A 110,278-nucleotide genomic window follows, 5' to 3' on the forward strand; every position below is an offset into this window, starting at 1 on the left:
ATCCCCTTCAGGATATCGCGCCCCGGCTCGTAGCCGAAGCGGACGTCCTCGAACCGGACGTGCCCGCGCGGCACGCTCAGCACGGTGGCGTCGGGCGCATCGACGATCGTCGCGGGGGTATCGACCAGGTCAAACATCGCGCCCATGTCGATCACGCCCTGGCGGATCGTGCGATAGACCATGCCGAGCAGGTCCAACGGGCGGAACAGCTGCGCGAGCAACGTCGACACGAACACGACATTGCCCGCAGTGAAGCGCCCCTGGCTCCACCCATAGACGATATAGGCCATCCCGCCCGCCATCATCAGGTTGGTGATCGTCGCCTGACCGACGTTGAGCCACGCGAGCGAGTTTTCGGAGCGCACCGCCGCGGTGGCATAGGCGGATACCGCCTGGTCGTAGCGCCGCGCCTCGCGCTCCTCGGCGCCGAAGTATTTGACCGTTTCGAAATTGAGCAGCGAATCGACCGCGTGCGCGACCGCGCCGGTGTCGAGGTCGTTCATCTCGGCGCGCAACGCGGTGCGCCAGTCGGTGACCATCCGGGTGAACCAGATATAGACCACGACCATCGTCAGCGTCGCGGCGACCAAGGGCCAGCCGAACTTGGTCCAGAACAGCCCCACCACCATGCCGAGTTCGAGGATCGTCGGCGCGATGTTGAACAGGAGAAAATACAGCATCGTGTCGATGCTTTTGGTGCCGCGTTCGATCACCTTGGTCACCGCGCCGGTGCGCCGCGAGAGATGGAAGTCGAGCCCGAGCGCGTGGAGATGGCGGAACACCTGCGACGCCAGCCGCCGGGTCGCGTCCTGGCCGACACGTTCGAACACGGTGTTGCGCAAATTGTCGAACAGCGTCGTGCCGAGCCGCGCGGCGGCATAGCCGACGACGAGCAGCACGATCAGCATCGTCGCAGATCGGTCGCCAGAAGCCATGCCGTCGACCGCACCCTGCAACGCGAACGGCGCGCCATAGACCTGGACGAGCTTCGAACACAGCACGAGCAGCAGCGACACGACGATCCGCAGCTTCAACCCGGTCTCGCCCGCGGGCCAGAGATAGGGGAGGAAGCGACGCAGGGTCGGCAGCATCGGTTTATCGAGGCGGGGCGGGGCGATATCGGGGGGCATCCACGCTGCCATGTAGGGAGGCGCGGCGCCGCCGCAAAGCGCGCACATGGAACCTAATCGACGCCCCAGCGATTAAACCGCCTGAGTGGAGGGTGTTATGGAACCGTTGTTCTTCGTCATGGCGATCATGGGCTGCGGGGACGGCAACGTCCAGTGCACCCAGGCGCGCGTGGTGCCGGTTCGGTATCAGAGCATGGCGCAATGCCGCGCCGCGCTGCCCTATCAGCTCGCCAAGAATACCGACGTAGATTATCCGATGATCGGTGCCGCGTGCCAGCGGCACGGTGCCGAATATGCCAAGAATGCGGTCGGAACGCCGCGGAGCTGAGGTGTTACTGCTTGGGTCGGGTCCACAGCGACGCGGGCCGGGTAACCGAACCATATCGACTTGACCGTCGGCGCGCATCGCGGGCGCCCGCGGCGATGAAACCGACTTTCTGGAGCGGCGAGGTGGTAACGCGATGGTCCCACGCCTGCGCGCCGCGCGCCGCGACGCTCCGCCCGATCGCGCCGTAGATCGACGCCGCCGACAGCACCGCCCACGCCGCGCGGAACGAGAGCTTGGGGGTGCCGCCGCGCGCGCTCGCCTCGAATTCGGCGGCGCGATCGGTCAGGCGGCGCGCGAGCGTGACCAGCCCGGTGCGGAACGGCGGCTTCATGTGCTGGCCGGGGGGCATGTCCATCTCGACCAGCCAGTCGACCGGCAAATAGCACCGGCCCGCGCGGTCATCCTCTTCGATGTCGCGCGCGATATTGGCGAGCTGGAACGCCATGCCGAGGTCGCACGCGCGATCGAGCGTCACTTCGTCGGCGGGATCGACCCCCATCACCACCGCCATCATGCACCCGACCGCGCCCGCGACATGGTAGCAATAGCGGTAGAGATCGGCCTCCGAGCGCGGGCGCCAGTCGTCGGCGTCGAGCCGGAAGCCCTCGATCAAATCATGTGCGAAGCGATGCGGCAGCCGGGTTTCCGCGGCGACGATCCGCAGCGCGTCGAACGCGGGGTCGCCGACGATGTCGCCGCGCAACGCGGTATCGGTCATCGCGGCGATCTCATCGATCCGTGCGGGGGCATCGGTGACGGGAGTCATCGCGTGGCCGTGATCCTGCCCGTCGACGATATCGTCGCAACGTCGGCACCAGGCGTAGAGCAGCCACGCGCGTTCACGGGTGTCGCGGTCAAACAACCGGCTGGCGGCGGCGAAGCTTTTGGAGCCGCGCGCGATGGATTCGCGCGCGGTCGCGACGATGGCTGCGCGGATGGGGGCGGGCGGGTCGCTCACCCTTGTACCGTGCGTGCTGAGCCTGTCGAAGCACGTGCAGCCACACCGCGCTCGACACGTCCTTCGGCAAGCTCAGGACGAACGGACGAACGCGGTGGCACGACTACAGGTCCGCCGCCTTCATCCGGACAATCGGCTGGGTGGGCACGTGCGCGGCCATCGCATCGAGCAGCGTGTCGAGCGTGTCGGCGACGATCAGCAGGTCGCGGTGCTGCGCGCGGACGAACCCGACCTCGCCCATCTTGTCCCAGAACGCGATCAGATGATCGTAATAGCCCGCGACGTTGAGCAGCCCGACCGGATCGGCATGGTAACCGAGCTGTGCCCAGCTGAGCGCCTCCCACAATTCGTCCATGGTCCCGGTGCCGCCGGGGATGGTGACGAACCCGTCGGACAAATCGGTGAACGCCTGTTTGCGCTGGTGCATGCCTGTTACGGTGTGGAGTTCGGTCAGCCCGCGGTGCGCGACCTCGGCATCGACCAGCGCCTGCGGGATCACCCCGATCACCTCGCCCCCCGCAGCGAGCGCGCTGTCGGCGACCGCGCCCATCAGCCCCAATCGCCCGCCGCCATAGACGACGCCGATCCCGCGTTCGGCGAGCGTGCGTCCGACGAGGCGGGCGGTGTCGATGTAGACGGGGTCCGCGGGGGTGGCGGAGCCGCAATAGATGGCGAGACGCTTCATCCGCGCAGCGCTAGGCGATGCCCGGATCGGCGACAAGCCGCGATCCCGTCAGCAATAGCGGGCCGTCAGCAATAGAGGCCGGTGACATCCTGTTTGAGGCCGTGGAGCCGGACCACCTTGCCCTCGATCGCGGTCGGCACCGCGATCAGACGCATCCAGCGCCGCGCGCCCGACGCGGTGCCGATCTCGGCATCGAGCGTGAAACCGCGGCAGTGGCGGATCGCGTGGCAGCGCAGCCGCTCCATCGCCGCGCGGCTCGCCTCGCGATACAGGCCGAGCGTGTCGGGGCGGAACAGGGCGATGCGGCGCGGCAGATCGAAGATGTCGTACACCGCGTCGGACCAGCGCAAGGCGTTGTCGGCGAGGTCGCATTCCCACGTGCCGATCGCGCCGAGCACGTCGTTGGCGTGTGCGGGATCGGCCGACACGAACGCTTCGGGTAATTCATCATGGACGACACCCCAGGCGAAGCGCTGGTCCCGTTCGATCATCGGCCAGCTGTGATGAAGCGCCAGGGGTTCGGTGGGTTTCATCGCGTGAGCGTGGCGCGGGAGGGTTAATTTTCGGTGTGAGTGGGCCGAATGATCATAAAATCCTCCCCCGCCAAGGGGAGGTGGGCCGCATAGCGGGTCGGAGGGGGAGGGAGGCGACCAACTATCGGTCTGTGTCCGCCCCCTCCGTCAGCTTCGCTGCCACCTCCCCCTGGCGGGGGAGGATTTCTGGGTCAGCACGCATCCTCGAGCATCAGCGCGGCGGTGGCCTTGGCGCTGCCAACGACGCCGGGGATCCCGGCGCCGGGATGTGTGCCCGCGCCGACGAAATAGAGGTTAGGGATGTGATCGTCGCGGTTGTGGACGCGGAACCACGCGCTTTGGGTGAGCACGGGTTCGAGGCTGAACGCGCTGCCAAGATGCGCGTTGAGATCCTGGCCGAAGTCCTTGGGCGTGTAGCTGAACTTGGTCACGATCCGGTCGTGGATGTCGGGGATCAGGCGGCGCCCGACTTCATCGAGGATGCGCTGTTCGAGAATCGGCCCGATCTCGTCCCAGTCGACCGGGAATTTTCCCATGTGGGGGACGGGGGCGAGCACGTAAAAGGTGCTCATCCCGTCGGGTGCCATCGACGGATCGGTGACGGTCGGGTGGTGGAGATAGAGCGAAAAATCCTGCGCGAGCACGCCGTGGTCGTAGATGTCCTCGAGCAGCCCCTTATAGCGCGGGCCGAACAGGATCATGTGGTGCGGGATGCCAGGCCACGCGCCCTTGACCCCGAAATGGACGACGAACAACGAGGGCGAATAGGATTTGCGTTCGAGCTTCGCCTTGGTCCGCTGCGCGCTGCGCGAGGTGCTGAGCAGGTCGCGATAGGTGTGCATGATGTCGCTATTCGCGGCGACCGCGTCGGCTTGCGCGTGCCAGCCGCTCTGCGTCGTGACCCCGGTCGCGCGATCACCCAGCGTTTCGATGCTGGCGACCGGATCGCCCAGTCGCAGCGTACCGCCGATCCGTTCGAAATGCGTGACCATCCCCGCGACGAGGCGGTTGGTGCCGCCCTTGGCGAACCAGACCCCACCGTCCTTTTCCAGCTTGTGGATCAGCGCGTAGATCGCGCTGGTCGTGAACGGGTTGCCGCCGACCAGCAGCGTGTGGAACGACAATGCCTGGCGGAGTTTCTCGTTCTTGATGTACTTCGCAACGATCGAATAGACCGATCGCCACGCCTGGTATTTGGCGAGCGCGGGGGCGGCCTTGATCATCGAGGCGAAGTCGAGAAACGCGACGTGGCCGAGCTTTTCATAGCCTTCGCGATAGACCCCGGCGGCATAGTCGAGGAACTTGGCGTAGCCGGCGACATCGTCGGGATCGAGCTTTTCGATCTCGCCGCGAAGCACGGGTTCGTCGTTGGTGTAATCGAAATTGGTGCCGTCGGGCCAGTTGAGTCGGTAGAACGGGCTGACCGGGAGCAGCTCGACATCCTCCGCCATGTCGCGCCCGGTCAGCTGCCACAATTCGCGCAGGCAGGCGGGATCGGTGATGACGGTAGGCCCGGCGTCGAAGACGAAGCCGCCGCGTTCCCAATAATAGCCGCGCCCGCCGGGCTTGTCGCGCGATTCGACGATCGTCGTCGCGACGCCTGCCGATTGCAGCCGGATCGCGAGCGCCAGCCCGCCGAAGCCCGCGCCGATGACGATCGCGCTCTTCATGGCCGCATCCCCAGGATCGCGCGCACCGCACGGTGGATGGGAACCGGAGGCTTGCCCATCAGCACCCGCGTCTTGTCGGTCATGGTCGATCGTCCTGCATAGAAGCGGCCTATAAGCGCAGGCCGCAGTCGATAGAAGCGTTGGAGGATACGATAGCGTTCCTCGGGATCGGCGGCACGGAACAGCATCGTGTCGAGCAGCCGGTAGAAGCCGCCGTTCCGCCACGCCGCGGCGGCGATCGCGTGGGTCGCCTCGTGGAGCGAGGCGCCGTCGAAATCGGTCCGCGCGGCGAGCATCGCGGCGGTCCGGATCGCGTCGGGAAGCGAATAGCCGGTGGTGGGATGGAACAGCCCGGCGCGCATTCCGGCCTTGGCGACCTTTGCGCCCCCCGATCGCCAATAGCCCTCGAAATCGCCGCCCATCGCGACCGGCAATACCCCTGATTCCTCGCCCGCCGCCTGCCCGACCTTCCACCCGCGCGCCGCGGCATACGCATGGATTCGCTTGCGGAGCGTTTCGTGGTCGAGATCGGGGGTGTCGCTGTAATAGGTGTCCTCGACGAACATCCGGTCGGCGGCGAACGGCAGGCAGTAAACGAAGCGATAGCCGTCGATCTGCTCGACGGTGGCGTCCATCACCCGCGGATAGGGCGCATCATGGGGTTCCTCGAGCCGCAACTCGCGCCCGACGAATTTCTGCCAGCCCAGATCGAGCAGCGACAGGTTCCCTGTCCCTCGCGCATCGATCACGCCGCGTGCCTCGACGCGGTCGCCATCGCCGAACACCACCGCACGCGGCGACACCCCGATCGCGCGGCGTCCGAGCATCAGCGCGCCCTCGGGAAGCAGCCGCCGGACCTCGGCATCGAGCCGGTCGCTGGTGAGCGAATGATAGCCCGCATCGATCGTGCGTCCATGTGCGGGAAAGGCGACGTCGTAGCGCTGCCAGCTGTGCGCGATCAGCGGCTCGACGATCCAGCGGTTCCGGGGCAGCACGTCGCTGTCGAAGAACGACCAGATGTGATTACCCCCGACGCTGGCGGCGCCGTCGATCAGCCGCAGATCGAGATCAGGATGCCGCGCCTTGATCGCCAGCGCAGCGAGCCCGCCGGCGAGCCCAGCCCCGACGATCGCGACATCGCAAGTGATCGTCGATCCCATGCGCGCGCCTCTAGCGCAAAGCCCGCGACGATAGAACCGCTTTCGCCCCAACCGCACTGCGCTAAGATGTCCCGATGGACATCGCCCCGACCCTGGTCACCGCACGCCTGACGCTGCGCGCGCACCATATCGACGATCTCGACGCGTGCGCCGCACTGTGGGGGGAGCCTGCGGTCTATCGCTACATCGGCGGCAAGCCCCCATCGCGCGAGGAGGTGTGGCACCGTGTCCTGCGCTACATCGGCCATTGGTCCGCGATCGGTTATGGCTATTGGTTGGCGCAGGAGAGCGCGACCGGGCGGCTGGTCGGCGAGTTGGGGGTGATCGACACACGGCGCGATACCGTACCGAGTTTCGCGGGGACACCCGAGGTCGGCTGGGCGCTCTCGGGCTGGGCGCACTGCCAGGGATTCGCGCGCGAAGCGCTCGACGCGGTGCTCGGCTGGATCGATTCGCGGGGCATCGCGCGCACGATGTGCATCATCGATCCCGCCAACGCCCCCTCGATCGGGCTCGCCGAGCGGGTCGGCTACCGGTTCCTGACCGAGGGCGTTTATCGCGACGCGCCGACCCGCCTGTACGAGCGGATTGCGGTGCGCTGACCTGCCGCCGGTTGCCCCGCGGGGGTCGATCCGGCTACCCCGAAAGGCAGTCCCCGCATTGTTCGAAAGGCCCGCCATGTCCCGCTATTCCGATCGCCTCGCCGCGCTGCGCGACCAACTCGCGCGCGACGGGCTCGACGGGTTCGTCGTGCCGCTGACCGACGAACATATGAGCGAATATGTCGGCGGCTATGCGCAGCGGCTGGCGTGGCTGACGGGGTTCGAGGGATCGGCGGGGACCGCGGTGGTGATGGCGGGCGAGGCCGCGATCTTCACCGACGGGCGCTACACGATCCAGGTCCGCGACCAGGTCGATGGCGGCGACTACGCCTATGTCGACGTGCCCGCGCATTCGGTAGCGGGGTGGCTCGGCCGGCACGCCAAGGACGGCGCGCGGATCGGCTATGACGCGTGGCTGCACACCCGCGGGTGGGTGGACGAGGCGCGCGCCGCGCTCGCCGATGTCGGCGCGGAGCTGATCGCGGTCGACGCCAACCCGGTCGATGCGGTGTGGGCCGATCGCCCCGCGCCGTCGAAGGCGCGGCTGGTGGCGTATGACGACGCGCTGGCGGGCCAGAATTCCGCCGCCAAGCGCGCCGACATCGCCGATTGGCTCGGCGAGCAGCGCGCCGACGCGGTGGTGCTGACCGCGCTCGATTCGATCGCCTGGACGCTTAATGTCCGCGGCGCTGACGTCGATCACACGCCGGTCGCGCTTGCCTATGCGATCGTCGGCGCGGATGGCGCGACCGACCTGTTCGTCGATCGGGACAAGATCGACGACAGCGTGACCGCGCATCTGGGCAATTCGGTGCGGATCCACGACCGGAACGCGTTCGCGCCTGCGCTGGCGGGCTATGCGGGCCAGCGCGTCGCCGCCGATCCCGACCGCGCGGTCGCCGCGATCTTCGATGCGCTGGCGGACGGCGGCGCCAAGGTAATCGCGCCGCGCGATCCGGTGGTGCTGGCCAAGGCGATCAAGAACCCGGTCGAGGTGGCGGGCCATGCCGCCGCGAGCGTCCGCGACGGCGCAGCGCTAACGCGCTTCCTGCGCTGGGTCGAGACGACGTGCGGCGACGGCAGCCAGACCGAACTGTCCGCCGCTGCCAAATTGCTCGCATGTCGCCAAGCGACGGGGCAGCTCAAGGACAGTAGTTTTTCGACGATTTCGGCGACCGGGGCGCACGGCGCGATCCCGCATTATCACGTCACCGAGGAATCGAACGCCGCCATCCTGCCGGGCCAGCTTTACCTGATCGATTCGGGCGGGCAATATGCCGACGGCACCACCGACGTGACGCGCGTCATGCCGATCGGCGAGCCCACGCCAGAGATGCGCGACCGCTTCACCCGCGTGCTGAAGGGGCATATCGCGATCGCCACCGCGGTCTTTCCCGACGGCACCGTCGGCGGGCATATCGATTCGTTCGCGCGGCGACCCTTGTGGGAGGCAGGGCTCGATTTCGGCCACGGCACCGGCCACGGCATCGGCAGCTATCTCGCGGTGCATGAGGGGCCGCAGCGGATCGCGGCGCCGAATTATCCGGGTGGCGCGGCGCTCGAGCCACTGCGCGCAGGGATGCTGATCTCGAACGAGCCGGGCTATTACAAGGCGGGCGACTACGGCATCCGGATCGAAAATCTGGTCCACACCGTCGTCGTCGTCGTCCCCGGCGGCGACCCCGACCGCGTCATGCTCGGCTTCGACACGCTGACGCTGGCGCCGATCGAGCGGACGCTGATCGAGTCGGCACTCTTGACCGAGGCCGAGCTGTCATGGCTTAATGCGTATCACGCCAGGGTGACCGAGATACTCGGCCCCGTACTTTCCGGAGAGGATCGGGCATGGTTAGAGTCAAAATGTACGCCCATCGCGCGTTGATCGGCGCGGCGGTAATCGGCTTTTTCTCGGCGAGTTCAGCGCTCGCGTACCGCGCCGCCGGGGCCGCGGTCAGCCTCGGCAGCCTTTTCGCCACCCGCTGACGCCGCCGCATCGACCGCCGCGCCGCCCGCGGCATCACCGCCGCGCGCCTGGGCTTTGCGCCGTCGCAGATTGGCGCGGAGCGCCGCCGCCAGCCGTGCCGCCTTGTCGTCCTTGCTGTCCATTCCCTGGCCCTACCCGGCCCACCCCCGCCTTGACAATGCGACGTGCGTCGTCTCTAGGCCCCCTTCGCCGTTTGGCAGTGCTGCCGTAGCTCAGTGGTAGAGCGCATCCTTGGTAAGGCTGAGGTCGTGAGTTCAATCCTCACCGGCAGCACCATTTTTCAATGACTTAACGGTCATTGATGGCCCTCCGCGGCCGTCAGAGTAATCCCCAACCAATCACTTGGCCTATCCGGCCTGTCGACGGACCGTTCCCATGTCGGGGCGGGGCGAGCCAGAGGGTCTCGTCTGCGCCCCGGCGAACCACACCGGTGCGGCCAGACGTTCACTCGACAGTCTCCTCCTGCTCGCTCTCGCGGCCTCTCTCCGCCGCGATCCAACCGTCCAGCGCCTGGTTCGCCTCTCCCAGCCAGTTGTCCACGTTAGCGTCGCCCATGGCCATCTACCATCCTCAGTTGCTTTTTGCCGCGACTCCTGCCGGCGTCACGCTCGGCCCACTCGACCTGATCCCGGACGGCAAAGCGCTCAATTTCGTGTTGCAGATGAAGGCCGGGCGATTCCACGGCTTCGTCGTGCGCCGCGGCGACGCCGTCCACGGCTATGTCGACCGCTGCCCGCACGCGGGCGTGCCGCTCACTGCGACGCTCGACGATTATCTGACGCCCTCGGGCGAGCTGATCGCGTGCAACTGGCACGGCGCGCTGTTCACGATCGACAGCGGGCTGTGCGTCGGCGGCCCGTGCGGCGGTCAGCGGTTGACGCCCTGGCCGGTCGCGGTGGTGGACGGAACGATAATTACCGCTGCCGCGTAGCGGCCTTCATGGTTGATTCGCGCAAAGGCGGGAAGGCGCGAATAGAAGGAATTTCGCGCAGAGGCGCAGAGGGCGCGGAGGTGTAGTACCTTGGGTTTGAGATACCGACCGCCAGACCTCCTTGAAACGTTTGCTGCCGCGCGATCCGCCGCGCCGCCCGACACCTCTCCGCGTCCTCCGCGCCTCTGCGCGAACCAGCCCTTTTTCTTCGCGTCTTCGCGCCGTCGCGTGAACCGACTTGCTAAACCCGCACCGCCCCCGCCTCGCGCACCTTCGCGATCGTCGGGTAGCCGTTGACCGCCATCATCAGGTCCGCCTCGGCGAGGATGCACTTCAGCACGTGCGCCGCCCCCGCCGCGCCATCGAGCGCCAACCCGTAGCTATACGGCCGCCCCACCCCGACCGCGCGCGCACCCAGCGCCAGCGCCTTGACCACGTCGCTGCCCGACCGAACCCCTGAATCGAACAGCACTGGCATCTCGCCCGCCACCGCGACCACGCCCGGCAGCATGTCGATCGCCGCGATCCCACCATTCGCCTGCCGTCCGCCGTGGTTCGAGACGTAGAGCGCATCCGCGCCGGTATCGATCGCGCGCCGCGCGTCGTCGGGGTGGCAAATGCCCTTCAGCACGATCGGCAATTTGGTGAGCGATTTCAGCCATGCCATGTCATCCCATGTCAGTACCTTGCCGAACAACCGTCCCCACAGCCCGATCGCCTCGGCCATATTCTCCTTCACCGGCTTGCCGAGCAGCCTTTGGAAGACGGGGTCGCCAAAGTAATTCTCGAGCACATGCCCGCGCAGCTGCGGGAAATTGCCGGTGTTGAGATCACGCGGTCGCCAGCCGGTGACCCAGGTATCGAGCGTCACGACGATCGCCTTGTACCCCGCCTTCTCCGCACGCGAGACGAGGCTGGCCGCAAGGTCCTTGTCGCGCGGGGTATAGAGCTGGAAGAAGCCCGGCGTGTCGCCCGACGCCGTCAACACATCCTCCAGCGGATCGTTGGACAGCGTCGATGCGCAGAGCGGCACGCCGGTCGCCGCGGCGGCCTCAGCAGCGGCGATATCGCCATGGCCGTCCTGCGTGCAGATCCCGGTGACCCCGATCGGGCACATGAACAGCGGCGTGGGGAGCGTCATCCCGAACAACTCGATCGACAGGTCGCGCGCCGCGCTGTCGACCATCATCCGCGGCACCATGCCCCAGTGATCGAACGCCGACCGGTTGCGCTCCTGCGTCACTTCGTCGCCGCAGCCCCCCTGGACGTAATTCAGCACATAAGGCGGCATCGCCGCCTCCGCGCGGCGGACCAACGTCGCGAAATCGACCGGCACCTTGGGCACGACACCGCCGAGCCCCGCGCCGTAGATCAGGTTCTGGTAATCGCCGTAATGCGGCATAGGGGCATCCTCTCTCGCGTGGTTGCCGACTTTATGCGCGGTCGGCGCGGTGGATGCCACCATCGGTATAGCGCGGTTCGGGATAGCGGCGCTGACCGCCCCAACGAAAAAGGCCGACCTCCCCGGGGAGGCCGACCTTTTGGTCATCAGCAAATCGCAACGATCATTCCGCGGCGGGCGGCACCTCAGGCGAGGCGCGCACTACGCGGCGGCGACGCGGCCTGGGCTCGTCGTCCGAATCATTGGCAGCGGGCGACCCAAGCGACGGTGGCAGTACGTCCGCAGCAATCGCTGCCGGGGCATCGTCCTGCTCCTTGCGTGGGCGGCCCCGGCGGCGCGGCGCGGGAGCCTCGTCGCTCTGGCTCGTTCCCTCCGGCTCGGCGCTGCGCTGGCTGTTGGCATTCCGGCTCATGCCTTCCTGCGACGACTGCTCGTCACGCACGCCATGTTCGCGACGCGGGCGCTGCGGGCGATCGTCATCCTGGTGGCGGTTCGTGCGCTGACCATCGGCACCGTCGTCGCGCGCGCCATCGTTGCGGCTCACCGCCTCGCGATTGTCGTCGCGATCGCGGCGTGGCCCCCGTGCCGACCGGTCGGCGTCCCGATTATAGTCGCGCGCGCCATCCCGGTTGGTGTCGCGATTGCCGTCGCGCGCATTTTGTTCTCCTGCGCGGGTCGGTTCACCCTCGTTATTGTTGTTGTCGTCGTCGTCGTCGCCGTCGAGATCGAACGGCTGCTGGCGGCGCGGCTGGTTGTTGTCCTCGAACCGGCTGCGCGTGTCGGCCAGCACCCGGAAGTAATGATCCGCATATTGCAGATAATATTCGATGTTGACGCGGTCGCCGCTCATCTGCGCGTCGCGGGCGAGGTTCTTGTACTTTTCGTACAATTGATTAGCATTGCCGCGCGCACGACTGTCGATGCGGTTGCCACTGTCGGTGCGGCCCCCGCCGCCGCTTCCGCCGCCTTGGCGCGGATTGCTGTTGTTGTTGCCGCCCCGACCGCGACGGCGGCCGTTCTGCCGATTGTTGATCAAGCCATTGTCCTTAGCATCAAAACCAAAACTGGCCTTGCTCCCGGTTACACGGTGCAAACCTCCGGGCGTCGGGGCGAGTACGCTACGCACTCGGTTCGAGCCTTGCCATTGCCGCCGGACTGCAGCGGAATCATGACGCGGAGGATATGCGGGCCATCGCCCAATTCAACCCAAATTGTTGAAGTTGCGTGCCCCGGCTTTGTCCTTAGCGGGCAGGACGCCGTTTCCACAAGCGAAATATCGGCACCCGTCGAATGGATGTCAAGGCGTGGCGACAAGGCAACGGTCGCGCCCGCCCAGATCGTGGTGCAGCGCGACCGACAATCCCGCCGCGGCCAGCATCGCCCCGACCGCTGCAGCCTGGCGATACCCGATCTCGATCACCGCCGCGCCGCCGGGTGCGATCAGTCGCGACAGCATGGGAACGATCGCGCGATAGGCGTCGAGCCCGTCGACGCCTGCAAACAGCGCGCCTGCGGGCTCGTGCCCCGCGACCTCGGCGGGCAATGCCTCGCCGGTCGCAATATAGGGCGGGTTTGCGAGGACGAGGTCGAACCGGTCGTCGATCCCTTCGGCCCAATCACCCACCACGAACGCGGCCCGCGCCGCCAGCCCCAGGTTTTCGGCATTACTCCGCGCATAGCGCAGCGCCGTCTCCGACGAATCGACCCCGAGACCCGAAGCACCTGGCCATTCATCGAGCGCCGCCAGCAGCAGCGTGCCCGGCCCCGTCCCCAGATCGAGCACCCGCGCCGGGGCGCGATCAGCGAAATGGTCGCGCGCAGCGAGAATCAGCGTCTCGCTATCGGCGCGTGGCACCAGCACACCCGAACCGACGGCGACGTCGATGGTCCAGAACCCACGCGTACCGGTGATGTATGCAACCGGCTCATGCCGCGCCCGCCGCTCGACGAGATCGGCGAACCCCGCCGGAACCGCGCGCTCGAGGTCGAGCAGCAGCGCGCCCCGCTCGATCCCCAGTGCGTGGGCCAGCAGCAATTCAGCGTCGAGCCGCGGGGTATCGGAAAACGCGAGCCGCGCGGCCGCAGTGGCGAGGGCATCGCGGGCGACGCCCCCCTCCCCTTGAGGGGAGGGGCTGGGGGTGGGGGAAGTCTCACCGAGCACACCGTCAGCGGCCCCCACCCCAACCCCTCCCCTGAAGGGGAGGGACTTATTAGCCATCCAGCGTCGCCAGCCGCTCCGCCTCATCCTCGCTGATCAGCGCGCCGACCAGATCGCCCATGTCGCCCGCGAGAATCTCGGGAAGGCGGTGCAGCGTCAGATTGATGCGATGATCGGTCACGCGGCCTTGCGGGAAATTATACGTCCGGATCCGCTCCGATCGGTCCCCCGACCCCACCATCGATTTGCGCGCGCCCGCGCGATCGTTGTGGAGGCGGTCGCGCTCCTGTTCATAGAGCCGCGTCCGCAGCACGCGCATCGCCTTCGCCTTGTTCTTGTGCTGTGATTTCTCGTCCTGCTGGATCACGGTGAGCCCGGTGGGGATGTGGACGATCCGTACCGCGCTGTCGGTGGTGTTGACCGACTGCCCCCCCGGCCCCGACGAGCGATAGATGTCGATGCGCAGGTCCTTGTCGTCGATCTTGACGTCGACCTCCTCCGCCTCGGGCAGCACCGCGACGGTCGCCGCTGAGGTGTGGATGCGCCCGCCTGCCTCGGTAGCGGGGACGCGCTGGACGCGGTGGACGCCGCTTTCGAACTTCAGCTTGGCGAACACGCCCTTGCCCTCGACCGAGGCGACCGCTTCCTTGAACCCGCCCGCATCCGAGGTGGAGGAAGAGATCAGCTCGACCTTCCACCCCTGTGCCTCGGCATAGCGCTGGTACATCCGGAACAGGTCGCCCGCGAACAGCGCCGCCTCATCGCCCCCGGTCCCCGCGCGCACCTCGAGCATCGCGGATCGCTCGTCCGCCGCATCGCGCGGCAGCAACGCGAGCGCAAGTTGCCGGTTCGCGGCCTCGAGCGCGACCTTGTTCTCGCGCAATTCCTCTTCCGCCATCGACCGCAGTTCGTCGTCCGCCTCCCTGGTCATCGCCTCGAGACTCTTCGCCTCCGCGCGCAGCCGCCGCACCAAGCCGGCGGCGGCGGCGACGGGTTCGAGCTCGGCATATTCCTTCGACACGGCGACGAAGCGATCGGAGGGGAGGTCGCCGGTGGCCATCAACGCTTGGAGTTCGTCACGGCGCGCTTCGATCTGGGCGATGCGATCGGGAGAGATGGTGGTCATGCGCGCCCCACAACCGTCACCCCAGCGAAGGCTGGGGTCTCATGCGAGGGAAGGACTCGCGCGCCAACCGGGAGATCCCAGCCTTCGCTGGGATGACGATGGGGAATCATTCTGGTTGAGCTCCCTCACCCGAAAACCCGCCGATTAAAGGGCCAAGTGCCGCCCGAACGTCATCGTCCCGTTGAAATCTGCCCGTCACCTGTTGCAAGTGGTAGCGCTCGTAAGTGGGCGCATCGGACCGCACGAATAAAACTGCGTCCAACCCTATCTTCTTCGCGCGCTCAACCTGCCTCTTTGCGTTTCCCCGGTAGGCGTATTCTGTCGTTATCCCGCCGCGGCGGAGCGCCAAAACAGTCGCAGACGCGATTTCCTCCAGCTCCGGTCGATCGGCAACTACCGCGATTCCGATCGGCAATTCCGGCTCGTCCACCAACATCGCCAACCGCTCGACCCCAGCCGCCCAGCCGACCCCCGCGGTCGCCGGACCACCCAAACTCTCGATCAACCCGTCATACCGCCCGCCCGCGAGCACCGTCCCCTGCGCGCCGAGCCGGTCGGTGACGAATTCGAACGCGGTGTGGCGGTAGTAATCGAGCCCGCGTACCAGCCGCGCGTTGATCTCATACGCCACCCCCGCCGCATCGAGCCCCGCCTTCACCGCTTCGAAAAACGCGCGCGCCTCGTCGGTCAAATGCGCGTCGATATCGGGCGCGCTGTCGGCGGCGGGGCGATCGCGCGGGTCCTTGCTGTCGAGGATGCGCATCGGGTTCTTTTCGAGCCGGGTCAGGCTGTCTTCGGACAATTCCCCGCGATGCGCCTCGAAATGCGCGACCAGCGCGGTGCGCCACGCTTCGCGCGTCTCGGCGTCGCCTAGCGTGTTGAGCTGGAGCGTGACGCCCTCGATTCCCAATTCACGCAGCAACTGATCCGCGAGCACCAGCAGTTCGACATCGGCGGCGGGTTCGGGCGCGCCGATCACCTCGGCGTCAATCTGATGGAACTGGCGGAACCGCCCCTTTTGCGGGCGTTCGTAGCGGAACACCGGGCCGCTCGTGGTGAGCTTGAGCGGCGCATATTGCTGCCACCCCTCGGTCAGGTATGCGCGCGCGATCCCGGCGGTGAATTCGGGGCGCAGCGTCAGGCTGTCGCCACCGCGATCGGGGAAGGTGTACATCTCCTTCGACACCACATCGGTGGTCTCCCCGATCGAGCGAGCGAACACTTCGGTCGCCTCGAACACGGGCACGTCGACGCGCTGGAAACAGTATAGCTTGCGCACCCGTTCGAACGTGTCGAGCACGTGCGCGTGGCGGCGCTGGTCGTCGCCGAAGATGTCCTGGGTGCCGCGGACACGCCGCGGAGTCTCGATACGGGCCATATGCGCCGCGTATCTAGGCGAGCGCGCTGACAAGCGCTAGCACCTCGCGCAAAGGAGCGTGCCGCCATGATCAAAAACTTGGGTCATACCATCGCACCGCCCCGCTTCATCCTGTTCGTGGCAGTCTTCCTCGCCGGTCTTGCGGTCGGCATTCCGGCGCTGGGGCTGAGCCGGGGCACGATGGCCGCGTTCGACGTTGCCGCGGCGGTCTTCCTCGGCGCGGTCAGCACGCTGCTCGGGCGCGGCGAGGCGGCGCAGATGCGGCAGGCCGCCAGGGAAAATGACGCCAACCGTGCGGTCCTGCTCGGCTTTTCATTCGTGGTGCTGCTGGTAATCTTGGTCGCGGTCGCCAAGGAACTGCAAGGCAAGAACGATCCGCTCGGCATCGCGCTCGCATTGGCGACGATCGTCCTCGCGTGGCTGTTCGCCAACACCATCTACGCGCTCCACTACGCGCACCTCTATTATTCGCCCGATCCGGATAACGCTGCGGGCAAAGATTGCGGCGGGATCGATTTTCCCAATTGCGACGAGCCCGATTATTGGGATTTCGTCTATTTCAGCTACACGCTGGGGATGACGTTCCAGACCAGCGACGTCGACATCACCTCGCGCCACATCCGCAAGGTCGTGACCGGTCAGTGCCTCGCGGCGTTCGTCTTCAACCTGGGCGTGCTGGCGTTCACGATCAACGTGCTCGGCGGCGGCTAACCCGACACCGCCCGGCGTGGGCCAACGGGCTGGACGGATGACCTATCCGCCGCTTATGTCGCGCGCTTCGTCGCTCCTCCCCGGAAGGTCGTTCATGATCCGCAAGCTCGTCGTCGCCACGCTTCTCGCCTCCGCTGCCCCCGCCCTGGCGCAGGTCCCGCAAGGCAATACCGCGCCCCAGCCGGTGCCGTACGTCGACACCATCCCCGATGCGCAGGACATCGCCTATCCGGGCACCATCCAGCTCGATATCGATGCCACCGATACCGTGCGCGGGATCATGCGGGTCAAGGAAACCATCCCGGTCGCCAAGACGGGGCCGATGGCGCTGCTCTATCCCAAATGGCTGCCGGGCAACCATTCGCCGACCGGGCAGATCGAGAAGCTGGCGGGCCTCACCATCCGCGCCAACGGCAAAATCCTGCCCTGGGTCCGCGACACCGTCGACGTCTATGCTTTTCACATCGACGTCCCCACCGACGCGAAGCGGCTCGATGTCGAGTTTCAATTCATCTCGGCGACCGCAGGCAACCAGGGCCGGATCGCGATGACCCCCAATCTGATCAGCCTCCAACCCAATTCGGTCAGCCTGTATCCCGCGGGTTATTACACCCGCCAGATCCCGGTCCAGATGACCGCGACCTTCCCGACGGGCTTCACCGCGGCTGGCGCGGTGCGCGCCAAGGTGTCGGGATCGACCTACACCTACGACACCACCAATTATGAAATCCTGGTCGATTCGCCGATTCTCGCTGGGCGCTACGGCAAGGTCTGGGCGCTGAGCCCCAAGGTGAACCTCGACGTGTTCGCCGATTCGCCCGAGCTTCTCGCGGCGACGCCCGCGCAGATCGACGCGCACAAGCGGCTCGTCGCACAGGCCAGCAAAACCTTCGGCGCGCAGCATTACGGCCATTATGACTTTCTGCTGTCGCTCAGCGATCAGCTCGGCGGGATCGGGCTCGAACATCATCGCAGCTCGGAGAACGGCAGCCGCCCGACCTATTTCACCGAATGGGACCAGAATGTCTCGGCGCGCAACCTGCTGCCGCATGAATTCACCCACAGCTGGGACGGCAAGTTCCGCCGCGGCGCGGACCTGTGGACCCCCGATTACCGCACCCCGATGCGCGATTCGCTGTTGTGGGTGTACGAGGGGCAGACCCAGTTCTGGGGCTATGTCCTCCAGGCGCGCTCGGGCCTCGTCAGCAAACAGGACACGCTCGACGCCTATGCGTTCACGCTCGCGAATTACGTCAACACCGTCGGGCGCCAATGGCGTCCGCTGATCGACACCACCAACGATCCGATCATCAGCCAGCGTCGTCCCAAGGGCTGGACGAGCTGGCAGCGCAGCGAGGATTATTACAACGAAGGGCTGATGGTCTGGATGGAGGTCGACGCGATGCTCCGCCAGAAATCGAGCGGGACGAAATCGATCGACGATTTCGCGAAAGCGTTCTTCGGGGTGCGCGACGGCGACTGGGGCGAACTGACCTACACCTTCGACGACGTCACCGCGACGCTGAACAAGATCCTGCCGTATGACTGGTCGGGGTTCCTGACCAAGCGGCTGACCGAAACCGGGCAACCCGCGCCGATCGAGGGCTTCGCGATGAACGGCTACAAGCTGGTCTATGCTGCCAAACCGACCGCCTATTTCAAACAGGTCGAAAAGGCGCGTGGCACCGACGTTACCTCGTCGGTTGGCATATTGGTAAACAAGGAGGGCAACCTGTCCAACGTCGTCTGGGATTCGCCCGCGTTCAAAGCCGGGTTGACCGTCGGCGCGCAGGTGATGGCGGTGAACGGCGATCTCTACACCCCCGATGCGCTCAAGAATGCGATCAAGACCGCGCAGGGCGCAAAGGATCCGATCCGGCTGACCGTCAAGGACGGCGCGCGGCTGCGCGATGTCGCCATCGACTATCACGACGGGCCCCGCTATCCGCGGCTTGAGAAGACGGGCACGGGCGAAACCGGGCTCGACAAGCTGCTTACCCCGCGCCCGTGATCCGGGCCGGGTTCAAAGGAACATCATGCGCATCGACCTGATCCCGACGGGCACCAATCCGCCCGAAGACCTCAATGTCATCATCGAGGTGCCGACCGGCGGCGAACCGGTGAAATACGAATTCGACAAGGCGTCGGGCGCGCTGTTCGTCGATCGGATCCTGCACACGCCGATGCGCTATCCGGCGAATTACGGCTTTGTGCCGCACACGCTGTCGCCTGACGGCGATCCGCTCGACGCGCTTGTCATCGCGCGTTCGCCGTTCATCCCCGGCTGCGTCGTGCGCGCACGCCCGATCGCGGTGCTCAACCTCGAGGACGAGGCGGGCGGCGACGAAAAGCTCGTCTGCGTGCCGGTCGATTCGACCTTCCCCTATTATTCCAACGTCGGCGAACGCGGCGATATGCCGGAAATCGTGTTCGAACAGATCGAACATTTCTTCACTCACTACAAAGACCTGGAAAAGCAGAAATGGGTGCGGATCGGCACCTGGGGCGACGCCGCCGAGGCGCGCCGCGTCACGATCGAGGCGATCGAGCGCGCCAAACAGGCCAAGGCCGACTGATCAGTTATTGCGCGGGCGCTTCGGCTTGATCGGCGCCCGCGTCCCCGCGGCGAGCGCGAGGCTGGCCGATTCAGGCATAGTGTCGGCGTGGACGTGGCAATCGTCGGGCGCGTGGCGACAGTTTATCGACCCGGTCAGCCGCTCGCCCATCTGGTAGGTGAATCGCTCGGCCCCCGCCCCGTCCCAGATCGTATCGGTCTCGGCGTCCGCCTAGCCACTCCGTCCTAAAACGGCAGCCATTTCGGCTTATGGCTAAACTTCATATAGCCGACGTTGACACCGGCGCGGTAGCCGACGCCGAGCCGGATCGGGATCAGCACGATGTTTCCCCGCCGCAGATAGGTCGCGGCGAACCCGCCGACAAAATACAGCCGTCCCTCCGCCGCGGGGAAACGGCGATACAGGTCCTCGGTATCGTAGAGATTGTAGACGAGCGTAAAGACCTTGTTGGCGTCGCCGCCGAAATCGAACCCGACCGACGGCCCCGTCCAATAGACCGGGCGCTGGCCTTCGATCTTATGGGTCATTACCCCCGACCCGTAGCGCAGCCCGACGACGAACGCGCCCGCCGCCTCGCGCCCCGCGATATAGGCGTTGGGGCGGCCCTGCTCCTTGAGGATCTTTTCGAGCAACCCCGCCATCCCCGCCGCGCCCTTGCCGAACACGCCCTCGCCCGCGGCGAGCAGATCATCGCGCTGATAGGTATCCGCGGCGGCCAGCGTCGCATCGGCGCGCGCGTCCTGCGCCACCTCGGTCTGGTCGGCGACGGGGGCTGGCGCTGGTTCGACGGGGGGCGAGTACGTCGGCGCGTCCTGACTCCCCGCATCGACCGGTTCGTCGCGCTGGACGGGCGCGGGGACGGTCGCCCGGCGCGGCGCGCTGGTCGCCAGATCGCCGTCGATCGCGCGATTGGGATCGATCGTTGTGACCTGCGCGGGCGCGCTGGCGCCAAGCAATGCGGCCATCGCCGCGCCGATAATGATCCGCATCATGCGTCCCCAAATCCCCGTTTCGCCAGTTTAAACAGGCGGGCGATGCACGCGCAATGAACGAGAGGCGATCCGAGTCGCTTTTGCGTCGAGCCGCGTGCCGATGCGGCCCGATACGGCATTGATCCGCCGCGCACCCGCCGCTATAGCCGCCGCTTGCCGCCAGCCGGAGACGTGGGTGAGTGGCTGAAACCAACGCTTTGCTAAAGCGTCGTACGGGTTAAACCGTACCGAGAGTTCGAATCTCTCCGTCTCCGCCAGGCGAGTTTCTCAGCCTGTATCATCCCGTAGCAGCGCGGTCGTCTCACGAGACGATTAGCGCGTGTTCGCGTCTCATCCCGTGTTATCCAGCTTCACCTAATCGCAATCCTCGCGGGGGCATTGTGGGGGCACCCGAAAAATTCGGGTGGGGGCACTGATGTCGGGTGAGACAGAGAAGGAACCGCGCGAGCCGCTGGACGCTGGAAAGCTCAAGGCCGCGAAGCCGCGCGAGCGCGATTACAAGCTCGCTGACACGGGCGGTCTCTACCTGTTCGTCTCCACGAGCGGTCATCGGACTTGGCGCCTCAAGTATCGCTTCGGAGGCAAGGAGCGCCGGCTGCTGCTCGGCACCTATCCCGACGTGGGCCTCAAGCGCGCCCGAGATCTGCGCGACGGCGCGAAGCAGGCCCTGCGAAACGGAATGGACCCCGGCCTCGAGAAGACGCGCGCGCGCCACTCGCGCAAGGTCGGCCACGAGAACACCTTCGAGCAGTTCGCCCGCGAGTGGCACGCGACCCAGGTCCCGCGTTGGAAGGACGTGCACGCCGACGACGTGATGACGTCGATGGAGCAGAGCCTGTTTGCCGAGATCGGCGGCATCCCCGTCGACCAGATCGACGAGCGGCTACTGCTCCACGCGCTGCGCAAGGTCGAGTCGCGCGGTGCGATCGAGACGGCGCACCGGCTGCGCCAGCGTGCGGAGCGGGTCTTCCGCTATGCGGCAGCCGAAGGCGTCAAGAACTCGAACCCGGCCGTGAACGTGCGCGACGCGCTGAAGCCCGTGCCGCCCAGGAAGCGGCGGCCTGCGCTCACCGACGTGACGCAGATCCGCAACCTGATCCGCTCAGTCGACCGCGCGCCGGCATCGCCCGTCACGCGTCTGAGTTCGCGATTCCTGGCGCTGACCGCGCAGCGGCCCGGCATGGTCCGCCATGCGATGTGGACGGAGATCGAAGGCATCGACTGGTCGAGGCCCGACAGACCGTCGCCCGATGCGCTCTGGACGATCCCCGCGGAGAAGATGAAGCAGGAGCTCGACCTGCGAGAGGACGACGCGTTCGACCACAAGGTGCCGCTCTCGGCGGCCGCGGTCGAGGTGCTGCATGTCGTCAGGCCGTTCTCCAGCCCGAAGGGCCCGGTCTTCCCTGGAGGTCGGGACATGCTCGCTCCGCTGTCCGAGAACGCGGTCGGCTACCTCTACAACCGCGAGGGCTGGAAAAACCGGCATGTGCCGCACGGCTGGCGCAGCTCCTTCAGCACCGTCATGAATGGAAGGATCGAGCGGCAGTTTCCTGGTGCGGAGCGACTCCTGATCGACCGGCTGATCATCGACCTGATGCTCGCGCACACGCCCAGCGGCATGTCGGAGACCGAGCTGATCTACAACCGCGCCGCCTACATGGAGCGGCGCCGCGAGCTGGCCGAGGACTGGGCGGCCCTCATCCTGGAGGGTGCGGATCCGGTGGGCTCGCTCGTCGAGGGGCGACGCAGGCGGGTCGAGCGATGACCGGTCGGTTGTGCAGAACCATTGAATTGGATGATTGATCGGCGCCTTTCGCGACGATGGATCAGAGCCCAGTGCCCGGTATCGGCCAGCCCGGTTCCCCATCGCGGGGCCACGAGGCAGTCCTCGTCCCGGACTGCACTTGCCCGGGTGGTGAATCGCGACTGCGCCGCTTCGAAGTGCGAGACCCAATTAAGGGAGCTTTGGTCTACGCGTAGATGGTCGTAGGTTAGGGCTAAGCCACCGGAAGCCGCGACTGCTTGCATATCGGCCTAGACGGCCGCGCATGCGTCCTGCTGCTCGCGGCCCCATGCCCAGCAGGCATCGCGGCACTGGTGGTGGAACGCCAGCGGATCACCCACACTGATGCCGAGGCGTCTGGCGCCATTGGCGAACCCTTCTAGTGCTTCCTCGCCGAGCTCACCTTTCGCGGCGCCACTCTGATTCACGCAGATCGCAGTTAAGAGCGGCAGGCGCTTGACGTGGCAGATGTCGAGCAGACGGTCGAGATGGCCATGAGCGCCACTCATCTGGTGACGAGCCGAAGACCATTCTACACCGCTCGCGGCGGCGAGAGCGCCGTAAGTCGTGCAGCGCTGTTCAGTCGCGACCCGCCTCAGGTGATCGAGCGATCGTTCGAAACTGAGCTTCTGAGTCGCCTGTGCCCGCCTCACGCGCTCCTCGAGGAGGGCCAGGTACAGCGGTGCGCCGGTTGCACAGTGTTCTTCATGGTTAGAGATCCACTGGTCGATTTGACGATTGGTCTTGCCTGAGAAGTTCATTGGCTGCTCCAGGAGCTTGAGGTCTTGGCGACCCTTCAGCCTTCCCGAGGAAGAATAATCTCGGACGGTTCTTCGAGGCAATCGCCCGCCACGAAAAGAACCATTGGCCTGTTACACGGGCGTCGCAAGAGAGCGCCGATATGGCCAGCTTCGATCAGGTGCCGATAATGGGGCGAGACCACGGTTCGGGTGGCCAGAACGGCGCGTCATACCCCAAGTGCCGCCTTCAACCTCGCTGACTTCGGTAGGTCGTTTGCGACGGCTCGGCCTCCAAGCGACCGCACCACCCGGTCAAATAGCCAGGCCAGCTTTTCCCAAGCCGCTGGGTCTTCAATGGAAGTCAGCTCGGCACTGAGCCGGTTCGCGACGGAGGCGAGCGCTGTTCCTCCCGACACGCGCGCAGGTTCGGCGGGGATTTTCATGCCGGAAAGCTCGTTGAAGCGGTCCAGCGTCTGTTGCGCAATGGGGTTCTCAGCCTGGACCCGGTCCCAGAATCGCGGGGTAAAGGGATCGATGAACGACTCTTCACCGACTTCGATGAAGTCGGTCCCCGCCGTGGCGGCGAGAACCTGCTGGTCGAGGAGAATGCGGGGGTAGCGTGCCACCCTGCTCTCGAGGTGGTGAGCGCGGTTAAGCGCAGGACCGAAGACGATGTACTCGTCGTGATGGAGCAGCCCGACCGTCACCGCGCCCCGCATCCAGAACCCCTGCACAGCGAGCCCGAGCTGGGTGGTCGCCAGACCCTGCAGCAGCCACGGCACGTCGCCCTCGGCGAATGGCTTGCTGAACACGACGTTGTCGGAAAAGGTCGTCAAACGGGCGCCCGCGTCTCCGACAGTGGCGGCGTTGGCGCTAAACATTCGGACTGCCGCCGCCAGCCTCGCGATGCGTCGGGGGTCGCTGCCGGCGGCGGCTATTTCGCCCTTCCAACCAAGGATATCGAAGAACGCCACGAGCCGGTTCTCGTAGGCGAGCTCGCCGAAGCATAATTCCGTCTCGTCCATGATCATTGGCGCGCGCCCCTTCCGCTTTCAAGCTCTCGCGCTCGGCGATCGGACGGAGTAGCGCTGGAGCGGCCGCAGGGCGAGACCGTTGCAGCCAAGTGACAGGACGCAAAGGAGCGGAATTGGCGAACCAGCCTTACAACCAAGACAGGCCGGCGATCCCGGCGGCGCTGCGTCGGGACGTGCTGGTGGAGGCTGGCCACAGGTGCGCCGTCGCCGGCTGTGGCGAGCACACGTATCTCGAAATACATCACATCGACCACGATCGCGAGAACAACCGGCTCGAGAACCTAATATTGCTTTGCCGCAAGCACCATTCGATGGCCCATGCCGACGTCATCGACCGCACGGCGCTGCGGCAATACAAGGAAAGGCTGAAGGCCGCCGAGCTCACCGAGATCCACCGGCGGCTCGTGGAGCTGGAGCAACTGGTCACCGGCACCACACAGCACATGCCGAAGGTCGTCGAGACCGAGGATCAGCCGGATGCGGGGACGGCCGTCAAGTCCGCGCCGCGACGGTTCGAAGTCCTGTACTTCGCGCTCTACCAAGTGGCCATCTCCAAGCTGGAAAAGGACATGGGCACCTATTTCGAGCGCAACGTGGAGTTCGCCTCGGGGAAGGGCCGGCTCATTCTCGACGGCCTGCGACCGCGCGAGGGCAAGCCCGACTTGCTCGTCGATGTGCACTATTTCAGGAAGGCTTTTCAGGACGGATCCGCCTACGGACAACTGGTCGAGCGCAAAGTGGCGCTTTACGAGCTGCTGACCGGCCGACCAGCAGAGGGGATCATGCTCGCCATCGTGGGACGCGAGAGCATGCTGGCGGAGGAGGCGCTGCCGCTCACCCGCGCGGGGGTTGCAGCGATCGAATGCGTGTCTCTGCACGTGTACTCTTGCGAGCAGGTCGGCTTCCACCCCGGGCCGGTGTCGGCGGGGGTGCTCTGACCCAGCGCTCTGCCTGACGCGCTAGCGTCAGCTTGATGTTCGCGCCTCAGATCATCGCTGCGTAAGCCCAGGCGTCAAGCATCGGCTGGGTCCCGAGCGCCTGAAGCCTCGCGATCAGCTCAACCAGGTACTGGGTGGAGCCTTTGTCCTTCTGCCTGAGGTCGAGTTGCCCATCCGCGCTTAAGGCGAACCGCGGTCTAGGGTAGGGTGGAGCAACACGTGATCGGGTAGGAACTGGAATGTGGAAGGCCAACATCGAGGACCGGTACGCCGACGACCTGCAGGGCGAGGAGAGATTCGCCTTCCTTCGCGATCTTCCGGGCCCGCTGGTCGCGCTGTTCGTGCATGGGAAGCGCGACGTCGAGGTTCGGCTTCAACAGGTCGGCCACATCGACGGAGCGGACGATGCGACCTATCCGCTGCTCTACGACGAGAGATGGATCGCCTACGCGACCAAGGATGGCGTTCCCATCGCGATGTATGAGTTCTTTGCCGGGAAGGCGGACCCGTATGATCCTCCGGTTGCGGGCGCCAGGCTCATCGGTGCAGCGATCTCGGTGGATGCCGCTCATCTTAATGTCGGGATCGGTCGCGGGATGGTGGCATCGCTGTACGACGCTGGCGTCCTGATTGTGCCGTCTGGCAAAATGACGGTGGCGGGTGCCGCGCTCTTCAATGCGTTGCAGGCCTCCGGCGTGGATGTCCCTTCGGCCGGGCGGATCACTTGCCCATGGCCCCGCTGATCGACATGCATGGCTTCGCGCGTGAGGGATCTAGCCGGCGCCAAGCCCCGAGGACGAGTAGATCGCATCGCTCTAGTCGAGGAGCGCCGAGCACTGCTTTGCGATCTCAGTCGTCCCGCCGCCCCGCGATAGACATCAAGTCGACATCGGTGCCGCGCTCTGAGGGAGCTTCGCTTCCCCTTGGTCAGCGGCATTGACACGGCATGCTGGCTACCCTGAGGTGTTTAAACGGTAGCGGGTGCGACCCACTAGTCGGAGACAAGGGTCGCGTGGACTGCAGGCCCGATGATCTAAGCATTGTAGGGGAGAATGGATTTGCCGGACTTGCAGCGCCTATTCGGCGAGATGCCACCGAACGCGTACACGGGCTCCAGCGTCATCGTGCGAAACGCCTTCGAAGGGCTTCAGCTCGGCATCAATGTGCGGCTGACGATTGCCGGCAAGGAGGTGGAACCGACCAGGCTCGACTACGATCCTACGACGGGGCGGATCTCCATCTGGCTGGCTGACCCCCGTTCCGAGCTCCCTGAACACGTGTGCGAGGACCAGGAAGTAACTTCGGTCAGAACGTCGCCTGAGCCTTTGTGAGGTAAACCGAGTTATTAGGAATAACACAGGGTCCCGGCACTATAGTGGCACGCTAGGCGATATTCACTTGGATGCCGTCCGGCGGGTCAGGTCGATGCCAATGACCTCTATCTCCTCGACACCCGGGTAACGCTGCGAGATAGCCGACCAGTGGCGTCGTAGCGCGGCGACTAGTTCGTCGAGCGTCATCGCCTTGGTCCCGTCCGGCATCGACCAGTGTCGGTCGGCCTTTCGATGGTAGAGCAGCATGACGCCGCGCCCGGAGCGGACGTCGCGGAGGTAGTCACCGCAGAGCTGATTTTCGAGCCGCTCCACCAGCCTCGGTCCGGTCCAGCGCTCCGCCAATTTTATTTCGATCGGCACCGGCGCGTCGAAGCCTGTGCCATGCACGCGTAGGTCGGGCCGCTTGGCGTCGGCGAGCTCCTCCTCCTGCGGCATGGAGTAGCGGCCGTGCGCCCTTGGTCCGTTAGCCTCAGCTGTACATGCGAGGTGTCAATGAGGACCGTTGAGCTGAAATGTGGGGAGGTCGTGCCGGCCATGGGCCAGGGCACGTGGATGATGGGCGAGCGCCCCGATCTCCGCCCCGCCGAGACCTCGGCGCTGCGTCTTGGCGTCGAGCTCGGCATGACGCTCATCGACACTGCGGAGATGTATGGTGACGGCGCGGCGGAGACGCTGATCGGCGAGGCGCTCGGTGACGTGCGGGACGAGCTGTTCCTCGTCAGCAAGGCATATCCGCAGAACGCATCGCGCAAGCGGCTGGCAGTCGCCTGCGAGGCGAGTCTCAGGCGGCTCGGCACCGATCGGCTTGACCTGTACCTGCTACATTGGCGCGGATCGGTACCGCTCGCGGAGACGGTCGAGGCAATGGAGGCGCTTAGGTCGGCGGGCAAGATCCGCCACTGGGGCGTCAGCAACCTCGACCCCGACGACATGATCGAACTCGTCGGCGCCGGTGGCCGCGACTGCGTGACCGACCAGATCCTCTACAACCTCACCCGCCGCGGGCCGGAGCACGACCTGCTGCCGTGGCTGGAGGACCATGCCATGCCGGCGATGGCCTACAGCCCGGTCGAGCAGGGCAGGCTGCTCGCCGACCTTGCGCTCGCCCGCGTGGCGGAGGCGGTCGGCGCGACACCCGCGCAAGTCGCGCTGGCCTGGACCCTGCGGCGGGACGGCGTGATCGCGATCCCGAAGGCCGGCACTGCGGCGCACGTGCGCGAGAACCGCGCCGCCGCCGACCTGATCCTCTCGGACGCCGACCTCGCCGCGCTCGACGATGCCTTTCCTCGGCCACAGGGCCGGGGCCCGCTCGAGATGCTGTGAGTTGCCGCGATGACGCTGTTCTTCACCGCAGACAAGCATTTCGGCGATCACCGGACGATCAACATCCAGCGTCGCCCATTCGCCAGCGTCGCCGAAATGGACGAGGCGCTCCTCGCGCGCTGGAACGAGGCAGTGGGCCCTGACGACGATGTCTGGCACCTCGGCGACGTCGCGCGCCGATCGTCGGACGTGGCGCCGTTGCTCGCGCGGCTGAACGGGATCAAGCACCTCGTGCGCGGCAACAACGACGATCCGGCGACGGGCGACGCCGCGGGCTGGGTGAGCGTGCAGGACTATGCCGAGCTGACGGTGGACGGGGTTTCGCTGGTGCTCTGCCACTATCCGTTCAGGAGCTGGAACGGCCAGCACCGCCGCTCGATCAACCTGCATGGCCACAATCATGGCAGGCTCAAGCCGAGGCAGCGCCAATTCGACGTCGGGGTGGATGCCCGCGGTTTCCGTCCGACAACACTTGGAACACTGCTCGGCTCGAGCGCAGAACCGTTCGGTGCTAGGAGCGATGTGTGACTGAAAACTCGCTGCCCGAGCTACCCCCCGGCGCGTTCGCCAAGCAGGATGCGGGCGACGACCTCGCCTTCTACGCGCCGCCACGGCTCGTCACGCACATCGACGATGGCGCGGTCGCCGCGCTGACCGCAAGCTATCGGGACATGATCCCGGACGGCGCTCGCGTCCTTGACCTGATGTCGAGCTGGGTCAGCCACCTGCCGCCCGACCGCGCGTATGCCGAGGTCGTCGGGCACGGCATGAACGCCGATGAACTCGCGGCCAATTCTCGGCTCGACCGGTGGTTCGTGCAGAACCTGAACCGCGACACCGTGCTGCCGCTAGAAGACGGGACTTTCGATGCGGCGCTGTGCTGCGTCGGCGCGCAGTACCTGCAGCAGCCGGTCGCGGTGTTCGCCGAGGTTCGCCGCGTGCTGAAGGCGGACGCTCCGTTCGTCGTCAGCTTCTCGAACCGCTGCTTCCCGACCAAGGCTGTCGCGATCTGGCGGTCGCTCGATACCGCAGGACACGCCGCGCTCGTTCGGCTCTATCTGGAGCGGGCTGGGTTCGCCGAGGTCCTGGTCGACGTGCTCGCGAATGGTCGGGCGGGCGACCCGCTGGTGGCCGTCATCGGCCGAGCCTAGCCAGGCGGAGGCGCTGCCCGGCCACATTGTCTGGTGCCCCTCACGCCGCCTCGACGCGACGCGGCAGCTTCCATTTCGGCCGCACGAAGTGGCAGGTGTAGCCGTTCGGCTTGCGCTCGAGATAGTCCTGATGCTCCGCCTCCGCCTCCCAGAAGTCGCCCACCGGGGACAGCTCGGTGACGACCTTGCCCGGCCACAGGCCCGACGCCTCGAGGTCGGCGATCGTGTCCTCGGCGACCAGCCTCTGCGCTTCGTCCGTGTAGAAGATCGCGGAGCGATAGCTGGCGCCCCGATCGTTGCCTTGCCGGTCGCGCGTCGTCGGGTCGTGGATCTGGAAGAAGAACTCGAGCAGCGCGCGGAAGTCGGTGCGTGCGGGATCGAACACGATCTCGATCGCCTCGGCATGGGTGCCGTGGTTGCGGTAGGTCGCGTTCGCATTGGTGCCGCCCGAATAGCCGACCCGTGTGGAGACGACTCCCGGAAGCCTGCGGATCAGCTCCTGCATTCCCCAGAAGCAGCCGCCGGCGAGCACCGCTCGCTCGGTCGTGGCCGAGACGGAGACCTCCTCGATCTGATCGAGATACGCGCCATACCCCTGCTTGGCCATGTTCCCGCGCGGCACGAACCGCAGCGATGCCGAGTTGATGCAGTAGCGCAGGCCCCCGCGGTCGCGTGGGCCGTCCTTGAAGACATGCCCCAGATGGCTGTCGCCATGCGCCGAACGGACTTCGGTCCGCGGGATCAGCATCGACCAGTCGCGCCTCGCCTTCACGTTGGCGGATTCGATGGGCTTGGTGAAGCTCGGCCAGCCGCAGCCGGATTCGTATTTGTCGGCGCTTGCGAACAGCGGCTCGCCAGACACGACGTCCACGTAGATACCCGCCTCCTTGTTGCGCAGGAGTGCGCCGGTTCCGGGACGCTCGGTGCCGTTCCCCTGGGTGATCCGGAACTGCTCCGGCGTCAGGGCGGCGATGGCGTCCTCGGTCTTGTGGTAGTCGGACATGTGGGACCTCCGTTCGACGAGGCATGTGGTGATCCGCGTGGTCCACTTCGAGACGCATCGTCCGCATTGCTTCCGCAAGGCCGTGCGGTCGGTGCATCGCTATCGCAACAAAAAGGGTTTTCGGCTGATCACGCTCGATCCGACCAAGGTCGCAAGACTGCGACTCTGGGTGCTCGGATCTCTAACGCCGTGGCGTCTTGAGGTCATCGACCAGGGTGTCGATGAACACGCGGACCTTCGCCGACAGGCTGCGGTGGCTAGGATACAGCGCGTGTACGTCGACCGACCGGTGGTCATGGTCGGATAGCACCCGAACCAGCGCTCCGGAGGCGATCGCCTCGGCCGCATGGAAGTCGGGCAGTATACCGATGCCGGCCCCGCCGAGCAGCATTGTCCGAACCACGTCGGGCTCGGGCGCGACGGTGCGGGTCTCGATCTTGACGTCGCGCTGTGCGCCTCTGGACGAACGGAACGGCCAGGTTTCCTTCGCTGCACGGTGACCGATGAGGGTGTGCTTCGCGAGATGAGCGGGCGCGGTGATGGCTGGATGTCGGTCGAGATAAGTTGGGCTGGCACAGGGCCACAGCGCGAACGACGTGATGCGGCGTGCGATCAGCTCTGAGTCCGGCAGCGGCCCGATGCGGATGGCGACGTCGATCTCCTCATCGAGCAAATCGACGATCCGATTGTCGATCGACAGCAGCACGCGCACGTCCGGATAGCGAGCCAGGAAGCCGGGCAGCGAGGCGGCGAGGGGGCCGGCGGCGAAGGTGAAGGGCACGCTCACCCGCAAGTCGCCTTGCGGATGTCCCACCAGCCCGCCGATCGCATTCTCCGCCTCGCCGACATCATCGAGGATACGCCGCGCGTGACGCTGGAGGAGGATGCCTGCCTCGGTGAGGCGTAGGTGGCGTGTCGAGCGCTCGACCAGCACGGCGCCAATCGACTCCTCGAGCCGCACCAGCGCCCGGCTCACCGACGACTTGGGCATCTTGAGCGCACGTGCCGCGCCCGAGATGCTCCCGAGTTCGGCGATGCGGGCGAAGGCCCTCAGGTTCAACAGGTCGAACATCGGCGTCGTTCCACAGCTGGAACAGGGTGTCCAAGCATTGGCCACTAATCAGCCTGACGGAAACGACCACATTGACGTTCATCAATCAAGGATCGTTTCAAATGACCGACACCATTCTCCTCGCGGGCGCCACCGGCATGCTGGGCAGCCGCATCGCGCATCATCTGCTGGCCTTGCCCAAGGCTCGTGTTCGAATGCTCGTCCGTGGCTCCGTCAGCAAAACGGAGGTGCTCAAGCCGCTCGTGGACAGCGGCGCAGAGCTGATCGAGGGCGATCTAAATGACGCAGCTTCGCTCGACCGCGCGACGCGCGGCGTCGACGTCATCGTCTCGTCGGTCCAAGGTGGGCCCGAGGTGATCCTCGACGGTCAGGTTGCGCTGGCCAAGGCGGGCAAGGCCAATGGTGTGCGCCGGATGTTGCCGTCCGACTATGCACTCGACCTATTCAAGGCGACGCCCGGCGAACATGCGATGTTCGACATGCGCGCGCAGGCCGATGCGCAGATCGCCGAGATCGGCCTCGAACAGGTCAATATTCTCCAGGGTGCGTTCATGGACATGTTCCTGCCGGGCCACGGCGCGATCGATGCTGACGCGGGCACGATCAGCTTCTTCGGCGATGGCGAGCTTCCCATCGAGGTGACCAGCGTCGAGGACACCGCGCGCATGATCGCACGGGTCGCGCTCGACCGCGACGTGAAACCGGGCAAATTCGCGTTCGCCGGCGAGCGCATCTCCTTCCGCCAGGCCGGCGAAATCGTGGCACGCATCACCGACCGCCCGATCAGGCCCATGTCGATGGGATCGGAAACCGATCTGCGCGCGGCGATGGCGAACGCCTCATCCGAGAAGAAGGTCATGCTCGCCTACCTGCTCTACATGACCAACGGCCAGACCGCGCTGACTGATCTCCAGAACGACCGCTACCCCGACCTGCGGTTCGAGCGGTTCGCGGACTTCATCGCGCGCTCGCTTCCGATCGCCGCCCACGCCTGATGACACACTCCGGCCGCGCCGACCGGGCGCGGCCGCACCGGCAGGAGAGAAAGCATGCCCGACCATCCCGACCTGTCCCCCATCTCCGGCGACGCCAGCTTCATTCGTCACGCGGACGATGCACCCGCCTACTGGCTGCAGGGCATCCTGTGGACGATGCTCGCCGACCGCGAGGACACGGGCGGCCGCTGGTCGATGATGGAGCAGTTGATGCCCAAGGACGCCGGCCCGCCCCCGCACAGACATATGTGGTCCGACGAGACCTTCTACATCCTCGACGGCACCATCACCTTCCTGATGGGGGACGAGATCAGGACGGCAGGCAAGGGGGCGTTCATCAACATTGCCCGCAACACCCGCCACGCGTTCCGTGTCGACAGCGACACCGCCCGCATCCTCAACGGCTACACGCCCGCCAGCATGGAGGCGATGCTCGCCGAACTCGGCAAGCGTACCAGCGAGCGTGTGCTGCCACCGGCGGAGGCGCCGCCTCTCGGCAAGCCGCAGATGCCCGACGACCTGCTCGCCCGCTACGGCCTTATCTGGCTCGACGAGCCCGACCCGCTCACCCCGCGCGGCCATTCGTCGGCGAACCGCCATGACTGATCCAGCGACCCCCGACATCCCTGCCGTTCCCGGCTCGATGCCGTTCGTCCATAACGTCGATGCCGCGCCGGCCTATTGGTGGCTCGACATTCTGTGGGTTGTCCTCGTCAAAGGCGAGGACACTGGCGGTCGCTACTCGCTGATGCACGAGACGCTGCCTAAGGGTTCAGGTGCCCCTCCACACAAGCACACATGGTCCGATGAGCATTTCTTCATGCTCGAAGGCGAGATCACCTTCCTCGTCGGTGAGGAGATCAAAGTGGGGCGCGCCGGCGAATTCGTTTGGGTGCCGCGCAACACGCGTCATGCCTTTCGCGTCGACAGCGAAACCGCGGTGTTTCTGAACGGCTACACGCCGGCCGGGCTGGAGTTGGCGGTGATGGAATGTGCGATGCCGGCGCCGACTCGCACGATACCGCCGAAGGGCGCGACGCCGCCGCCGAACATGAGTGACGAACAGTATCGCCGATACGGCATGGACAATCTGCCCGGCCCCAACCCGCTTGCACCGGTTGCGGCACCCGATGGGGGGAGCGCGCACGCACGCGCCGAGTGAGGTCGCCCGGCATCTGCCGGCCAACAAAGCGTGATGCCGCGTGCAGCGGCTCGGCTGCCGCCGATCGCTCGTCTCAGCACACAAGGAGAAGGTCATGACCACGCAAGCCGACTATCTGGAGCAGCTGACCCCCGACAACGCTGCCGTCCTGTTCATCGACAACCAGACGACGCTGACGCTCGGCGTTCAGTCGATCGACCTGACCGTGCTCAAGGCGAACATCGAGGGCCTCGCCAGGCTGGCCCGGATGTTCGGCCTGCCGGTCGTGCTGACCACCACCGGCGGCGGCGCGGACGGCCCGTCGGGCGGGCTGCTGAAGGGCATCACCGATGCCTTCCCGGAGGTCGACATCGTCAATCGGACGGGCATTCTCAACGCCATGGACGACCCCCGCTTCGCCGCCGCGGTCGAGGCGACGGCGCGCCGCAAGATCATCCTGTCGGGCATCACGACCGACTTCTGTCTCGTCTATCCCGCACTGTCGCTGATCGCGGCCGGCTACCACGTGTTCGTCGCCGTGGACGCCTCCGGATCATGGACGAGCGCGATCAACGACGCGGCGCTTCAGCGCCTGATCCAAGCGGGCGCGACGCCGACCAACGTCCAGTCGATCTTCGGCGAGCTGCAGAACACGGCGACGAACAGGGATGCCGAAGCTGCGAAGAGCCGTATGTCGGAGATCATGGAGTGGTTGGATACCTACACGCCCGCACCTTCGCTGATTGGCGAGAATTTCGCGGCGCGGCAGGCATGAGCCCGTCCATGCACACGGGCCCTACGTCCCCCTGTCACATCGCATGCACCATGGAGTTCCTTCGATGAGCAGCGCCGCCTCGGCGTCCACGGTGCCGGTCGATGGTGCCGCCGCCGATCTCGACGGCTTCGCCCACCGCTTCGCCGACGTGAACGGGGCGCGCATCCACTACGTATCGGGCGGTGCCGGTCCGGCGATCGTCCTCCTCCACGGCTGGCCGCTCACCTGGCGCGAATGGCGCGGGATTATGCCGGCCGTCGCCGATGCAGGCTTTACGGTCATCGCGCCGGATCTACGCGGGCTGGGCGATTCTGACAGGCCCTCGAAGGGCTACGATAAGAAGAACGTCGCTGACGACATCCGCGCCATCGTGCGCGAACTCGGGTTCGAAACTATCGACTTGGTCGGTACAGATATCGGCATGATGGTGGCGGTGGCTTGGGCGCTGCATCACCCAACCGAAATCAGGCGTCTGGTGCTGGCGGAATCGCTGATCCCGGGATTCGGGCTGGAAGAATTGATGAACCCGGCGACCGGCGGCTACTGGCATTTCGGTTTCCATGCGCAGGTCGATCTCGCCACGATGCTGACCGAAGGCCACGAGGCGGAGTATCTGGGCAATAACTGGAAGATGTTCTCGCCCCTGAAGGGCATCACTCACGAGGATCGAGAGGAGTTTCTGCGCACCTACGGCAATCCGGACAGCATGCGCGCGGGCTTCCGGCACTATGCGGCGATGCTCGACGACGGAAAGGCCAACCGCGCGACGTTCGACCAGAAGCTGACGATGCCGGTCCTCGTTCTGAACGCCGGGCTCGGCATTCCGCAGGAACAGACCCTGGGCGGGGTAGAGCTGGTTTTCGCCAACGTGGAGCACGACAAGGTCCTGCTGGCCGGCCATGCCTTCGCCGCGGATCGCCCGGACTGGACGGCGGACCGGATCATCCGCTTCCTCGAACCGGCTGGTGGCAGAGACAAGGACGCTTGAGCATGCCCGACACATCCATCATCGCAGTTGCCGGCGCCGGCGGCGACCTTGGCGGACGGATCGCCAAGGCCCTTGTCGAGCGAGGAGCGAGCGTGCGCGCGCTGGTTCGTCCGGGCCTGGAGGCCGACGAAGGTCAGCGGATCGAGTCCTCGGGCGCGACGCTCGTCGAGGCCGATCCCGCCGACGTCAGGGCGATGGCCGAGGTCTGCGCCGGCGCGGCATGCGTCGTCTCTGCGCTCAACGGCGTCCGGTCGGTGATGATCGACCGTCAGACTGTGCTGCTGGAGGCAGCAGTGCTGGCCGATGTGCCGCGCTTCATCCCTTCGGACTATGCGGCCGACTTCACGAAGACGCCTCCAGGCCGCAACCGCAATTTCGACCTGCGTCGCGAGTTCATGGCGCGGGTCGACGCGGCGTCGATCAGCGCGACCTCGATCCTCAACGGCGCATTTCTCGACATGCTGGGTGCCGAGATGCCGATCATCCAGCGGCGGATTCGACGCGTGCTCTGGTGGCACGATGCCGACCAGATCCTCGACTTCACGACCAAGGATGACGTCGCGTCCTACACCGCCGCGGCGGCGCTCGACGACACGACACCGCGCTTCCTTCGCATCGCTGGCGACAGCGTCAGCGCGCGCGAAATCGCAGTGATAATGAGCGGCGTGGCCGGGGAGCGATACCGGCCGTTGTGGGCAGGCTCGCTCGGCTCGCTCGGGGCGATGATTCGCATCGCCAAGCTGATCGCGCCTCAGCCCGACGCGGCGTTCCCGCCTTGGCAAGGCATGCAATACATGCGCGACCAGTTCAGCGGCTTGGTCCGCCTCGTCGATCTCGACAACGCCCGGTATCCCGACCTCACCTGGACCACCGTCCGGGAGCACCTCACGACGTTGGAGCGAATTTAGCCTCGCCGCGTCCCGTCTGTCGCGGTCGGCCCGACCTGAGGCGTTGTCCACCACGCCCGCGTGGGCGCGCCGGCCTGTGAAGACACCCGCCGACCCGATGCCTCCGGCTATCCGCATTGATCATCCGGACAAGTGCCTCGTCGTCGACCGGCGGCGCCGTGCCTCCTTTGCAAGAGCGCCTGTGGCCGCGGGCTGAAAGGCCTGCCTTGGCTTCATGCGATCCGATGAAGTAGTCTTTCCGCCATGGAAACGATCGCCTTCGACCTGCGTCAGACGCAGCGGACACCCCTGGCCCCGGGCCACGTCGCAACGCTCCGGGCGGCGGGGCGGGAGCGCAGCTACCCCGCCGGCGCGATGCTGGCCGATCAAGGCGACCCCATCGACCGGTTCGTCTGGATCGAGGCGGGCGAGGTCGAGGTGGTCGATGTGGTCACCGGTGGGCGCAGGCTGCCGAGCACGCTCGGGCCTGGCCAGTTCATGGGCGAGATCGCGTTCCTCGCGGGTGGACGCTGGACGCTGCCGATGCGCGCGGCCCAGGACACCCGCGTCGTCGAGGTCGATCGCGAGGCGATGCTTAACCTGATGAGCCGCATTCCCGAGATGTCGGACATCGTCATCGGCGTCTTCGCGGCGCGTCGGCGCCGGCAAGTCGAGGAGCGAGACGGCGCGCTGCGCCTGATCGGAGAGGACGAGAGCGCGGCCGTCCGCCGAGTTGCCGAGTTCGCGGCGCGCAACCGCGTCGCCTACCAGAGTTTCGCGCTCGGCAGCGACGAAGCGTTGGCGACGGCGGGGCAGTGCGGCATCGCCGCCGCGACGCCCGCGGTGGTCTTCGGGCGCCAGCTCGTCATCGAGGATCCCAGCCCGGCGAAGGTCGCGGCGCTGCTCGGCATGGACATCACGATCGACGCCGAAGAGGAGGTCGAGGTACTGATCGTGGGCGGCGGACCGGCCGGGGTGGCGGCGGCCGTCTACGCCGGGGCCGAGGGGCTGCGCGGACTTGTGGCCGAGGATCTGGCGATCGGCGGCCAGGCGGGCACGTCGAGCCGCATCGAGAACTACATGGGCTTCCCGACCGGCATCTCGGGCGCAGACCTGGTCTGGCGCGGCGAGGTCCAGGCGATGAAATTCGGCACGCGCTTCGCCATGCCACTCCGCGCGACGAGCATCATGGCACGCGACGAAGGCGGGTTCTGCGTCGGCTTCGACGACGGGCAGTCCGTCTGCGCAAAGGCTGTCGTGGTCGCGACTGGCGTCGAGTACCGGCGCCTGCCCCTACCGCGGCTCGAGCAGTTCGAGGGGAACGGCGCCTATTATGCGGCGACCGAGATCGAGGCGCGTTACTGCCGGGGCACCCAAGCCGTGGTCGTCGGCGGGGGCAACAGCGCGGGGCAGGCGGCGATGTACCTGAGCCGGAACGCCGACCACGTGCACGTCGTGGTTCGGGGGGCGACGCTCGCCGCGTCGATGTCCAGCTACCTCTCCGCTCGGCTCGAGGCGGACGAGAGGATCACGATCCACTACCACAGCGTGGTCGAGGAACTCGAGGGCACGGATCGTCTCGAGCGCCTGACTATCCGCGACCGTTCCAGCGGGACCGCGACCGCCCTCGACTGCCGCGCGCTGTTCATCATGGTCGGCGCCGCGCCCAACACCGCCTGGCTGGGAGATCTCGTCGAACTCGACGGTAAGGGCTTCATCCGGACCGGCATCGACTGCGGCCAGCGCGATGCGCCGTACGCGACCTCCCGTCCGGGCATCTTCGCCGTCGGGGACGTCCGCGCGGGGTCGGTCAAGCGCGTGGCGTCGGCGGTCGGCGAGGGATCCGTGGTGATCGGCCATGTCTTCCGGCATGTCCGTCCGGACGAGGGATAAGGTCAGGGTCTGGGCACCCGGCTGTCCGGAGAGAGTAGTTCGTTCGCTTCGAGGTGGCTACTCCTGCACCGCCCGGTCAGAGAGGCGCGGGCGGTGGCAGCCGCGCGGCTCGCTCCGACGCGTCGACCGGCAGCGCGGAGAACACAACGATTGCCAAGGCTTCCTCGACCCCGGCATGAAGATGATTACAAAGCCCTTCGCAGTTGAGGGGTTGGCCACGCGTGTCAGGGATTTGAATCGAAGGTTAGCAACTCGGGCCTTGCCGAACGCCGCAGCGAGGTGAAAGAAGAGAAATCTCTAATCGGCCAGCGAGTTACGAGGTAAATTCCGGGGGCACGATAGGGGGCACGGAAATGTTTTTAACTGGATACTCTCATTCATTATCAATAGGATAACTTTCGCAGTGTGGCTCCCTCCGTCTCCGCCAGGTGCCCCTCCGCAGAGGTCCGCGGAAGTGCACCGGGATCGACTGGCTCTTCGGCGATACGAAGGACCGTGCAGACAAAACGTGCCTCAAGCACGTACATGTTCACCAATGGCAACCGGCAATATGTCCTCATCACGCCAAGCGGCGGCAAACCTTCGAGCACCTCGGCTGGGAGTGGTACGAAAACGCCCGGCGGGCAATGCGCGACCGTCCATTCCAGCGACGTGATCCGCAGTATCGCTCCCGGTCGCCCAGCCGACACCGCCGCTCGTGCTGGGGGTCGTACGTGAGATCGAAAGCTGGATTCGATCGGAGACGGCGAGACGCATCCGCCAGCGTACTTGGTCAGTCTGACATCCTTTATGGGATCGACCAGGCTTGTTGACCCGCGCTGTCGCACTCTTACCGCCCGCGCGATCACGCGGTAATCTTGGTCGTCGATCGCGGGCCAGAATGAGGTAGAAGCGGGAAGGTTGACCGCCACGTAGTTGCGATAATTCCGATTATTTTGGGGATATCGCAGTCTTCGATTAGCACGCGCGACCGGATCGCCGAACTCGAGCGCGAGAACGAGCGGCTGCGCACTGCAGCGCCGGTGACCGCGCAGACGATCGCGCCGCGCACCCGCGCCGCCGCCCGCCGTGCTTACACCGACGGCCGCAAGCGCGGCTGGTTCGACTTCGGCTAGGCCTTGCGCAGCGCCGCCTGCGCCGCCGCGAGCCGTGCGATCGGCACGCGATAGGGCGACGCGCTGACGTAATCGAGCCCGACCTGTTCGCAGAACGCGATGCTGGCAGGGTCGCCGCCATGTTCGCCGCAGATCCCGAGCTTGATGTCGGGGCGGGTCTGGCGTCCACGCTGCGCGGCGATCTCGATCAGTTCACCGACGCCCTCGACATCAATGCTGACGAAAGGATCGCGTTCGTAGATGCCCTGGTCGACATAGGTGCCGAGGAAGCGCGCGGCATCGTCGCGGCTGACGCCGAGCGTCGTCTGGGTCAAGTCGTTGGTGCCGAACGAGAAGAAGTCGGCGGTCTCCGCAATCGCGCCGGCCCGGAGCGCGGCGCGGGGGAGTTCGATCATCGTGCCGACGAGATAGTCGATCTCGCGCCCGCGCTCGGCGAACACCGCCCGCGCCGCCTTGTCGACGACGACCTTCATCAGATCGAGCTCACGCTTGGTGGCGACGAGCGGGATCATCACTTCGGGGATCGGCGCGGCGCCCGATTGTTCGGCGACATCGATCGCGGCCTCGAAGATCGCGCGCGCCTGGGTTTCGTATATCTCGGGATAGGTGACGCCGAGACGGCAGCCGCGATGGCCCAGCATCGGATTAAATTCATGGAGTTCCGCGGCGCGGCGCTTCAACGTGTCGATATCGACACCGGTCGCGGTGGCGACATCGGCGAAATCGGCCTCCGCGTGAGGCAGAAATTCGTGAAGCGGCGGATCGAGCAGCCGGATCGTGACCGGCAGGCCCGTCATGATCGCGAAGATCGCGGCGAAATCGGCGCGCTGTTCGGGGAGCAGTTTCGCGAGCGCGGCGCGGCGGCCCGCCTCGTCGGTCGCAAGAATCATCTGGCGGACCGCGGTGATCCGCGCGGCGTCGAAAAACATATGTTCGGTGCGACACAGTCCGACCCCTTCCGCCCCGAAATCGCGCGCGGTGCGGCAATCGAGCGGGGTTTCGGCGTTGGCGCGGACGCGGAGGCGGCGAACGCCGTCGGCCCATGCCATCAGCGTCGTGAAATCGCCCGACAGTTCGGGGTTCACGGTCGCGACCTGGCCCGCCATCACCTCGCCGGTCGACCCGTCGATGGTGAGCATGTCGCCTTCCTTCACCGACCGGTCGCCGACGCGCATGACCTTGGCCTTGGCATCGATCGACAGCGTCCCCGCCCCCGAGACGCAGGGGCGACCCATCCCGCGCGCGACGACCGCCGCGTGGCTGGTCATCCCGCCGCGCGCGGTGAGGATGCCCTTGGCGGCGTGCATCCCGTGGATATCCTCGGGGCTGGTTTCGGTGCGAACGAGGATCACCGCCTCACCCGCCGCGGCGCGCTTCTCCGCGGTGTCGGCGTCGAACACCACGGTGCCCGATGCCGCGCCCGGTGACGCGGGCAGCCCCTTGGCGATCACGTCGCGCACCGCGGCTGGATCGAGCGTCGGGTGGAGCAATTGGTCGAGCGCCATCGGATCGACGCGGAGGATCGCCTCTTCGCGGGTGATCAGCCCCTCGCTCGCCATGTCGACCGCGATGCGGAGCGCGGCCTTGGCGGTGCGCTTGCCGGTGCGGGTCTGGAGCATCCACAATTGGGTCTTTTCGACCGTGAATTCGATGTCCTGCATGTCGCGGTAATGGCGTTCGAGGGTGTCGAACACGCCCGCGAGCTGGGCATAAACCTCTGGCATCGCCTCTTCCATCGAGGCGGGTTTGGCACCGGCTTCCTCGCGCGCGGCCTTCGTCAGATATTGCGGGGTGCGGATCCCGGCGACGACATCTTCGCCTTGCGCGTTGATCAGAAATTCCCCGTAGTAGGCGTTGTCGCCGGTCGACGGATCGCGGGTGAAGGCAACCCCGGTGGCCGAGGTATCGCCCATGTTGCCGAACACCATCGCCTGGACATTGACCGCGGTGCCCCAGCTACCCGAAATGTCGTTGATCCGGCGATAGACCTTCGCGCGATCGGCGTTCCACGATCCGAACACCGCGGCGACCGCACCCCAGAGCTGGTCGTGGACGTCCTGCGGGAAGGGCTTGCCCCATGCCTGCTCGACGAGCGACTTATACTCGCCGACCAGCGCCTTGAGGTCCGCGGCGGTCAGCTCGGTATCGAGATAATAGCCATTGTCTTCCTTGGCGACCTCGAGCGCTTCCTCGAACGCGCCGTGATCGAGTTCGAGGACGACATCGGCGTACATCTGGATGAAGCGGCGATAGCTGTCCCACGCGAAGCGCTCGTCGCCCGATCCGGTCGCGAGCCCCTCGACCGTCGCATCGTTGAGCCCGAGGTTGAGGACGGTGTCCATCATCCCCGGCATCGACACGCGCGCGCCCGAGCGGACCGAGACGAGGAGCGGGTTGGCGGGATCGCCGAAGGTCTTGGCGGTGACGCCTTCGATATGCGCGATCCCGGTGGCGACCTCGTCGCGGAGCGAATCGGGGAAGCGCTCCCCCTCCTCGTAATAGCGCGTGCACATCGCGGTCGAGATCGTGAAACCCGGCGGCACCGGGAGCCCGATCGAGGCCATCTCGGCCAGGTTCGCGCCCTTGCCGCCGAGCAGATTCTTGTCGCCCTTGCCGCCATCCGACACCCCGCCGCCGAAGCGGTACACATACTGAGTCATTTTCAATCCCTGCTGGCTGAATGGACTTCCGGGGAGGCGAAGTGGAGAAAGTGGAGAGCGTCGCGCGGTTTTCGCTCAGCCCTCGATTTTGGAGAAATCGGCGACGCCGTGCACCGCATCGCGAACGCGGGCGAGCAGTGCCAGCCGCGCAGCGCGCTTGTCCCGGTCGGGATCGTTGACGGTCACGCTGTCAAAGAACGCATCGATCGGCGCACGCAACGTCGCGAGCGCCGCCATCGCGCCCTCGAAATCCTCGACCCCGACCGCCGAGGCGGCGGCGGGCTCGGCGGCATCGAGCGCGGCGATCAGCGCAGCCTCTGCCGGTTCGGGCGTGTAGGACAGCGGAATCTTTCCTTCTCCCCCTGTGGGAGAAGGAGGGAGGCCCGCAGGGCCGGAAGGATGAGGGGGGGTGAGGGTCGCAACGCCAGCGTCCCCCTCACCCTTCCCATCCGCTGACGCGGACGGGCCCCTTCCCTCTCCCACAAGGGGAGAGGGAGATTCGTACCCTTCTTTCTTCAAAATATTCGCGGCGCGCTTGTAGCCGGCGAGGAGGTTGGTGCCGTCCTCGGTGCCGATGAACGCCTGCAGCGCGCGGACGCGCGCGAGGAGGCGGACCAGATCGTCCTCGCCACCAAGCGCGAACACAGCGTCGATCAGATCGTGGCGGACGCCTGCTTCGCGTTGTTGGACCTTGAGGCGGTCTACAATAAAATCCACGACGACGAGCGCTACCGCTCTTCGTCCAATTTGCTCGGGCGACAACTGCATTGTTGTCTCATGACCAAGCCATCCCTGCCTTATGACTTCACCCCAACTTGCACGGGAGTTATTCACGAGAATTAATCGAGCAATCCCGATTGCTCCCCGGCGCAGTGCAAATGGATCTTTCGAGCCCGTAGGCAGCTCCTCCACGCCGAAGAATGAGCAAATCGTATCCAGCTTGTCTGCCAAGCTCACCGCGACCGTGACCGGATCGGTGGGGACGTCGTCGCCCTGCCCGACCGGCTTGTAATGGTCGCGGATCGCGGCGGCGACGCGGGGGTCTTCGCCTTGCGCCAAGGCGTAATAGCCGCCCATCAGGCCCTGGAGCTCGGGGAATTCGCCGACCATGCCGGTGACGAGGTCCGCTTTCGCGAGCCGCGCGGCGCGGTCGGCGAGGTCTGCGAGCAATGCTAATTCCTCCCCGGCACGGGGAGGGGGACCGTCGGCGGCAGCCGATGGTGGAGGGGCAGACGCGGGCGCGGCGCTGCTTGGCTGCCCCTCCACCAGCTTCGCTGGTCCCCCTCCCCGTGCCGGGGAGGAACTAACGATTCCCTCTTCGACCAACCACCTTGCCAGCTTGGCGACGCGGTCGACCTTGTCCGCCACGGTGCCGAGCTTTTCGTGGAAGACGATCTGGCCAAGCTTCTCCGCCTGAACGTCGAGCGGCACCTTGAGATCGGTGTCGTAGAAGAATTTGGCGTCGGACAATCTTGCGGCGAGGACCTTGCGGTTGCCTTCGACGATCGTGCTGCCGCCGTCGGTGGCGTCGATGTTGGCGGTGCAGATGAAGGCGTTGGCCAACGCCCCGTCGGCATCGCGGCAGACGAAATATTTCTGGTTCACGCGCGCGGTGAGCTGGATGACCTCTGGCGGGACATCGAGATAGGCGGCGTCGAACCGGCCGAGCAGCGGCACCGGCCATTCGGTGAGCCCGGCGTTTTCGGCGACGAGGCCTTCGTCCTCGATCAGCGCGAGGCCGGCTTCGGCGGCGAGCGCGTGGGCGCGGGTGCGGACAGCCAAGCGGCGTTCGTCCTGATCGACGATGACGTGGCAGGCGCGGAGTTTCTCGACATAGTCGCCCGCCGAGCCGATCGTGATCTGATCCGGGTGGTGGAAGCGGTGGCCGAGCGTCGCGGCACTGCTGGTGATTCCGGCGATCTCGACGGGAACGATCTCGTCACCGAACAGCGCGACGATGCCGTGCAAGGGGCGGACCCAACGGAGGCTTTCGGTGCTCGCCGACGCGTCGCCCCAGCGCATCGACTTGGGCCAGGGGAACGCGCGGATGATCGCGGGAATCGCGTCGGCAAGGACGGCGGCGGTGGCGCGACCGGGCTTTTCGCTGATCGCGAAGAAGATGCCGTCGCGTTCGGTCAACTGTTCGCGGGTGAGGCCGGTCTTGCGGAGGAACCCCTCTAGCGCCTGCGGAGGGGCGCTGGCCTTGGGGCCCTTGATTTCCTCGGTGACCGCCTGCGTCTCGGTCGGCAGGTCGCGCGCGATCAGCGTCAGGCGACGGGGGGTGGCGTAAGTGACGATCGCCCCGGTCGCGATCCCTGCCTTGGCGAGTTCGGCGGTGAAAAGCTTGGCGAGATCGTCGCGCGCGCGATCCTGCATCCGCGCGGGAATTTCCTCGGAGCGGAGTTCGAGGAGGAAGTCGGTCATGCCGCGCTCCAGTGCGGAAAGCGGGCGGTCCAGTCGTCGGCGTGCTTGTCCATCCACGCGGCGCAGGCGCCCTTCGCGAGATCGCGGACGCGGCCCATATAGGCTTGGCGTTCGGCGACCGATATCACCCCGCGCGCTTGCAGCAGGTTGAAGACGTGGCTGGCCTTGATCGCCTGTTCATAGGCGGGGATCGGGAGTTTCGCCTCGAGCGAATTTTCGCATTCGGCGACATGCTTGCGGAACAGGTCGAACAGCGCGTCGGTGTTGGCGACCTCGAAATTCCAGGTCGACATCTCGACCTCGTTCTCATGGAATACCTCGCCGTAGGTTACCCCTGCGTCGTTGTACGCGAGATCGTACACGCTGTCCTTGTTCTGGATATACATCGCGAGACGTTCGAGGCCGTAGGTCAGTTCGCCCGCGACGGGCTTCATGTCGTAGCCGCCCATCTGCTGGAAATAGGTGAACTGGGTGACTTCCATCCCGTCGCACCACACCTCCCAGCCGAGGCCCCACGCGCCGAGCGTGGGTGATTCCCAATCGTCCTCGACGAAGCGGATGTCGTGGCGCGCCATGTCGATCCCGATCGCGCGCAGCGAGCCGAGGTACAGGTCCTGAAGATCGGGCGGGCTCGGTTTCAGGATGACCTGATACTGGTAGTAATGCTGGAGCCGGTTGGGGTTTTCGCCGTAACGGCCGTCGGTGGGGCGGCGGCAGGGCTGGACGAACGCGGCGTTCCACGTGTCCGGCCCGAGCGCGCGCAGCGTGGTGGCGGGATGGAAGGTGCCCGCGCCCATCTCCAGGTCGTGCGGCTGAAGAATCAGACAGCCGTGGTCGCTCCAGTAATCGTGGAGCGTCAGGATCATCCTCTGGAAGCTGAGCGGCTGGTCGGTCACGGGCACGCGCTTAGGCGGAAGGGGGGCGGTGTAGCAAGTCGGGGCCTGCGCCATTAGGTATGTGTTCATCCAACCTGTGGGATCCCCTCACGCATGATCAAGACATTCGGCGCCGCACTGTCGGCCCTATCGCTCGCCCTCGCGCTGCCCGCCTGTGCGCAGACCCAACCCAAGCCGCAGCCCGCCGCGCAGGATGCCGATCCGGCGCTGTGGGTGGTCAGGGACCAGGACACGACGATCTATCTGTTCGGGACGATCCACGTCCTCAAACCCGGGATGACGTGGTTCGACGAGGCGGTGAAAAAGGCGTTCGATGCCTCCAGCGAAGTGAAGCTCGAACTGGTCATGCCCGACCAGAGCGAGATGCAGAAGCTGGTGATGGCGACCGGGGTCGCGGCGCCGGGCACCCCGCCGCTGACGCAGCGGCTGCCCGCCGACAAGCGCGCCGCCTATGCCAAGGCGGTGACCGACCTGGGGCTGCCCGCCAACGCGCTCGATATCTACAAGCCGTGGCTCGCCGCGACTCAGCTGTCGATCGCGCCATTGGGCAAGCTGGGCTATGATGCCGAGAACGGCCCCGAACAGGTCATCACCGCGGCGGCCAAGACCGCGGGCAAGCCGGTGACGGGGCTGGAAACCGCGGCGCAGCAACTGGGCTATTTCAGCGGACTGTCGGAGCCCGCGCAGCTCCAGTTCCTGACCAGCACGGTCGACGAATTGCCGACGCTGGCCAAGACGATGAGCGACATGGTCGACGACTGGGCAGAGGGGAAGCCCGACGCGCTGGCGAAGGAGATGAACGACAGCCTGAAGGATTCGCCCGAGGTCGCCAAGACGTTGCTGGTCGATCGCAACCAGCGCTGGGCGACATGGATCAAGGCGCGAATGGCGCAGCCGGGGACGGTGTTCATCGCGGTCGGCGCGGGGCATCTGGCGGGACGTGATTCGGTGCAGGCGCAATTGGCCAAGCTTGGAGTGAAGAGCGCGCGGGTGATTTACTGACGCGCCGTATCCGCAACATTGCATTTTGCCCGCCACCCCGCTATCGCCCCGCACTTCCGTGCCATGGTCATCCCTGGAGGCGTGGCGCGGATGTAACCTTACGTCTTTCGGAGAATGACAATGAGCGACCAGTTGACGCTCGCCGCCGAGACGCGTGACCGGGTTGGCAAGGGAGCCTCCCGTGATCTGCGCCGCAATGGCCGCGTGCCCGCCGTGATCTATGGCAACAAGCAGGAACCGAGCCCGGTTCACCTCGAGGAAAAGGCGCTCGTGAAGGCGCTGTCGTCGGGACATTTCATGAACACCGTCGTGATGGTCGACGGCCAGCGCACGCTGCCCAAGGACGTCGCGTTCCACCCGGTGACCGATCGCCCGATCCACGTCGATTTCCTGCGGATCAGCGAACACGCTACCGTCACGGTCGCGATCCCGGTCCACTTCGTCGATGAAGACGAGTGTCGCGGGATCAAACAGGGCGGCGTGCTCAACATCACCCGCCACGAGGTCGAGCTGATCGTCGATGCCGCCGAGATTCCGGGCGAACTGACAATTTCGCTTAAAGGTCGCGAGATCGGCGATTCGATCCACATCAGCGACGTCACGCTGCCCAAGGGCGCCAAGCCCGCGATCGACGACCGCGATTTCGCGATCGCGACGATCGTGCCGCCGACCGTGTCGACCGCGAGCGACGACGAGGAGGTCACCGAGACCGAAGTCATCAATCAGGATGCCGACACCGTAATGGGCGACGAGCCCGGCGATGCGAGCACGGACAAGGCCGAGGGCTGAGGGCCGAGGGCTGAGCCCTTCGCACCCTTATCGCTTGCGGTTAAGGATCAGGGCAGGTGGCGGCGACGCCCCTGCCCTGTTTCGTTGAGGAGGCTGACGTGCAAATCTGGGCAGGGCTCGGCAATCCGGGGAGCCAACATGCGATGCAGCGGCACAACGTCGGCTTCATGGCGGTCGACGCGATCGCCGAGGTGCATGGCTTCGGCGCGGTGAAGAAGGCGTTCCAGGGCTGGACGCAGGAAGGGCGGATCGGCGCGGAAAAGATCGTGCTGCTGAAACCCGCGACCTTCATGAACGACAGCGGACGATCGATCGGCGAGGCGCTGCGCTTCTACAAATTGGGCGTCGAAGCGCTGACGGTGTTCCACGATGAACTCGATCTCGCTCCATTCAAGGTCAAGGTGCGGATCGGTGGCGGGCTGGCGGGGCATAATGGGCTGCGCTCGACCGACCAGCATCTCGGTCCCGAGTTCCGCCGCGTCCGGATCGGGATCGGCCATCCGGGGCACAAGGACCGCGTGACGGGGTACGTGCTCGGCAATTACGCCAAGGCGGAGATCGACCCGCTCGCCGACATGCTCGGCGCGATCGCGGGGGAGGCTGACCGGTTGGCCGACGGCGACGACGTGCGGTTTATGAACGACGTCGCGATGCGGCAGGCGGCATGACCGTCCGCAGTCTCTTCGCCACGCGCTTCTACGACGCGCCGCTCGGCGATGCCGCGCTGCTCGATGAACTCGACGAAGCGTGCCGCGACTTGGCGCAGCAGGATCGCGCGGGGCGGGCGTGGTCGAAGGATCACGGGTATCGCGGCTATACTTCCTACGCGTCGCTCGACGATTTGCCGGTGCGCGATCCGCGGTTCGGCGATCTGGTGCGGGTGTTGAACAAGCATGTTGCTAAATTTGCCGAGGCGTGCGCGTTCGATCTCGACCGAAAGCTCAAGCTCGACAGCATCTGGGTCAACGTCCTCAAACCCGGCGGCACGCATGCGGGGCATATCCATCCGCACAGTGTGGTGTCGGGGACGGTCTATGTCGCGGTGCCGCCGGGATCGGGGTCGCTCAAGCTCGAAGACCCGCGGCTGGCGATGATGATGGCGGCACCAACGCGGCGAGACGACGCGCCCGAAGATCTCACGACCTTCGTCTATGCCGAACCCGAGGTCGGGACGGTGTTCCTGTGGGAAAGCTGGCTACGACACGAGGTGACGCCGAACGCAGCGAAATCAGAACGGATCAGCATCAGCTTCAATTATCGCCGGTAGCGTGCCGCGGGGTTTGCCGCGCGAAGGCGCGAAGAAGGTCTTTGCGCGCAGCGGCGCAGAGGACGCGGAGGCGCTTCGCTAGCGGTAGGTGTCCCGCGAAGCGGCGTGACCATCGTCCGTTAGGGGCAATTTGCAGGCCGCTGCGCGGCGACCTCTCTGCGACCTCTGCGCCTCTCCGCGAACAACCTTTCTCTTCGCGTCTTCGCGCGAACACCCTGTCCGCCGACCGCCGACGGATTGCGCGCGGCAGCGATTAGCGGTTAGCGTCACGCCATGCTGGCCACCTTCCTCCTCGCCGCCGCCTCGCCCATCGCGCAGGTGCGGGTGACGTTCGATGCACGGCAGGTGACGTCGGTGCGGGCGGAGGGGCTCGCCGATATCGCGACCGGGCGGCGGGTGACCGCGCGCGATCCGGTGCGGGTGGCGTCGATTTCGAAGCTGGTGACCGCGATCGGGGTGATGCGGCTGGTCGAAGCGCACAAGCTCGACCTCGATGCCGACGTGTCCGCGCTGCTCGGATGGCGGCTGCGCAATCCAGCCTTTCCCGACGTGCCGATCACGCTGAGGCTGTTGCTGTCGCACCGGTCGAGCCTGACCGACGGGATCGATTACGTGCTGCCGCTCGATGCGTCGATCGAGACCGCACTGACGGATTCCAAAGCATGGGATGGCGACCACGCGCCCGGCACCTATTTTCGCTACACCAACCTCAACTTCCCCGTGATTGCGAGCGTGATGGAGCGCGCGACCGGCGAGCGGTTCGACCGGCTGATGGCGCGGCTGGTGCTGACGCCGCTCGGGATCGATGCGTGCTTCAACTGGGCGAGCTGTTCGCCCGCGACCCGCGCCAAGGCGGTCGTGCTCTATCGCGACCGCGCGCCGGTGAAGGATGACCCCGCCAGTATCGCGTCGTGCCCGGTCACCCCCGCGCGCGACGGATCGTGCGACCTCAAGGTGTGGCGTGCGGGCGTGAACGGCGCGATGTTTTCGCCGCAGGGTGGCCTCAGGATTTCAATGCTCGGGCTTGCGCGAATCGGGCAGCTGTTGCTGGACCGCGGCGCGGTGGGTGGCGTGCGGCTGTTGTCCTCCGCCTCGGTGAGGCTGCTCGAAACCCCGGTCTGGACCTACGACGGCACCAATGGCGATACCGGCGACGGCTTTGATTGCGCCTACGGGCTGGCGGTCACGTTCACCGCAACGCGCGCGGCGGGGTGCAAGGACGATCCGTTCGGCGACGGACGCCGCCGGATCGGGCATCCGGGCGACGCCTATGGGCTGAAATCGGGGCTGTGGATCGATCCCGCGCACGGCACCGGGGTCGCCTATGTCGCGACCGACGTCCCCGATGGAGTCCGCGGTCGCTCCGCCTATTCGCCCGCCGAAGAAGCGCTGGCGACGCCGTAGGGTCGCTTCCATCTAGGCTGAAGCGTAGCGGGAGCATTTGAATACGGTGTCGCCATACCTGCCCGCCTCCATCCCCAGCCAGCAGATTGAATAAGAACAGGGCGCGCTTGGGAATTCCCTCTCGAATCAACAAATCGGAAATCGAATCTAGATCAGTAGGTCCGCCAGAGGCCCGGGGTCGCGAGCTCGAGGACATGGCCATCGGGATCTTCGAAATACAGGCTTCGCCCGCCCGCGGGCCACGCCATCTCGCCGCGCATTGTCACCCCGGCATTTGTCAGGCGATCATGCCACGCCGCATAGCTCGCGGCGGTGATCGCGAACGCCATGTGGACCGGCCCCTGCCCGTCATGCCCCGGTACGATCCCGCGCTCGCCGACCATGTCCGTTTGGCTCGCGCCGCCAAGGAACACGAGCAGTACTCCCTGCCGCCCCGCGTCGAACGCGGTCAGCCGGTCGGTTTCGAGCAACGGGTCGAGCCGCAGCACATCGCGGAAGAACGCGGCCGCGCGCGCCATGTCGGCGACATAAAGCGCGGTCTCCAGCAGCCCTTCGATTCGCGGCGCATCGGTGGCCGCAGCGCTCACCGCCCGACTGCGGTATAGGCGAACCCCGCCGCCTCGACGATGTCGCGGCGATAGACGTTGCGCAGGTCGACCATCACGGGTGCCGTCATCACCTGCTTCAATCGCGTCAGGTCGAGCGCGCGGAACGCGTCCCATTCGGTGACGATCACGACCGCATCGGCCCCGGTCGCCGCCTCATAGGCATCGCGGCAATAGGTGATGTCGGGCATCACCTCCTTGGCTGACTCGATCCCTTCGGGGTCATATCCGCGTACCGCGACCCCGGCATCGCCCAGCGCGGTCGCGATCGCGATCGACGGAGCGTCGCGCATGTCGTCGGTGTTGGGTTTGAACGTCAGACCCAGCAGCGCGACGGTCTTGCCTCGCACGTCGGCGTCGGGCGCGCCGAGCGCGTGGAGCACCTTGCGTCCCATCGCGCGCTTGCGGCTGTCATTCACCTTGACCACCGCCTCGACAATCTGGATCGGGGTCTCGTAATCCTCCGCGGTCTTGAGCAGCGCCAGCGTGTCCTTGGGAAAGCACGACCCGCCATAACCCGGTCCGGCATGGAGGAATTTCTTGCCGATCCGGTTGTCGAGCCCGATCCCACGCGCGACGTCCTGGACGTCGGCGCCCACCGCCTCGCACAGGTCAGCGATCTCGTTGATGAAGGTGATCTTGGTCGCGAGGAACGCGTTGGCGGCGTATTTGATCAACTCGGACGTTCGCCGCCCCGTGAACACAAGCGGGCTCTCACCGAGATAGAGCGGGCGATAGACCGCGCGCATCACCTCGCGCGCGCGCTCATCCTCCGTTCCGATCACGATCCGGTCGGGGCGCTTGAAATCGCCGATCGCGGCACCCTCGCGGAGGAATTCGGGGTTGGACACGACCGCGAGGTCGAGATCGGGGCTGCGTTCGCGGAGGATCGCCTCGACTCGGTCGCCGGTCCCCACCGGCACAGTCGATTTGGTCACGACGACCGCAGGACCTGTCATCGCATCCGCGATTTCCTCGGTCGCCGCGAACACATAGCTCAGATCGGCATGGCCGTCGCCACGCCGCGAGGGCGTGCCGACCGCGATGAACACCGCGTCCGCACCCGCGACCGCGCCCGCTAGATCGGTGGTGAAGCGTAGCCGTCCCGCCGCGACATTGGTCGCGACCAGTTGCTCGAGTCCGGGTTCGAAGATCGGCATGCGGCCCGCCTCGAGTGCGGCGATCTTGGTCTCATCCTTGTCGACGCACACCACGTCATGGCCGAAATCGGAAAAACAGGCCCCCGATACCAAGCCGACATAGCCCGATCCGATCATCGTGATGCGCATGGATGTCCCTTCAGCGACATGGCTCCCGACCCGGACGACGGTGCCGACTATGCCCTGTTAGTCGCTCGGCCCGATATTTCCACCGTCGATCGCGGCGATGACGGCTGCCTGTCTTGCGCCGACAAACAAAAAGGGAGGCCGGCGAACCGACCTCCCTCATTGCATTTCCTTGGGAAAGGTTGGGGTCTTACTGACCCGAACCCGGCCCGTAGGTGACTTCCACGCGACGGTTCTGGACTTCGCGGACGCCGTCGGCGGTCTGCACGCGCAGGCGCGTTTCGCCGAAGGCTTCCGTCGAGACCACGCCATCGGGGATGCCGTGCGAGGACATGTACGACTTCACCGCATCCGCGCGACGCTGCGACAGACCGACGTTGTACGTCGCGGTGCCCGAGGTGTCGGTGTAACCCGCCAGCATGACCTGCGCATTGCCGCAGCTCTGATACTGGGTGACGGCATTGTCGAGGATCGACCCTGCCTCGGGCGTGATGTCCGACTTGTCCCATTCGAAGAACACGATGAACGGTCCAGGCGAGCACACCGGCGCCTCGACCACTGGGGGCGGAGGCGGCGGGGGAGGAGGTGCCATCGGCGGCGGCGGCGGGGGCGGGGGTGCCGCTGGCTCGCCGAAGTTGTAGGTCACGCCGCCCAGGATGCTGTGCGAACGATACCGCCCATCATACTGTGCGTTGTTGATCTGGTTGATCACCTTGACGTTCTCGGCGTTGAAGAAGCGATACTTCAACGTCGCGTCGAGGTGGTCGGTCAGCGGTGCGCGCACGCCCGCCAGGCCCTGATAGGCAAACACGGTGTCGGAATCGTCGACCGTATAGCCGTACACGTTCAGGCCAATCTTTTCCTTGACCCGCGCAACACCGACGCCGCCGCCGATGAAGCCCTGGATGCCGTCGTCGGGACCGAAGTCGAGCAGGCCGTTCAGCATGAAGCTGAGCGCCGACGACGAACCACCGGCGTAGTCATAATTGCCTGCGGGTGCCGAACCGACGCTACCGTTCGACCGGTAGAAACCGACTGGAACGATCGCCGAATAGCTATCGACCGACGCCTTGCGATAGCCGACTTCGGTCTCGACGCGGAACGCGCCGAAATCATAGCCCATGTGGGCATCGACATCGTAGCCGTAATCATGATTGAGCGTGGACGCGTTATTCGTCCGAACGCCAGCGGTGCTGGTGATATCGAAGTCGATATCCTCGACGATCATGCCGCCGCCTTCGACGCCGACGTACCACGACTTATCGCGGGCGAGGGCGGGTGAGGCGAGGGCGGTGGAGGCGAGTGCCAGAATGACGGCAATCTTCCGCATATAATTCCCCTTTCTTGAGTGTCACTACGAACAGCGCAAACTCACTATCTGATCGATAGTTTCCACGCAAGCCGACAAAAAGGGGGAGTGTTGCCTGAACGACACAGGTTTATGACGGCGCGATCAGCCCGTGGAACCGCAGAACGCCAAGGATGGCGCTGATTGAAGTCCTTGATTCGAGGTCAATAACCGTACCCCCATCGGGTTCCGTTATTGGCTGCGCGGGGCCGATCGACTGGGTTCCCGCGATCGTCAGCCGAGCGGCAGCGATCACGCCGATCGTCCAGCTGCCCTGGTCGAATCGAACCGTCAGCCGATTGGGGATCGACCACGCCGCCATCCCCTCCGTCGGCGCGACGAACCGCCATCCGCCCGCGGTCCACCCGGCGATGCTGTGCGCCTGCCCCGCCCACTCGCCGGTCGGGTCGTCGCCCAGTATCCACGCCTCTCCCGGCGCGGGGGCGCTTGGCGGCACCGTTGCCCCGACCGCCAGCACGGCGGGCTGGATTAGGAACGCCAGCTGGGTCAGTGCTTCATTGTGGACCAGATCTTTGCCCGCCTGCCCCGGCACAATCAGCGGCAGGTCAAGCCGCGCGCTCGTATTTTCCATCGTCGTCTCTCCTTCAGATCATTATCACCGCGGCGTGCGACGTGCCGTGCGTACCGCGCTGGCGTATCTCGACGCGCGCGCCCGGCTCGGGTGCGGTCGGCAGCTCGATCGACGGTGCCGTCACTTCCCAGTTCGACACCGCGCCATCGGGCGCGAGGATCGTAACCGCGTAGCGCTCTGTCTCTTCGACCAACGGCGCGTCGACCAGGTCGGCCCATGCCCAGCCCTGACGGCTCCGCCGGGTCCAGCTCAGCTGCCATCCGCCTCCCTTTAAGACTGCCGCGTGCAAGTGGACCGGCGATGGCGGTACGACCGACCCCCCGCTCACGGCCGCCGTCGCCGCGGCGGGACCGGCGACATCGCCGACCCCGGTCGCGAGCAACGCCACGCCCTGCCCAATCGACCCCAGCGGCAGGTCGATCGTCCCGACCGCCTCGCGTTCGATCAGCGTGAACGCCTCGCCCGCCTGATGCGCCGCGCTGGCCCAGTCGGTTCCGCGGACCCCACGCCGCAACCCCGACAGCCGCCACCGCGCATCGCCGAGCGGCGTCGCGCGCGCGAATTGGATCAGCTCGTCGCCGACCAGCGCCAGGTTGCGCCCCTGCGACAGCCCGATATCGTCGGCATCGCCCAACATCATGTCCGCGCGCGCCAGGACGGCGATCAGCACGTTGCGCCGATCCGCCAGCGTCGCGGGTCCGTCCCCCGGCGGCAGTTCGACCACCCCCAGCGTTGCCGGGGCTGCAGTGGCGCCCGCCGCGATCCAGCTCTCGCCGTCGTCGAGGCTGTAGAGCAACGCCGCGCCGCGCCATCCCGGCTCGGTCCCGGTCGCCACCACGCTGAGCCGCGGAGCGCCGAGGACATCGTCGCCGAGCGGCGGGATGTCGAACGCGCGCAGCATCGTCGCGCCGATCAACCGATCGGGCGCTCCCAACACCTGCCCGCTCGACGCCGCGCCCGTGATCGGCGCAATCGTGACCGGGGCCAGTTCGACGCGGGTCGCCATCCCCTCCACCATCACCGATCGCGCGCGCCATATCCCCTGCTCATCTATGATGGCGACCGCACTGCCAGGCACCAGCCCGATTGCGTCGATCCCCGCGCTCACCGTGCGACGGATCCGCATCGCTTCGGCGATCACGAGCGCGCGCTCCGCGATGCCGCGCGCCGCGCTCGCGGTCAGCACCGCGGGCAGCTCGATCCGCGCCGCCTGCGTCCCCGCGCCAGGGCGCACCGCCTGCTGCACCCCGATCTGGTAATCGCGCGCGGGATCATGGTGCGCGACCGACAGCGTCCGCGGCACCGTGTCGATCGCGGCAATCGCGCGCGCGCGGCGTTGCCCCGCGCCGGTCGCCACCACCGCGTCATCCGCCAGCATCACCGGATCACCCGCCGCATCGCGCATGGTCAGCCGCGCGCCGCCCGGCGACCACCACGCCCCGCTGATCACCGCCAGGCTGTCGAGCACGCCCGCGACGCTGTCCCCCGCCGCGGCATAGCCCTCCAGCTGCTGCGCGACCTCGGCATCGACCTCGTCGGCCAGCGCCATCGCGATCGCGCCCGCCGCCACCGCGCCCTCGTCCGCGACCACCTCGAAGGTCAGCGACGGGATGCGATTGCCGAAATCGCCGAGGTGCAGCGCTTCGAACACCGCGTAGGCGCAGCCGCGATATGCCGGGGTCGTCGGCTCCGCCGAGGCGATCAATGGGTCGACCGGCTGATCCTCGTCGCCCAGGTACAGCCGGAATCCGGTCGTCGCCTTCCAGTCCCCCGCCGCACCGCGCAACAGCTTGCCCTCCGCCCAGATCCGCCGCACCCCGCGGATCGCGCGCGCCGACAGCACCACCGCGAAGCTCGCCGAATAGCTGTAGGTCGCGGTCGACGGCTGACCCTTGCTGCCCCCCACGGTCGTCCGCGTCTCGATCAGATCGGTCGCCCAGATCACCGTTCCCGCCACGCGAATCGTCCCGAACAGCTTGGGGATCTGCGTCCCATAGCTCGACGTCTGCAGCGCCAGATCGGTCAGCCGCGGCCCTTCGCGGGTCGCGGGTCGGAAGATCCGCGTATCGACCGATCGCCCGATCACCGCCCCGATCGGCCCTCCCACCGCGGCTCCTACCGCGGTCAGCACCAGCGTCGCCATGTCCGTCCCCCTCACGCCCGCTCAGCGGTCGAACCGCCACACGCCGATCACCGGCCACGGCGGCGCGCCGGGCCGCTCGACCACGCGCCGCAGCGCCGCATCGGCATGAACGATGCCGCCCGTCGTCTTGATCGCTAGATGAAGCTGCCCCGCCCCCACCGCAAACAGCAGCACGTCGCCTGCGCGCGCCACCGGCACCCGCGTCAACGCCGCGTCGAGCAGCGCCGCGACCCGCTCGGACCGCCCGCCGCGGAGCGCATAGCCGCTCGGCACCGCGCCCTCGAAGCCATCGGCGCGCAACGCCGCCGCGACCACCCCGACGCAATCGAGCCCGCCCGCCACCGCGCGCCCGTGCAACCGGAACCGCGCGCCGATCAGCGCGCGCGCCGCCGCCTCACCCACCGGGATAGCGCGTCAGCAAGTCGATCCCGGGCAGGAACGGCTCGCCACGAAAATTCGCCGCGTTGGCAAACCGCCCCGCGCAGGTCGCTAGCGTCTTGTCGCACCCCTCGATCACATCGACCAGGACGCCCGGCGTCACCGCGAAGGCGGGGGCGCTGCGCAGCGTTACCACCGCGCCCTCCGACGCCGCGATCGCACTCGCCAGTCCCGCATTGCGGCCTCCGAACCAGCGCAACGTCCCCCCCGCATAGCCGTTGGCGACCGGCTCGACCGCGTCGAGCGTCAACACGCGATCGGCGGACGCCACGACGCGCGCGAAGCGGCGCCGCCCCAGCATCGCCACCCGGCACCGCCAGTCGCCCAGCGTCGCGCGGCACCCCGCTGACGTTTCCTCGACCACCGGGCGCTGCAACGCCACCGTCACCCCCGTCAGTTCGGCGGTGAAGCCGATGTCGCCCGCCTCGACCGCGGTCAGCATCACCCGCGCGCCGTCCCAGCGCCCCGCGATCAGGTCCGCCTCGCCGATCGCCGCGCTCGTCAGCGCACCACCGATTTCCATCGTGTCCGCCTCCAGCCCGTCGGATCGCGCCACCGCCGATGGCGTCATCCCTGGCGCGGCGCGATGGATCAAGCCGTCGATCATCAGATCGCGATCATGCGCGGTCAGCCCGATCGTTACCCCGCCTCCATCTCGGCCTTCAGCCGCGCGAACTACTCTGCGCTCAGGCTCGCGCCATCGCCCGGATCATAGACCAGCGCGCCCGATGGCCGCGCCGCATTGTCGAGCAGCGCCTTGTTCCACCGCGCCGCGGCGTTGTGGATCGCCACCGCCCCCGACGCCGCACCGAGCGCGCCCATCCCGTAATGGTCGTCGATCGGGCTGAACGTCTTGAGGTGGATCACCTGCGGCCGCACCAGGTCGACCCCCAGTCGCGTCGCCTGCGCCCCCACCGCATAACGATACGCCGCCGGCCATCCCGCCACGTCGCACTCCACCGATACGCGTTCGGGCCGCAGCGCGAACAACTCCGCCGCCCCGCCCTCGGCATCGCGCAGCACCTGGACATAGGCATTGCCATGCAACAGCAACTGCGCGGCCAGCGTCTCGAGCAGCGCCTGCCCCCCCGATCGCGCCTCGACCAGCGCCAAAAGCCCCGGGTCCGACGCCACCACCGGCGCCCCCGCGACGCTCTCCGCAACCAGCTTCACCGCGCGCTGCGCAATCGCGTTCCCCGCATACGCCTCGCGCACCTGCGCCTCATAGGACCGCGGCCATTCGCCGACGCTCGCGAGCGTGCCCCCACGCGACAACGCCGGACGCGACGCATCGCGCCCGGTCAACCGACCGAACAATTTCATCGATCTTCCTCTCGTCAAACCGGTCTCAGACCGTCCGCACCGCCGCCTCGCGCCGCTGGCCCAGCATCAACTCGCTCACCGCCCACACCAGCGCGTCGGCGCGGTCGGGGGATCGGCCCGGCCTTCATAGCCGCCGCCCATCACCAGCCCGCACAATTCGTCCTCCAGGCTCGCGAACACCCCCGCATGGTGCATCCGCCCCGCTTCGTAGAGCAGCGCCACCGGCTCCGCGCGCGCTACCTTGCCGCGCGCGGCGTGGACCAATGTCAGCGGCAGCCCGACATCCGCCGCGCGCAATACGCTGCGCACCATCGCGCCGCCCTGGTTCGCCTCCGCCACCACCCGGTCCGCGCCGACCCGTGCCGCGCACGCCGCCACCGCGCGCGCCCAAGCCTCGGGCGAAGTCGCGGTCACGCTCGCATCCTCGATCACATAGCCGTCGCCATCGCGCCCCAGCGCCACCGCGACGATCCCACACGCATCGCCGCCGTGTCCGGACAGCGTCCCCGCGGGCGGACCGACCCCCACCACCACGCGCCGCATCGCGGGTACCGCCGTCACCCGCGTCGCCGCGATCATCGCGCGCGACCACAACGCGCCCGCGACCTCGTCGATCATCTCGCCGTCGAGCTCCTGCCGCGCCAACCGCGTCCCCGCATAGTCCGCCGTCATCGCATCGACGAACGCCGCAGGCAGATGCGGGTTGTCGCACGTCCGCCCCAGCGTCTCGACCAGCCCCTTCATCGCCATTACCCGTCGCATCAGCGAGCTCGCGCGCGGCGTCGTCGTCACCAGCGTCCGCGGTCGCGCGCCGCGCCGCATTCCCATCATCAGATTGTCCCAGGCCGCGCCGTCGCCGGGCCATTTGCCCAGTTCGTCGCACCACGCCGCGTCATGCTCGGGGCCGCGCAGGCCTTCGGGCGACGCCGCCGAAAAGACCTGCCCGATCGCGCCCGACCCGAACCGGAGCTCGCCGCGGTGCGCCGACCAGATGACTTCCTCCTCGTCGCGCGCGATGCTCAGCACCCCGCTCGGCCCCTCGATCATCACCCGGCGCACCTCGTCGATCGTCGCGCCGACCAGCGCGATCCGTGCCGCCTCTTGGGTCCGCGCCACCTCGCTGACCCATTCCGCCCCCGCGCGGGTCTTACCGAAACCCCGCCCCGCGCGGATCATCCAGATCCGCCAGTCGCCGGGCGGTTCGCGCTGCCCATCGTGCGCCCAGGCCGTCCAGCGGTCGCGCAACTCGGCGCGATGCCAGTCCGCCAACCGCCGCGTGATCACCGCCCGCCGCGCCGTCGGCAACCGCGCCAACGCGGCAGAGGGTGGCATCCGATCGCTCTCGTCCACCGCCATTATCCGGCGGTCCCGGGCCGCGCGCTACGGACTTTGTCCGCCCGTCCTCTGCGCACTGCCCGGTACCCCATTCCAGCCCCCCGGCCAAACCCCGCCCATGCGACCCGCGCCGATCGGCCCGACTCGCAATTTGTCAGCGTTCCCGTTAGGTGCCAAATAAGCGTGACGATGTCAAGTAATTTTGACCTATATGGTTCGTTTTAGGCATTAAGGGATCGGACGTCCTAGGAGAAGCAAGAGGGATATTGGTACTCTGACGCGCGAGTTAGATTTGTGCGGGTCTTGACTCCACCTCCCGCCACGCCCCCGGTGCCACCCCCTCAAGCTTCCAGTCCCCGATCCGCCAGCGCACCAGCCTGAGCGTCGGCAACCCGACCGCGGCGGTCATGCGGCGGACCTGGCGGTTGCGGCCTTCGCGGATCGTCAGGCGGAGCCAGTGGTCGGGGATGGATTGGCGGAAGCGGACCGGGGGATCGCGCGGCCACAGCTCGGGCGGGTCGATCGCCTCGACCTCGGCGGGGCGGGTCGGGCCGTCGTTGAGGCGGACGCCGCGGCGGAGCGCGTCGAGGCTGGCGGGGGAGACGTCGCCCTCGACCTGGACGAGATAGGTTTTGGGCAGCTTGAATTGGGGGTCGGCGATCCGCGCCTGGAGGCGGCCGTCGTCGGTCAGCAGCAGCAGCCCCTCGCTGTCGCGATCGAGCCTGCCCGCGGGATAGACGCCGGGGACGTCGATAAAGTCCGACAGCGTCGCGCGCGCCGGGCCGGTGCTGCGATCGGTGAACTGGCACAGCACGCCATGGGGTTTGTTGAAGAGGATCAGCCGCGCCATCACGCCGCTATCCGCCGCGCGCGTGGGCAACGCAACGCGTTTGGCTTTGCCGCGTGGCGCGCGCGGGCTAGGGAGGCGGCGCGACGATCATGCGAGGACGACCCGTGAAGCCGATGCTCCTATCCGCGCTGCTAAGCCTGGCAGGGTGCGCCTATTCCGCCACCCCGCCGATGCTGACACCGGTGATGCAGCCCGAGCCGGGCGGCGCGACGGCGGTGCCGACGCCTACTGCGACAAGCCCGATCGCGGCGACCGCGCCGGTGACGATCCTGGTGTCGGTCGACGGGTTTCGCCCCGACTATCTCGATCGCGGCGTCACCCCGCGGCTGTCGGCGCTGGCCAGCGGGGGCGTGTCGGCGTCGATGGAGCCGTCGTTCCCATCGAAGACCTTTCCCAATCACTGGACGATCGTCACCGGGCTGTATCCCGATCATCACGGTATCACCGCGAACAAGATGGACGACCCCGCGCGCCCCGACGAGACGTTCACGATGGCGAGCGACGAGCCGTATTGGTGGAGCGCCGCCGAGCCGATCTGGGTAACCGCCGAAAAGGCCGGGATCCGCACCGCGACGATGTTCTGGCCAGGATCGAACGTCGCCTGGGGCGGCATGCGCGCGCAGAACTGGCCGAACGACATCACCGGCGGCGTCCGGCCCGAGGACTGGCAGCAGTTCAACCAGGCGGTGACCGGCGACCAACGCGTCGATGCGGTGATCGACTGGCTGCGGCGTCCGGCGGCGACGCGGCCGCGGTTCGTGACGCTGTATTTCGACACCGTCGATACCGCGGGGCATCGCTATGGCCCCGCCGCACCCGAGACGACGCACGCGGTCGCGGGGGTGGATGCCGAGATCGGGCGGCTGGTCGACGGGCTGGCGACGCTGGGGCAGCCCGCCAACCTGGTGATCGTCGCGGATCACGGCATGGCCGCGACCTCAACCGCGCGGACGGTGGCGCTCGATACGGTCGCCGATCCCGCCGATTACCGGATCGAGGAAGCCGGGCCGTATGCGGGGCTCTACCCGGTCGCGGGACATGAGGCCGCGTTCGCCAAGGCGATTCTCGGCACGCACCCGCACATGACGTGCTGGCGCAAGGACGCGATTCCGGCGCGGTTCCATTACGGCACCAATCCGCGGATTCCGCCGTATTTTTGTCTCGCCGACGACGGCTGGACGATCGCGGCCACCGCGCCGAAGAAGGCGGAGACCGGTGGTCAGCACGGCTATGACAACCACGCCGCGAACATGCGCGCGCTGTTCATCGCCCATGGTCCCGCGTTCGCGACCGACAAGCGGTTGCCGACGTTCGAGAATGTCGACGTCGCGCCGTTGCTGCGCGACCTGCTGAGGTTGCCCGCGGACACCAGGCTCGACGGCAGCGACGCGCCGTTCCGAGGTATATTGAAGGACCGCTGATGCAGTATTTCGAGGACATCGAGGTCGGATCGACCGCCAGCTTCGGGGCGTATCGCGTGATCCGCGAGGAAGTGACGGAATTCGCCGCGAAATACGACCCGCAGCCGTTCCATCTGTCCGACGAGGCGGCGGCGAAAACGCATTTCGGACGGCTGTCCGCCAGCGGCTGGCATACCTGCGCGATGACGATGTCGATGCTGGTCGAGAATTTGAAGAACCACCGCCAGGCTGGCTTGGGATCGCCGGGGATCGACGAGCTGAAATGGCTCAAACCCGTCTATCCGGGCGATACGCTACGCTGCGAGAGCGAAGTGATCGACAAACGCGCTTCCGTCAGCCGGCCCGAGATGGGAATCTTCAAAAGCCGGCTGACAGTGTTCAATCAGGACAATATTGCGGTGATGTCGATGGTGTCCAACGGATTGGTCGCCACGCGTCCGCAATAAGGATCATTCGGGGCGCACGTCGACATATCGGTCATTGCCCGCACGCCGCCCGCGCTCCTCCCGACGACCCTCGCGGACCTGAACCGGAGCGGGGGATGTCCGGACGGCGGCTTGGGGCGAAACGCCGATGACCGGCGCGCCGTTGCGGTTGCCGCGGTCGGAATAGCCACCGCTCCTGCCGGGCCGTTCCATGCGGGGCGTACCGTCGTTGCGTCGGTTGCGCCAATCCCGCCGATCACCGTCGTTGTGCTGCCAGGTCGGATTGCCAGCGGTCCCCTGATGATTGTCCGACCGCCGATCGTTGCGGTTCCAGGTCCGATCGCCACCGTTCCCCCGGTTGCCGTCGTAGCGACCGTCGCGGTTGTTGTTCCGCTGAAAGCCGTTCCAGTCGTTGCGGTAATTGCGATCGCCGCGCCAATTGTTGCGGCGACCCTCCCAATAACGGCGCTGGCCATCGTTCCAGCGATAGGGGCGGCGATACTGATCGTAAACATAGATGCCCGTGCCGGGGTAATAATAGTCGTTGTACCAGCCGTAATAGGGCGAACCATAGCCGCTGTCGTACCCGCTGCCGTAGCCATAGCCGGTGTCGTAGCCGTCGCCATAATAGCTGCCGCTGCCATAGCCGACCGACAGGCCGCTATAGCCGTAACCGTCGGTGCACGCGGCGGTGCCGAGACCGATGCCGAGGACGAGGGCGATCAGGCCGATACGCTTGAGGGTCATGCTACTCTCCCGGATACGCAAGGCGGCGCGGCGGAAACGCGCGACCGTCCATCGTATAACCAGGGCAGGTCATCGCAGGTTCCGCCTGAACCGTTAATGACCGGTGAATCGACCCGACACGATGACGCCGGACGAGAACTCCCTCCCGACGTCCATAGATCATCGCGCTATCAGTGCTTCAGGTCGCGCCAGACGTTCTGATACGCGCCCCATGCCAGGAACACGAAGATCAGGATGAACAGGATCGCCGCGATCCCCGCAGCGTGGCGCGCGTTGAGGTTGGGTTCGGCGGTCCAGGTCAGGAAAGCGGCGACGTCGCGCGCCATCTGGTCCTTGGTCGCCTTGGTGCCGTCGACATAGGTCACCTGGCCATCGGCGGTCAGCGGCGGCGGCATCGCGATGTTGAGGTTCGCGAAATACGGGTTGTAATGCAGTCCCGGGGGGGTCGAGAAGCTGGGGAATTCACGCTTCAGCGCTGCGGGGGGATTCTGATAACCGGTGATCAGCGCGTGGATATAGTTCGGGCCATCCTCGCGCGCCTTGGTGATCAGCGAGAAATCTGGCGGCAGCGCGTTGTTGTTTGCGGCGCGTGCGGCGATCTCGTTCGCGAACGGTGACGGGAACGGATCGCTCGGCACATTCTTGCGGGTCGCGGGTTCGCCGGTGTCGGGGTTGATCGACGGCTGCTCGATCGCCCACTGGTCAGCAATCGCCTTCACCTCGGCGGTCGAATAGCCGATCTTGGTGAGGTCGCGGAAATGGACGTATTTCAGCGAGTGGCACGCCGAACAGACTTCCTTGAACACCTGGAAGCCGCGCTGGACCTGGCGGTCGTCGAACTTGCCGAACAGCCCCGCCGACGCGAGATGGATGTCGGCAGGTTCCTGGTGGAAGACGTGCTCGACGCTCTCTGGCGTGGGTTCGGTGATCGTCGTCTTGACCGTACCGAACAGCGCGAGCGCCAGCACGAAGACGAACGCCGCGCCGATCAGGGTGGAAATAGTGCGAACCATGGTCAGTCGGATCCCCTAATCGGCTCAGTTCGCGAGCGCGGTATTGTGCGTGAGCGCGTCATCGGTCGTGAGCGCGGAATGGCCGGGGCTGGTCCCGCCATGCTTGGCGAGCACCGCTGCGGTGATCGAATGGGGCAAGGCGACCGGCTTTTCCGACCGCGAAATCCATGGCAGGATGATCAGGAAATGCGCGAAATAATACGCCGCCGCGATCTGACCCATGATCACGTTGCGCGCGATCGGTTCGGCACCGCCGACATAGCCCAGGATCAGGACGTCGACGAGCAGGACGACCAACGCGATCCGCAGCTTCGGGCGATAGTTCGCCGAGCGCACCGGCGAGGTATCGAGCCACGGCAGGAAGAACAGCAGCAGAATCGACCCGAACATCGCGAGCACGCCCCACAGCTTGGCGGGCAGGATGAAGTCCGCGGTGAAGCTTTTGAGGATCGCGTAGAACGGCAGGAAATACCATTCGGGGACGATGTGCGCGGGCGTCGAGAGCGGGTTGGCCTCGATATAATTGTCGGGGTGGCCGAGCAGGTTCGGGCTGAAGAAAATCAGCGCGGCGAAGATCAGCAGAAACACGCCAACCCCGACCCCGTCCTTGGCGGTGTAATAGGGGTGGAACGGAACGGTGTCCTGTTCGCCCTTCACATCGACCCCGGTCGGGTTGTTAGACCCCGGGATATGCAGCGCCCAAATGTGGAGGATGATGACCCCCGCGATCACGAACGGCAGCAGATAGTGGAGCGAGAAGAAGCGGTTGAGCGCCGCATTATCGGGCGCGAAGCCGCCGAGCAGCCAGATGCGGATGCTCTCGCCGACCAAAGGTATGGCCGAAAAGAAGCCGGTAATGACCTGCGCGCCCCAGAACGACATCTGACCCCAGGGGAGGACATAGCCCATGAACGCGGTTGCCATCATCAGCAGGAAAATCGTGACGCCCAGCAGCCACACCATCTCGCGCGGCGCCTTGTACGACCCGTAATAGAGCCCCCGACCGATATGGATGTACACCACGAGCAGGAACATCGACGCGCCGTTGGCGTGCGCGTAGCGGAGGAACCAGCCCGCGTTGACGTCGCGCATGATCGCCTCGACCGAGGCGAACGCACCCCCCGAATACGACGCGTAATGCATCGCCAGCGTCACCCCGGTGATGATCTGGACGACCAGCGCGAGCCCGGCGAGGACGCCGAAATTCCAGAAATAATTGAGGTTGCGCGGCACCGGGTAGCCCGCGCCGATCGCGCCATAGACGAGGCGCGGCAGGGGCAGTTTCTCATCGAGCCACCGCATCAGCGGCTGTTTCGGCTCGTAGTGCTTGGCCCAGGGAAAACTCATGATGCGCTACCTCAGCCGACCGTGATGGCGGTGTCAGAGTTGAAGGTGTATTCGGGAACGAACAGGTTCTTCGGCGCGGGGCCCTGCCGAATGCGCGCCGCGGTGTCGTATTGTGAGCCGTGGCATGGGCAGAAATAGCCCCCGAAAATCCCGCGATTGTCGCCCTCGTGAATGCCCAAGGGAATACAGCCGAGATGGGTGCACACCCCCAGCGTGATCAGCCAGTTTTCCTTGCCGGTCTTGGTCCGCTCGGCCAGCGTCTCCGGATCGCGCAAGGTGCTGATGTCGACCGCGTTCGCCTCCGCGATTTCCTTGGGGGTCAGGTTGCGGACGAACAGCGGCTGCTTGCGGAAGGTGGTGATGACGCCCTGGCCGGGCTCGATCTTCGCCAGATCGACCTCGGTGGTGGCTTGCGCGAGCACGTCGGCCGAGGGGTTCATCTGGTTGATCAGCGGCAGGACGATCGCAACGCCGCCGATGCCCGCAAAGGCGACCGCGGCGATGTTGATGAAATCGCGGCGGCGCGGATCGTGGACGTCGTCGTGGAACGGCGCCGGATCTTCGCCGGGAGGAACCATGCTGTCAGTCGCCATTCACCTGAGCCCTTGCACTTATTGATCAGCCGAACCGTGCGCGACGCACCCCCGGCGAGTTCTCCCGTCCCCACGGGAGAGGTTGGCCGCCTGATAGACGGCGCGTGCGCGCTTTGCCAACCTGATTTTGCGGGCGCGCGCCGACGCGGCTAAGAGCCTTCACGATGCGTATCGCCCTCTTCCAGCCCGAAATCGCGGGAAACGTCGGCGCGATCCTGCGCACCGCGGCGTGCCTGGGCGCCGCGGTCGACCTCATCGAACCGATGGGATTCGCGTGGGACGACAAGCGCGTCGCGCGCGCGGGGATGGACTATATCGACCATGTCGCGATCGCGCGCCATCCCGACTGGGCGACGTTCGAACGACAGGCGACCGGCCGCCTCGTCCTGCTGACGACCAAGGGCGCGACCCCGCTTCATGCCATCGCGTTCCGGCCCGACGACGTGTTGCTGTTCGGGCAGGAGGGCGCAGGGGTGCCCGATGCGGTCCACACCCGCGCCGAGGCGCGCGTCGTCATCCCGATGCGCGCGCCGCTGCGTTCGCTGAACCTCGCGACATCGGTGGCGATCGTGCTGGCGGAGGCATTGCGCCAGACGGGGGAATGGCCCGGACCTGTAATTCCTTCCCCGGCACCGGGGGAGGAATTTGGCTCGTCCACCCTTTCGCGGTCGGCGACGGCTCGATAACGACCAGTCCCATGCTCCCGCTCGATCCCCAGCAAGCCGCTGCCCGCACCTGGTTCGAATCGCTCAGGACGCGCATCTGCGCGGTCTTCGAGGCGATCGAGCGCGAGGCGGGGTCGGACGCCGCGTTCGACTATCTGCCGTGGCATCGCGTCGACCCCACCGGCGCGCCCGGCGGCGGCGGGGTGCGCGGGGTGATGAAGGGCCAGGTCTTCGAGAAGGTGGGGGTCAACGTTTCGACCGTCGGGGGCAGTTTCGAGGGCGATTTCGCCAAGACGATCCACGGCGCGGCGGACGATCCCAGCTTCTTCGCGACGGGAATCAGCCTGGTTGCGCACATGGCCAACCCGCATGTCCCCGCAGTCCACATGAATTGCCGCTTCCTGGTCACCGCGAAGCGCTGGTTCGGGGGTGGCGCCGACCTCAATCCGCCGCTGCCGATCGCGACGGACACCGACGAATTCCACGCTCGCTTGGCGACGGCGTGCGCGGCGCATCCGGGGGCGGGGGATTATCCGCGCTTCAAGGCGTGGGCGGACGAGTATTTCTACATCCCCCACCGCCAGGTGCACCGCGGGGTCGGGGGCATTTTCTACGATCATCTCGAAGGCGATTTCGACGAGAATTTCGCGTTCACCCGCGCGGTGGGCGAGGCGTTCCTCGACGTCTATCCGCGGATCGTGCGGCGCCGGATGGATGCCGCCTTCACCCCGGCCGACATCGCGCAGCGCGACGCCTGGCGTGGGCGCTATGCCGAATTCAATCTGGTGTACGACCGCGGCACGTCGTTCGGGCTGAAGACCGGGGGCAATGTCGATGCGATCCTGATGAGCCTGCCCCCGGTCGCCACCTGGGCGTGATCCGATGGCGCTGATCCCGGTCGCGGACGGCGAGATCGCGACCGTGGTGACGACGCTGCGAATGAGCGAGCGACCACGGCTGCGCCCGACGCCCGAATCGCGGCTGCGGCTGGTCCGTTGGTCGGCACCGACACCCGCACGGTATCGGGTACTGTTCCGGCGCATCGGCGAACCGTGGCTGTGGTATTCGCGGCTGGCACTCGACGAGGCTGCGCTGGTCGCGATCATCAGCGATGCGCGGGTCGAGGTGAACGCGGTGGTCGATCCGGCGGGCATCGAGATCGGCATGGTCGAACTCGACCTGCGCACGCCGGGGTGCTGCGAGATCGCCTATTTCGGGCTGGTTCCCGACCTCACCGGGCGCGGCCACGGGCGCTGGCTGATGGCCGAAACGCTGGCGCGGGCGTGGCGACCCGGGATCGAAGCGGTGGGGGTCAACACCTGTACGCTCGATTCGCCGCGCGCGCTGGGCTTTTATCGCGCGCAAGGGTTTGCGGTCGTCCGGCGGACGCTGGAGACCTTTCCCGATCCGCGCATCGCCGGGCTGTTGCCGCGCGAGGCCGCGCCGCAGATCCCTTATTTGGCGACCAGCCGCCGATAGGCCGCGACCGCCAGCAGCGCCGAGGCGAGTTGCGCCGCCATCGCGACCGCCGCCGCCGCCGCGGACGCCAGCGCGACCGCGACCGGGTTCGCGCCGCCTTCCCCCGCCAGCCACTGACCCAGCAATAGGAACGGCTGGCCGAGCAGCATTCCCGACAGATACACGAGCGCGACGACGCCGAGCAGCGCGAACTGCGCGCGCCGGGTCACCCGCCACGACCGCGCCACCGCGGCGAGCGCGCCGACCGACCGATCCGCTACCACGATCGGCCCGGCGAGGAAGAAGCGGCTCATCAGGTAGAGCCCTGGGATCAGCAGCAGATACATCCCCGCCCCGGTCGGGATCGCGACGACCAGCATCGCCAGCAGGAACCGCGGAAAGATCGTCGCCACCCGCCGCATCGCGCCGCCAACCGCGGGCCGATCGGCGTCGAGATATAACGCGAAGACGACTGCAAGTCCGAGATAGCCGCACAGATACGCGATGCTGCACCCGATCCCGTAATCGCCGACCCAGTTCTGCAGCGCGGCCATCCACGCTTCGGCCTGCGCCTGGCGGTCCGCGATACCGCGATCGGGCGCGGGGGTCGGCGGCACGAACAGCACCAGCGCGTAGGCGGGAAGGAAGAAGAACACCCCGGCGACGCGCAGCAGCAGATCGCGGTCGCGATGGAACAACGCCCAGGCATCGCGGAGCAGCCGCGCGAAGTCGATTCTCACGCCGGTCGCGGCTCGCGGCTACTCTTGGCGGCGGCGAGCGCCACGTAGAGCTGGGTCGTGAAGACGACTGCGAGGACTACGAAGACGGTGCTGACTGCCGATCCCGCGAGCGTACCCAGGAACCGCGCGGTCGCGATATTGTCCGCGCCCAGGATCAACCGGAACACGATCCCGACGATCGACTGCGCCGCCAGCGTCGCGACCACCAGGACGATGCCGAACAGGATGAGCACGCCGACGATCCGCCACGTCGCGCCGCGCGTCAGCCGCCATGCGCGCGCGATCGAGCGGAGCCCGAGGCGTTCGTTGACCAGCACTGGCTGCCAGATCGCCAGCCGCGCGCCGACGAACAGTAACGCCACCGCCCACACCATCATGAACAACGCGGCCCCGGCGAGCGCGCCGCCGTTCACGCCCGCCATCGACGGCTGTTTGCCCGCGGCCATGGCGGTGAAATCGAGTCCCGAGAATCCGACGAGCGCGAACAACGGGATCAGCGTTGCGCATATCGCGACGGCCATGACGATCGACACCCCGATCGCGGGGAGGAAGCGATTGTTCGCAATCCCGATCGCCGCCGTGCGATCGGTATTGGGATCGCTCGACGCGGCGATCAGCGCAAGCTGGCCCCAAATTGAGATCAGCACGACGACCAGCGACAGCAACCCGCCGATGGCAGCGAAACTCGCCGACCCCGGTGTCCCATAGGCGACGAACGCATCGCGGACGATCGTGGGCAGGAACAGCGCCGGCACCGCGATTCCCGCCAGCATCCCCGCGCGCCCCGACAGGACCTCGGTCGTGCGATCCCAGACCGCCCCCATCGTTACCATGATCATTCTCCCCCGTCGTTCGAGCCCATCGATTACCGCAAGCCGACGGGCATTGCCACCGATCCGACACGCCCCCCTCGATCGCGCCGGGGGATCGCACCCAACCCGACGCCCGTCTTGCCAGCATCGCATGGGCGCGCCACCTAAACCCCGTGACCCCGCCGCCCGCCACCGCCGCCCTGTGCGACCCGCTCGCCGCTATCGAATGGCGCACGACGCCGGGGCTGACCCCTTATGCGGATTCGCTCGCGATCATGGAGGCGCGCGCCACCGCGGTTGCGGCGGGCGAGGCGCGCGAGCTGATCTGGCTGCTCCAGCACCCCCCGGTTTACACCGCGGGAACCAGCGCCGATCCCGCCGAACTGATCGATTCCCGGTTTCCGGTGGTCGAGACCGGCCGCGGGGGACGCTATACCTATCATGGCCCCGGGCAGCGGGTCGGGTATGTCGTGCTCGACCTCACCAAGCGCGGGCGCGACATTCGGCGGTTCGTCCATGCGCTCGAGACGTGGGTGATCGACGCGCTCGCGCAGCTCGGAGTTGCGGCGTTCGCGGTCGAGGGGCGGGTCGGGATCTGGACGCTGGATCGGGCGCGCGAGGCGAAGATCGGCGCGATCGGGGTTCGGGTCCGGCGTTGGGTGACGTTGCATGGCTTCGCGGTGAATATCGATCCCGATCTGGAACATTTCGACGGAATCGTGCCGTGCGGCCTGGCCGAATTCCCGGTCACCAGCCTCGCTAAACTAGGGATTCCGGGGGCCGATCTTGCGCTGTTCGACGCCGCGCTGGCCTCGTGCGCGGGTCGATTCGTCGAAACAGTTTCTTGTCCGGAGTAAAACGAGGCTTGAGGCGGAAGAGTAATCCGTTTAATGTCCACGTTGGTTTGGGTATTAAGCGGCCAGCAAGCCGGCCAAATCCGCTATCTAGGGAGCTTCCAATGCGTTCAATCATCTCCAAGGTTCTGACCGGCTCGCTCATCGCCGGTGCCGCACTCGCCGTTTCGGCGTGCGGTCCCAAGGCCGAGACAACGACCGACAACACGATGGTCACCGACATGAACACCACCGACGACATGGGCACGATGACGGACAACATGACCGCCGTCGACGGTTCGATGAACGGTGGCATGATGGCCAACGACACGATGATGTCGAACGACATGATGATGTCGAACGACACGATGATGTCGAACAAGATGTAATCCATCGCGTACGGTTTTCCGTGCGTATCCGAAAAAGGGGCCATCCGGGCGACCGGGCGGTCCCTTTTTTGTTGGCAGCGCGCCGCGGTCGGGCGCACCGCGGGAGCAACTGGGCGAAACGGAGCGCGCATTCCGATCGCAACCATGATAGGCGCGGCGGCGGTGATGGTTAATATCGGCGGTTGGCACGCCGACAAAAGCCGCTAGAATCGCTGGATAAATACCCCTCCGGGAGGAATTTCGATGTTCGTGTTGCGTTTCGTGATCGTGCTCAGCGTCACGGCCCTGGGTCTGGCGGCTGCCCCCGCCTCCGCACAGTTCTTCATGCGATCGCATGATTTCACCGGCACGCCCGTGACCGGCGCCGAGGCCGATCTGGGGCTGAATCTCGCCGAGGCGACCACCACCGAACAGCGCGCCGCGCTGGTGTGGAACATGCGCGCCGCGCTGAACGTCGCCGCGCTGCAATGCCAGTTCGAACCGACGCTGCTGACGGTCGCCAATTACAACGCGATGCTGACCGACCACAAGGACGAGTTGAAGACCGCGTTCGACACGGTCAGCAAATATTTCGCGCGGACCAACAAGACCGCCAAGGCGGGGCAGACCGCGCTCGACCAGTTCAGCACCCGGATCTATTCGAACTACGCCACTGTCGCGGCGCAATATGGGTTCTGCCAGACCGCCTCGTCGATCGGGCGCGACGCGATCTTCGCGCAGCGCGGCACGTTCGTCGACCTGGCGCTCGCGCGGACCCGTGAGCTGCGCAACAGCCTGATCCCCTATGGCGAACAGGGCCTGCCGCGGTACATCGGGCGCGATTACGCGACCTATCCGATGCTCGACGACAAATGCTGGAACAAGAAGGGCGAATGGCAGGATCGCAAGTGCGGCGAGATGGTCTGGCGCCGCGCCGCGACCGCATTCGCGCGGAGCTGAACGCCTGGTTCGCTTCCACCGCGGTCGACCGATCCCTCCGTTGGCCCTGAGCCCGTCGAAGGGCACTTCTCCGCATGGGCAATCTTGCGGGCGGAAAGCAGGGCTTCGACAGGCTCAGCCCGAACGGATGGGGTGAGCACGCCCACCAGAAGGCGATCTTAGCGCAAGCCCAGCAGCTTGTGGGTCTGGAGCGTCAGCCGCCAGTGCGGGCGCTGCATGACCATATCGACGCACGCCGCGATATTGGCGGTGTGATCCGCGCTGTCGAGCGGCTGGAGCAGCCGGTGCGCGAAGTCCCAGCCTTCGAGGACGTCGATATCGGTCCCCGGCTGGGGCCAGACGAGTTTGAGTTCGTCGCCGCTGCGCTGGACGACGTCGCTGCCCGCCTTGGGGCTGACGCAAACCCAGTCGATCCGGGGATGCGCGGCGATCGTGCCGTTGGTTTCGATCGCGATCCGGAACCCCGCACCATGGAGCGCGGCGACGAGCGCATCGTCGACCTGGAGCATCGGTTCGCCCCCGGTCAGCACGACGAACCGGTCAGCGCGGCCCGATCCCCAATGGCGCTCGACCGCGGCGACCAGCGCATCGCCATCAGCGAACTTGCCGCCGCCGACGCCGTCGATGCCGACGAAATCGGTGTCGCAGAACGAACAGATCGCGGCGGCGCGATCCTGTTCACGCCCCGACCACAGATTGCACCCAGCGAAGCGGACGAACACCGCGCGCGCGCCCGCGTTCACCCCCTCGCCCTGGAGCGTGAGGAACATTTCCTTGACCGCATAGGTCATGACGCAGCGTAGACCGTGGGATCGGCGATGCCGGCCTCGTCGAAGCCCTTGGCGCGGAGCCTGCAACTGTCGCAGCGCCCGCAATGGATCCCGCCGGGCGCCGGATCGTAGCACGACCAGCTGATTCCCATGTCGACACCGAGCCGCGTGCCTTCGCGGACGATATCGGCTTTAGTCATATCCTGTAACGGCGCGTGGATCCGGAACGGTTCGCCCTCGACCCCGGCCTTGGTCGCGAGTTCGGCGAGGCTTTCGAACGCGGCGATAAATTCGGGGCGGCAATCGGGATAGCCCGAATAGTCGAGCGCATTGACCCCGATGAACAGATCGCGCGCGCCCGCGGCTTCCGCCCAGCCGAGTGCCAGGCTGAGGAAGATGGTGTTGCGCGCGGGAACATAGGTGACCGGAATGCCGGGCTGCACGCCGTCCTTGGGCACCGCGATATCGTCGGTCAGCGCCGAGCCGCCGAATGCGGACAGGTCCATTGGCATAACGATGTGACGCTCGGCGCCCAGCGTCCGCGCGACCCGGCGCGCGGCGGCGAGTTCGATGCGGTGCCGCTGGTTATAGTCGATCGAGAGCGCGAGGAGGCGATAGCCCGCTTCGCGCGCGCTGGCGGCGGCGATCATCGAATCGAGCCCGCCGGAAACGAGCACGACGGCAAGAGGTGCAGTTGTCATGATCCGCGCGGCGCTAAGCCAGTGTCGCGCAAAAAGAAAGGGCCGCGGGTGAGGCGGCCCTAGTGGAGGGCGTTGCCCTCTAGGGAGAAAATGCCGCTCGCAAAGAGAAAGCACCCGGTCGTTCTGCGCGCGAAGCGTTAAGATCGGATTAGCGAAGGCCGGTCCCTCCCCGCGGGGGAGGAGTCGGGATGGTTACGCGGCGACCGGGAATGTGGTGGCGCAGAACGCGCAATCGACCTGGATCAGGCCGTCGTCGTTGGCCATCTCCTGCCGATCCTCCGCGGAGAATTTATCGAGCACGCTGGCGATATGGTCGGGGGTGCAGCGGCAGCCGCGCGACAGCACGATCGGGGTGTGGACCCGCACCTCGTCCTCCTCGTTGAACAATCGCCAGACCAGGTCGTGTAGCGGCAGCGCCGGATCGGTCAGTTCGCCGCGGTCAACCGTGTTGCCGAGCGTCGCGACATGTTCCCATTCGGGATGGTCGAGCTTTGTATGGAGCCGCTCGCGCCCTTCTTCTCCCTCGGGCAGATGCTGGAGCAGCAGCGCACCCGCGACATGGTGCCCGTCCGGTTGCTTGACCGTCGCGACCCGGACGAGCGTCGGGATCTGTTCGGACTGGACGAAATAGCTTTGCGCCGCCTCCGCCATCGTCGCGCCGTCGAGCGGGACGATGCCCTGATAGCGTTCGCCGGTCGTCGCCAGATCGAAGGTGATCGCGAGATACCCCGCGCCGAACAGCGCGAACAAGGTCGGCTCGGCAGGCGCCTCGGCCAGCTTGTCGGCGTCGTACTGGACATAGCCGCGCAGTTCGCCGCCGCGATAGTCGACGACGAGCAGCTGAACGACGCCGTTCTCGGTCCGGGTCTGCATCGTCAACTGGCCGCCAACATCCTTCAACGTCGAGCCGATCAGCGCGGCGAGCGTCAGCGCCTCGGCGAGCAGCGCCTCGATCGCGGGCGGATAGGCGTGCGCGGCCAGCACCGCGTCGAGCGCGGGGCCGAGCCGAACGATCCGCCCGCGCGCGTGGCGGGTGGGGATCGCGAAGCCGAGTGCGGTGTCGATGTGGGAAGATAATGGGTCTTGCATAACGTCCGTTCGGGCTGAGCCTGTCGAAGCCCGCGTCCACACGCCAAGCGAGGAACCGCCCTTCGACAAGCTCGGGGCGAACGGGCTTCAGAAAGACAGCTAGATGGTCTCGGTCGCTCGCGCGATCAACCGATCTGCCCGAAACACCAGCGCAGGACCGATTTCTGCGCGTGAAGCCGATTCTCCGCCTCGGCCCAGATCAGCGATTGCGGGCCGTCGATCACCTCGGGCGTGACCTCCTCGCCGCGATGCGCGGGGAGGCAGTGGAGAAACGCCGCGTCCGGCTTGGCAGCAGCCATCAGCACGGCATCGACCTGGAACGGCGCGAGCGCCCGCAGCTTGGTGTCGGCGTGGTCCTGTCCCATCGACACCCAGGTATCGGTGACGACGATGTCCGCGCCCTCGACCGCCTCTTGCGCGCAACCAACCACGCGCGCGCGGCCCTTGCCCAGCGCGACGTCCGCGTCGGCGGGCTGAAACCCCTGCGGGCACGCGGCGACGACATCGAAGTGCATCAGCCCCGCCGCCTCGATGATCGAGGCGAGGACGTTGTTACCATCCCCCAACCACGCGACCTTGAGACCGGGGAGCGACCTACCGGTCTCGATGATCGTCAGCAGGTCGGCGACGATCTGGCACGGGTGCGACGCGTCGGTGAGGCCGTTGATCACGGGGACGCTGGCATGATGCGCCATCTCGTCGACCTTGGCGTGATCGTCGGTGCGGATCATGATCGCATCGACATAGCCCGACAGGACGCGCGCGGTATCCGCGATCGTCTCGCCGCGACCCAGCTGCATCGATCCCGCGTCGGCGACGATCGAGGTGCCTCCCAATTGCCGGATCGCCATGTCGAAACTGAAGCGCGTCCGCGTCGAGCTCTTTTCGAACACCATCGCCAGCGTGTGCCCGGCGAGCGGAGCGTCGGCGTCGGGTTTGCCCTTGGGCCAACCGCGGCGCGCGGCCTTGCGATCGAGCGCGTCGGCGAGCATCGCGGCGATGCCGTCGGCGCCCGCATCGGTGAGATTCAGGAAATGGCGCATTCTCATTCTCCTATCCCGCTCCCGTCGGGAGAGGGAGCGAGCCGCGTAGCAGCGGAAGGGTGAGGACAGGGTGGGACGAATGCGCTGTCCTCACCCTTCCCAATTGCTCCGCAAGCTGGCCCCTTCCTTCTCCGAAAGGGAGAGGGACATTAGGTCAATCAGTCGTCGCTCGCGGCGACATATACCCGCGCCGCGGCCGATAGTTTCTCGACGCATTCGGCGATATGGCTCTCGTCGATCACCAACGGCGGGAGCAGGCGGACGATATTCTCGCCCGCGGCCACGGTCAGCAACTGATGTTCGTCGCGCAGGAAGGCGACGAAACGGCGGCTGTCGACCTTGAGCTTCAACCCGAGCATCAGCCCGCGGCCGCGCACCTCCTCGAACAAATGATCGTGGTTCGGGATCATCTGTTCGAGCGCGCCGCGCAGCCGTTCACCCATTTTGGTGACGTGCTCGAAGAACCCATCGTCGAGAATCACGTCGAGCACCGCCTCGCCCGCCGCCATCGCGAGCGGGTTGCCGCCATAGGTCGAGCCGTGGGTGCCGAAGACCATGCCCTTCGCGGCTTCCTCGGTCGCGAGGCACGCGCCCAAGGGAAAGCCGCCGCCGATCCCCTTTGCCGCCGCCATGATGTCGGGCGTGATGCCGTAGAGTTCGTGCGCGAAGAACTTGCCGGTGCGGCCATAGCCCGCCTGCACTTCGTCGAGGACGAGCATCAGGCCGTGCTCGTCGCACGCCTTGCGCAGGCCCTGCAGGAATTCAGGCGTCGCAACGCGGATGCCGCCTTCGCCCTGGATCGGTTCGACCAGGAAGCCCGCCGTGTTGTCGTCGATCAGCGCGAGCGCGCCCGCCAGATCGTTGAACTCGGCATATTTGAACCCCGGCAGCAGCGGCTCGAAGCCGTCGCGCATCTTGGCCTGGTTGGTCGCGGAGATCGCGCCCATCGTGCGCCCGTGGAACGCGTTGCTGAAGGTGATGAGGTTGTGGCGCTCGGCATGGCCGTTCGCGAAATGATAGCGCCGCGCGGTCTTGATCGCGCATTCGACCGCCTCGGCGCCCGAATTGGTGAAGAACACGGTGTCGGCGAAGCTGTGGTCGACCAGTCGCTGCGCGAGATGTTCGCCCTGCGGCGAGCCGTAGACGTTCGACACATGCATCAGCGTCGCCGCCTGTTCGGCGATCGCCTTGGTCAGGACGGGGTGCGCGTGGCCGAGGCAATTGACCGCGATTCCCGCCGCCATGTCGAGATATTTGGTGCCGTCCTCGCCGTAGAGATACACGCCCTCGCCGCGCACCGGACGCACCTCGCACCGGGGATAGACGGGCATGAGTGCGGTGATGGCCACGGGGCGGACTCCTTTTCCTTGAAACGACAAAGGCGGCCCGTTCGGAGCCGCCTCGGATGATGATACGGGATCGGGGGCGACAGGACAACACCGCGCACGCCAGCCGGTGAGACCGCCGCGAAATGGCGAGATTCACGGATCAATGGCGCAATGTGCCTGGCGAAAAATAGCAAAACCCTTTCAGCACAAATACTTAGGCGTTTGGCATGCGTAATGCACTAATACAGCTGCGACGGCACACGATCGTCGCGCCATCTTGTCACAGGAGGATTTCCATGTTGCGCCCCACCACCCCCTTTACGCTGTTGATCGCTGCGATCCCGGCGTTCGCACTCGCCCAGCCCGTTCTGGCGCAGGCCGCGATGAAGCCGATCACGATGAGCAAATCGGTCTTCAAGGATGATACCAGCCGCGTGTGCATGCCACGCGAGACGCTCGGCAAGGGCGTCGACAAGACGCTGCCCAAAACGATCTGCGATACCCAGGCAGGATGGGAATCCGGCGGGGTGACGTTCAAGCTGAAGTGACCGATCGGCGCGCCCCTCCACGCCGGAGGGGCGCATCCGCTCAGTAGGCGCGACCCACCAGCACGCGCTCGACTGCGGGGTCACCGGCGAAGATACAGGCAGCATCGGGATGGGCGGTCTGGCCGATCGGCACGTTGCGGAGCGTCAGTTTCAACGCTTTGAGCCGCTCGACGATCGCATCGAGCACGGTGCCGGTCGGTTTGGACCACGCGACATCGGCCCAGCCGGGGTTGCGCTGGCCGTCGGCGAACATCGCTTCGATCGCGCTCCAGTCCGATACCGGGGCGATATTCGCCTTGAGCCGCGCGTCGGCCTGATCGAACAGCGCCTGCTGGATGTCGGCGAGCAATTGCGGCGCGTCCGCTTCGAAATTGCCGCGCAGGACGACCTGGCTGTCGAGCTTGCCGTCGTCGCGATACAGGCGGTCGCGGCGGATCATTGAGACGTTGCCCCCGGCCATGTCGCGGCCGCCAATCTCGATCACGATCGGCGCGCCCTTCTTCACCCAGCCCCAGCGCTTGGTCGCGGGCTTGGCGGGTTTCAGGTCGAGCAATGCGCGCACCGGTTCGCCAAGCGCGGTCAGTGTCGACAGGTTCGACTGGATGTCCTTGGCATACGCGATCAACGCCTCGTCCTCGTCATTGTCGCGGAGCATCGGCACGATCACGATCTGCCACGGCGCGATCCGGGGCGGCACGCGCAGGCCATCGTCGTCGCCATGCACCATGATCAGCCCGCCGATCATCCGCGTCGACATCCCCCAGCTGGTCGTCTGTGCGAGCTCGAGTTGGCCGTCCTTGTTCTGGAAGCGGATGCCTTGCGCCGAGGAAAAATTGGTACCGAGGAAATGGCTCGTGCCCGCCTGGAGCGCCTTGCCGTCCTGCATCATCGCCTCGATCGACCAGGTGCCGACCGCGCCGGGGAAACGCTCGTTCTCGGGCTTCTCGCCGACGATGACGGGCATCGCGACGCAGGTTTCGGCGAAGTCGCGATAGACCTCGACCATCCGCAGCGTCTCCTCGCGCGCCTCGGCCTCGGTGGCGTGCGCGGTATGCCCCTCCTGCCAGAGGAATTCGGCGGTGCGCAGGAACATCCGGGTGCGCATTTCCCAGCGGACGACGTTGGCCCATTGGTTGATCAGCACGGGCAGATCGCGCCACGACTGGACCCAGCGCGCGAACGCGACGCCGATCACGGTTTCCGACGTCGGGCGCACGACCAGCGGCTCTTCGAGCTTCGCCGACGGATCGGGGACGAGCCCGCCCTTGCCGTCGGCGATCAGCCGGTGATGCGTGACGACCGCCATTTCCTTGGCGAAGCCATCGACATGTTCGGCCTCCTTCTCGAAATAGCTCAGGGGGATGAACAGCGGGAAATAGCAATTGTCATGCCCCGTCGCCTTGATCCGGTCATCGAGCAGCCGCTGGATCCGTTCCCAGATGCCATAGCCCCACGGACGGATGACCATGCAGCCGCGCACGCCGCTCTCTTCGGCCATGTCGGCTTCGGTGATGACGGCCTGGTACCAGGCGGCGAAGTCGGCGTCGCGGGTGACGGGGAGGGCGTGCTTGATCATGGCGCCAGCGCCTACCCAATCCGCCAGCGGTTGGGTAGAGCCGCGCGGATGAATGACCGCATCCCCCTCGCGATCGCGACGCGACTCGGTTCGGCGTTCTTCTTCGCGACGATGAACGCGGTGATCAAGCTGGCGCAGGCGCATGGCGCGTCGCTCGGTGAAATCCTGTTCTATCGCCAGTTCGTCGCGGCGCTGCTGGTCGGCGCGGTGGTGGCGAGCGGGCCGGGCGCGGGGTCGCTGAAGACCGCGAAATTCCCCGCGCATATCCTGCGCGCGGTCGTCGGGCTGTTCGCGATGGCGTGCACCTTTACCGGGGTGATGGCGCTGCCGCTCGCCGAGGCGACGACATTGGGGTTCACGATGCCGATCTTCGCGACGATCCTGGGCGCGCTGATCCTGCGCGAACCGACCGGCGTGCACCGTTGGGGGGCGGTGCTGATCGGGTTCGTCGGGGTGCTGATCGTCGCGCAGCCGGGCGGCGGGCATTTCCCGCTCTGGGGCGCGCTCGCGGGGCTCGGCGGCGCGTTGCTGACCGCGAGCGTGTCGATCCTGCTCCGCCAGATTTCGCGGACCGAGGCGACGCTGACGACGGTGTTCTGGTTTTCGACGCTGTCACTGCTGCCGCTCGGCATCGCCTATGCCTTCGTCGCGCAGGCACACCCGGCGATCACGTGGTTGCTGATGATCGGGGTCGGCGCACTGGGCGGCGTCGGCCAGCTCGCGATGACGTCGGCGCTGCGGTTCGGGCCGGTTTCGGTGGTGGTGCCGATGGATTATTCGAGCCTGTTATGGGCGACGGTGTACGGGTGGGCAATCTTCGCGGTGCTGCCCGAGGCATCGACCTGGCTCGGCGCGCCGGTCATCGTGGTGTCGGGGCTCTACATCGTGTGGCGCGAGCGCGTGCGGCGGCGGATCGAAACGCAGCAGGCGATTCCTCAAGGCGTCGGCTGAGCGCCGCGCGCGCCCGCGAGCAACCGGGTCGCGCGCAGGTGCATTTCGCAGTGGGTCGCGGCGAACATACCGAGTTCAAGCGCCAGCGCGGCATCGGCGACGAGCGCGACGTCGAACGCCATCGGGGCCTTGCTCAATCCGCGTCGTGCCCCCGGCCACCTCTTCGTCCTCGATGCCATGATCGACATTGATCGCCAGCGCTTCGCGCGGAAGGCGGGGAAACGCGCTCTCGATCCGGAGGAAAAAACAGAGGGGACGTCAAAACCTCTAACAATAAACACCCTAGCTCGCCTCGGCGATTAGCGCGCGCACGGCAGGGCTGGTCCAGTCGTTGCCGCCGTGCCAGCGCCACACTTCCTTGCCCGCCGAATCGAACAGGATCGTCGTCGGCAGGTTCGCGCCATAGCCCAGGCTCAGCGCCATCTGGTCGTCGACATAGGGCGCGAGCGCGGTGGCGCCGTGGTCGGCCAGGAATTGCGGGACGCGCTTGGTATTCTGCGTGTCCTGGCTGATCGCGAGTACCGCGACCTTGCCGTCGAGCGCTGCGGCGGCGGCGTTCAAGGTCGGCAATTCGGCGACGCATGGCCCGCACCATGTCGCCCACAGGTTGAGGAGGACGGGCTTGCCGCGGAACGCGGCCAGCGTCGTGGGCTTGCCGTCGGGGGCCTTGAACTCGGCGGTCGGGGCGGCGTCTCCCTTATGGCTGCGGTCGATGCCGGTCAGCGGCGCGGCGGGCGCGGCGCTGTTCGCAGACACGACCTCGTCGCTCGACAGGTCGTCGGCGGTGGCCGTGGTGGCGTCGGCGACGTTGGCTTGTGCGGGCGCATCGCTTTGCCTATCGCAACCCGCGATGCCGGTGGCGGCGATGAGGAGACTGGCGATCGCCAGGCGCGACGACGAAAACGGCATGGGTGGGTCCAATGCGATGTGGGGCGGTCGGTTCGCCGACGGCCCGGCGGCGGTGATGCGCGAGATAAACGCCAGCATCCCGTTCGACAAGCGGATGTGGCGTCAGGACATTGCCGGATCGAAGGCGCATGTCACGATGCTCGGCGCGCGGGGAATCGTGACCGCGGCGGATGCCGCGACGATCGCCGACGGGCTCGACGCGGTCGCCGCGGACTATGCCGCGAACGGGGTGCCGGTCGATCTCGACCTCGAAGACATCCACATGATGACCGAGGCGCGGCTGGCGGAGCGGATCGGCGCGGTCGCGGGCCGGCTCCACACCGCGCGCAGCCGCAACGACCAGGTCGCGACCGATTTTCGGTTGTGGGTGCGCGATGCGATCGACGAGGTGATCGCGGCGCTCGGCGCGTTCCAGGCGGCGCTGCTCGCGCGCGCGGACGAGCATGCCGACGCGGTGATGCCGGGCTTTACGCATCTCCAGTCGGCGCAGCCGGTAACGCTCGGCCACCATTTGATGGCGTATCATGAGATGATCGCGCGCGACTTGTCGCGGTTCGCGGATGCGCGGCGGCGGATGAACCGATGTCCGCTGGGGTCGGCGGCGCTGGCGGGGACGGGGTTCCCGATCGACCGTGATGCGACCGCGGCGGCGCTGGGGTTCGATGCGCCGACGCGCAACAGCCTGGACGCGGTGAGTGACCGCGATTTCGCGCTCGATTACTTGTCCGCGGCGACACAATGTTCGCTCCATCTGTCGCGGCTGGCGGAGGAATTCGTGCTGTGGGCGTCGCAGCCGTTCGGGTTCGTCGCGCTGTCGGACCAATGGTCGACCGGCAGCTCGATCATGCCGCAGAAGCGCAATCCCGATGCCGCCGAACTGGTTCGCGGGCATGCCGGGCGGATCATGGGATGCATGACCAGCCTGATGGTGACGATGAAGGGCCTGCCGCTCGCCTATTCGAAGGACATGCAGGACGACAAGCCGCCGGTGTTTGACGCCCACGACCTGTTGGCGCTGAGCATCGCGGCGATGACCGGGATGATCGCGAGCGCGACGTTCCGCACCGACCGGATGCGCAGCGTCGCGGAGAGCGGTTTTGCGACCGCGACCGATCTGGCCGACTGGCTGGTGCGCGAGGCGAACCTGCCGTTCCGCGAGGCGCATTACGTCACTGGCCGTGCGGTGAAGCGTGCCGAGGAACTCGGCGTGGCGCTCGACGCATTGTCGCTCGACGATTTGCAGGCGATCGATGCGCGGATCGACGCGCGCGTGTATGACGTATTGTCGGTCGACGCCTCGGTGGCGAGCCGGACGAGTTTCGGCGGCACCGCGCCCGCCAATGTGCGCGCCGCAATCCGCGCGGCGCGGGAGGACGGGTGATGAAGAAGGTCGTGCTGCTGATGGGATTCGCGCTGGCGGGATGCGGCGCGGCGCGACCGCTGGAGGTCGCCAAGGGGGAATCGCTACCGCCCGCACCCTATGGCGCCGCCGCGGTGCCGACCCCCGAACAGCTGCTGACCCCGACCAGCCAGCAGCGCCCGCAGCGTAGCGACGAGCTTCTGAAGAATTCCGAAGAACGCCGCAGCGACGAATTCGACCTGCCGCCCAACTGATGGACAGTTTCGATTATCGCGATGGCGTCCTGCATTGCGAGGACGTCGCGCTCGCAACGATCGCGGCAGCGGTCGGCACCCCGGTCTATGTCTATTCGACCGCGACCCTGCGCCGCCACGCGCGGGTGTTCCGCGAGGGGCTGGCGGGGTTGGCAAAGGTGCATCTGGCCTATGCGATCAAGGCGAATCCCAACCTCGCAGTGCTGCGCGTCCTGGCCGACAAAGGCTATGGCGCCGACGTCGTCTCGGGCGGCGAGATGGCACGGGCGCTGGCGGCTGGGATTCCAGCGGCGGACATCGTTTTCTCGGGCGTCGGCAAGACGCGGGCCGAACTCGCCAAAGGGCTGGATGAGGGCATCGGCCAGTTCAATCTGGAACTTGAGGAAGAGGGCGTGGTCCTCGCCGGGCTCGCCGCCGCGCGCGGAATGCGCGCGCCCGCGACGTTGCGGGTCAACCCCGATGTCGACGCGGGCACGCATGCAAAGATCTCGACTGGTAAGGCGGACAACAAGTTCGGGGTACCGATCGACCAGGCGCCCGCGATGTTCGCGCGCCTTGCCGCGCTCGACGGGATCGACCTGAAGGGCGTCGCGATCCACATCGGCAGCCAATTATCGGACCTGGGGCGCCTGGAGGTGGCGTATGCGCGGGTCGGACGGCTGGTGGCGGCGCTGCGCGCGGCGGGGCATCGCATCACCCGGGTCGATCTCGGCGGCGGGCTCGGCGTGCCATACAAGGCCGACGACGTGCTGCCCTCGCCTGCCGACTATGGCACGATGGTCGCGCGCGCGACTGCGGGGTGGGATGTCGAACTGATGTTCGAACCCGGCCGCGTGATTGCGGGTAATGCGGGGGTGCTGCTGACCGAGGTGATCTGGGTCAAGCCCGGCGTCACCGACCCTTATGTCATCGTCGATGCGGCGATGAACGATCTGATGCGTCCCGCGCTCTACGACGCCTGGCATGATTTCGCGGCGGTCGCGCCGACCGGCGATCGCATGCGCGCCAACATCGCGGGGCCGGTGTGCGAAAGCGGCGATACCTTCGCGATGGGGCGCGACATCGACGCGGTCGCGAGCGGTGACCTGGCGGTGTTCCGCACCGCGGGTGCCTATGGTGCGACGATGGCGTCGACCTACAACAGCCGCGGGCTGGTGCCCGAGGTGCTGGTCGACGGCGACCGGTTCGCGGTGGTCGCCGATCGGATCCAGCCTGAGACGATCCTGGCCGCCGAGCGCGTGCCCGAATGGCTCGAGAAATGACGCTCCACAGCCTGCCGTTGTTCGTCAGGCTGGCGGGGCGCCCAGTCATCCTGGTCGGTGAGGGCGAGGCGGCGGACGCCAAGCGGCGGCTGCTTGATCGCGCGGGCGCGGTGGTGGTCGGCGAGGACGCCGCGGCGGCGCTGGCGATCGTCGCGATCGATTCGCCCGACGACACCGTCGCGCGGCTGCGCGCGCGCGGGGTGCTGGTCAATGCGGTCGATCGACCCGATCTGTGCGATTTCACGCTGCCCGCGATCGTCGATCGCGCGCCTGTCATCGTGGCGATGGGGACCGGGGGCGCGTCGGCGGGACTGGCGGCGGCATTGCGCCAGCGGCTCGAGGCGCTGTTGCCCGCGGGGCTCGGCGCGCTGGCGGAGCGGTTGTTCGCGATGCGCGGCGAGTTGCGCGCGCGCTATCCGGAGATGGGCGAACGGCGGCGCGCGATCGCGGCGATGCTGGCCGAGGGGGGAGAATTCGACCCTTTGGCGATAGGAAGTTTTTCTACCACCCCGACGGATGCCGAGGCCAAGTTGGGGAACGATGGTGATCACGCGCAACGCGCGCCGACATCGACCTTCCCAACTGGACCCCGGCCTTCGCCGGGGAGGAGTCTAGAGGTGATCCCCCTCACGTCCCCCGACCCCGACGACCTGACGCTACGCCAGGCGCGCGTGTTGGCGAATGCCGACCGCGTCTATCACGGGGCGGACGTGCCGCGCGCGATCCTGAACCGCGCGCGCGCCGATGCCGCGCGGATCGCTTGCGCCGCGCCGCCGATGGCGCTGGAACCGGGATTGTCGGTCGATGTGAGGATGGCATGAGCGGGTTCGGATACCGGATCATCGGGGGCAAGGCCGAGCGCGTCGCCATCAAGACCGCGCTGAGCCAGGACGCCGAGCTCATCTGGGTTCATCTGTCGACCAACGACGAGCACGCGCAGGCGTGGCTGCGCGACGAGGCGAAGCTGCAGGATTATGTCGTCGACGCGTTGACCGCGGTCGAGACGCGACCGCGGTGCGAGGCGTTCGACGAGGGCGCGCTACTCAACCTGCGCGGGCGTGCGCAGGACGGCGCGCCGGGGGTCAACGGCGATCTGCTCGCGTCGGTCCGAATCTGGGCGGTACGCGGCCATGTGTTTTCGGTGACCCGCAAGGCGATGATCGCGGTTGAAGAAGTCCAGAAACAGGTCGAGACCGGCGACGTCCACGATCCGGGCGACCTGATCGCCGAATTCGCCGCCTCGATCACCGAGGATCTCGATCCGCATGTTGCCGACCTGGGCGATGAGCTCGACGATTGCGAAGAGGCGCTCGATGCGAACCGGGTGTTCGAACTGCGTCGCAAGGTATCGCGGGTGCGCGTCGAATCGATCGGCTACAAGCGGTTCCTCCAACCGCAGCGTGCGGCGCTCGAAAAGCTCGCGGCGCTGCCGTGTGACTGGCTGCAGGACGACGACCGGTTGCACCTGAACGCCGCCGCGGATCGCGCCGCGCGGATGGCCGAGGAACTCGAATCGATCCGCGAACGGTCCGCGCTGATGCACGAGGCGCTGACCGATTTGCGCGCGGAACAGATTGACACCCGCGGCCTCATCATCGCGGTCGTCGCGATGGTGTTCCTGCCGCTCACGTTCATCACCGGGCTCTACGGGATGAACGTGCCGCTGCCCTATCAGCACGCGCCGTGGATGTTCGATGCGATCACCGCGACGTGCGCGGCGATCACCGCGGGGGTGGTGATCTATTTCGTCCAGCGGCACTGGTTCCGGCTGTAGGCTTACACCGCGCGCGCGGATCGCCAGGCGGTGGCGATTTCGAACAGGCTGTCGGCGGCGTCGCGGAACGGCGCGGGATCGCTGCCGATCGAGGCGTTGACGATCGCGCGGCGGACGCCGCCGTAGAAGCGCGCCAGCGTCGCCGCGACATCGGCGCCCTGGTCGAAATCGAGCCCCGCCTCGAGCGCGAACAGGATCGCGGTGGCGCGGGTCACGCGTTCGCCCTTTTTGGCATAGTGGCGGTGTTCGGTCGCCCACGCCGCCGCGCGCAGCGCCGCGACCAGCTCCTCGTAGAGCAGCTGGACGAGCGCGGGGCCATCGGCCGCCGCGGTGCGGCCGACCGCGTCGATCTGGCGATAGGTCGCATAGGGATTGCGCGCGAGCGCGGAGGCATAGGCCATCAATTGTTGCTCTGGTTCCAGGCCCTGATCTGATTGTCGAGGAACGACTGGGTCGCCTTGTACGCGCTGATCTTGCTGTTCATGCTCGCGAATTGCTGGGTCAGCCGCTGGGTCAGCTGATCCGACTGGTCGGTCAGCGTCGCCTGCTGCTTGGCGAGCGACGATTGCGCCGCGGTATAGCGCGTCACCGACGCGCCGAGCCCGAAGATGACGCTGGTCGCGGTGGTCGTGATCTTGTCGAGCTGGGCCGACAGGCCGTTCAGCCCGATGCTGGAATAGGCGAACATCGCCTCGACCGCGTCGGGCGAATCGGTCAACGCCTTGTCGAGCGCGGCGCTATCGACCTGGAGCGTGCCGTCGCGATTGGTGCGGACCCCGACCGCGGCGAGCGAATTGGGCACGCCCGCCGCGACGCCGTAGGACAGCGCCGAGCTGGTCAGCCCCTGGAGCGAGGTCAGCAATGCGCGCGCCGCGGTATCGGAGCGGAGCACCCCGGTCTTGGGATCGGTCTGTTCCTTGATCTGCGCGAACGCGAGATTGTAGGTGTCCACGAAATCGTTGACCGCCTGTTTCAGCGCGGCGGTCGGCGGGGTGCTCGATAGCGTGACGGGCACCGCCGAGACCTGGTTGAGCTGGAGCTTTACCCCGTCGACCAGGTCGCTGATGCTATTGCTCGCGCGTTCGACCTTGATGCCGTCGACGGTCAGCTGGGCGTTGATCGCGGTGCTGGTGACGCTGGTGCTCGCCGCGCCGAGGCCCGCGTTGAACTGGCCGAGCGTCCCATCCGGATCGCTGGTCGCGGTCAGCGTGAACGCCTGGTTGGTGCCGGTCGCGCCTTTGAGCGACAGATAGGCGCCGCCCGTGCCGTCGGTGATGACGGTGGCCGTAACCCCTGCTTTCTTGGCGTTGATCGCGGTGGCGATGTCGTCGAGGCTGGCGCTGGCGACGTCGATGGTCAGCGATCGGGCGGCGTCGCCGGTGAACGCGGTCATGGTCGCGCTGTCGGCGCTGTAGCTGGCCTGGCCGAATTCGAGCGTGAAGGTACCCGAGCCGATCACGGCGGTACGATCCGCGATCGGGTTGGTCGTCCGCACGCTTTGTGCGCTGGCGAGGCGGTCGACGGTGATCGTGCGCGACAGACCCGCCAGCGTCGCGCCTGGGAGCGCGGTCGCGCCCAGCACGCTGCCGTTCGAACTGGTCGGCTGGGTCGTGAGCGACCCACTCTTGACCAATGTCGCGAGCGCGGTCGAAAAATTGCTCATCGTGCTCTTGAGCGAACCCGCCGCGGAGACCTGCGCGGTCAGCGTGTCCGCTTGCGCGGTCAGCGCCGCGGTCTTCTGCGCGAACTGCGCCTGGACCAGCGAGGTGACGAGGCTGGCGGTATCGACCCCCGATCCGGTTTTCAGTGAGGTCAACAGCGACTGGGTCGCCGATTTGACGACGTTCGTCGTGGTCGGCGTCGTGGTCGTTCCGGTCGTCGTGGGCATTGGTGATCTCCGCGCGTCACATCGCTAAACGGCCGCTGGCGGCACAAATTTAGGAAAGTTTCGCGCCGTTTTCGTCGAATCGGGCGTCGACGGGGACGTCGATCAACGGCTGGATTCCGCCCGCGCGCTGGTTGAGCCCGAAGACGAACGCCAGCACCGTTGCGATCGCGAGATACAGGTCGTCGCGCACCTCCTGCCCTTCGCGGCTGGTGTAATAGACCGCGCGCGCGAGCAGCGGATATTCGAGCATCGGCACGCTCGCCCCGCCGGCCAGTTCGCGGATCGCCATCGCCACCGCGCCGCGCCCGCGCGCGACCACCACTGGCACCTGGTCGCGACCGCGATCGTAGCGCAGCGCGACCGCGAAATGGGTGGGGTTGGTAAGGACGACGTGCGCTTCGGTGACCGCCTTGCGGAGCCCGCGATTGGCCATCGCGCGCTGCATCTGGCGCTGGTGGCCCTTGGCCTCGGGCGACCCTTCGGTCTCCTTGTGTTCGTCCTTGATCTCCTGCTTCGTCATCCGGATCTTGCCGAGGAGCTGAATGATCTGGAGCGGGACATCGATCATCGCGATCGCGACCAGCCCGAGCGCCATCGCCATCATGACGCCGAAGAAGGTGCCGTCGAGCGTGCCGAGCGCGCCGCCGAGATCGCTCGAGGACAGGCCGATCGTGACATGCGACGCCTGCCACAACATATACGCACCGATGGTGCCCAGCAGGATCACCTTGAGCAGCGATTTGCCGAGCTCGATCCAGCCGTGCGAGCCGAAGATGCGCTTGAGCCCCGAGGCGGGGTTGATCCGGTTCGCCTTGGGCGCGAGCAGCGACGCGTTGAAGCCCAGATTGCCGAGCCCCGCCGAACTGCCGACGGTCGCGATCACGCTGACCGCGAACAGGCTGGCGAGCGAGGGCAGCAATTTCCCGCCTCCCTCGGCGAGCGCGCGCCACGGCGAGAAATCCTCGACATCGCCGCGCCCGAAGGTGAAGCTCGACGCCATCAACGCCTTGCAGGCGCCGAGCAGCGCGGGGCCGAAGAGCATCAGCCAGCCGACGCCTGCGAGCACGACCAGCGCGGTCGCAAAATCCTTGGAGCGCAGGACCTGGCCGTCATCCGACGCCTTTTGCTTGCGCTTGGCGGTTGGCGCTTCTGTCTTTTCGCCGAATTCGTCCGCCATCAGCCGAACACCAGCGATTGCACCGCGGCAAGGCCTTCGCGGATGATGACGAGCATGTAATCCCCCATCGCGGGGAACGCGATCGCCAGCGCGACGACGCCGACCGCGAGGCTGGCGGGCAGCCCGATCGCGAACAGGTTGAGCGCGGGCGCGGCGCGGCTCAGCATACCGACGATCAGGTTCAGGCAGAGCAGCAGGAAGCCAACCGGCAGCGCGAGCAGCAGCCCGGCGAGAAACGCGTAGCCGCCGAAGAACGCGATATCGCGCAGCCGGCCGACCGCGAGCCATGTTCCCGGCGGCATGACGTCATAGCTTTTGACGAGCATCTCGACGAGCACGAGATGACCGTCGACCGACAGGAACAGCAACGTCAGCATGATCGACATGAACTGGCCGAGTGCTGGGCTTGACCTGCCGTTCTGCGGATCGATCGACGAGGCGAACCCGATCCCCATCGATCCACCGATGAGTTCGGATGCGATCAGCGGTGCCGAAAAGGCCACCTGGAGGATGAAACCCATCGCGAGCCCGACCAGTGCTTCGGCGGCGACCGCGAGGAAGGTCGTGACCGCGAAAATCTGCGCGGGCGGGGTGATCGGATGCGCAGCGAGCACGAGCAGGCCGATCGCGCCTGACAGCGACACCCGCACGGGGAGCGGAATCGACACCGCGCCGAACACCGGCGCGACGACGAACGCCGCGCCGATCCGCACCATGACGAAGATCAACGCCCACAGTTGCGGCTCGATCGCGAGGCCGAAGCCTAGCATGGCGAAGCCTGCGAGAGCGCGCACGCTGCGCACCACGCAGGCAAGCCCGGCCGACGGGTCGGCAACGCCGAACCCGATCGACGCCGCGGCTTTGCCGCTGCGTGGCTCATGGTTTGTTTAGGGCAGCGACGCCGCGAAGAACCCCAGACTGGCCGGGCTTGATCGCGTGGCGCGCAGCATACGCGCTCTCGCGCTCTGCGCCTCATTTCACCAAATCCGGAATACGGTCGAACATGCCGATCGTGAAATCGCTCAGCAGCCCAAGGATCAGCCCGCCGAAGATCATGATCGAGAAGGCGACGACGATCAGCTTGGGGACGAACGACAGCGTTTGTTCGTTGATCGAGGTCGCGGCCTGGACCATGCCGAGGATCAGCCCCGCGAGCAGCGCGGGGATCAGGATCGGCGCGGCGGCGAGCGCCAGCACCCACATCGTCTGGTTGGCGATGGTGAGGAAATAATCGGCGTCCATGTCAGATACGATTCCCGAACCCGTTCGTGCTGAGCTTGTCGAAGCATGTGCAACCGGGCGAAACAGGTGGGACACGTCCTTCGACAACCTCAGGACGAACGGAGCGGGGTGCGGTCATTGCTATGTCGCGAAGCTGTTCGCGAGGCTGCCCATGGTCAGCGCCCAGCCGTCGACGAGGACGAACAGCAGCAGTTTGAACGGGAGCGAGATGATCGTCGGCGAGAGCATCATCATGCCGAGACTCATCAACACCGTCGCGACGACGAGATCGATGACGATGAAGGGCAGGAAGACGAGGAACCCGATCTGGAAAGCGGTCTTGAGCTCGCTGGTGACGAACGCGGGCAGCAGCACCGAAAAGGGGATGTCCTTGGCGCTCTGATACGGCCCCGACTTCGCGAGCTGGGCGAACATCGTCAGGTCTTTCTTGCGGGTCTGTTTGGTCATGAAATCGTGGAGCGGCGCGCCCGCGGCCTGGATCATCTGCGTCCCCGCGATCTGGCCCGTGGCATAGGGCTGGATCGCCTCGGTGTTCATCTGGTTGATCGTCGGGGCCATCACGAACAGCGACAGGAACAGCGCGAGCCCGATCAGTACCTGGTTGGGGGGGCTTTGCTGCAATCCCAGCGCCTGGCGGAGTATCGCCAGCACGATGATGATCCGGGTGAAGCTGGTCATCATGAGCAGGATGCCCGGCAGGATCGTCAGCAACCCCATGATGATGAGGACTTGCAGGCTGAGCGAGAGCGGGGCCGATTGACCGGTCCCGCTCGCCGCGCCCCCCGCACCACTGGCGCCGAGCTGGCCTAATGCGCGGTCGACCGCATCGCCAACGCCGGGCGCCGACGGCGTGATCGGCGCGACCTGCGCGAAGGCAGGCGCGGCGATCACCAGCGCGAGCAGGAACGCCAGGAGAATCCACATCAATGTGTATCCCCGCGAGGGCGGGGATACAGGCTGTTCTCCCGCCTTCGCCGTAGAACAGTTGAACAGCGCAGGCCCCGAGCCCTTGCGCGTCACCGATACGCTCACTGTACCGATCCCTGCTCGGTCTTGTCGACCAGCGTGACGCCGCCACGAGCGACCGAAACGAGCAGCCGCCGGCCGTCGAAATCGAGCACCGCGAGGCGGACGCCGGGCGAGATCATCATGGTTTCCTTGACCGTGACGAGCCGCGTCGACGGCTTGCCGCCACCCGGCATCCGCGTCTCCAGCTTGCGCCAGAGATAGAGGCAGCCGATCATCAGCCCGCACACCAGCGGCAGCAGGACGACAAGCTTGAGAATATAGGTCCAGAGCATCCGGATCAGCCCGCGCGCTTGTCGGGGTTGACCAGCTCGGTCATGCGCACGCCGAACCGGTCACCGACCGTCACCACCTCGCCGCGCCCGATCAGCGTGCCGTTGACGAACACGTCGAGCAGTTCGTTCGCCTGGCGATCGAGCTCGATCACCGAGCTTTCGCCGAGCGCGAGGAGTTCGCGCAGCGACAATTGGGTCGAGCCGATTTCGACGGTCAGTTTCACGTCGACGTCCTGCAGCAGCCGGAAATTGCCGGCGACCATGTGGTCGGCGGCCGCCGCTGGCGGAAACCCGCTGGTCATGTCGTTCATGCGAGAAATCCTTCGTCGAAATGCGCGAGTGAGGTGAGGCGGATGGCCGCAAAGCCGTTCGAGGTGCCGACCGTGCCGCACCCCAACCGATGGTTGCCGACGACGACGGGGACGTCGGCGGCGATCGTGATCGGGATGACGTCGCCCGGCTTGAGATCCATCAGCATCTGCAAGGGCACGACGGGTTCGGCGAGGACCGAACGCACCGGGAATTTCACGGTCATCACCGAGCGGGTCAGCCCGGTGCGCCACACCGGATCGGCCTCCGCCTTGTCGAGCACCTTGCCCATCAGCGTCGCGCCATGCGGCTTGAGCGCGGGGACCGGGTAGAGCAGGTCGAGGAACACCGGCTTGGCGTTGCCCGCGGCCAAGCCGAAGCGGGTAACGACCATCGCGTCTTCGACATCGACCGGCAGCATCGCGGGGTTGATCTCGACGCGGGTCGGCGCGAAATCGATCCGGGTCAGCGGTTCCCATGCGGTCTGGAGCTGGGCGGCGATGGTGCCGCCGACGCGGACCACCATCGCTTCGGCGGCGGGCGAGAATTCGGTCGGCATCGCGGTCGGCGTCGCGCCCGTCCCGCCGAAGAAGATGTCGAGCATTTCGAGCACGAACCGCCCGTCGAGCACGCATAGCGCGGTCGACGGGGTCGCAACGCTGTCGTGCGCGGCCATCGTCAGCGGCAACCACGCGGTCAGCCCCTCCGCGCGTTCGGCGCGGTAATCGCTGAACCGCTGGACCACCAGCGGCTCGGCCCAGGCGCGCACTTCCTGGCGGAGCAGCGGTTCGAACACCCCGCGCAGGCTCCGCGCGAGCCGCGCGGACAGGTGCTGGAGGGTATGAAGGTCGCCGAACGGGTTCAGTTTCGTCGTGCCGAGGCCGCCAGCATGCGACGCAGGGCTACGATTGCGCGCCCGGCGATCGTCGTTCGTGGTTGCCTCGGTGTTAACCATGGCGTCACTGAACAACGAAATTGGTAAAGTAGACGTTACTAACGCCCCCGAAGCCCTCTTTTTCCTTGAGCGTCGCGTTGATCGCCTTGACCAGCCGGGCCTGCAAATGATGCTTGCCGTCGCTGGTGAACACCTCGTCCTCGGTGGTGTCGCCGAGCGCCATCAGGATCGCGGACCGCACCGCGATATCGTTGGTTTTCAGATGTTCGATGACGGTTTCGTCGTAGGGTGTCGAGACCGCGACCCCGACCTGGATGAAGTGCGTCGACTCCTGCAGGTTGGCGGTGAAATCCTTGTCCATCGCGTAATAGTTGGACGCGTATTTTTCGCCGCCCGATCCCTTGGGCGTCGACGCGCCCTTGGCTGCGGGCGCTTCTTCGCCGCCGTGGCCACCCTCGCCGCCGCGCTTCTGCTCGCTCTTGGGCACCAGTTTGGGACCGGTATCGACCGCGGTGGCGTGCCCGCCGATCAGCCCCGCGCTGGAGGCATAGACCCCCGCGCCAACCCCGCCGCCGACCAGCACCAACAGCGCGACGCCGCCGACCAGCAGCTTCTTCATCTTGCCCTTCTTCTTGGGTTCGGGGGTGTCGGTGGCTTCGCTCATGGTCGATTCCTCGTTGGGTTACGCGACGCGGCCCGCATCGGCATCGTCGGCCGTGGCGGAGTTGCGGGTGGGCGCGCGCCGGGGCGCGCTGGGAAGGGTGGGTTGCTGCTGGGGCGCGCGCTGCTGCTGGCCGGTGCCGGCGCTGCCCGCGTCGACACTGCTTCCCGACAACCGCAGTCCGCGCGATTCGGCGATGTCGGCGAGGCGCGTCTGCGAATCCTGGAGCAGCGCGCGCGTGCCAGCGTGTTCGGCCTGGAACCGAACCGCGACCGAATCGCCATCGCGGGTGATCGAAACATCGATCGTGCCGAGCGCGTCGGGAATGAGGCGGATCCGGGTGTCGGCGGCGCTGGCGGTGGCCGCGGCGGCGGTATCGCGCAGATGTTCGATCCGATCGATCATCGCGTGGGGCCAGCGATCCTGGCTTAGGTCGAGTGGTGCCTGTTGCGCGCCACCGGTCGCGGCGACCGTGGGATGCGCGGCGTCGGCGACCGGCTGCAGCGTGGCGGGATCGATCGTGCGATTGTCGGCTGTGCCGCGCTCGTTGCGGCGCGCGGCGGCGATCGCGGCCCCGAACACCTGCATCGCGGGGCCTTGGGTGATCGGCAGGGTCGCGAGTGGCGGTGCAGCCGCGGTCGGTGCGGTCACGACACCGGCGGGCAACGCGACGCTGTCCGCGCGACCATCGCCGCGATCGGTCGGCGCTTGGGCAAAAGCGATGGTCGAATCGCGGATGGCCGGTGCGACGACCGTGGCCGTGGTGTTCGTCGCCGTGATCGACGGCGGCGTGGTCGCGCGAGCAAGACCGGTCGGCACCGGTTGCGGAGCAACCACGGCGGCTGGCCGCGGCGTCGCGGTTCGAGCGGCGTCCGGTGGCATGGCCCCTGCCGTGATCTGCGGGGTGGTCAGGGGAGCGGATAGCGGGCGTTCGAGTGTAGCGGTGTCGCTCGACCGAATAACGGGTGCGGCGTCGTCGGTCGTCGATAAGGTCGCCAAGACGGGCGCGGGTGGCGTCTTTCCCTCGATGCGCGGCGACGGTTCTGTCGTCGGTGGACCGAGCACGGCAAGCGCCACGGGCGGCGTAAAGTTCGCCTGGTCGGGATCGGGTTCGGCGGTATCGTCCGCCAGAGCCTCGTCGGCATCCGAATCGATCGGCGAATTCACCGCGGTGTCGCCGCGAACGGTCGGCGATACCGTCGGCGCGAGCGAGGCGCGGCGCGCTGCAAATGGCGAGACCGGTTTGGCGATGTCCTTCGCCGGGGTTGGCAGCTCGACCGGGCTGGTCACCGAGGCTGCTTTTGACGTGACGACCGCCACGGGAGCGGCCGACGACCGCCATGCGATGGTCGGTGCGAGAGGTGATTGATCGGGAACGGGCGGCAATGGCGTGCCGGATAGGGCATCGGCTTGCCGGTCGGGCGATAGCGGTGGCGGTGTGAGGGTGAGGCCGGGCACTGGGGGTGTGGCACCCGCCGCGACCGTCGTTGCGCCGACCGCTTCCCACAGCAGCGCGCCGAAAACGGGCGGCGCATCGGGCGAACCGGTGCCGATCGCGATCGCAAGCGGGCTGGCGGTGGTGGTCGCGAAACTGGTCGAAAGAATCATAAGGGGTCGATCTCGGCGAAGGGTTTACTGATCGATTAGCAAGGATCGTGCCGGTTTTTCCGAAACGCGGGTGCGGCTTCGAGTGCGCGGACCTCCTTCAGCACGTCGTCGGCCTCGACGCGCGCGAGCAGCTTTTCGACCGCGCTCTGGTCGCGACGCGCGGCGCGGGTCGCCTCGCCCGCGACGGTGGCGCGATGATCGGCGGCTTCGAGGCGGGTCTGGGCGGCGCTGGCGGACTGGTGGAGCCGATCGCGATAATGCGCCGCCGCGGTGAGCGAGAAGCCAGCCGCTGCGGTCCGGGTCGGCGCGATCGCCTCTGCCAGCGCGGTGATCCGGGCGCTGAGCGCGGCCTCGCTCGCGGCGCGGTCGCGCGCTTGTGCCTCGTCGGCGCGGGAGAGGTTCAGCTGGATCGTGCGGACGCGGTGGATCCGGTCGAGCGTCTGGCGGTTGCGCGCCACCTCAGCCCTCGCCGAACACGCCGGTAAGCTCGGTGACCGCGTCGGTCAGGCTGACGGTCTCGTCGGCGTCTTGGCGGATATATGCCATGATCGCGTCGTGGCACGCGATCGCGGTATCGATCGCGGGGTCCGCGCCGGGGCGATACGCGCCCATCAGCACGAGGTCGCGATTCTCTTCGTAAGTCGCCAGATGGCGGCGCAGCACCCGCGACGCGGCGATATGATCGGGACCAACGATATCGGTCATCACCCGGCTGACCGAGGGGCCGATGTCGATCGCCGGATAGACGCCGCGTTCGGCAAGCGCACGGTTGAGGACGATATGCCCGTCGAGGATCGACCGCGCCGAATCGACGACGGGGTCGTTGCCGTCGTCGCCATCGGCGAGCACGGTGTAGATCGCGGTGATCGATCCGCCACTCGACACGCAGGTGCCCGCGCGCTCGATGAGATTGGGGAGCATCGCGATCGCCGACGGCGGATAGCCGCGCGCGCTGGCGGATTCGCCGAGCGCCAGACCGATTTCGCGCCCCGCATGTGCGACGCGGGTCAGCGAGTCCATGATCAGCAGCACTTTCTTGCCCTCGGCGCGGAACGCCTCGGCGATCGCGGTCGCGCGCAGTGCGCCGCGGATGCGCAGGACGGGGGAATGATTGGCGGGGACCGCGACGACGACCGAGCGCGCGCGCGCTTCGCCCGCGACCTTGGTTTCGAGGAAGTCGGCGACTTCTCTGGAGCGTTCGCCGATCAGTCCGATGACCACGACATCGGCTTGCGCCGCGCGGACGATCATGCCGAGCAGCACCGATTTGCCGACCCCCGATCCCGCCATGATCCCGACGCGCTGGCCCTGGCCGACGGTCAGGAGTCCGTTGATCGCGCGCACCCCGACATCCATCGGTTCGCGGACGCGCCCGCGATCGAGCGGCGATTGGATATGACCCGCCAGCGGCCAGTGGCCTGCGCCGCGGATCGGGCCGAGGCCGTCGATCGGCTTGCCCGCGCCATCGACGACACGCCCGAGCAACGCCGCGCCGACCTCCGCCTGGCCGGGTGCGCCGATCGGCCGGACCGGCGCCTGCGGCAGAAGCGCGGCGGGGCCACCGAGATTCATCATCAGCGTGCGGCCGTTGCGGAAGCCGATGACCTCCGCCTCGACCGTTCGGCCGTGCGATTCGCCGACCTGGCAGACGGTGCCGACCGGCAGCGACAGCCCGACCGCCTCCATCAGCAGCCCGTCATAGGAGGCGAGGCGACCCGCGACCCTGGCGACGGGCCGGAAATCGGCGCGCCCCAGGGTGTCGAGATAATCGGTGGTGAAGCGGTTCAGCATAGCGGGGGCACGGGCACGCGGTCGATCGCCTGCGCGAGCTGTTCGAGCCACAATTCGGGGCCGTCCTCGACGACGGTCGAGGCGCTTTCGAGGACGAAGCTGCCACGCGCTAGGGCGGAATCGCTCGCGGCAAAGACGGTCTTGGGCAGTTTTCCCTCGACCAGCACGACATCGTCAGGGTGGAGCCGGAGCAACGCCGATTCGGCGGCGTCCGCGAGCAGTTCGGCGGCGGATTCGACCCGCCCGGCGAGCAGCTCGGGCGAAATCCCGGCCTCGCCGACCAATTTGGTCACGAGGAACAACACCGTCTGGCGCAATTTGCGCGCCATCCGTTCGCGATCGAGTTGGCTGCCGGCCTGCAACGCGGCGGCGAGTTCGGCGAGCAGCTGTTGATCGCGCGATTCGCCCGCGCCCGCGGCGAGCGCGGCGTCTGCCAGTCCCTCGGCGTACCCCGCGGCGCGTGCGGCCTCGACGGGATCGACGAATTCGGTGGAGCCCGCGTCGGGGTCGAGCGGGTTCCAGCCCTCGGTCGGATTGGTGGCGGGGTTGGCGGGGCTGAAATGGCGCGGCTTGCCGCCGTTTCCGCCATGCGCGCGCGCGCGCGGGTCGCGGGGTGCGAAGCCCAATGGCGGCGCGAATGCGGCCTGCAACACGTCGGCCGCGGCGGCATGCCGTCCTGCATATCCGGCAGTGAACCCCGAAGACGCATCAGACATAATCGTCTTCGCCCGAACCCATCATGATCGTGCCGTCCTTGGCGAGGCCCCGTGCGATCGCGATCATCGCCTTTTGCGCCTCGAGCACATCGGCGAGCCGCATCGGCCCGCGCGCCTCCATCTCGTCGCGGATGCCGTCGGCGGCGCGCGCCGACATGCAGCCGAAGAAGCGCTCGCGCACCGCTTCGTCGACGCCCTTGAGCGCCTTGCACAGGATTTCGCCGTCGATGTTGCGGACGAGCGCGCCCAGATTCTTGTCGTCCATCTCCAAGAGGTTATCGAAGACGAACAGCGCCTCCTCGATCGCCTTGGCGACGTCGCGGTCGATCTTGAACAATTTGGGCATGACGCGTTGTTCGGTCGCCTTGCGCGCGCCCGACAGGATTTTCGCCGCTTCGCGGGTACCGCCGAGCGACACGCCGCTCTTGGTCGATGCGGTGCGGTGCGCGAGCACGCTCTGGAGCGTTTCGACCGCCTCCGGCGTGATCGGGCCTAGCCGCGCGATGCGGTGGAGGATATCGGGCTGAACCGCCTCGGGCAGCAGTTCGAGCACGCGGCCCCCGACGCCGGGATCGAGGTTTGCGATGATCACCGCGGCGATCTGCGGATGTTCCTTTTCGACCATCGCAGCAATCTCGGTCGCATCGAGCCAGCCGAGCATTTCCAGTTCGCACGCCGCCTCTACCGGCGTGATCCGGGCGAGGACGCTTTCGGCCTTTTCGGGGCCGAGCGCGCGATTCATCACCGCTTCGATCTTGGGGCGCGGGTCGAACCCGATCGCGGTGCGGGTGCGGGCGTGACCGACGAAATCGTCGAGCACGTCCTCGACTTCGTGTTCGCTGACGTCGGCGACCGCGAACATCGCCTTGCCGAGTTCGCGCACCTCGTCGGGGTCGAGCTTTTGGAGGATCGCCGCGGCTTCCTCCTCGCCGACCAGCATCATCAGCACCGCGGCGCGTTCGACGCCGGTATAGGTGCGGATCGCGGTGGCCGCGGTCACTTCGCGTCGGCCTTGATCATGTCGCGCACCGCGAGCGCGGCGCGAGTCGGATTGTCGCGCGTGAAGCCGCGGACCGCGCCGATCCGCTGGTCGTAGCCGCGGGTCGATTCGAGCTGGTCCAGGCTGACCGGGCCCGCGACGCCATCGGCGGAGGCGGCCGGGCCTTCGAGCCCGGCGAGCGCGGCACGCGGGGCTTCGTCGCGCTTCTTCATCAGCGCCTTGGCGAGCGGGCGCACACCGAGCAACAGCACGAGCAGCGCGATCAGGATCGCGGTCGCGTTGCGCGCCAGCACCGGCAGCCAGGCATTGTCGTACCAGGCGGGACCGGCCGCGGCGGCAAGGTCGTTGGCCGCGAATTTGCGGCTGATCACGGTGACGTTGTCGTTGCGAGTCTGGTCGAACCCGACCGTGCTTTTTACCAGATCGGTGATCTGGTTGATCTCCATCTGGGTTCGGCGGGTCTTGTCGGGATCGCGGAGCAGCACCGCGACCGACAGCCGCTTGATCGCGCCGGGCGCGTTGCGCGTCACCGATACTTCGCGACCGAGGTCGTAGGCGCGTTGAAACTGGTCGGATTGCTTCATCGGATCGGGCGCGGCGGCCCTTGCGGCGGGCGATCCGCTCGCACCGTTGGCGGCTTGCGGGGTCTGCAGCGTGCTCGCGGGCGGGGGGGTGTTGCTCAGCACGCCGGGAATCCCGCCGGGCGCGGCGTTGGGGGTCGCCTGGTTCCCGGTCCAATTGCCGGTTTCGGCGCGCAGCACACCGTCCTTGTCGTAGCTTTCGCGGGTTGCCTGGGTCTCGTCGAGATTGACGTCGGCCTGAACCTCTGCGGTGAAATTCCCTGCGCCGACGAGCGGGGTCAGCAGCTGGATCAGCTGCTGGCGGTATTTGTCCTCGACCTTGCGCTGCACCTCGAGCCGCTGGTCGCCCGCGGGATCGCCCGCGCCGCCGGGCTTCGACAGCAACGCGCCGAGTTGATCGACGATCGTGACGCTTTCGGGCTTCATTCCGGGCACCGAACTCGCGACGAGGTTGACGATCGACGAGACCTGCGATTCGCCGAGCGATCGGCCGCCCTGTAGCTTGACGATGACCGACGCCGAGGGGCTGGCATTGTCACGGACGAACACGCTGGATTCGGGCATCGCAAGGTGGACGCGCGCTTCGGCGATCGAGTCGAGTTCCTCGATCGATTTGGCAAGTTCGCTTTCGCGTGCCTGGCGGAGGCGTTCGCCCTCGACCGCGCGGCTGACGCCCATCGGCAGTTGATCGAGGATCGCATAGCCGCCGGGCGCGGCCTTGGGCAGGCCCTGGCCCGCGAGCAGCATCCGCGCCTTCGCATAATCGTCCTCGCCGACGGTCAAGGCGCCGGTGCCCTGATCGATATGGCTCTTGATGCTGGCCTGATCGAGTGCGCCGGTGACGGCGGCCTTGTCGGCATCGGGCAGGCTGGTGAACAGCGTCTTCTGCGTCGGCGTCGACAGCGCCATCCACGCGAGCGCGGCGGCGCCGATCAGCGCGATCATCAGCGCCATCGGCAGCGAACGGCGAACCGCGGGCTGCGCCATCACCCCCCTGATCTGCTGGAGCGGGTTGGCGAAACGCTCTGGGACGAACGCGGGCGTGGTGGTGAGGGCGGTGGTCATCTCAGATTATACCGGCATGCTCATAATGTCCTTGTAGGCGGACAGGAGTTTGTTGCGGACCTGCAACGTCGCCTCGAAGCTGACCGACGCCTGCTGGCGCGACAGCATCACCTTGGCGATGTCGACGGTTTCGCCGCGTTCGTAGCTTTCTGAGAGCTTGGCGGCCTGGTCCTGCGTTTCGTTGACGCTTTTCAGCGCCGTATCGAGGGTGTCGGCGAAGCTGGTCGGCTTCGTTTCGGTCGCCCCGGTCGCTGGGGCGGCGGGGCCGCTGGCCCCGGCCCGCGCGAGCGCCTGATTCTTTTCGAGGATCTGCGCGCGCAGCGCCATCACCCGATCGATCCCGCCGAGCGCCGGGGCGCCGCCGATCCCGCCGATGGCGCTCATGCCTGCGCACTCCAGCTAGGCATAGGCGCGAGTTCCTCGCCCTGCTCACGCGCCTTGGCGAGACGATAGCGCAGCGTGCGTTCGGAAATGCCGAGCCGCCGCGCGGTTTCGATCCGGCTGCCGCCGCACGCCTTCAACGTTTCGCGGATGGCATGGAATTCGCTCAGCTGGACGACGTTGTCGAGCGTCGCGGGTATGGTTGGCTGCGCCACGACCGGCGCGGGTGCGGCGCGGTCGAAGGTGAAGCGGACCGGGCGATCGAACAGGATGTGGCTCGGTTCGATGGTGTCGCCGGCCGCGAACAGCAACGCGCGCTGGATCACGTTTTCGAGCTCGCGGACGTTGCCCGGCCAATCGTGGCGGATCAGTTCGTCGATCGCTGCAGGGGTCGGCCACGGGATCGTCGACCGGTTGCCCGCGTGGCGCAGGATCATCGTCGCGGCGAGCGCCGGAATGTCCTGCGGGCGTTCGCTGAGCGATTTGGTGGCGAGCGGGAAGACCGCGAGCCGGTAATAGAGATCGGCGCGGAAGCGGCCCGCGGCGACTTCGTCCTGGAGATCGCGGTTGGCGCAGGCGATGACGCGGACGTCGATGGCCTGCGCGGCGGTCGCGCCAATCGGCACGACCTCGCGTTCCTGGAGGACGCGGAGCAATTTCGACTGCAGCGTCAGCGGCATCTCGGCGATCTCGTCGAGCAGGATGGTGCCGCCATCGGCGGCGCGGAAGAAGCCCTCGCCGCCCGACGACGCGCCGGTGAAGGCGCCCTTCTGGTGGCCGAACAGCATCGCTTCGAGCATGGTTTCGGGCAGCGCGGCGCAGTTGATCGCGATGAACGGGCCGTCGCGGCGCGGCGAGCCGTGGTGGATCGCGCGGGCGAGGACTTCCTTGCCGGTGCCGGTCGGGCCGTTGATGAGGACGGTGATGTCGGCCTGCGCGACCCGGTCGGCGAGCGCGAGCAGCGCGAGGCTTTCGGGGTCGGCGGCGGTGGGAGTGTCGGGTCCGGCGATCAGCGCGCGCGCGAAGGCATAGCCGACCGCGGTGTCGCTACCCTCGAAGGCGATCCGCGCGGGATTGCCGTCGCGCGAGGGGATCACGTGGCGACCCTCCTCGCCGATCACGACGGTGCGCGCGGGCGCGGGCGGGGTTTCGCCTTCGGCGACGAGGAACAGGTCGTTCGAGGTCGGTTGCGTGCCCTCCATCGTCCCGACCCCGAAACCCTGCGCACGCAGGCTCGAGATCAGAGCGTATTTGCGCTTGGTGATGGCGGCGGACGGAAAGATCGAACGCATGCAAATTCCCCTTGGACAAACCGCGAATGGGGCAGCGTTGGTAAACGCGGCGTTAAATATGCCGCGCTCCGGCAAGTTATTTCCGGGGGCGTGGCCCGCGCATCGCGCGCGCGCGGCTATGACTAGTGAAACAGCCGGGAACTGGGGAAACAGCTGGGCGCAGCGGTGCGTCGTTTTTTTCCGCTTAAGTCCCGTGCGCCGCAGCCGTTACCCCCTTTGGCGGCTCGGCCCTCCGCTCTGGGGGCGGCGGGGAAACGCCGGACTTAATGGAGATAGACCCATGACTGTTATCGCTTCGAACATCTCGGCGCTCCGCGCCGCAACCGCATCCAACTCTGCCAGCATGATGCAGCAGACCGCGATGGAGCGGCTGTCGACCGGCAAGCGGATCAATTCGGCCAAGGACGACGCGGCCGGCCTCGCGATCTCGAACACCATGACCTCGCAGATCCGCGGCATGAACCAGGGCATCCGCAATGCCAACGACGGCATCTCGATGGCGCAGACCGCCGAAGGCGCGCTGGGCGAAGTCACCAACATGCTGCAGCGCGTTCGCGAACTTGCCGTCCAGGCATCGAGCGGCACCTATAGCGCCGACGACAAGACGAACATCCAGTCGGAAGTCACCGCGCTGACGACCCAGATCACCAGCACGCTCGCCAACACGCAGTTCAACGGCAGCACGCTGTTCGACGGCAGCGCCGGGACCTCGGGTGTCGTCACGATCCAGGCGGGTGCGAATGCGAGCGACACGGTCGACCTGACGCTCAGCACGCTGACGACCGACACCACTATCACGGCCGCAACGGCTGTCGATCTGACGACGGGTGGTTCGGCAGCGATCGCGACGATCGACGATGCGCTGAAGACGGTGAACACGACCCGTGCAGGCCTGGGTGCCTCGCAGAACCAGCTGCAGTCGGCGGTCAACAACCTGACCTCGAACTCGACCAACCTGTCCGACGCGCGCAGCCGCATCGAAGACGCCGATTTCTCGGCCGAATCGACCGCGCTCGCCAAGGCGTCGATCCTGAGCCAGGCCTCGACCGCCATGCTCGCCCAGGCGAACCAGAGCCAGCAGGGCGTACTGAAGCTGCTTCAGTAATCCCGGTGTCGGTGCCGGCACCGCCCCCCGGACGAGGGTGACGGCGCCGACGACACGCTTCCGCTGGACGGAAGGGCGTGGAGGACCCCGGCGGCAGCGATGCCGCCGGGGTTTTTCGCGTTCGGCCACCGCGGCCGTTCACTGCGCGGTGCGGGTGTAGCGCGACTTGGTACGGCGCGGCGGCGGCGCCATATGTCACTCGCGAATGTTTCGGCAGGGGAGGTGAAGATGGTGGCGACGCTGGTGATGTTGTGGCTGGTGATGGCGGTTGCCCCCGAGACGCCGGTCGGTCGGGCGTTGTGGCGCGGGTTCGTCGAGATGCCGGCGCAATTTCTAAACCGGATCACGCGCGGGCACGTGCTGCTGACGGCGTTGCTCGTCGCGACGGTCGTCGGGGTGGTCTGGCTGATCGGCGAGGAGGCCGTGCGACTGCTGTCGATGGCATCCCCCGAGGCGTTGTCGTGGTTGGTAATGGTCGACGCGGCGTCGCTGCTCGATGTCGCGATGGGCGTCGTGCTGGTCGCGACGTCGGTGCGAATCGGTGCGGCGTGGGCGCGGGTCGGCGCGGCGTGGCGGCGGGTGGTACGACGACCACGTGCGGTGCGAACGAGGCCCGTTCGGACCGAGCGAGCGGCAGACAACGACGACGAGGAGCCACGACGAGCGATGGCGGCCTAGGTGTTTGGTCTTGCATGATAGTCGTCCGCACAACCGCCATGGATGGTGGGAATGACGGTCGCCGATTGACGCTGCCCCGCGGCCTCACACCCGACGAATATATCGCGCGCATCCGGATAGACGACCCAGCGCAATTCACCATCGATCCGTGTCGCCACGCCGCAGACATTGCGCGCTTACGCCTCCAACCCCGGCGGCGGATCATTCACCGCCAGCGGCGGCACCCGGAACAGCATGATCCCGATGACCAGCGCCGCGACCGACAAGACCAGGCAAAATCCCGCGACCCCCGGCCACCCGGCGCGGGTCCATGCGACCCCGCCCGCCGACCCCAGCACGCTCGATCCCAGATAATAGAAGAACAGATAGAATGCCGCCGCCTGCCCGCGATTGGCCAGCGCGCGGCGCCCGACCCATGCGCTCGCGATCGAATGCGCGCCGAAGAACCCCACCGTCGTCATAGCGATCCCGCCGATCACTAGTGCCAACGGCACGGCGGCGGTCAGCGCGACGCCCGCGATCAGCAGCACGACCGGGATCCAGAACACCCGCCGCCGCCCTATCCTGCCCGCCAGCGATCCGAACCACGCCGAACTGATCGACCCCAGGATATACAGCAGGAACACCAGCCCCACCGCCGCCTGGCTCAATGAATAGGGCGGGCCGAGCAGCCGGAACCCTGCATAATTATACACCGTGACGAACACCCCCATCAGCAGGAACGCCTCCGCGAACAACAGCCGCATCGCGCGGTCGCCGAACAGCGTCGCCGCCGCGCGCGTCAAATCGCCGATCCGCCCCGCGCTTGCGACGAAGCGGCGTGACGGCGGCGCGAGGCGGCGAAACGCCTCCGCCATCGCCAGCCCCGCGACCCCGACCCCGCCGAGCGCCCAGCGCCACCCCGCGACATCCGCGATCAGGCTCGCGATCAGCCGCCCGCCCATCCCGCCCAAGGCGCTGCCCGCGATATACAGCCCCATCGCCGCGCCGACCGAGGCGGCGTCGACCTCCTCCGCGACATAGGCCATCGCCACCGCGGGCACGCCCGCGAGTGCGATCCCGGTCAGCAGCCGCAGCCCGAGCAGCGCGTACCATCCCGGGGCGAGCGCCGCCGCGGTCGACAGCGCGCCCGCCGCGATCATCGCCGCCACCATCAACGGTCGCCGCCCGACACGGTCGGACACGAACCCCGCCAGCAGGATGCCGATCGCCAGCGGCCCCGTCGCCAGGCTGACCGCGAGCGACGCCGCCTCCGCGCTCAGCCGGTATTGGGCGGCGAGCAACGGCAACAATGGCTGGACCGCATAGAGCAGCGAAAACGTCGAAAATCCCGCGAACAGCATCGCCAGCGTCAACCGCCGATAGTCCGCCGATCCCCGTGCGTGGCCGTCGGAACCCGGCCCGCTAGAATCCGGCAAGGAAGCGCGCGACGTTGTCGCCCAGTGCGGCGACCGCATAGCCGCCCTCGAGCAGTACCACGGTCGGCCAGCCACGCGCCGCGATGTCGCGCGCGAGCGTGGTGTAATCCGCGGTCTGGAGCGCGAACGCCGAAATCGGGTCGCCCGCCCAGGTGTCGGCGCCGAAGCTCACGATCAGCAGGCCCGGCGCGAACCGCGCGATCGCGTCGAGCGCGGCGGCCTGCGCCGCGCGGAACGCGTCGATCGTCGTGCCCTGCGGCAGCGGCAGGTTGAGCGTTGCGCCCGCCCCGTCGCCCGCGCCGGTCTCGTCGGCATGGCCCCAATAGAACGGATAATCGGTCGCGGGATCGGCGTGGATTGAGGCGTAGAACACGTCGCCGCGTTCCCAGAAGATGTCCTGCGTCCCGTTGCCGTGGTGATAGTCGATGTCGAGGATTGCGACCCGCCCGATTCCCGCATCGCGCGCCGCCTGCGCCGCGATCGCGGCATGGTTCAGGTGGCAGTATCCGCCGCAATAATCCGCGCCTGCGTGGTGGCCCGGTGGCCGGCACAGCGCGAACGCGGCGCGCTCCCCCGCCAGCACCGCATGCGTCGCCGCCAGCGCCGATTGCGCGCTGGCATAGACCGCGGCCCAGCTGTCGGGCGTGATCGGAGTCGTCGCGTCGAACGCATGCGCGCCCAGCAACGCATCGATCCGCGACAGCGCCAGCGGTCGCCGCCCCCGAATCGGAAACGCATAGGGAATCGCATCGCCCTGCCGCCCCGCCTCGCGCCACAGCCGCGGCGCGGCCTTCAGGAAGTCGACATAGGCCGCGCTGTGGACCGCGCGGATCGGCGTCTCGCCGCGATCCTCCGGCTCCTCGGTCGCGCCGATCGCGGCAAGCACCGCATCGACCCGCGCCGGGGTCTCGGCGTAGGCGGCGAACCCGCCATTATGGAGCTCCTGCGTCGGCGCGTGGCGCGCCTGGGCCGGCGCATAAAACGCGCGCATCACGCCGCGGCCTTGCCGCGCCCGCTCGCCAGCACGAGTATGACCACCCCCGCGATCGCCGACAGGATTGACCCCGACAGCACCCCGATCTTCACCGCGTCGACCATCACGGGGTCGGAGAAGGCAAGCCCGCCGATAAACAGGCTCATCGTGAACCCGATCCCCGCGATCAGCGACAGCCCGTAGATCTGGCTCCACGACACCCCGCGCGGCGGTTTGGCGATGCCGAGCTTGGTCGCGCCCCAGATCGCGCCGAAGATGCCGATCTGCTTGCCGACGAACAGCCCCGCGGCGATGCCGAGCACCAGCGGGTCGCGCAGCGTGGCAAGGCTGGTGCCGCCCAGCGCGACGCCGGCATTGGCGAACCCGAACAGCGGCACCACGACATAGGCGCTGATCGGGTGAAGCGCGTGTTCGAGCCGGTGGAGCGGCGAATCCTCACTGTCGGGTGTACCGGGCGATGGCCTGACCGGGATCAGCAGCGCGGTGATCACGCCTGCGATCGTCGCGTGGATTCCCGACATCAGCACGAACAGCCACAGGAACCCGAACCCGACCAGATACGGCCACAACCGCGTCACCCCGCGCCGGTTGAGGACATACAGCGCCACGACCGTCACCCCCGCCAGCATCAACGGCACAACGTGGATGCTCGCGGTGTACGCCACCGCGATGATTGCGACCGCACCCATGTCGTCGACGATCGCGACCGTCGTTAACAACAGCTTGAGCGACGACGGCACCCGGCTGCCGAGCAGCGCGAGCACCGCGATCGCGAACGCGATGTCGGTCGCCGCGGGGATCGCCCAGCCCGATTGCAGCCGCGTGTCGTGCCCCGCGATCGCCAGATAGACCAGCGCGGGCACCGCCATCCCCGCGACCGCGGCGATGAACGGCAACCGCCGCCGCTCGGCACTCGCCAGCCGCCCGTCGACGATCTCGCGCTTGATCTCGAGCCCGACGAGCAGGAAGAACAGCGCCATCAACCCGTCGTTGATCCACAGATGGACCGTCATCGGCCCGAGCTCGGGCGACAGGATCGGTCCGGTTTCCGCATGGAGCAGGTGGAAATAATCGTCGGCCAGCCCGGGCACGTTGGCGACGATCATCGCGAGCGCGGCGGCGACGATCAGGATCATCCCACCCGACGCCTCGCTGGTCAGAAAATCGCGCAGCGTCGACCGGTATCGTTCCCGCGCGACCGTGACGATCGCCTTGGTGACGCTGGTCGGGTTCGGGGGTTCGACGGCCATGTCGTTCGGGTAACCGCTGGCGAAGACCACGCAAAGCCCCTAACCACATCGGCCATGGCGGAAACCGGCCCCCATCACGTCCTGCTCGCCTGGTGGCGGACGCATGCGATCGCGCAGGTCGAGCATCAGGCGGTCAACGAACGCGTCCACGAAGATGCGGGGTGGAGCCAGCGCTACCTGTTCAACACCGCAATGTCGGCGGGGATCGCGATCCTGGGGCTGTTGCTGTCCTCCCCCGCGGTCGTGATCGGCGCGATGCTGATCTCGCCATTGATGGGGCCGATCATCGGCCTGGGGTTCGCGCTCGCGACCGCCGACGCGCACCAGATCAAGCGCGCCAGCACCGCGCTGATCGGCGGATCGGTCTTCGCGGTCCTGTTCTGCGCGCTGCTCGTCCTCGTGTCCCCGCTCCAGAACGTGACGACCGAGATCGCGGCACGGACGCGGCCCAATTTGTTCGACCTGCTCATCGCGCTCTTTTCCGCGCTCGCGGGCAGCTATGCGACGATCCGCGGGCGCGCGGGGACGATCGTCGGAGTCGCGATCGCGACCGCGCTGATGCCGCCGATCGCGGTCATCGGCTTCGGGCTCGCGACGTGGAACGGCACCGTCTTTTTCGGGTCGCTGCTGCTGTTCGTCACCAATTTCGTGACGATCGCGCTCACCGCGGCGGTGATGGCGCGGATCTACGGCTTCGGGCCGACCTTGTCGCCGCACCAGACCGCGTTCCAGAGCATTGCGATCCTCGTGACGCTCGCGCTGCTGGCGGTCCCACTCGGGCTGTCGCTGCGCCGGATCGCGTTCGAGAATTTCGCCAATAGCTATGCCCGCCAGGCGGTCAGCGACGTGTTCGGATCGCAGGCTCGGATCAGCCAGCTCGACCTCGATTTCCGCTCGTCCCCGATTAAGCTGACCGCCACCGTCCTGACCCCCACCTATCGCGCCGACGCCAACCGGAAGGTCGAACGGACCTTCGCCAAGGCGGCGGGGCAGGGCGCGGCGGTGTCGATCGAGCAATATCGCGTCGGCACCGGCCCCGGCGCGGCCGAAGCTGCAGCACTCCAGGCCGCGGCGAGCCAGGGCAGCGTCAGCTCGGTCGACGCGGAGGTCGCCGAACTGGTCGAACGGCTCGCGTTGGTCGCGGGCGTCGACCAGGGGCAGATCATGGTCGATCGCGACAACAAGCGTGCACGCGTTGCGGCGACGCTGCTGCCCGGAGCGCAGCTTTCCGCCTATCACCTCCTCGAATCGAGGGTGGCAGGCGTCGAGCCGGGCTGGACGATCGCGCTCGTGCCCCCCGCCGCGCCGCTGCCCGACGTCAGCTTCGGCGACGACGATGCCCCCGACGCGGCGGGGCGCGCCGCGTTGGGGGAGGCGATCTGGGCGGCGAAACGACTCGGCCTCGCGATCGAGGTCCGCGGGCCGATCGCGCAGGCGACCACGGTGGTTCAGGCATTTGCAAAGGCGGGCATCGCCGCGACGCGGGTCGGCGGCGGGCGGACGGTCACGCTGCGCTGGGCGGTGCCCGACCCGACCGCGACGCCGTTGCCCGCCCCCGGCGCTACGCCGACGCCAGCGCCTCCGCGATAAGGCGGCGGGTGTTGGCGATGCCGAACAGCGCGATGAAACTCCCCATCCGCGGTCCCTGGCTCGATCCCAACAGCGTCTCGTACAGCGCCTTGAACCAGTCGCGCAGCGACTCGAACCCAGCGGTCTTGCCGATCTCGTAGACGATCGTCTGGATGTCCTCCGCGCTGGCATCGTCGGGCAGCGCGGCGAGGTCGGCGTCGAGCCGCTTCAGCGCGGCGCGCTCGATCGGATCGGGCGCACGGCGCTTGAGCGTTGGCGCGACGACATCGCGCACGTACGCGAGCGCGTAATCGATCAGCCGGTCGAGCGCCGGATAGGCCGCCGCTGAGGCCTGTTCGACATAATTGCCGAGATATCCCCACACCTGTTCACGGGTCGCATCGCCGCCCATCACCCCGACCAAATTGAGCAACAGCCCGAACGTCACCGGCAGCGCCTCGTCGGGCACCGTGCCGTCATGGATGTGGTGGACCGGGTTGCCGAGCTTCTGCTTCCAGTCCTGATCGGCGTAATTGCCGCGGAACTGCCAGTAATCGTCGATCGCGCGCGGGATTACCCCCATGTGGAGCTGCTTGGCCTTCTTGGGCTCACGATAGGCGTAGAACGCCAGGCTCTCGTCGGGGCCATAGGTCAGCCATTGCTCCAGGCTCAGCCCATTGCCCTTCGACTTCGAAATCTTCTCGCCCGCTTCGTCGAGGAACATCTCGTACACGAAGCCCTCGGGCGGCCGCCCGCCAAGAATCCGTGCGATCTTCGAACTCTGGATGCCTGAATCGATCAGGTCCTTGCCGTACATCTCGAAGTCGACGCCCAGCGCGACCCAACGCATCGCCCAATCGACCTTCCACTGCAGCTTCGCGCGGCCCCCGAACACCGATTGTTCGATCCGCTCGCCCGCATCGTCGAACGCGATGATCCCCGCCGCGGCATCGACCACCTCGACCGGCACCTGTAACACGATGCCGCTCGTCGGGCTGATCGGCAGCACCGGCGAATAGGTCGCGCGGCGTTCGGCGCGCAGCGTCGGCAGCATCACGTCGAGAATCGCCTGATAATGGTGCAGTACACCCTTCAGCGCTCCGTCGAACCGGCCGCCTTCATAATAATCGGTCGATGACGCGAACTCATACTCGAACCCGAATCGGTCGAGGAATTCGCGCAGCATCGCATTGTTGTGCGCGGCAAAGCTGTCGAACTTGTCGAACGGATCGGGAATGCGCGACAGCGGCTTGCCGAGGTGTTCGGTCAACATCGCCTTGTTGGGGACGTTGTCGGGCACCTTGCGCAGCCCGTCGAGGTCATCGCTGAACGCGATCAACCGGGTCGGCTGGTCGGACAACGCATGAAACGCATTGCGCACCATCGTCGTGCGCAGCACCTCGTTGAAGGTGCCGATGTGCGGGAGGCCCGACGGCCCGTACCCGGTTTCGAACAGGATGGGATCGCCCCCCGGCTTGCCGTCCGGATAGCGCTTCAGCAGCTTGCGCGCCTCTTCGTACGGCCAGGCCTTGGACCCGATGGCGGCGGAGCGGAGGTCGTCGGTCATGATGCGATGCGGTAGCGCGAACCCGCGCGCGCGTCACCCCATGCCGACGACCTCAAACGTCCTTAGCGGCAGCGGTGGGGAGCGGAAATCGTGCGATCGATCGCACGCCCCGCGAATGCGCCGCCAACTGCGCCCGCCGCGGTGCCTAGCAGCCCGTGGCCGACGATCGACTGCCCGACCAGTGCGCCACCGACGCCGCCCGCGACCAAGCCGGTGGTCCCGCTCGAATGGCGGCAGCGCTTGACGTGATGATAGCTGCGGCTGGCATAATGGCGGTGACGTGCCTCTGCCTTGCTCGTGGGCACTGCCATCGTGGCGGGGATAGCAAGCGATACTGCACTCAGCATCAGAACCAAATTACGCATGGGTCGATCCTTCAGCACCGGGAATCGGTGTCGGTAGCGTAACGGTTGTCGATCGATTCGGTTGCGTCGCATCGCGCAACCGCCGGTTCAGACAACCGATCGTAGAGGCGCTCGAATGTACGGTGAACAGCCCATCAGCCGCGAACGCGCGGGATCGATCGTCGCGGTCGCGGCGATCCATTGCGCGATCGGTTACGCCCTCCTGACGGGGCTGGCGGTAGATTTTCCGCGCAAGGTCGCCGATTCGCTGGCGACCTTTACGATCCTGCCGCCCCCCGCCAAGCCGGAGCCCAAGCCACAGCCCAAACCGCGCAAGGATCGTGCGCCCCGCAAGGAGGGGGCCGCCGCGCCCGCCAATTCGACGGCTAAGGCGACCGAGATCGTCGTCCCTCCGGTCGTCATCCCACCGCCCCAACCGCCCCCGATCGTCGCCGCGATCAAGGCCTCGACCGGGGCGAACGATCATAGTGGCAATGCCCCGGTTCCCGGTCCGGGGACCGGCAGTGGCGGGGTCGGCGAGGGCACCGGCAGCGGTCGCGACGGCGATGGTCCGGGGGGCGGCGGCGGCGATGGCGAAGGGTTCGAATTGATCAGCCGCGACCTGCGCGATAACGACTTTCCGCGCGGCATGCCCGACGACGGTCGACCCCATCGCGTGCGCACCAAGATCATCATCGGCACCAGCGGCCGCGTGACCGCCTGTACCGTCATCGCCGCCAGCGACAGCGCCGCGCTCAACGCGTCGATCTGTGCCGTCCTGATCAAGCGTCTCCGGTTCCGCCCCTCGACCGACGCGCGGGGCCGCCCGGTCGCGGACTATGCGTTCTGGGAGCATGTCTGGAGCAGCGGCTATACCGAGCCCGACGAAAACTAAGGCGCGATGACGTGAAGCCGATCCACTGTTGAACCGTTCGCCCTGAGCCTGTCGAAGGGCGGTGAGTCTCATCGTGCTTCGACAGGCGCAGCACGTACGGCGCAGTGCAAGGTTGTCGCGCTCTGACCGCTCTTGGCGTCACGATAGGAAATCACAAAAAAGAGCCCGGTACGTCGCCGTACCGGGCTGAGGTCGTCCGCAGGAGGAACGTCGGTGGGGAGCGGGGCTAGCCAGCCAGCCAGCGTGGCGGCCCCGCGCCCGATCAGTTGTAGGCGCGCTCGCCGTGTTCGCCGAGGTCGAGGCCTTCGCGCTCGACATCTGCCGAGACCCTGAGGCCGGTGACCGCCTTGGCGACGTAGATCGCGACCGTGGTGCCGACCGCCGCCCACACGATCGTCGCGCCGACCGTCGCGAGCTGGACGACGAGCTGGTGGCCCATCTCGAAATCGGCCTTGCCCGGCCCGCCGAGCAACGGCGCATAGACGATGCCCGTTCCGATCGCGCCGATCATCCCGCCGATGCCGTGGATCCCGAACGCGTCGAGCGCGTCGTCGTAACCAAGCTTCGGTTTGAGGAATGACACCGCATAATAGCAAACGATCGAGGCGACCGCGCCGAGCACGATCGCGCCGAACGGCCCCGAATTGCCCGCCGCGGGGGTCACCGCGACCAGCCCGGCAACGATGCCGGAGCAGAAGCCGAGCGCCGATCCCTTGTGGCCATTGACCCGCTCGATCAGCATCCAG

General features: G+C 66.9%; 113 protein-coding genes, 2 tRNA genes and 2 pseudogenes (2 of these 117 only partly in view). 48 read left to right on the forward strand and 69 right to left on the reverse strand.

The window, feature by feature from the left end; all coding sequences use genetic code 11:
* Positions 1-1,130, reverse strand: the 5' portion of a protein-coding gene (locus EAH84_RS00555) for an ABCB family ABC transporter ATP-binding protein/permease (protein WP_194150339.1). Its footprint begins 685 nt before the window's first position; only the first 1,130 of its 1,815 coding nucleotides appear in the window; the start codon lies at positions 1,128-1,130; its stop codon lies beyond the left edge, outside the window.
* A 97-nt stretch (positions 1,131-1,227) separates the two neighbouring features.
* Here EAH84_RS00555 and EAH84_RS00560 point away from each other — a divergent pair, with 97 nt between their 5' ends.
* Positions 1,228-1,458, forward strand: coding sequence for a hypothetical protein (locus tag EAH84_RS00560; RefSeq protein ID WP_140866126.1), 231 nt, complete (start codon positions 1,228-1,230; stop codon positions 1,456-1,458).
* A gap of 4 nt (positions 1,459-1,462) precedes the next feature.
* Here the strand turns inward: EAH84_RS00560 and EAH84_RS00565 are convergent, their stop codons facing one another.
* From EAH84_RS00565 to crtY, 5 genes are all read right to left on the reverse strand, one after another.
* Positions 1,463-2,416 carry a phytoene/squalene synthase family protein gene (locus EAH84_RS00565; protein WP_140866129.1) on the reverse strand — a complete coding sequence of 318 codons (954 nt, stop codon included), beginning with the start codon at positions 2,414-2,416 and terminating at the stop codon, positions 1,463-1,465.
* Positions 2,417-2,519: 103 nt separating this feature from the next.
* Positions 2,520-3,101, reverse strand: a complete 582-nt coding sequence (locus EAH84_RS00570) for a TIGR00730 family Rossman fold protein (protein WP_140866132.1) — start codon at positions 3,099-3,101, stop codon at positions 2,520-2,522.
* 65 nt (positions 3,102-3,166) lie between these two features.
* Positions 3,167-3,634 carry a hypothetical protein gene (locus EAH84_RS00575; protein WP_170209827.1) on the reverse strand — a complete coding sequence of 156 codons (468 nt, stop codon included), beginning with the start codon at positions 3,632-3,634 and terminating at the stop codon, positions 3,167-3,169.
* 191 nt (positions 3,635-3,825) lie between these two features.
* Complete coding sequence (locus EAH84_RS00580) at positions 3,826-5,304, reverse strand: phytoene desaturase (protein WP_140866135.1); 1,479 nt, start codon at positions 5,302-5,304, stop codon at positions 3,826-3,828.
* Positions 5,301-6,464, reverse strand: a complete 1,164-nt coding sequence (gene crtY, locus EAH84_RS00585) for a lycopene beta-cyclase CrtY (RefSeq protein WP_140866138.1) — start codon at positions 6,462-6,464, stop codon at positions 5,301-5,303. The genes EAH84_RS00580 and crtY overlap by 4 nt, the downstream gene beginning before the upstream one ends.
* Before the next feature lie 74 nt (positions 6,465-6,538).
* Between crtY and EAH84_RS00590 the strand changes: the two genes are divergently transcribed.
* Both EAH84_RS00590 and EAH84_RS00595 read left to right on the forward strand, forming a co-directional pair.
* Positions 6,539-7,066: a GNAT family N-acetyltransferase gene (locus tag EAH84_RS00590; RefSeq protein ID WP_140866141.1), complete on the forward strand. Its 528-nt coding sequence runs from the start codon at positions 6,539-6,541 to the stop codon at positions 7,064-7,066.
* 76 nt (positions 7,067-7,142) lie between these two features.
* A complete protein-coding gene (locus EAH84_RS00595) occupies positions 7,143-8,948 on the forward strand; it encodes an aminopeptidase P family protein (protein WP_140866144.1) in 1,806 nt (601 codons plus the stop codon).
* Positions 8,949-8,983: 35 nt separating this feature from the next.
* Here EAH84_RS00595 and EAH84_RS00600 read toward each other — a convergent pair whose 3' ends face one another.
* Positions 8,984-9,172, reverse strand: coding sequence for a hypothetical protein (locus EAH84_RS00600; RefSeq protein ID WP_140866147.1), 189 nt, complete (start codon positions 9,170-9,172; stop codon positions 8,984-8,986).
* 79 nt (positions 9,173-9,251) lie between these two features.
* Between EAH84_RS00600 and EAH84_RS00605 the strand changes: the two genes are divergently transcribed.
* Positions 9,252-9,326: transfer RNA gene (locus EAH84_RS00605), tRNA-Thr, on the forward strand.
* Positions 9,327-9,603: 277 nt separating this feature from the next.
* Entirely contained in the window at positions 9,604-9,981 is a 378-nt protein-coding gene (locus EAH84_RS00610; protein ID WP_140866150.1) for a Rieske (2Fe-2S) protein, read from the forward strand.
* Between the two features lie 241 nt (positions 9,982-10,222).
* Here the strand turns inward: EAH84_RS00610 and EAH84_RS00615 are convergent, their stop codons facing one another.
* The 5 genes from EAH84_RS00615 to hisS form a co-directional block, all read right to left on the reverse strand.
* Positions 10,223-11,383 carry an alpha-hydroxy-acid oxidizing protein gene (locus EAH84_RS00615; protein ID WP_140866153.1) on the reverse strand — a complete coding sequence of 387 codons (1,161 nt, stop codon included), beginning with the start codon at positions 11,381-11,383 and terminating at the stop codon, positions 10,223-10,225.
* Positions 11,384-11,546: 163 nt separating this feature from the next.
* Positions 11,547-12,419 carry a DUF4167 domain-containing protein gene (locus EAH84_RS00620; RefSeq protein ID WP_140866156.1) on the reverse strand — a complete coding sequence of 291 codons (873 nt, stop codon included), beginning with the start codon at positions 12,417-12,419 and terminating at the stop codon, positions 11,547-11,549.
* Between the two features lie 261 nt (positions 12,420-12,680).
* Entirely contained in the window at positions 12,681-13,544 is an 864-nt protein-coding gene (prmC, locus tag EAH84_RS00625; RefSeq protein ID WP_241656417.1) for a peptide chain release factor N(5)-glutamine methyltransferase, read from the reverse strand.
* A gap of 49 nt (positions 13,545-13,593) precedes the next feature.
* Positions 13,594-14,667 (reverse strand): peptide chain release factor 1, encoded by a 1,074-nt coding sequence (gene prfA / locus EAH84_RS00630; RefSeq protein ID WP_140866161.1) that lies wholly within the window; start codon positions 14,665-14,667, stop codon positions 13,594-13,596.
* A gap of 106 nt (positions 14,668-14,773) precedes the next feature.
* Positions 14,774-16,045: a histidine--tRNA ligase gene (hisS, locus tag EAH84_RS00635; protein ID WP_140866163.1), complete on the reverse strand. Its 1,272-nt coding sequence runs from the start codon at positions 16,043-16,045 to the stop codon at positions 14,774-14,776.
* Between the two features lie 66 nt (positions 16,046-16,111).
* Here hisS and EAH84_RS00640 point away from each other — a divergent pair, with 66 nt between their 5' ends.
* The 3 genes from EAH84_RS00640 (at position 16,112) to ppa (ending at position 19,332) form a co-directional block, all read left to right on the forward strand.
* Positions 16,112-16,756, forward strand: a complete 645-nt coding sequence (locus tag EAH84_RS00640) for a DUF1345 domain-containing protein (protein ID WP_140866166.1) — start codon at positions 16,112-16,114, stop codon at positions 16,754-16,756.
* Between the two features lie 94 nt (positions 16,757-16,850).
* Complete coding sequence (locus tag EAH84_RS00645; RefSeq protein WP_140866169.1) at positions 16,851-18,767, forward strand: M61 family metallopeptidase; 1,917 nt, start codon at positions 16,851-16,853, stop codon at positions 18,765-18,767.
* A 25-nt stretch (positions 18,768-18,792) separates the two neighbouring features.
* Positions 18,793-19,332, forward strand: coding sequence for an inorganic diphosphatase (gene ppa, locus EAH84_RS00650; protein ID WP_140866171.1), 540 nt, complete (start codon positions 18,793-18,795; stop codon positions 19,330-19,332).
* Positions 19,333-19,556: 224 nt separating this feature from the next.
* On the opposite strand, the gene EAH84_RS00655 is transcribed toward ppa, so the two are convergent.
* Positions 19,557-20,324 (reverse strand): DUF1134 domain-containing protein, encoded by a 768-nt coding sequence (locus tag EAH84_RS00655; RefSeq protein ID WP_140866174.1) that lies wholly within the window; start codon positions 20,322-20,324, stop codon positions 19,557-19,559.
* A 165-nt stretch (positions 20,325-20,489) separates the two neighbouring features.
* Here EAH84_RS00655 and EAH84_RS00660 point away from each other — a divergent pair.
* Positions 20,490-20,581 (forward strand) — tRNA-Ser (locus tag EAH84_RS00660).
* A 158-nt stretch (positions 20,582-20,739) separates the two neighbouring features.
* Positions 20,740-22,089 (forward strand): tyrosine-type recombinase/integrase, encoded by a 1,350-nt coding sequence (locus tag EAH84_RS00665; protein WP_140866177.1) that lies wholly within the window; start codon positions 20,740-20,742, stop codon positions 22,087-22,089.
* 269 nt (positions 22,090-22,358) lie between these two features.
* Here the strand turns inward: EAH84_RS00665 and EAH84_RS00670 are convergent, their stop codons facing one another.
* Together EAH84_RS00670 and EAH84_RS00675 are read right to left on the reverse strand one after the other, a co-directional pair.
* The gene (locus EAH84_RS00670) at positions 22,359-22,868 is read right to left on the reverse strand and encodes a hypothetical protein (protein ID WP_140866180.1); all 510 of its coding nucleotides are present in this window, start codon (positions 22,866-22,868) and stop codon (positions 22,359-22,361) included.
* Positions 22,869-23,074: 206 nt separating this feature from the next.
* Positions 23,075-23,878 (reverse strand): hypothetical protein, encoded by an 804-nt coding sequence (locus tag EAH84_RS00675; RefSeq protein ID WP_140866183.1) that lies wholly within the window; start codon positions 23,876-23,878, stop codon positions 23,075-23,077.
* 116 nt (positions 23,879-23,994) lie between these two features.
* On the opposite strand from EAH84_RS00675, the gene EAH84_RS00680 reads away from it, so the two are divergent.
* The 3 genes from EAH84_RS00680 to EAH84_RS00690 all read left to right on the forward strand — a co-directional run bounded on the left by EAH84_RS00680 (position 23,995) and on the right by EAH84_RS00690 (position 26,150).
* Positions 23,995-24,819, forward strand: a complete 825-nt coding sequence (locus EAH84_RS00680; RefSeq protein WP_161978303.1) for an HNH endonuclease signature motif containing protein — start codon at positions 23,995-23,997, stop codon at positions 24,817-24,819.
* 239 nt (positions 24,820-25,058) lie between these two features.
* On the forward strand, positions 25,059-25,562 hold the full coding sequence (locus EAH84_RS00685) for a hypothetical protein (protein WP_140866188.1): 504 nt from the start codon (positions 25,059-25,061) through the stop codon (positions 25,560-25,562).
* Positions 25,563-25,871: 309 nt separating this feature from the next.
* On the forward strand, positions 25,872-26,150 hold the full coding sequence (locus EAH84_RS00690; protein WP_140866191.1) for a hypothetical protein: 279 nt from the start codon (positions 25,872-25,874) through the stop codon (positions 26,148-26,150).
* 63 nt (positions 26,151-26,213) lie between these two features.
* Here the strand turns inward: EAH84_RS00690 and EAH84_RS00695 are convergent, their stop codons facing one another.
* The gene (locus tag EAH84_RS00695; protein ID WP_140866193.1) at positions 26,214-26,588 is read right to left on the reverse strand and encodes a DUF1134 domain-containing protein; all 375 of its coding nucleotides are present in this window, start codon (positions 26,586-26,588) and stop codon (positions 26,214-26,216) included.
* A 57-nt stretch (positions 26,589-26,645) separates the two neighbouring features.
* Here EAH84_RS00695 and EAH84_RS00700 point away from each other — a divergent pair, with 57 nt between their 5' ends.
* From EAH84_RS00700 to EAH84_RS00710, 3 genes are read left to right on the forward strand one after another with little or no spacing between them, the layout of a single operon-like run.
* Complete coding sequence (locus EAH84_RS00700; RefSeq protein ID WP_140866196.1) at positions 26,646-27,476, forward strand: aldo/keto reductase; 831 nt, start codon at positions 26,646-26,648, stop codon at positions 27,474-27,476.
* A gap of 9 nt (positions 27,477-27,485) precedes the next feature.
* Entirely contained in the window at positions 27,486-28,004 is a 519-nt protein-coding gene (locus EAH84_RS00705) for a metallophosphoesterase family protein (protein WP_140866199.1), read from the forward strand.
* Positions 28,001-28,627, forward strand: a complete 627-nt coding sequence (locus tag EAH84_RS00710; RefSeq protein WP_140866202.1) for a class I SAM-dependent methyltransferase — start codon at positions 28,001-28,003, stop codon at positions 28,625-28,627. The genes EAH84_RS00705 and EAH84_RS00710 overlap by 4 nt, the downstream gene beginning before the upstream one ends.
* 40 nt (positions 28,628-28,667) lie before the next feature.
* On the opposite strand, the gene EAH84_RS00715 is transcribed toward EAH84_RS00710, so the two are convergent.
* Together EAH84_RS00715 and EAH84_RS00720 are read right to left on the reverse strand one after the other, a co-directional pair.
* The gene (locus tag EAH84_RS00715; protein ID WP_140866205.1) at positions 28,668-29,630 is read right to left on the reverse strand and encodes a bifunctional methionine sulfoxide reductase B/A protein; all 963 of its coding nucleotides are present in this window, start codon (positions 29,628-29,630) and stop codon (positions 28,668-28,670) included.
* 181 nt (positions 29,631-29,811) lie between these two features.
* Complete coding sequence (locus EAH84_RS00720; RefSeq protein WP_140866208.1) at positions 29,812-30,702, reverse strand: LysR family transcriptional regulator; 891 nt, start codon at positions 30,700-30,702, stop codon at positions 29,812-29,814.
* Positions 30,703-30,803: 101 nt separating this feature from the next.
* On the opposite strand from EAH84_RS00720, the gene EAH84_RS00725 reads away from it, so the two are divergent.
* The 8 genes from EAH84_RS00725 to EAH84_RS16030 all read left to right on the forward strand — a co-directional run bounded on the left by EAH84_RS00725 (position 30,804) and on the right by EAH84_RS16030 (position 38,496).
* Positions 30,804-31,697: an NmrA family NAD(P)-binding protein gene (locus tag EAH84_RS00725; protein ID WP_161978305.1), complete on the forward strand. Its 894-nt coding sequence runs from the start codon at positions 30,804-30,806 to the stop codon at positions 31,695-31,697.
* A gap of 54 nt (positions 31,698-31,751) precedes the next feature.
* Positions 31,752-32,303, forward strand: a complete 552-nt coding sequence (locus EAH84_RS00730; protein WP_140866214.1) for a quercetin 2,3-dioxygenase — start codon at positions 31,752-31,754, stop codon at positions 32,301-32,303.
* A gap of 37 nt (positions 32,304-32,340) precedes the next feature.
* Entirely contained in the window at positions 32,341-32,859 is a 519-nt protein-coding gene (locus EAH84_RS00735) for a cupin domain-containing protein (RefSeq protein WP_161978306.1), read from the forward strand.
* Positions 32,860-32,953: 94 nt separating this feature from the next.
* Positions 32,954-33,613 carry an isochorismatase family protein gene (locus EAH84_RS00740; protein ID WP_140866220.1) on the forward strand — a complete coding sequence of 220 codons (660 nt, stop codon included), beginning with the start codon at positions 32,954-32,956 and terminating at the stop codon, positions 33,611-33,613.
* A 64-nt stretch (positions 33,614-33,677) separates the two neighbouring features.
* Positions 33,678-34,601: an alpha/beta fold hydrolase gene (locus EAH84_RS00745; RefSeq protein WP_161978307.1), complete on the forward strand. Its 924-nt coding sequence runs from the start codon at positions 33,678-33,680 to the stop codon at positions 34,599-34,601.
* Between the two features lie 2 nt (positions 34,602-34,603).
* Positions 34,604-35,509 carry an NmrA family NAD(P)-binding protein gene (locus EAH84_RS00750; protein ID WP_140867249.1) on the forward strand — a complete coding sequence of 302 codons (906 nt, stop codon included), beginning with the start codon at positions 34,604-34,606 and terminating at the stop codon, positions 35,507-35,509.
* A 243-nt stretch (positions 35,510-35,752) separates the two neighbouring features.
* Complete coding sequence (locus tag EAH84_RS00755) at positions 35,753-37,381, forward strand: FAD-dependent oxidoreductase (protein ID WP_140866226.1); 1,629 nt, start codon at positions 35,753-35,755, stop codon at positions 37,379-37,381.
* 935 nt (positions 37,382-38,316) lie between these two features.
* Positions 38,317-38,496, forward strand: coding sequence for a hypothetical protein (locus EAH84_RS16030; protein ID WP_140866229.1), 180 nt, complete (start codon positions 38,317-38,319; stop codon positions 38,494-38,496).
* On the opposite strand, the gene ppdK is transcribed toward EAH84_RS16030, so the two are convergent.
* From ppdK to EAH84_RS00775, 3 genes are all read right to left on the reverse strand, one after another.
* Complete coding sequence (ppdK, locus tag EAH84_RS00765) at positions 38,493-41,156, reverse strand: pyruvate, phosphate dikinase (RefSeq protein WP_140866232.1); 2,664 nt, start codon at positions 41,154-41,156, stop codon at positions 38,493-38,495. The genes EAH84_RS16030 and ppdK overlap by 4 nt on opposite strands.
* A 75-nt stretch (positions 41,157-41,231) precedes the next feature.
* Complete coding sequence (gene glyS / locus EAH84_RS00770; protein WP_140866234.1) at positions 41,232-43,580, reverse strand: glycine--tRNA ligase subunit beta; 2,349 nt, start codon at positions 43,578-43,580, stop codon at positions 41,232-41,234.
* Positions 43,577-44,446 (reverse strand): glycine--tRNA ligase subunit alpha, encoded by an 870-nt coding sequence (locus EAH84_RS00775; RefSeq protein WP_140867252.1) that lies wholly within the window; start codon positions 44,444-44,446, stop codon positions 43,577-43,579. Before EAH84_RS00775 ends, glyS begins: the two co-directional genes overlap by 4 nt.
* 123 nt (positions 44,447-44,569) lie before the next feature.
* Here EAH84_RS00775 and EAH84_RS00780 point away from each other — a divergent pair, with 123 nt between their 5' ends.
* The 5 genes from EAH84_RS00780 (at position 44,570) to EAH84_RS00800 (ending at position 48,938) form a co-directional block, all read left to right on the forward strand.
* Positions 44,570-45,478 (forward strand): TraB/GumN family protein, encoded by a 909-nt coding sequence (locus tag EAH84_RS00780; protein WP_140866237.1) that lies wholly within the window; start codon positions 44,570-44,572, stop codon positions 45,476-45,478.
* Positions 45,479-45,598: 120 nt separating this feature from the next.
* Positions 45,599-46,267 (forward strand): 50S ribosomal protein L25/general stress protein Ctc, encoded by a 669-nt coding sequence (locus tag EAH84_RS00785; protein WP_140866240.1) that lies wholly within the window; start codon positions 45,599-45,601, stop codon positions 46,265-46,267.
* Positions 46,268-46,365: 98 nt separating this feature from the next.
* The gene (gene pth, locus EAH84_RS00790; protein WP_140866243.1) at positions 46,366-46,935 is read left to right on the forward strand and encodes an aminoacyl-tRNA hydrolase; all 570 of its coding nucleotides are present in this window, start codon (positions 46,366-46,368) and stop codon (positions 46,933-46,935) included.
* Entirely contained in the window at positions 46,932-47,534 is a 603-nt protein-coding gene (locus EAH84_RS00795) for a TIGR02466 family protein (protein WP_140866246.1), read from the forward strand. Before pth ends, EAH84_RS00795 begins: the two co-directional genes overlap by 4 nt.
* Before the next feature lie 273 nt (positions 47,535-47,807).
* Positions 47,808-48,938, forward strand: a complete 1,131-nt coding sequence (locus EAH84_RS00800) for a serine hydrolase domain-containing protein (protein ID WP_140866249.1) — start codon at positions 47,808-47,810, stop codon at positions 48,936-48,938.
* 152 nt (positions 48,939-49,090) lie between these two features.
* Here EAH84_RS00800 and EAH84_RS00805 read toward each other — a convergent pair whose 3' ends face one another.
* The 10 genes and pseudogenes from EAH84_RS00805 to EAH84_RS00850 form a co-directional block, all read right to left on the reverse strand.
* Positions 49,091-49,525: a VOC family protein gene (locus EAH84_RS00805; protein WP_206663919.1), complete on the reverse strand. Its 435-nt coding sequence runs from the start codon at positions 49,523-49,525 to the stop codon at positions 49,091-49,093.
* Positions 49,522-50,832: a UDP-glucose dehydrogenase family protein gene (locus EAH84_RS00810; protein ID WP_140866252.1), complete on the reverse strand. Its 1,311-nt coding sequence runs from the start codon at positions 50,830-50,832 to the stop codon at positions 49,522-49,524. Before EAH84_RS00810 ends, EAH84_RS00805 begins: the two co-directional genes overlap by 4 nt.
* Before the next feature lie 187 nt (positions 50,833-51,019).
* Positions 51,020-52,159: an OmpA family protein gene (locus EAH84_RS00815; RefSeq protein ID WP_140866255.1), complete on the reverse strand. Its 1,140-nt coding sequence runs from the start codon at positions 52,157-52,159 to the stop codon at positions 51,020-51,022.
* 109 nt (positions 52,160-52,268) lie between these two features.
* Positions 52,269-52,769 carry a DUF2793 domain-containing protein gene (locus EAH84_RS00820; protein WP_140866258.1) on the reverse strand — a complete coding sequence of 167 codons (501 nt, stop codon included), beginning with the start codon at positions 52,767-52,769 and terminating at the stop codon, positions 52,269-52,271.
* A 13-nt stretch (positions 52,770-52,782) separates the two neighbouring features.
* Positions 52,783-54,912, reverse strand: a complete 2,130-nt coding sequence (locus tag EAH84_RS00825) for a phage tail protein (RefSeq protein WP_140866261.1) — start codon at positions 54,910-54,912, stop codon at positions 52,783-52,785.
* Positions 54,913-54,933: 21 nt separating this feature from the next.
* The gene (locus tag EAH84_RS00830; protein WP_425326428.1) at positions 54,934-55,314 is read right to left on the reverse strand and encodes a peptidoglycan endopeptidase; all 381 of its coding nucleotides are present in this window, start codon (positions 55,312-55,314) and stop codon (positions 54,934-54,936) included.
* Positions 55,307-55,957 carry a DUF2163 domain-containing protein gene (locus EAH84_RS00835; RefSeq protein WP_140866267.1) on the reverse strand — a complete coding sequence of 217 codons (651 nt, stop codon included), beginning with the start codon at positions 55,955-55,957 and terminating at the stop codon, positions 55,307-55,309. The genes EAH84_RS00830 and EAH84_RS00835 overlap by 8 nt, the downstream gene beginning before the upstream one ends.
* A gap of 68 nt (positions 55,958-56,025) precedes the next feature.
* Positions 56,026-56,673 (reverse strand): phage portal protein, encoded by a 648-nt coding sequence (locus EAH84_RS00840; protein WP_140866270.1) that lies wholly within the window; start codon positions 56,671-56,673, stop codon positions 56,026-56,028.
* A 25-nt stretch (positions 56,674-56,698) separates the two neighbouring features.
* Positions 56,699-58,005, reverse strand: a pseudogene (locus EAH84_RS00845) (DNA-packaging protein).
* Between the two features lie 289 nt (positions 58,006-58,294).
* Positions 58,295-58,858, reverse strand: coding sequence for a pseudouridine synthase (locus EAH84_RS00850; RefSeq protein WP_140867257.1), 564 nt, complete (start codon positions 58,856-58,858; stop codon positions 58,295-58,297).
* A 113-nt stretch (positions 58,859-58,971) separates the two neighbouring features.
* Between EAH84_RS00850 and EAH84_RS00855 the strand changes: the two genes are divergently transcribed.
* Positions 58,972-60,279 (forward strand): ectonucleotide pyrophosphatase/phosphodiesterase, encoded by a 1,308-nt coding sequence (locus tag EAH84_RS00855; RefSeq protein ID WP_241656418.1) that lies wholly within the window; start codon positions 58,972-58,974, stop codon positions 60,277-60,279.
* Entirely contained in the window at positions 60,279-60,725 is a 447-nt protein-coding gene (locus EAH84_RS00860; protein WP_140866276.1) for a MaoC family dehydratase, read from the forward strand. The genes EAH84_RS00855 and EAH84_RS00860 overlap by 1 nt, the downstream gene beginning before the upstream one ends.
* 3 nt (positions 60,726-60,728) lie before the next feature.
* Here EAH84_RS00860 and EAH84_RS16260 read toward each other — a convergent pair whose 3' ends face one another.
* From EAH84_RS16260 to petA, 4 genes are all read right to left on the reverse strand, one after another.
* Complete coding sequence (locus tag EAH84_RS16260) at positions 60,729-61,451, reverse strand: hypothetical protein (RefSeq protein ID WP_241656390.1); 723 nt, start codon at positions 61,449-61,451, stop codon at positions 60,729-60,731.
* A gap of 170 nt (positions 61,452-61,621) precedes the next feature.
* The gene (locus EAH84_RS00870) at positions 61,622-62,464 is read right to left on the reverse strand and encodes a cytochrome c1 (RefSeq protein WP_140866279.1); all 843 of its coding nucleotides are present in this window, start codon (positions 62,462-62,464) and stop codon (positions 61,622-61,624) included.
* 24 nt (positions 62,465-62,488) lie between these two features.
* The gene (locus EAH84_RS00875) at positions 62,489-63,811 is read right to left on the reverse strand and encodes a cytochrome b (protein ID WP_140866282.1); all 1,323 of its coding nucleotides are present in this window, start codon (positions 63,809-63,811) and stop codon (positions 62,489-62,491) included.
* Positions 63,812-63,822: 11 nt separating this feature from the next.
* Positions 63,823-64,389, reverse strand: coding sequence for a ubiquinol-cytochrome c reductase iron-sulfur subunit (petA, locus tag EAH84_RS00880; RefSeq protein ID WP_241656419.1), 567 nt, complete (start codon positions 64,387-64,389; stop codon positions 63,823-63,825).
* A 179-nt stretch (positions 64,390-64,568) separates the two neighbouring features.
* Between petA and EAH84_RS00885 the strand changes: the two are divergent.
* The 3 genes and pseudogenes from EAH84_RS00885 to EAH84_RS00895 all read left to right on the forward strand — a co-directional run.
* Positions 64,569-65,015 (forward strand): annotated as a pseudogene (locus EAH84_RS00885) (tRNA (cytidine(34)-2'-O)-methyltransferase); the annotation flags it as partial.
* 86 nt (positions 65,016-65,101) lie between these two features.
* A complete protein-coding gene (gene hemF, locus EAH84_RS00890; protein ID WP_140866292.1) occupies positions 65,102-65,947 on the forward strand; it encodes an oxygen-dependent coproporphyrinogen oxidase in 846 nt (281 codons plus the stop codon).
* A 4-nt stretch (positions 65,948-65,951) separates the two neighbouring features.
* On the forward strand, positions 65,952-66,548 hold the full coding sequence (locus EAH84_RS00895; protein WP_140866295.1) for a GNAT family N-acetyltransferase: 597 nt from the start codon (positions 65,952-65,954) through the stop codon (positions 66,546-66,548).
* Here the strand turns inward: EAH84_RS00895 and EAH84_RS00900 are convergent.
* Both EAH84_RS00900 and EAH84_RS00905 read right to left on the reverse strand, forming a co-directional pair.
* Complete coding sequence (locus EAH84_RS00900; protein WP_140866298.1) at positions 66,524-67,267, reverse strand: hypothetical protein; 744 nt, start codon at positions 67,265-67,267, stop codon at positions 66,524-66,526. The two genes, EAH84_RS00895 and EAH84_RS00900, sit on opposite strands and share 25 nt — an antisense overlap.
* A complete protein-coding gene (locus EAH84_RS00905; RefSeq protein ID WP_140866301.1) occupies positions 67,264-68,106 on the reverse strand; it encodes a hypothetical protein in 843 nt (280 codons plus the stop codon). The genes EAH84_RS00900 and EAH84_RS00905 overlap by 4 nt, the downstream gene beginning before the upstream one ends.
* Before the next feature lie 146 nt (positions 68,107-68,252).
* Between EAH84_RS00905 and lipB the strand changes: the two genes are divergently transcribed.
* From lipB to EAH84_RS00920, 3 genes are all read left to right on the forward strand, one after another.
* Positions 68,253-68,936: a lipoyl(octanoyl) transferase LipB gene (gene lipB, locus EAH84_RS00910; protein ID WP_425326429.1), complete on the forward strand. Its 684-nt coding sequence runs from the start codon at positions 68,253-68,255 to the stop codon at positions 68,934-68,936.
* 101 nt (positions 68,937-69,037) lie between these two features.
* Positions 69,038-69,301, forward strand: a complete 264-nt coding sequence (locus EAH84_RS00915) for a hypothetical protein (protein WP_140866304.1) — start codon at positions 69,038-69,040, stop codon at positions 69,299-69,301.
* Positions 69,302-69,544: 243 nt separating this feature from the next.
* Positions 69,545-70,240, forward strand: coding sequence for a hypothetical protein (locus tag EAH84_RS00920; protein WP_140866307.1), 696 nt, complete (start codon positions 69,545-69,547; stop codon positions 70,238-70,240).
* Between the two features lie 158 nt (positions 70,241-70,398).
* Here EAH84_RS00920 and queE read toward each other — a convergent pair whose 3' ends face one another.
* The 5 genes from queE to EAH84_RS00945 all read right to left on the reverse strand — a co-directional run bounded on the left by queE (position 70,399) and on the right by EAH84_RS00945 (position 75,192).
* Positions 70,399-71,031, reverse strand: a complete 633-nt coding sequence (queE, locus tag EAH84_RS00925) for a 7-carboxy-7-deazaguanine synthase (RefSeq protein ID WP_140866310.1) — start codon at positions 71,029-71,031, stop codon at positions 70,399-70,401.
* Complete coding sequence (gene queC / locus EAH84_RS00930; protein WP_140866312.1) at positions 71,028-71,711, reverse strand: 7-cyano-7-deazaguanine synthase QueC; 684 nt, start codon at positions 71,709-71,711, stop codon at positions 71,028-71,030. Before queC ends, queE begins: the two co-directional genes overlap by 4 nt.
* A gap of 192 nt (positions 71,712-71,903) precedes the next feature.
* The gene (locus EAH84_RS00935; protein WP_140866315.1) at positions 71,904-72,800 is read right to left on the reverse strand and encodes an Hsp33 family molecular chaperone HslO; all 897 of its coding nucleotides are present in this window, start codon (positions 72,798-72,800) and stop codon (positions 71,904-71,906) included.
* Positions 72,801-72,925: 125 nt separating this feature from the next.
* Entirely contained in the window at positions 72,926-73,843 is a 918-nt protein-coding gene (gene argF / locus EAH84_RS00940) for an ornithine carbamoyltransferase (protein ID WP_140866318.1), read from the reverse strand.
* Positions 73,844-74,001: 158 nt separating this feature from the next.
* Positions 74,002-75,192: an aspartate aminotransferase family protein gene (locus tag EAH84_RS00945; RefSeq protein WP_140866321.1), complete on the reverse strand. Its 1,191-nt coding sequence runs from the start codon at positions 75,190-75,192 to the stop codon at positions 74,002-74,004.
* Between the two features lie 275 nt (positions 75,193-75,467).
* Here EAH84_RS00945 and EAH84_RS00950 point away from each other — a divergent pair, with 275 nt between their 5' ends.
* Positions 75,468-75,719 (forward strand): hypothetical protein, encoded by a 252-nt coding sequence (locus EAH84_RS00950; protein WP_140866323.1) that lies wholly within the window; start codon positions 75,468-75,470, stop codon positions 75,717-75,719.
* 40 nt (positions 75,720-75,759) lie between these two features.
* Here EAH84_RS00950 and proS read toward each other — a convergent pair whose 3' ends face one another.
* The gene (gene proS, locus EAH84_RS00955) at positions 75,760-77,295 is read right to left on the reverse strand and encodes a proline--tRNA ligase (protein ID WP_140866325.1); all 1,536 of its coding nucleotides are present in this window, start codon (positions 77,293-77,295) and stop codon (positions 75,760-75,762) included.
* Between the two features lie 48 nt (positions 77,296-77,343).
* Between proS and EAH84_RS00960 the strand changes: the two genes are divergently transcribed.
* A complete protein-coding gene (locus tag EAH84_RS00960; RefSeq protein WP_140866328.1) occupies positions 77,344-78,246 on the forward strand; it encodes a DMT family transporter in 903 nt (300 codons plus the stop codon).
* Here the strand turns inward: EAH84_RS00960 and EAH84_RS15850 are convergent.
* Both EAH84_RS15850 and EAH84_RS00965 read right to left on the reverse strand, forming a co-directional pair.
* Positions 78,231-78,383 carry a hypothetical protein gene (locus EAH84_RS15850; RefSeq protein WP_206663920.1) on the reverse strand — a complete coding sequence of 51 codons (153 nt, stop codon included), beginning with the start codon at positions 78,381-78,383 and terminating at the stop codon, positions 78,231-78,233. The genes EAH84_RS00960 and EAH84_RS15850 overlap by 16 nt on opposite strands.
* 145 nt (positions 78,384-78,528) lie before the next feature.
* On the reverse strand, positions 78,529-79,155 hold the full coding sequence (locus EAH84_RS00965; RefSeq protein ID WP_140866330.1) for a TlpA family protein disulfide reductase: 627 nt from the start codon (positions 79,153-79,155) through the stop codon (positions 78,529-78,531).
* A gap of 16 nt (positions 79,156-79,171) precedes the next feature.
* Between EAH84_RS00965 and argH the strand changes: the two genes are divergently transcribed.
* The 5 genes from argH to EAH84_RS00990 are packed head-to-tail and all read left to right on the forward strand — an operon-like array spanning position 79,172 to position 83,805.
* A complete protein-coding gene (argH, locus tag EAH84_RS00970) occupies positions 79,172-80,536 on the forward strand; it encodes an argininosuccinate lyase (protein WP_140867262.1) in 1,365 nt (454 codons plus the stop codon).
* Positions 80,536-80,769 carry a hypothetical protein gene (locus EAH84_RS00975; protein WP_140866333.1) on the forward strand — a complete coding sequence of 78 codons (234 nt, stop codon included), beginning with the start codon at positions 80,536-80,538 and terminating at the stop codon, positions 80,767-80,769. Before argH ends, EAH84_RS00975 begins: the two co-directional genes overlap by 1 nt.
* Positions 80,769-82,031: a diaminopimelate decarboxylase gene (gene lysA, locus EAH84_RS00980; protein WP_140866336.1), complete on the forward strand. Its 1,263-nt coding sequence runs from the start codon at positions 80,769-80,771 to the stop codon at positions 82,029-82,031. The genes EAH84_RS00975 and lysA overlap by 1 nt, the downstream gene beginning before the upstream one ends.
* Positions 82,028-82,852, forward strand: coding sequence for a precorrin-2 dehydrogenase/sirohydrochlorin ferrochelatase family protein (locus EAH84_RS00985; protein ID WP_140866338.1), 825 nt, complete (start codon positions 82,028-82,030; stop codon positions 82,850-82,852). The genes lysA and EAH84_RS00985 overlap by 4 nt, the downstream gene beginning before the upstream one ends.
* A complete protein-coding gene (locus tag EAH84_RS00990) occupies positions 82,849-83,805 on the forward strand; it encodes a CorA family divalent cation transporter (protein WP_140866341.1) in 957 nt (318 codons plus the stop codon). Before EAH84_RS00985 ends, EAH84_RS00990 begins: the two co-directional genes overlap by 4 nt.
* A gap of 2 nt (positions 83,806-83,807) precedes the next feature.
* Here EAH84_RS00990 and EAH84_RS00995 read toward each other — a convergent pair whose 3' ends face one another.
* The 18 genes from EAH84_RS00995 to EAH84_RS01080 all read right to left on the reverse strand — a co-directional run bounded on the left by EAH84_RS00995 (position 83,808) and on the right by EAH84_RS01080 (position 99,712).
* Positions 83,808-84,206, reverse strand: coding sequence for a flagellar protein FliS (locus tag EAH84_RS00995; RefSeq protein WP_140866344.1), 399 nt, complete (start codon positions 84,204-84,206; stop codon positions 83,808-83,810).
* Positions 84,206-85,693 carry a flagellar filament capping protein FliD gene (gene fliD / locus EAH84_RS01000; RefSeq protein WP_140866346.1) on the reverse strand — a complete coding sequence of 496 codons (1,488 nt, stop codon included), beginning with the start codon at positions 85,691-85,693 and terminating at the stop codon, positions 84,206-84,208. Before fliD ends, EAH84_RS00995 begins: the two co-directional genes overlap by 1 nt.
* Before the next feature lie 49 nt (positions 85,694-85,742).
* Positions 85,743-86,870, reverse strand: coding sequence for a flagellar type III secretion system protein FlhB (flhB, locus tag EAH84_RS01005; protein ID WP_140866348.1), 1,128 nt, complete (start codon positions 86,868-86,870; stop codon positions 85,743-85,745).
* Complete coding sequence (gene fliR / locus EAH84_RS01010; RefSeq protein WP_140866351.1) at positions 86,870-87,640, reverse strand: flagellar biosynthetic protein FliR; 771 nt, start codon at positions 87,638-87,640, stop codon at positions 86,870-86,872. The genes flhB and fliR overlap by 1 nt, the downstream gene beginning before the upstream one ends.
* Positions 87,641-87,842: 202 nt before the next feature.
* Positions 87,843-88,112 (reverse strand): flagellar biosynthesis protein FliQ, encoded by a 270-nt coding sequence (gene fliQ / locus EAH84_RS01015; RefSeq protein ID WP_140866354.1) that lies wholly within the window; start codon positions 88,110-88,112, stop codon positions 87,843-87,845.
* A gap of 120 nt (positions 88,113-88,232) precedes the next feature.
* Positions 88,233-89,036, reverse strand: a complete 804-nt coding sequence (gene fliP / locus EAH84_RS01020; RefSeq protein WP_425326430.1) for a flagellar type III secretion system pore protein FliP — start codon at positions 89,034-89,036, stop codon at positions 88,233-88,235.
* Positions 89,037-89,140: 104 nt separating this feature from the next.
* The gene (locus EAH84_RS01025; RefSeq protein WP_140866360.1) at positions 89,141-89,413 is read right to left on the reverse strand and encodes a flagellar biosynthetic protein FliO; all 273 of its coding nucleotides are present in this window, start codon (positions 89,411-89,413) and stop codon (positions 89,141-89,143) included.
* Between the two features lie 5 nt (positions 89,414-89,418).
* Complete coding sequence (fliN, locus tag EAH84_RS01030) at positions 89,419-89,724, reverse strand: flagellar motor switch protein FliN (RefSeq protein ID WP_140866363.1); 306 nt, start codon at positions 89,722-89,724, stop codon at positions 89,419-89,421.
* Complete coding sequence (locus tag EAH84_RS01035) at positions 89,721-90,677, reverse strand: flagellar motor switch protein FliM (protein WP_140866365.1); 957 nt, start codon at positions 90,675-90,677, stop codon at positions 89,721-89,723. Before EAH84_RS01035 ends, fliN begins: the two co-directional genes overlap by 4 nt.
* A gap of 4 nt (positions 90,678-90,681) precedes the next feature.
* Positions 90,682-91,281 carry a flagellar basal body-associated FliL family protein gene (locus tag EAH84_RS01040; protein ID WP_140866368.1) on the reverse strand — a complete coding sequence of 200 codons (600 nt, stop codon included), beginning with the start codon at positions 91,279-91,281 and terminating at the stop codon, positions 90,682-90,684.
* Positions 91,282-91,299: 18 nt separating this feature from the next.
* The gene (locus EAH84_RS01045) at positions 91,300-92,886 is read right to left on the reverse strand and encodes a flagellar hook-length control protein FliK (RefSeq protein WP_140866371.1); all 1,587 of its coding nucleotides are present in this window, start codon (positions 92,884-92,886) and stop codon (positions 91,300-91,302) included.
* Between the two features lie 35 nt (positions 92,887-92,921).
* The gene (locus EAH84_RS01050; protein ID WP_140866373.1) at positions 92,922-93,344 is read right to left on the reverse strand and encodes a hypothetical protein; all 423 of its coding nucleotides are present in this window, start codon (positions 93,342-93,344) and stop codon (positions 92,922-92,924) included.
* Position 93,345: 1 nt separating this feature from the next.
* Positions 93,346-94,677 (reverse strand): FliI/YscN family ATPase, encoded by a 1,332-nt coding sequence (locus EAH84_RS01055; RefSeq protein ID WP_140866376.1) that lies wholly within the window; start codon positions 94,675-94,677, stop codon positions 93,346-93,348.
* Positions 94,671-95,393, reverse strand: a complete 723-nt coding sequence (locus tag EAH84_RS01060) for a FliH/SctL family protein (RefSeq protein WP_140866379.1) — start codon at positions 95,391-95,393, stop codon at positions 94,671-94,673. Before EAH84_RS01060 ends, EAH84_RS01055 begins: the two co-directional genes overlap by 7 nt.
* A complete protein-coding gene (gene fliG / locus EAH84_RS01065) occupies positions 95,386-96,393 on the reverse strand; it encodes a flagellar motor switch protein FliG (protein WP_140866382.1) in 1,008 nt (335 codons plus the stop codon). Before fliG ends, EAH84_RS01060 begins: the two co-directional genes overlap by 8 nt.
* Positions 96,390-98,039: a flagellar basal-body MS-ring/collar protein FliF gene (gene fliF / locus EAH84_RS01070; protein ID WP_140866385.1), complete on the reverse strand. Its 1,650-nt coding sequence runs from the start codon at positions 98,037-98,039 to the stop codon at positions 96,390-96,392. The genes fliG and fliF overlap by 4 nt, the downstream gene beginning before the upstream one ends.
* Positions 98,040-98,045: 6 nt before the next feature.
* Positions 98,046-98,423: a flagellar hook-basal body complex protein FliE gene (gene fliE, locus EAH84_RS01075; RefSeq protein ID WP_140866388.1), complete on the reverse strand. Its 378-nt coding sequence runs from the start codon at positions 98,421-98,423 to the stop codon at positions 98,046-98,048.
* The gene (locus EAH84_RS01080; RefSeq protein WP_140866391.1) at positions 98,420-99,712 is read right to left on the reverse strand and encodes a sigma-54 interaction domain-containing protein; all 1,293 of its coding nucleotides are present in this window, start codon (positions 99,710-99,712) and stop codon (positions 98,420-98,422) included. Before EAH84_RS01080 ends, fliE begins: the two co-directional genes overlap by 4 nt.
* Positions 99,713-99,992: 280 nt before the next feature.
* On the opposite strand from EAH84_RS01080, the gene EAH84_RS01085 reads away from it, so the two are divergent.
* The gene (locus EAH84_RS01085) at positions 99,993-100,817 is read left to right on the forward strand and encodes a flagellin (RefSeq protein ID WP_140866393.1); all 825 of its coding nucleotides are present in this window, start codon (positions 99,993-99,995) and stop codon (positions 100,815-100,817) included.
* A gap of 192 nt (positions 100,818-101,009) precedes the next feature.
* Positions 101,010-101,495 carry a hypothetical protein gene (locus EAH84_RS01090; RefSeq protein ID WP_140866396.1) on the forward strand — a complete coding sequence of 162 codons (486 nt, stop codon included), beginning with the start codon at positions 101,010-101,012 and terminating at the stop codon, positions 101,493-101,495.
* 176 nt (positions 101,496-101,671) lie between these two features.
* Here EAH84_RS01090 and EAH84_RS01095 read toward each other — a convergent pair whose 3' ends face one another.
* Genes EAH84_RS01095 through nhaA form a run of 3 tightly spaced genes read right to left on the reverse strand, consistent with a single transcriptional unit; the run spans position 101,672 to position 105,157 of the window.
* Positions 101,672-102,913, reverse strand: coding sequence for an MFS transporter (locus EAH84_RS01095; protein ID WP_241656391.1), 1,242 nt, complete (start codon positions 102,911-102,913; stop codon positions 101,672-101,674).
* On the reverse strand, positions 102,900-103,904 hold the full coding sequence (locus EAH84_RS01100) for a histone deacetylase family protein (protein ID WP_140866402.1): 1,005 nt from the start codon (positions 103,902-103,904) through the stop codon (positions 102,900-102,902). The genes EAH84_RS01095 and EAH84_RS01100 overlap by 14 nt, the downstream gene beginning before the upstream one ends.
* Positions 103,904-105,157, reverse strand: a complete 1,254-nt coding sequence (nhaA, locus tag EAH84_RS01105) for a Na+/H+ antiporter NhaA (protein ID WP_140866405.1) — start codon at positions 105,155-105,157, stop codon at positions 103,904-103,906. The genes EAH84_RS01100 and nhaA overlap by 1 nt, the downstream gene beginning before the upstream one ends.
* Before the next feature lie 54 nt (positions 105,158-105,211).
* On the opposite strand from nhaA, the gene EAH84_RS01110 reads away from it, so the two are divergent.
* Complete coding sequence (locus EAH84_RS01110) at positions 105,212-106,747, forward strand: DUF389 domain-containing protein (protein WP_140866408.1); 1,536 nt, start codon at positions 105,212-105,214, stop codon at positions 106,745-106,747.
* Here EAH84_RS01110 and EAH84_RS01115 read toward each other — a convergent pair.
* Together EAH84_RS01115 and EAH84_RS01120 are read right to left on the reverse strand one after the other, a co-directional pair.
* Positions 106,719-108,293 (reverse strand): lysine--tRNA ligase, encoded by a 1,575-nt coding sequence (locus EAH84_RS01115; protein ID WP_140866410.1) that lies wholly within the window; start codon positions 108,291-108,293, stop codon positions 106,719-106,721. The two genes, EAH84_RS01110 and EAH84_RS01115, sit on opposite strands and share 29 nt — an antisense overlap.
* Before the next feature lie 62 nt (positions 108,294-108,355).
* Positions 108,356-108,658 carry a hypothetical protein gene (locus EAH84_RS01120; RefSeq protein ID WP_140866413.1) on the reverse strand — a complete coding sequence of 101 codons (303 nt, stop codon included), beginning with the start codon at positions 108,656-108,658 and terminating at the stop codon, positions 108,356-108,358.
* Positions 108,659-108,773: 115 nt separating this feature from the next.
* Here EAH84_RS01120 and EAH84_RS01125 point away from each other — a divergent pair, with 115 nt between their 5' ends.
* Positions 108,774-109,532 carry an energy transducer TonB gene (locus tag EAH84_RS01125; protein ID WP_140866416.1) on the forward strand — a complete coding sequence of 253 codons (759 nt, stop codon included), beginning with the start codon at positions 108,774-108,776 and terminating at the stop codon, positions 109,530-109,532.
* A 262-nt stretch (positions 109,533-109,794) separates the two neighbouring features.
* Here the strand turns inward: EAH84_RS01125 and EAH84_RS01130 are convergent, their stop codons facing one another.
* Positions 109,795-110,278, reverse strand: partial view of an ammonium transporter gene (locus tag EAH84_RS01130; RefSeq protein ID WP_140866418.1) — the final stretch only. It continues 866 nt past the right edge of the window; only the last 484 of its 1,350 coding nucleotides appear in the window; the start codon falls outside the window, past its right edge — the gene reads right to left on this strand; the stop codon is at positions 109,795-109,797.

Source organism: Sphingomonas oligophenolica (genome assembly GCF_006438955.1).
GTDB classification, from domain to species: Bacteria; Pseudomonadota; Alphaproteobacteria; order Sphingomonadales; family Sphingomonadaceae; genus Sphingomonas; species Sphingomonas oligophenolica_A.

What these genes read in the sequence shown, in the direction of transcription:
- EAH84_RS00575 (WP_170209827.1), bottom strand. Translation starts at nt 3,634, where the DNA reads ATGAAACCCACCGAACCCCTGGCGCTTCATCACAGCTGGCCGATGATC.
- fliP (WP_425326430.1), bottom strand. Translation starts at nt 89,036, where the DNA reads ATGTGGATTCTCCTGGCGTTCCTGCTCGCGCTGGTGATCGCCGCGCCT.
- ppa (WP_140866171.1), top strand. Translation starts at nt 18,793, where the DNA reads ATGCGCATCGACCTGATCCCGACGGGCACCAATCCGCCCGAAGACCTC.
- EAH84_RS01060 (WP_140866379.1), bottom strand. Translation starts at nt 95,393, where the DNA reads ATGTCTGATGCGTCTTCGGGGTTCACTGCCGGATATGCAGGACGGCAT.
- EAH84_RS00915 (WP_140866304.1), top strand. Translation starts at nt 69,038, where the DNA reads ATGCGTTCAATCATCTCCAAGGTTCTGACCGGCTCGCTCATCGCCGGT.
- petA (WP_241656419.1), bottom strand. Translation starts at nt 64,389, where the DNA reads ATGGTTCCTCCCGGCGAAGATCCGGCGCCGTTCCACGACGACGTCCAC.
- EAH84_RS01085 (WP_140866393.1), top strand. Translation starts at nt 99,993, where the DNA reads ATGACTGTTATCGCTTCGAACATCTCGGCGCTCCGCGCCGCAACCGCA.
- EAH84_RS00780 (WP_140866237.1), top strand. Translation starts at nt 44,570, where the DNA reads ATGATCAAGACATTCGGCGCCGCACTGTCGGCCCTATCGCTCGCCCTC.
- proS (WP_140866325.1), bottom strand. Translation starts at nt 77,295, where the DNA reads ATGATCAAGCACGCCCTCCCCGTCACCCGCGACGCCGACTTCGCCGCC.
- hemF (WP_140866292.1), top strand. Translation starts at nt 65,102, where the DNA reads ATGCTCCCGCTCGATCCCCAGCAAGCCGCTGCCCGCACCTGGTTCGAA.
- EAH84_RS01025 (WP_140866360.1), bottom strand. Translation starts at nt 89,413, where the DNA reads ATGCTCTGGACCTATATTCTCAAGCTTGTCGTCCTGCTGCCGCTGGTG.
- EAH84_RS01090 (WP_140866396.1), top strand. Translation starts at nt 101,010, where the DNA reads ATGTCACTCGCGAATGTTTCGGCAGGGGAGGTGAAGATGGTGGCGACG.
- fliE (WP_140866388.1), bottom strand. Translation starts at nt 98,423, where the DNA reads ATGAGCGCCATCGGCGGGATCGGCGGCGCCCCGGCGCTCGGCGGGATC.
- EAH84_RS00675 (WP_140866183.1), bottom strand. Translation starts at nt 23,878, where the DNA reads ATGATCATGGACGAGACGGAATTATGCTTCGGCGAGCTCGCCTACGAG.
- EAH84_RS00825 (WP_140866261.1), bottom strand. Translation starts at nt 54,912, where the DNA reads ATGGCGACGCTGGTGCTGACCGCGGTAGGAGCCGCGGTGGGAGGGCCG.
- EAH84_RS00965 (WP_140866330.1), bottom strand. Translation starts at nt 79,155, where the DNA reads ATGCCGTTTTCGTCGTCGCGCCTGGCGATCGCCAGTCTCCTCATCGCC.
- EAH84_RS01035 (WP_140866365.1), bottom strand. Translation starts at nt 90,677, where the DNA reads ATGGTTAACACCGAGGCAACCACGAACGACGATCGCCGGGCGCGCAAT.
- queC (WP_140866312.1), bottom strand. Translation starts at nt 71,711, where the DNA reads ATGACAACTGCACCTCTTGCCGTCGTGCTCGTTTCCGGCGGGCTCGAT.
- EAH84_RS00850 (WP_140867257.1), bottom strand. Translation starts at nt 58,858, where the DNA reads ATGGCGCGGCTGATCCTCTTCAACAAACCCCATGGCGTGCTGTGCCAG.
- EAH84_RS01080 (WP_140866391.1), bottom strand. Translation starts at nt 99,712, where the DNA reads ATGCGTTCGATCTTTCCGTCCGCCGCCATCACCAAGCGCAAATACGCT.
- EAH84_RS01120 (WP_140866413.1), bottom strand. Translation starts at nt 108,658, where the DNA reads ATGCGTAATTTGGTTCTGATGCTGAGTGCAGTATCGCTTGCTATCCCC.
- EAH84_RS00600 (WP_140866147.1), bottom strand. Translation starts at nt 9,172, where the DNA reads ATGGACAGCAAGGACGACAAGGCGGCACGGCTGGCGGCGGCGCTCCGC.
- EAH84_RS01115 (WP_140866410.1), bottom strand. Translation starts at nt 108,293, where the DNA reads ATGACCGACGACCTCCGCTCCGCCGCCATCGGGTCCAAGGCCTGGCCG.
- fliR (WP_140866351.1), bottom strand. Translation starts at nt 87,640, where the DNA reads ATGCTAGGCTTCGGCCTCGCGATCGAGCCGCAACTGTGGGCGTTGATC.
- EAH84_RS00785 (WP_140866240.1), top strand. Translation starts at nt 45,599, where the DNA reads ATGAGCGACCAGTTGACGCTCGCCGCCGAGACGCGTGACCGGGTTGGC.
- EAH84_RS00840 (WP_140866270.1), bottom strand. Translation starts at nt 56,673, where the DNA reads ATGAAATTGTTCGGTCGGTTGACCGGGCGCGATGCGTCGCGTCCGGCG.
- EAH84_RS00905 (WP_140866301.1), bottom strand. Translation starts at nt 68,106, where the DNA reads ATGATCATGGTAACGATGGGGGCGGTCTGGGATCGCACGACCGAGGTC.
- glyS (WP_140866234.1), bottom strand. Translation starts at nt 43,580, where the DNA reads ATGACCGACTTCCTCCTCGAACTCCGCTCCGAGGAAATTCCCGCGCGG.
- EAH84_RS00920 (WP_140866307.1), top strand. Translation starts at nt 69,545, where the DNA reads ATGTTCGTGTTGCGTTTCGTGATCGTGCTCAGCGTCACGGCCCTGGGT.
- EAH84_RS00800 (WP_140866249.1), top strand. Translation starts at nt 47,808, where the DNA reads ATGCTGGCCACCTTCCTCCTCGCCGCCGCCTCGCCCATCGCGCAGGTG.
- EAH84_RS00725 (WP_161978305.1), top strand. Translation starts at nt 30,804, where the DNA reads ATGACCGACACCATTCTCCTCGCGGGCGCCACCGGCATGCTGGGCAGC.
- EAH84_RS00715 (WP_140866205.1), bottom strand. Translation starts at nt 29,630, where the DNA reads ATGTCCGACTACCACAAGACCGAGGACGCCATCGCCGCCCTGACGCCG.
- EAH84_RS00795 (WP_140866246.1), top strand. Translation starts at nt 46,932, where the DNA reads ATGACCGTCCGCAGTCTCTTCGCCACGCGCTTCTACGACGCGCCGCTC.
- EAH84_RS00815 (WP_140866255.1), bottom strand. Translation starts at nt 52,159, where the DNA reads ATGCGGAAGATTGCCGTCATTCTGGCACTCGCCTCCACCGCCCTCGCC.
- EAH84_RS00935 (WP_140866315.1), bottom strand. Translation starts at nt 72,800, where the DNA reads ATGCAAGACCCATTATCTTCCCACATCGACACCGCACTCGGCTTCGCG.
- EAH84_RS00570 (WP_140866132.1), bottom strand. Translation starts at nt 3,101, where the DNA reads ATGAAGCGTCTCGCCATCTATTGCGGCTCCGCCACCCCCGCGGACCCC.
- EAH84_RS00985 (WP_140866338.1), top strand. Translation starts at nt 82,028, where the DNA reads ATGACGCTCCACAGCCTGCCGTTGTTCGTCAGGCTGGCGGGGCGCCCA.
- EAH84_RS00720 (WP_140866208.1), bottom strand. Translation starts at nt 30,702, where the DNA reads ATGTTCGACCTGTTGAACCTGAGGGCCTTCGCCCGCATCGCCGAACTC.
- EAH84_RS01100 (WP_140866402.1), bottom strand. Translation starts at nt 103,904, where the DNA reads ATGCGCGCGTTTTATGCGCCGGCCCAGGCGCGCCACGCGCCGACGCAG.
- EAH84_RS01110 (WP_140866408.1), top strand. Translation starts at nt 105,212, where the DNA reads ATGGCGGAAACCGGCCCCCATCACGTCCTGCTCGCCTGGTGGCGGACG.
- EAH84_RS00995 (WP_140866344.1), bottom strand. Translation starts at nt 84,206, where the DNA reads ATGGCCTATGCCTCCGCGCTCGCGCGCAATCCCTATGCGACCTATCGC.
- EAH84_RS00750 (WP_140867249.1), top strand. Translation starts at nt 34,604, where the DNA reads ATGCCCGACACATCCATCATCGCAGTTGCCGGCGCCGGCGGCGACCTT.
- hisS (WP_140866163.1), bottom strand. Translation starts at nt 16,045, where the DNA reads ATGGCCCGTATCGAGACTCCGCGGCGTGTCCGCGGCACCCAGGACATC.
- EAH84_RS00735 (WP_161978306.1), top strand. Translation starts at nt 32,341, where the DNA reads ATGCCGTTCGTCCATAACGTCGATGCCGCGCCGGCCTATTGGTGGCTC.
- EAH84_RS00705 (WP_140866199.1), top strand. Translation starts at nt 27,486, where the DNA reads ATGACGCTGTTCTTCACCGCAGACAAGCATTTCGGCGATCACCGGACG.
- EAH84_RS00615 (WP_140866153.1), bottom strand. Translation starts at nt 11,383, where the DNA reads ATGCCGCATTACGGCGATTACCAGAACCTGATCTACGGCGCGGGGCTC.
- EAH84_RS16260 (WP_241656390.1), bottom strand. Translation starts at nt 61,451, where the DNA reads ATGACCCTCAAGCGTATCGGCCTGATCGCCCTCGTCCTCGGCATCGGT.
- fliN (WP_140866363.1), bottom strand. Translation starts at nt 89,724, where the DNA reads ATGAACGACATGACCAGCGGGTTTCCGCCAGCGGCGGCCGCCGACCAC.
- EAH84_RS00975 (WP_140866333.1), top strand. Translation starts at nt 80,536, where the DNA reads ATGAAGAAGGTCGTGCTGCTGATGGGATTCGCGCTGGCGGGATGCGGC.
- EAH84_RS00595 (WP_140866144.1), top strand. Translation starts at nt 7,143, where the DNA reads ATGTCCCGCTATTCCGATCGCCTCGCCGCGCTGCGCGACCAACTCGCG.
- EAH84_RS00580 (WP_140866135.1), bottom strand. Translation starts at nt 5,304, where the DNA reads ATGAAGAGCGCGATCGTCATCGGCGCGGGCTTCGGCGGGCTGGCGCTC.
- EAH84_RS00690 (WP_140866191.1), top strand. Translation starts at nt 25,872, where the DNA reads ATGGATTTGCCGGACTTGCAGCGCCTATTCGGCGAGATGCCACCGAAC.
- EAH84_RS00950 (WP_140866323.1), top strand. Translation starts at nt 75,468, where the DNA reads ATGTTGCGCCCCACCACCCCCTTTACGCTGTTGATCGCTGCGATCCCG.
- EAH84_RS00670 (WP_140866180.1), bottom strand. Translation starts at nt 22,868, where the DNA reads ATGAACTTCTCAGGCAAGACCAATCGTCAAATCGACCAGTGGATCTCT.
- EAH84_RS01125 (WP_140866416.1), top strand. Translation starts at nt 108,774, where the DNA reads ATGTACGGTGAACAGCCCATCAGCCGCGAACGCGCGGGATCGATCGTC.
- EAH84_RS00645 (WP_140866169.1), top strand. Translation starts at nt 16,851, where the DNA reads ATGATCCGCAAGCTCGTCGTCGCCACGCTTCTCGCCTCCGCTGCCCCC.
- nhaA (WP_140866405.1), bottom strand. Translation starts at nt 105,157, where the DNA reads ATGGCCGTCGAACCCCCGAACCCGACCAGCGTCACCAAGGCGATCGTC.
- EAH84_RS00640 (WP_140866166.1), top strand. Translation starts at nt 16,112, where the DNA reads ATGATCAAAAACTTGGGTCATACCATCGCACCGCCCCGCTTCATCCTG.
- EAH84_RS00860 (WP_140866276.1), top strand. Translation starts at nt 60,279, where the DNA reads ATGCAGTATTTCGAGGACATCGAGGTCGGATCGACCGCCAGCTTCGGG.
- flhB (WP_140866348.1), bottom strand. Translation starts at nt 86,870, where the DNA reads ATGGCGGACGAATTCGGCGAAAAGACAGAAGCGCCAACCGCCAAGCGC.
- EAH84_RS00655 (WP_140866174.1), bottom strand. Translation starts at nt 20,324, where the DNA reads ATGATGCGGATCATTATCGGCGCGGCGATGGCCGCATTGCTTGGCGCC.
- EAH84_RS00560 (WP_140866126.1), top strand. Translation starts at nt 1,228, where the DNA reads ATGGAACCGTTGTTCTTCGTCATGGCGATCATGGGCTGCGGGGACGGC.
- EAH84_RS00745 (WP_161978307.1), top strand. Translation starts at nt 33,678, where the DNA reads ATGAGCAGCGCCGCCTCGGCGTCCACGGTGCCGGTCGATGGTGCCGCC.
- EAH84_RS00870 (WP_140866279.1), bottom strand. Translation starts at nt 62,464, where the DNA reads ATGGTTCGCACTATTTCCACCCTGATCGGCGCGGCGTTCGTCTTCGTG.
- EAH84_RS00835 (WP_140866267.1), bottom strand. Translation starts at nt 55,957, where the DNA reads ATGATCGACGGCTTGATCCATCGCGCCGCGCCAGGGATGACGCCATCG.
- EAH84_RS00960 (WP_140866328.1), top strand. Translation starts at nt 77,344, where the DNA reads ATGAATGACCGCATCCCCCTCGCGATCGCGACGCGACTCGGTTCGGCG.
- fliF (WP_140866385.1), bottom strand. Translation starts at nt 98,039, where the DNA reads ATGACCACCGCCCTCACCACCACGCCCGCGTTCGTCCCAGAGCGTTTC.
- EAH84_RS01055 (WP_140866376.1), bottom strand. Translation starts at nt 94,677, where the DNA reads ATGCTGAACCGCTTCACCACCGATTATCTCGACACCCTGGGGCGCGCC.
- EAH84_RS00610 (WP_140866150.1), top strand. Translation starts at nt 9,604, where the DNA reads ATGGCCATCTACCATCCTCAGTTGCTTTTTGCCGCGACTCCTGCCGGC.
- fliD (WP_140866346.1), bottom strand. Translation starts at nt 85,693, where the DNA reads ATGCCCACGACGACCGGAACGACCACGACGCCGACCACGACGAACGTC.
- EAH84_RS00730 (WP_140866214.1), top strand. Translation starts at nt 31,752, where the DNA reads ATGCCCGACCATCCCGACCTGTCCCCCATCTCCGGCGACGCCAGCTTC.
- prfA (WP_140866161.1), bottom strand. Translation starts at nt 14,667, where the DNA reads ATGACCACCATCTCTCCCGATCGCATCGCCCAGATCGAAGCGCGCCGT.
- EAH84_RS00855 (WP_241656418.1), top strand. Translation starts at nt 58,972, where the DNA reads ATGCTCCTATCCGCGCTGCTAAGCCTGGCAGGGTGCGCCTATTCCGCC.
- lysA (WP_140866336.1), top strand. Translation starts at nt 80,769, where the DNA reads ATGGACAGTTTCGATTATCGCGATGGCGTCCTGCATTGCGAGGACGTC.
- EAH84_RS01045 (WP_140866371.1), bottom strand. Translation starts at nt 92,886, where the DNA reads ATGATTCTTTCGACCAGTTTCGCGACCACCACCGCCAGCCCGCTTGCG.
- EAH84_RS00695 (WP_140866193.1), bottom strand. Translation starts at nt 26,588, where the DNA reads ATGCCGCAGGAGGAGGAGCTCGCCGACGCCAAGCGGCCCGACCTACGC.
- EAH84_RS00700 (WP_140866196.1), top strand. Translation starts at nt 26,646, where the DNA reads ATGAGGACCGTTGAGCTGAAATGTGGGGAGGTCGTGCCGGCCATGGGC.
- EAH84_RS01040 (WP_140866368.1), bottom strand. Translation starts at nt 91,281, where the DNA reads ATGAGCGAAGCCACCGACACCCCCGAACCCAAGAAGAAGGGCAAGATG.
- ppdK (WP_140866232.1), bottom strand. Translation starts at nt 41,156, where the DNA reads ATGACTCAGTATGTGTACCGCTTCGGCGGCGGGGTGTCGGATGGCGGC.
- EAH84_RS00990 (WP_140866341.1), top strand. Translation starts at nt 82,849, where the DNA reads ATGAGCGGGTTCGGATACCGGATCATCGGGGGCAAGGCCGAGCGCGTC.
- argF (WP_140866318.1), bottom strand. Translation starts at nt 73,843, where the DNA reads ATGCGCCATTTCCTGAATCTCACCGATGCGGGCGCCGACGGCATCGCC.
- EAH84_RS00740 (WP_140866220.1), top strand. Translation starts at nt 32,954, where the DNA reads ATGACCACGCAAGCCGACTATCTGGAGCAGCTGACCCCCGACAACGCT.
- argH (WP_140867262.1), top strand. Translation starts at nt 79,172, where the DNA reads ATGTGGGGCGGTCGGTTCGCCGACGGCCCGGCGGCGGTGATGCGCGAG.
- EAH84_RS00895 (WP_140866295.1), top strand. Translation starts at nt 65,952, where the DNA reads ATGGCGCTGATCCCGGTCGCGGACGGCGAGATCGCGACCGTGGTGACG.
- EAH84_RS00590 (WP_140866141.1), top strand. Translation starts at nt 6,539, where the DNA reads ATGGACATCGCCCCGACCCTGGTCACCGCACGCCTGACGCTGCGCGCG.
- EAH84_RS00755 (WP_140866226.1), top strand. Translation starts at nt 35,753, where the DNA reads ATGGAAACGATCGCCTTCGACCTGCGTCAGACGCAGCGGACACCCCTG.
- queE (WP_140866310.1), bottom strand. Translation starts at nt 71,031, where the DNA reads ATGACCTATGCGGTCAAGGAAATGTTCCTCACGCTCCAGGGCGAGGGG.
- EAH84_RS00665 (WP_140866177.1), top strand. Translation starts at nt 20,740, where the DNA reads ATGTCGGGTGAGACAGAGAAGGAACCGCGCGAGCCGCTGGACGCTGGA.
- EAH84_RS00820 (WP_140866258.1), bottom strand. Translation starts at nt 52,769, where the DNA reads ATGGAAAATACGAGCGCGCGGCTTGACCTGCCGCTGATTGTGCCGGGG.
- EAH84_RS00775 (WP_140867252.1), bottom strand. Translation starts at nt 44,446, where the DNA reads ATGATCCTGACGCTCCACGATTACTGGAGCGACCACGGCTGTCTGATT.
- EAH84_RS00685 (WP_140866188.1), top strand. Translation starts at nt 25,059, where the DNA reads ATGTGGAAGGCCAACATCGAGGACCGGTACGCCGACGACCTGCAGGGC.
- fliQ (WP_140866354.1), bottom strand. Translation starts at nt 88,112, where the DNA reads ATGGACGCCGATTATTTCCTCACCATCGCCAACCAGACGATGTGGGTG.
- crtY (WP_140866138.1), bottom strand. Translation starts at nt 6,464, where the DNA reads ATGGGATCGACGATCACTTGCGATGTCGCGATCGTCGGGGCTGGGCTC.
- EAH84_RS00875 (WP_140866282.1), bottom strand. Translation starts at nt 63,811, where the DNA reads ATGAGTTTTCCCTGGGCCAAGCACTACGAGCCGAAACAGCCGCTGATG.
- EAH84_RS00810 (WP_140866252.1), bottom strand. Translation starts at nt 50,832, where the DNA reads ATGCGCATCACGATGATCGGATCGGGCTATGTCGGCTTGGTATCGGGG.